This is a genomic window from Alloacidobacterium dinghuense, assembly GCF_014274465.1.
GTDB classification, from domain to species: Bacteria; Acidobacteriota; Terriglobia; order Terriglobales; family Acidobacteriaceae; genus Alloacidobacterium; species Alloacidobacterium dinghuense.
The window spans coordinates 3,457,620-3,572,962 of record NZ_CP060394.1 but is presented as its reverse complement, the minus strand read 5'-3'; the positions used below and the strand labels follow the sequence as shown (position 1 = coordinate 3,572,962).

The following is a 115,343-nucleotide window of genomic DNA, read 5'->3' as shown; positions in this document are numbered from 1 at the left end:
TCGCCTCGCTGATGGGCGTGCCGGGGATTGTGCCACGCACGGTGAAGCTGAGCGATGAAGAGATTGACGGCATTTCTGTTTCAGTCGGTAATCCGCACTTCGTTCTTTTTGCCGAGGATGTAAATTTCAAGGTTCGAGGCCGAAGCTGGCAGGAGGTTGGCCGCGAGATTTGTTTCCATCCAGATTTTCCTGAACAGACAAATGTCGAATTTGTGCGGGTAATCAGCACAGATGAGATTGAGATTCGAATATTTGAGCGAGGTGTTGGGCCGACAACCTCTTCTGGAACGGGAACATGCGCAACGGCTGTTGCAGCGATGGTTCATCGCGGTGGTGCTTCGCGTCTGCAGGTGCGCGCTCCTGGGGGAACCCAGCAGGTTGAATGGCTCGGAGGCGAGAGCGAAATTCTATTGACGGGGCCTGCGGAGATTATTTCCTCGGGTGAGGCTTTCGGATGCTGAAACCGCCTGCGGTTGCGCCGGATGCGCGGGTTGCGGTAATTGCTCCAGCTAGTTCCTCAAAGCCGGAGAGACTTGCTCGTGGCATTGAGGCTTTGCGCGCGCGTGGGTATGACGCAGAGTTTGGTAAGCATGCACAGGGTCGGCAGGCGCCATATTTTTCAGGAACCGCGGAGCAGCGGCTTGCGGATTTGCATGCCGGGTTTGCGGACCCGGAAATGCAGGCGATATTTTGTACCCGTGGTGGTTACGGATCGAATTACTTGCTTGAGGATATCGATCTTAATCTGATTCAGGAGAATCCGAAACCACTTTTCGGATATAGCGATATGACTGCCGTGCAGACCTGGCTGCTGGATGAGATTGGGCTGGTTTCGTTTCACGGGCCGATGGTTGCTGCTGATTTTGCTGTCGATGATGGCGTGCATGATGTGAGCTTCGATGCTGCGCTCGATGGCGATGCTGTTGTAGCTGGCGCTGCGGAGGGGTTGAAGGTTCTGAGGCCGGGGCGCGCGCAGGGAGTGATGTATGGCGGCTGCCTGAGTATTCTGACTGCAACTCTCGGGACGAGGTTTGCACCGCAGACGGAAGGCAAGCTGCTGTTTTTGGAAGATGTGGGTACGAAGCCGTACCAGATCGACAGAATGCTGCGGCAGATGGTGCTGGGCGGGAAATTTGATGGTGTGACTGGATTTGTCTTTGGCGAAATGCTGGAATGCACATCGCCCGGGACGGGTCCAGAATTGTTGGAGCAGGTGATTCTGCGTGTGCTGGACTGGTTTGATGGGCCGATTGCGATCGGGCTGCGGTCAGGGCATGTGTCGCGCAGCAATGTGACGCTGCCGTTTGGGATTGAGGCGGAATTGATTTTGGAAGATGAGCCGGTGTTGCAGTATCTGGAGCCGGCGGTGCAGGTTGATTGAAGGATGCAGAAGAAACATATTCACTTGATTGGGATCTGCGGGACGGCGATGGCGTCTCTGGCTGGATTGTTGCAGTTGAAGGGGCATCGTGTGACGGGCTCGGATCAGGCGGCGTATCCGCCGATGTCCAATCTGTTGCGTGCCTTGAATATTCATGTTGCCGAGCCTTTTTCGGAGGAGAATCTCAAGCCGCATCCCGATCTGGTGATTGTAGGCAATGCCATGTCGCGCGGGAACTTGGAACTCGAATATGTGTTGGATCAGCGCATCCCGTTTACTTCGCTTGCCGAGCTGATTCATTCGGAGTTTCTCGCGGGCCGCGAATCGCTGGTCGTTGCCGGGACGCATGGGAAGACGACCACGACCAGCATGCTGGCGTGGATTTATGAAGTTGCGTCGCGCACGAAGCCAGAACTTGCGCCGTCGTTTCTGATTGGCGGAGTGGCGGAGAATTTTGGGACCAGCTTTCATCTGCGCGAGACGAGGCCATTCATTCTGGAAGGGGATGAGTATGACACGGCCTTCTTTGATAAGGGTCCGAAATTCATGCACTACTTTCCGGACGCGCTCATCCTGACGCATGTGGAGTTCGATCACGCAGATATTTATCGCGATCTCGATCAGGTGAAGACTGCGTTCAAGAGGCTGGTGAATCTGGTTCCGCGGCGTGGGCGTGTGGTTGCTTACGATGGCGCGCCAATTGTTTCTGAATGCGTGAGTAAGGCATTTTGTAACGTTGAGCGTTACGGATTTGGCTCTGACTCCGAGTGGCGCGTTTCTGACCTGCGATTTAGAGATGGACGTAGTTCGTGGAAGGTTTTTCGCGAGGGTTCGATTTGGGCTGAACTGGAACTCCCGATGGCGGGCGAGCACAATGCCTTGAACGCGACGGCAGCGGCGGCGTTGGCGTCCGGACAGGGGATTGAGACGGCGGCGATTCAGGAGGCGCTGGCTTCGTTTGAAAGCGTGAAGCGCAGGCTTGAAGTCAGAGCCGTGGTCGATGGGGTGACCATCATTGACGACTTTGCGCATCACCCCACTGCGATTCGGGAGACCTTGAAGGCATTGCGTGGAGCGTATCCTGAGGCACGTCTGTGGGCGGTATTGGAGCCGCGCTCGAATACGCTGCGCCGGAATGTCTTTGAGCGGGAGTTGATTGAGAGTCTCTCACTTGCGGATCGCGTTGTGCTGGCGGGTGTCTTTAAGCAGGAGAGCATTCCGGAAGGTGAGCGGCTGCACCCGGAGAGCGTTGTAAAGGGCTTGAACTTGCAAGGCAAATCTGCAGCGCTTTTTGCGAATGCAGACGCGATTGTCGCCGCCATTGCGCCGGAACTGCGCGCGGGAGATGTGGTTGCGATTCTTTCCAACGGCGGTTTTGATGATATCTATGAGAAGTTGCCGCAACGGCTGGAGCAGAGGGCGCTGGTGCGCTCGTAAGTCATGCTGTCGACGATTGCGATTGTTTTGTTCTATCTGATTATGGGTTTTCCGGCGGCCGTGATTGGTTTGCCGTGGACGCTGCTGAGCCGCGATATTTCCTTTCTGTATCGCTGGGCTATGTGGATTGCGAATGCGGGTTTGAAGGTCGGCGGGATTCGCATCGACGTCAGCGGGCGTGAAGAGCTTGATTCAGCGCTGAGCTATATTTTCATGTCGAATCACGTTTCGAACCTTGATCCTCCGGTGCTGCTGCCGCTGCTTCCGGGCCGTACGTCTGTTTTTTTGAAGCGGTCGCTGATGAAAATTCCTTTGCTGGGGTATGCGATGCGGCTGGGGGATTTTGTTCCAGTGGACCGCGATGGGCGCGTGGAGAGCGCTAAGCAGAGCGTCGAACGCGCGAGGCAGGTGATGACTTCCGGCCTGCATATCACCTCGTTTGTGGAGGGCACGCGGTCACGCGATGGACGGCTGCTGCCATTCAAGAAAGGCCCGTTTTATCTGGCGATGGAATCGGGTAGCCCGGTGGTGCCCATCTCAATCTGGGGCACGGAAAACATGATGAAGAAGGGCAGCATGCGAATCACGCCCGGGACCGCACATGTTGTTTTTCATACACCGCTGTGGCCTCGCGATTATCCGACGCGTGAAGAACTGCTTGCTGCGGTGCGGCAGTCGATTGCTTCGAGCTTGCCGGAGTGGATGCGCGGGGAAAGCGCTGTTCTAAAGAACTGACCGCAATTCTTAAGGTTTGAGGATGGCGTTGTACCCGTCGGCGAGGAGTTTGGAACGCATCTCCCTGGCCTGGTCGCGGGAGGCGAAGGGACCTACCTGAACATGCAGGAGACTGTCCTGTGATTCATTCCGCACGACTACGTTGTATCCGTGCTGGCGCAAGGCTGAAGCCAATGCATTTGCGTCTTCCGGACGTGTTACCGCCGCAATTTGCACCATTACCGATCCGCCGGTGACCGGCATGGAGACAGGAGTGCTCAACGAGGCTGGCTTGACGGTCGGTGGTGGGGCTGCTGGTCTCGATCCAGCAGCCTGAACCGCAGTCTGCTTTGCCTCGGAAGCAGATGACTGGCTCGGGGTGTTGTCTGGCGTTGAGTCCTCATCGAGGGATTCAGTGATGGCATTGGGATCCTGCGCGCCGCTGTTGCTGTTCGCTGCCTGCAGGCTCTGCATTGCAGATGGCTTGGGCGTGTGCGACGCTGCCGGGGCGGAGTTCTGATCGGGTGCGACTGGCGCTGTCGAGGCTGGAGTCTCGTTGCCGCGACGGCCGGTGGAGTATCCGAAACCAAAGAAGACGCCGCAGATCAGCACCAGGCCGAAAAAGATGCCCAGCAGCGTTGTCGCGCTGAGGGTAATCTCTGAATCGACTTCTTCGTGCTCGCGTTCGATGGGGCGTCTCATCACCGTTCCTCAGGCTTTGGCGCAGACGCTGCGGGGGCTCCGAGCTTCTGCAGGAGAGAAAGTAGTTCCATGGGCAGAGGGAAAATGACGGTCGTGTTCTTCTCTGTGCCGATGTCTGTGAGTGTCTGCAGATATTTTAACTGAAGGGTGATGGGCTGCTGCGCCAGCAGATTGGCGGCATCTACCAGTCGTTGCGCGGCGCTGAATTCGCCTTCGGCATTGATGATTTTCGAGCGCTTTTCGCGTTCAGCCTCGGCCTGTTTGGCCATGGCGCGCAGCATTTGCTCGGGCAGGTCAACCTGCTTTACTTCAACGCTGACAACCTTTACGCCCCAGGGCTCCGTGCGCTGGTCGATGATGGTCTGAATTCGCTGGTTGAGGGCATCGCGGTGTGAGAGCAGGCCGTCGAGTTCGACTTCTCCAAGCACCGAGCGTAGCGTCGTCTGTGCAAATTGCGAGGTCTGGTAGACATAGTTCGCGACTTCGATGACGGCCCTGAGTGGGTCGAGCACGCGAAGTGTGATGACGGCATTGACTTTGATGGTGACGTTGTCGCGGGTGATGACGTCCTGCGGCGGCACTTCGAGGACTTCCTGCCGCAAAGAGATACGAACAATCTGGTCAAGCGGTCTGAAGACCAGGATGATGCCGGGTCCTTTTGGCTTCGGGAGTGCCTTGCCAAGGCGGAAAATCACGCCGCGTTCGTACTCGCGCAGAATTTTAATGGAGTTCAGCAGATAAAGGACAATAACAGCAATTACGACCAGGCCCGGAATTCCCATAAAAAACGCCTCACTGAGGTGCGATTGTACAGCAACGGCATTGGGGAGGGATGCTCAAATCGCCGTCGATTGGCCATTGGGAACACGCTCCACCAATAGCGTCAGATTGCGGACAGCGCGCACGCGGACGTGTTCGCCAGGTGAAACAGGCGCTGGGGATTCGGCGAACCAGAGTTCACCATGCACCATGACCTGTCCACGCGGATCGAGTGGCTGCTGTGCGATGGCAATGGATCCGATGAGGGCTTCCGGGCCGGTAAGGACCTTATTTCGACGCGCACGGATCGCGATGCGAACGAGGAAGGTAGTGATCGCGCCGAAGGCAATGCCGGTTCCGACGGCAGTTGCTATGCTGACGCGCAATTCCGGAATGGGGCCGGCGACCAGCGTGAGGGTTCCAAAGACGAGACAGATGATGCCAGCGACAGCGAGCACGCCATGACTTGCGAATTTCGCTTCGAGGATCATCAGTGCGAAGGCTGCGAGCAGCAGCATGAGCGAAGTGTAGCGGACAGGGAGCAGATTGAGCGCGAAGAGCGCGAGGACAACCAGCAGAGTTCCCAGCGCGCCGGGAATGATGGTGCCGGGAGTATTGAATTCCAGATAGATGAGCAGGCCGCCCACGACAAGGATGAGCACGGCAAGATTCGGGTCCATGAGCTTGTCGAGGATGTTTTCGCGCAGAGTTGTGTCTACAGGAACGATATGCGCGTTGCGCGTATGCAGAGTTGTAGTCGAGCCATCGAAGCGGGTAACGACGCGGCCATCGATGGCATCAAGAAGGGCGGTGTTGCTGGGTGCGATGACGTCGATGAGCTTCAGCTGCTCGGCTTCACGCTCGGTGTAGGACTTTGAATTCAGAACGGCATCCTGCGCGGCGTCAGTATTGCGATTGCGACGCGATACGTAGGAACGGAGAAACGCCGTCGCATCGTTCTCAAGCTTCTGCTTCATCACGGGGTCGACGCTGGTGCCCATTACAACGGGATGGGCTGCGCCGGCATTTGTTCCGGGCGCCATTGCTGCGATGTCCGCCGATTCAAGAATGAAGAAGCCTGCCGAACCGGCGCGGCTGCCCGAAGGCGCGACATAGACGATGACCGGGGATGGCGAAGCGAGAATGTCATGCACGACATTGCGTGTCGAATCGAGCAGACCGCCCGGGGTATCCAACTCGATCAGCACGGCCTCGGCATGGATATCCGCTGCGCGGGCGATGCCGCGGCTGATGTACTGCTCGCTGATGGGCTGGATGGTGTCTTGCACATGCAGCAATACAACCTGCGACTGCTGCGGCACAGCACCTATCGCGCGGCTTGAAAGCAACACTGCGGCACAGACGAGAAGAAATGTCGAACTGTGCCGCAATGCTTTCATCGAACCTGCTGTCCTCTTTGTTCGAGAGCCTGCTTCATGCCGTGTGCATTGGCGTTGGTGGGCTCGATCTGGAGTGCCTGGCTTACTTCGCCAGCCGCCGCGCCGAGCTGGTTTGCCTGCAGATCGATTCGAGCCAGCACCAGATGCGCGGTTACGTTCTGCGTTAATTGCAGAGATTTGAGCGCTTCCTGACGGGCTGCGTCCGGATCGCTGCTACGCTCACGCACCTGCGCGAGTCCTGCATGGGCTGCAGAGGAAGAGGGATCAGCCGCAAGCGCGGCTTGAAACTCGCGCTCGGCTTCTAGAATAAGGCCGCGATTGAAGAACTGGCTGCCTTCCTGCGTGAGTGTTGCGGCTCGTTCAGCAGGAGGAAGCGCGCTTAGCCGCATGGTCTGCACCTGCTCCATTTCAAAAGCTGCCTGGCGGAAGCTGGCTTCGTTGTAGGTGCGCTTGATGCGTTCGAGCGGACCGCTGCCGGAACTGTTCGGGGTGGTCAGGGAGGCATTCACCTTGGTGGCCGCGGTTGGGTCTTGTTGTTCTTTGTGCAGCATTGCGGCAAGACTTGCCGCTTCGCTGTCCTGCGGTCGCAGCTTCACGGCCCGATCAATTTCGCGGACGGCTCCAGCGATATCGCCACGACGGCGCAGCGCTACAGCCAGATTGAAGTGGTAATCGACATCATTGGGGTCGGCTGTGATGGCCTGCACGAAGAGCGGTGCTCCATCTTTGCCTCGACGGGCAGCGGCAACTCCCTGGTTGTTGACAACCTCGGGAAGCGGAAGACGCGTTGTATCGAAGGCGAAGGCGTCTTCGGCCTCCAGATATTTACCGGTATAGAAGAATGACAGACCGCGGTAGAAGTCCGCTTCGAGTGCATTTGGGTCGTCCTTGCTCAAATGACCGAGCGCTGCCGCAGCCTGCTCAAAATTTTGGTTCGCGAAATAGGCCTTGCCCAATGCCAGCCACGCTGGATTGAAGCGCGGACTCAGCCGGACGGCCTCGCGAAGGTGACGGACCCTTTCGTCGATCGAACCCTCGCTCAAGCCGCGCACGTAGTTTTCGAAGGCGTCGAGACGCAGGTCGGAGTCGGCGGCAATGAAGGTCTGTTCGGCGACGGCATATGCGGGGTCAAGTTGCCGGGTGACCTGCCAGGCAAGGCTGTTCAGCGTTTCAAGCAGATGTGTTAAGTCGGCTTGATTGGTCAGCGGAGCGCCGAGTTTGAGGCCAGTGACGTCGAGAACCTGAGCGGTGGGGTTCAGCGTGGTTCCGGTCGTGGTGTAAAAGCCGAAGACAACGTAATCGGCATCAAGGGTTTGCGCCAGCCGGATGGCGCTGGCCCGGGATGGCTGAAAGTGCTGCGGCAGTCCAAGATGATCGAGCGCGTAGAGTCGGTCTGCGCGGCTGATGGGCAGAAATCCAGCTGAGGCGAGCCGCCGGTTGAAGATTTCGGGGAACGCCTGACCAATCCAGTCGAGGCTTGCCTGGCCGGTGTGGTTTTCAAATGGGAGCACCAGGAGTAAGCGTCCATGCGCGAGGGACTGTGTTGACGGTGGCGGTGGCGTCTCGGGCTGGGGACGCGACGCCGTGGTGGCGGGTTGCTGGGCGAATACAAACTGCGAAGCCGCAAGCAGCAGGCTGCAGACGATGGGGCGAAATGGAATCAGGAACCGCACTTCAAGGCTGATTATAGTGAAGCGGAAGGTGGTCGTGCTCTGTTTGCGTGGCCACCTGTGGGCGATCGAAGTGGAGCACCGCAGCCCATTGACCCTGGCGTTCGGCGCGCCAGACGACTTTTCCGCCGAGCAGGCGCGCGATCATTTCGGGTGGAAGATCGCGGTGGAAGTCGAAAAAGCGAGTGTCCAGGGCCTCGTTGCGGCGACCGAGGCTGAAGGGCAGGTTTGGCGGGTCGTATTTGGTTGAGAAGATCAGCCCTACAGTATAGGTTTCGCTCAATTGTGCCGCTCGTTCGATTTGCGGCAGTGAGAAATTGTCGATGGAGGCAGCCTGCATGGGCTCCTCTACATAGCCGAGTTCCGGCTTGTTTAGCTCATCGGTTGCAGGCCACGCGCTCAGCACGGTTGCGGTGGGATAGTGGGCTTCGATCTGCCGGATGGCCGCCTGATGCAGCAGGATCACATCGCGGTAGGCGAGATTATCTTCCGGCGCAAAGCGATAGGGAGGATTGATGAAGAGTCCGACAAGGAAAGCGACGGCGCTGAGGGCCACCAGATAACGCCATTGCTTCTGCCGACGGTAGAAGGTATTGGCACATAGGAGCAGGATCAGTGGGTATAGAGGAAGCAGATAGCGCGTGAGGAGCGCTCCGCCCAGCACTGAGAAAAGAATGAGGTTGGCGAGAATGATGACGTAGAACTGCAACTGATGACTGAATGAGATGCGCGCCCTGCCTTCGACTGGGGGCAACATCATGCAGGCCAACATGGAGAGCACAGGCACGAACAGATTCATGTGCGCGGTGATGTGCAGAACCCGATGGGCGAAGGCCAATAGAATTCGCAGTGGCGTGAGCGTGGCAGTGGCGTTGTAGCGCAGGTATTCGGGGTTACCGAAGACGAATCCTGTTCGATGCCAGTGATAGATGTACCAGCAAGCTAGCGGGATTAAGGGCAAAAGCAGGATGCCGGCTTTTATTGCATCAGAATGCGGTGAGGGTTCATTGCTGGCAGGTCTCGACTTATTTGGTGCAAAACACAACCACATCTGCCAGGCCGCTAGTGCCAGCGGTGTGATGATGGCTGTTTCCTTTGCGAGCGCAGCCAGAGAGAAGCACAGGATTGCGGTCCATAGTCGTTCTTCGAGGAAGAATGCCAGTGCCCACAGCGTCGCCGCTGCGGCGACCATATCCGCGTGCGCGAGCGAACTCTGCGCGAACCACACGGGATAGAGCGCGGTGAGGCCAACCGTTGCAGCGGCCACGTTGGGCTTGTTTGTGGTGATGATCGCCAGCCGATAAACAGCCAGCAGCGCAACTGCGGAAATCGCGCACATGGCAACACGGGTGACCCATGGCGTGAAAGTAAAAACCTTCCACCACAAGGCCAGATACAACGACGGCAGCGGTGGATGTGCGTTTGAGAGCGTGGAGTAGGGGATCAGGGAACCGGTGCGAAAGAAGTCATAAGCGGCAGGGATGTAATATCCTGCCTCATCCCAGTAATACGGCAGACGCAGCAGCAGCAGATGTGCCACGAGAACAGCCGCGAAGATGGCAGGGAAGACGAGCCACAGAGACGGCTGCTTGCCTCCCTGATATTGGCGGCTGCTCGGCAAGCTCTAGTGCACCGGTCCTTGCGGAATCGGCAGTGGGTGATGGGGCTCAAGCGCGATAGCGCCGAACGCCTGCTCATATTGGGAGATGTTCTGTCCGAGAATGTTCCAGAGAGCCTTTGCCTGCTGCGGGCTGAGGTAGATGCCCTGGCTGTTCTCGATGATGACCGACTCTGGCGAGTCCTGATGTACGAGGCCGAAGGCGAGGAAGAAATCCCAGACGCTCACACGTACCTGCACGCTGTTTGAATAATTCTCCCGATAGTCGGAGGACTTTGCGAGAGTGATTTTGGGCTGAGCTTGCTGCGCGGAATTCATGATGTTTTTCAGGGTATCGCTTTTCAAGGAAGGAGGAGGGATGGTGCGAAAGGGGGGACTTGAACCCCCACGGGGATTACCCGCCAGATCCTAAGTCTGGTGCGTCTGCCAATTCCGCCACTTTCGCATTTATAGACAGTAACTTATAACAATCTAGAGATATCGATCTACGACTCTTAGCATCATGTTAATAAGTTAACTCTCCGCGGGCCGTGCAAGGGATTCGATGCGCGTTAACCACACAGCATAAATAGTATACCAACCAAACTGGGCAGATGACTCGAGTGAGCGCCCTCCTGCGAAGCGCGGAGCCGAAGGATCTGCGTTGCTTTTGACACTAAGATAACCCGTGCGTCTGGCTGAGTGGTCCCACATCTGGCCTTCATCCTGGCTAGGCCCTTGGTTTTGGGTAGGAAGGAAGGATCATGAACACCCTTGAGAGACGGCTCCTGGTGATGTCTATCCCGATTGTTCTCCTGGTCTCGTGCGCGATCAATTGTGGCACTGTAGGGCTCGCGGAATCTCCAGATACTGTGATTACGCATGTGGAGGCGGTAATACGCGCGCGATTTGAACACATCGGAAAGTATGTGGTCAGAGAGCACTATGCGGTTTATAGAAATGGCGCGGCCGAAACAGCCGCCGAACAGACGGTCCAGGTCACATATCAAAAGAGCACGGGCATCACCTATACCACCGTCTCAAAGGTTGGTTCATCGATGTGGCTAAGTCGAGCAATTGAACCCGCCCTGGAATCAGAGAGGGAGGTAAATGATGTCACAACGCGCCACCAAGTCATGCTCACTGCAGACAACTATGAGTTCGAAGTCGACCCTGTCAAGGATTCAGTGAACGGTCGGGACTGTTTCGTCCTGGACTTGAAGCCACGAAGAAGGAGCCCCTATCTGCTGAACGGTAAAGCGTGGGTCGATGCAAAGACTTATTTATTGGTCCGCATTCGTGGTACTCAGTCCAGAAGTTCCTCTCTTTTTGCAGGGGTGCCTCTTATTACTCGCGACTTCGCACCCATAAGTGGCTTCGCGATGGTCGCTCACGAGGAAATAGAGGCACACACATTTTTGTTTGGACAGACGGTCATAAAGATTGACTACGATGCCTACGACATTCAGCGCGATGAGAGACCCTGAGTGAAGTGTCACAACCCCGGAGCAGTCATCGGAGTTGGATTCCTTTCGGAATTGTTGACTACCGGGAAGTTCCTGCCCGCAATAGTGGAGGGTGACTGCCATTTCTGGGGCAACCGCCCCTTGACACCTTTAGGTCCTACTATTACCATCGTTTCCCATCGATTCCTTTAGTATTCAATCGTTGTAATAGTCGTCATTTGAAAGGTCGGACCGCCATGGCTCGATTTATCAGACTAGGCTTCCTCTTCGGCGCACTTCTGGGAGCAGCTACCACGTGGGCAGCCATTACCGGCTCGATTTCCGGGGTGGTCACTGATCCAACCGGCGCAGTTATGCCGGGACTCACCATAATCGCCACGCAAGAGTCGACCAATGTCGCCACGACAGCCGTCACCGACTCCAAGGGGTTTTACAGTTTTCCAACCCTCAATGTTGGCGTTTACGACGTCAGCGTTAAGCAGGCCGGATTTCGTGACTATTTGCAGACTGGTGTAAAGATCGATGCGAATTCCGCCCTTCGCATCGACATCCCGATGGAGATCGGAGCAGTGACCAATACTGTAAGCGTCAAGAGTGATGCGTTACAGGTGGAAACACAGAGCACCCAGAATGGCGTAGTCATCGACGGCCAGAAGATTACTTCTGTGCCGTTGAACGGCCGTTCCTACATCGACCTGTTGAAGTTGCAACCAGGCGTGTCGCCTTATTCCCATAGCTCGGACAGCAGCACGTCGGGAGTTGGAGCGACGCAGGTCTCGGGTGACCTGGACAACGGCCAACAATCCGTCAACGGGGGCCGCACCGGGTCCAACGCGTTCATGGTGAATGGGGCAAATGCGGAAGAAGGCGTCCACAACGGCGCCGCCATGATTCCCAATCTCGACTCCATCGCGCAGTTCCGTATCATCACCAACAACTTCGATGCAGAGTATGGAAACTACAGCGGTGGCCAGATCAATGTAGTCACCAAGTCGGGAACCAATCAGTATCACGGCACGGCCTTCGACTTCCTGCGCAACACGGTTCTGGATGCCAGAAACTATTACGCTCCGACGCGCGGCGTGTTCATCCAGAATCAATTCGGCGGAACGGTCGGGGGGCCAATCCGCAAGAACAAGATTTTCTGGTTTGCCGATTACCAGGGTACACGGCAGATTTTGGGGCAGACCCAGAGCTATCCCGTGCCATCAGATGCCGACCGCACGGGTGACCTGACGGACCAGGCGACCGCGCTCACTGGCACAGTCGTAGGCGCCGGCTGGGCTAACACTCTCTCCCAGACATTGGGATATCCCGTAGCGCAGGGTGAAAATTATTACACTCCGGGCTGCGCGGACACCGCAACCTGCGTCTTTCCCAATGCTGTCATTCCCCAGAGCGCATGGTCGCCGGTTGCGGCGAACACGCTGAAGTACCTCCCTACGGCAAATGGAGTTGTCAACAATACCCCTAACTTCTCCACCTCTGCCTACAACGGGACGCTGAGCGACGATAAGGGCAGCGGACGGATCGACATTCCTACACGAATCGGCGCTGTGTTCGGTTATTACTTCTTTGACCGATTCAATACTGTGAATCCGTATACCCAAGGGGTCGGGGTCCCGGGCTTTGCCGCAACCAATCATGGACAAACCCAAATGGTCAATTTGGGTTTGACCACCACGTTTAACTCGTCGACCGTCAACGATGTTCGTCTCGCATATCTGCGCGATGTAAACCTGAACGGCCAACCCACCGCGGGCCAGGGTTTGGGTGTCACCCTTGCCTCGCAGGGTTTTGTTACTCCGTGGAGCCCCGCGGGCGGTATCTCCGCTATCAACCCCGCGTACGAGGGTGTGGCGAATTTCATATTCAATAACTTCACCTTTGGCATCCCGCAGGATGCATTGAGGCAATACAACAACACTTTTCAGATCATCGATAACGTCACCAAAATTCTTGGAACGCACACGCTGCAGTTTGGCACCAACCTCCACTACAACCAGATCAACGAGCGTAACTACGACTGCTACAACGGGTGTTTTGGTTTTAATGGTTCAGAGACGGGCCTGGACTTCGCCGATTTTCTGATCGGGGCGCCAAACAGCTTTGTGCAGGCTAGCCAGCAGCTTCTCGATTCGCGGAGCAAATACTACGGATTTTATGCTCAGGATAGCTGGCGTACTACCCGCAATCTCACCCTCAACTATGGCCTGCGCTGGGAAGCCGCTACTCCCTGGTACGACACCCAGAACAAGTTGGAAACGGTCGTTCCCGGGGAGCAGTCGCTATCATTTCCCGGCGCTCCCCTCGGTTTGGTTGTCCCCTTGGACCCAGGTATTCCTCGCACACTCGGCCCCACTAAGTACACCAACTTTGCTCCTAGAATTGGTTTTGCCTGGGCGCCAGACTTGAGCAACGGTTTTCTTGGCAAGGTATTGGGCGGTCCTGGAAAAATGAGCATACGTGCGGGTTACGGCATTTTCTATAGCTCTATTGAGGACGCCACTGGCTTTGTCGAGGTAGGGGACGCTCCTTACGGCAACTACTACTCTGTGTCATCGACTGAACTGGCCACCCCGTTTGTCGATCGGCCGTCGGGAATTTCGGCGGGACAGAAGTTCCCCTTCGTCTTTCCCCCAACCAATGTATCGCCTAAGAATCCCGACACAACGTTCAACTGGGCATCTGCCACGCCCATCGGGGGATCCGACTATTACTACTATAAAAACAAGGTGCCCTATGTTCAGGAATGGGAACTCTCTCTCCAGCGTCAATTGGGAACCGCAACTGTGCTCAGCGTCAACTATGTCGGCACAGTGGGAAGGCAACTGCTGACGTTTGAGGAATCGAATCCCGGGGACCAGGCGCTCTGCCTCCAATTGAGTAACCCAGCCAATGTAGCGCCCGGTACGACAACTTGCGGCCCATTCGGCGAAGATACGGTTTATACCACGGCGAGCGGTCAGACAGTGGAGGGAACGAGGCCTACCTTCGGGATTAACTTCAACAGCAATCCCTACATGAAGACGGCGGTCAGCTCCAGCTTCCACTCGCTGCAGGTGAGTCTGGAGCACAACGAAAAATACGTGAACTTCCTCATCGGATATACCTTTGAGAAGTCGCTGGATAACGGTTCGGACTCCTTTGATGCGACCAATCCGTTGAATCCGGCTCAAACCCGCGCATTATCGAGCTTTGACGTTCCGCATAACCTGGTCGCCAGCTTCACCGTACAGTTGCCCTTCGATCACTTTATCGGCGGAGGGGATATTGCGAAGCGGTTCACCGCGGGCTGGGAGCTTTCTGGCGTAGCTACGTTTGCCAAGGGAGAGCCGGTCACTCTCAATGAGAATGACGATAATTCACTGCTGGGCGCCTTTAATGCGAACGTAGACGTGCCAAATTACGCGAACAACGGCAGCCCTCTTTATATAAATCGGAACCCGCGAAAGGGGCTGCCATATTTCAACCCGGACCACTTCGTCCCGGAAACAATCGGGCAAGTAGGCAACGCAATGCGGCGATACTTTTCCGGTCCTGGCATCGATAACTATGATTTGGCGCTGCTGAAGAGCACGAACATTACCGAGAACACTAAGCTGCAGTTTCGGGCAGAAGCATTCAATGTCTTCAACCATGCGCAGTTCACGAATCCGAATGGGCTAGTCAACAACACCGGCCAGGGTGGTTTCGGTTATGTAACTGGCGCCAACGATCCCCGTATCATGCAAATTGCATTGAAGTTCCTGTTCTAAGAAAAACTTGTGTTCAGTATCTCCGCCAATTCTCGGTTCTTGGACTGGTATCGATCACGACTCTGCGCGCACAACAACCAGCGGGCCCGAGGGGCAGCTGCAGTAGGAAAGGAACATTATGCTGCCCGAGCGTGAGCTCAAAAATAGCCTGAATGATCGGCGATCTTTCCTTAGATTGCTGGCCGCTGCTCCTCTCTTCGCCACGATTGCCTCGCGAAGTCTTGCGAGCACCGTGGCGGCTACTACAGGAAGATCTTCCTCCGCCGATGTTTATACCCGCCTTGGGGTCCGGCCATTGATCAATGGGCGGGGGACGTGGACTTATCTGAGCGGGTCACTGGAACTACCGGGGGTGCGGGAAGCGGTCGAGGCTGCATCACGGCAATTTGTTGACTTGTTTGAACTGCAGCGCGCAGCAGGCAAAAGGCTTGCGGAGCTTTCCGGCGCCGAATCCGGAATGGTCACGTCTGGCTCGGCTGGCGCGATGGCTCTGGCGACTGCGGGCTGCATCGCCGGGACCGACCCAAAAAATGTGTGGCAACTGCCCGACACTACTGGTTTGAAACATGAAGTCGTGATGCTGGGAGGGCGGAGCGCATTCGACAGTGCGATACGGCTTGCCGGAGGCCAATTGGTGCTTGCTCATGGAGTGGACAATTTGCAATCGGCCATTACTCCGCAAACCGCCATGGTCTATACAACCTGGCGGGACGACCGCTTACCGAATACGCTGAAGATCACACGCGCCGCCGGCGTCCCCCTGCTGCTGGACGATGCGGCAGGCATTCCCCCGTTTGAGAATTTCAGACGCTACGCAAAGATTGGCGTCGACCTTTATTGCTTTAGCGGCGGAAAGGGTCTGGGTGGTCCGCAATGTTCTGGTGTGCTGCTAGGCCGGAAGGATCTGATTGATGCGGCAATGGCAAATAACAATCCATGGGAGGGCGCTGTATGTCGGCCCATGAAGGTCGGCAAAGAGGAGATTATCGGGATTCTTGCAGCAATCGACTATTGGTCCCAGGCTGATCTTGCGGCCCTAACTAAAGAGTGGCAGAGCCGGGTTGAACGCATCGAGAAGTTGGTTCAAACCGTACCAGGAGTCACCACGTCCATCATGACCCCCAAGGAAGAGAACAGCTATCCGACCCTGACTGTAAAGTGGGACGTGCAGAGGTTCGGTTTGACGGTGGAGCAATGCGCTCAACAGCTACGGGACGGCGAACCTCGCATTGAGGTGCTCACGAACAATAATCCAAGTGGAGTACCAGCAGTCCGCGAAGGCGATGATCCCAAGGCCAAAGAGGAGGCGGCTCCGAATGAGTTGCAAATTATCTCGATGACCTTACAACAGGGGGAAGATCTGACGGTCGGGAATCGCCTACGTCAGATTCTTGATAAGGCCCGCAAACAGTCGGGGTAAGTGCTTCTTCAGCCTTTGAATCGCAATCGCAAAACAGTGCTTTACCGGATTCAGGCAGAGTCGAATGCAGTGAACGGATACATAGACACCGAGAGACTTTCTTTAATCGCAATGTGCCACGGGGCAGACAGCCGACGCCATGCCATCAGGCTCGTGGCCCTGCTCATGGGAATTTTCTGCGCACCTCTGCTCCACGCGAACGATCGCAAGATCGATCCCACCTTTCTTTATCGTGATACTTCTGCGGTCGCGGAGAAGAAGTCAGATATTACGACGAAGACGTGCCACTACCGGGCGTTGTTCGGCCAGGGAGACTCGGATACATCTGTAGTCGTCGGAGTAGCGCGTTATGGAGAAGCGGTGATTGATCCGAATGGCGTCTGCGGTTCGGTTCAATATCCAGACGAAGACCAAGTGTACGTGGTGCTCGAAGGCACGGGCTCCGTGAAGTATGGAGATGCAATCGTCTCGCTTAAGAAAGAAGACTACTTATATATTCCATCAACGATTGCGCATGCTCTGAGCAATACGTCTGACATGCCACTCACCGTGATCATTATGGGTTTTCGTACTAAAGGCTTTGAGGAAACTCAACCACCGCCGCAGCCTCTTAAGGCCAACATCGAGGATGTCCCGACAACTATGGTGAGCGGCCACCCTGATTCGACTCGTTACCGTCTGCTGATGGGAGATGTCGACAGTAAGCGCGACCGCATTGCAGCCGGCCGCGTTTTGACCAGCCTATTCCTGATGGAAATCGCACCAGGCGGCACTAACTTTCCTCATCACCACGAGCGCGAAGAAGAGATATACCTGGTTTTGAGCGGCCACGGCGAGATGGTCGCAGGAAGCGGAATGGAAGGAATCGCAGGGCGGCATCCCGCTAAAGCGGGGGATGCCTATTTCTTCCGGCTTAATTGCACTGTCGGATATTACAGTGCCGCCAACGTCAAGTCCCGTATTCTCGCCGTGCGCTCGTGGTATCCGGGTATGGTGCAAATAGGCGCAGAACACTAACGCCCTGGGTGCAAGCCTGGTGCTGGCACAGTGGGTATCGAACGTTGAAAGAGGTCTTTGGCGAATGAGGAGTTGGTGGCACACGATCTCCGTCCAATGTTTGCTGCTTGGATTGGTATCGATCACGAATCTGAGCGCACAACAACCAGCAAGCACTGCCACTCCAGCGGATGTTCAAGGATCGATGCTCTTCGCCTCCAACTGCGGAGGTTGTCACGGGTCCGATGGTCGCGGGGGCGAACACGCGCCGGACATTGCGACTGCTCCAGACGTGCAGCGACTCGCCGATTCAGACCTGATTGCGATCGCGAAAAATGGAGTCTCCGGGACTGGTATGCCTGCATTTGACTGGCTCGGGCAAGAGAAATTGACTGCCATTGTTCAATACTTACGAACTCTGCAAGGGCGGCAAATCGAGATCAAGCTTCCCGGAAGCGCGAAGAGCGGAGAAGCTCTTTTCTTTGGTGGAGCACGATGCTCAGAATGCCACATGGTCAGTGGGAAAGGTGGCTTTATTGGCAGTGATCTTTCGCTTTACGGAGGTGACGAAAGCGCCAGCCAGATCCGAAGCATGATTTTGGATCCTGAAAGGAATTTGCCTCCCCAGAAGAAGGCCACAACCGTCGTGACGCGCACAGGGCAGAAGTTCACTGGAATGCTCAAAGTGGACGATAATTTTTCCGTTTCGATCCAGACAATGGACGGCGACTTTCATTTTTTTCAGAAGTCACAACTCACCCACATAGATCTTGGGTCTCACTCGCTGATGCCGGTCAACTACGGATCGATGTTGAATGACGAACAGATAAATGACCTGGTCAGTTATCTCCTTCATGTGGGAAGTGAAAACTCCAAACGCTCCCCAACACAATCTTCAAAATCTGACGATGATGACGAATAATCACTTATTTTTTCGCGCCAAGGACTCGTGGTTCAACATCGTCACCCTCAAGGTTGCGATAGCCGCTTTGACCTTGTTGCTGTTTGCGGGATCAGCCCACCGCCCAGGTTATGGAGAAGCGAACAAAGCGGCGTTCGAACTTCATGCCCTTACGCCCGAGTTTTGGACTCTCTTTGATCGAAAAGCACAGCTGACCAAGCTGGCTTCGGGCTTCGGTTTTACCGAGGGGCCTGTTTGGGATAGCTCCGGTTATCTCTGGGTAAGCGATGAAACTCTCAACAAGATTTTCAAGGTAAACACTTCCACTGGTCAAAAACAGGAAATCATCTCTCTGGGCGACCCCGATGGCAATACCTATGATCCACAACATCGTCTCTTAGACTGCGCCAGCGTGCTGCGGGCGATCATCCGTCTGTCGCCCGATGGCAAAAGCTACAAAATAGTCGCGGACCACTACCAGGGTAAGCGTTTAAACAGTCCCAACGACGTGGTGCTCGGTCCGGATGGCGCTATTTACTTTACTGATCCAACTTCCGACTTGCCTCGCGGGCAGAAGCAGGAACTTCCCTTTAAAGGCGTCTATCGCATCGCGCTGGACGGTCAAATTCAACTGCTGACAAAGGACGTAGAAGATCCCAATGGGCTCGCGTTTTCTCCAGACGGCACCAAGTTGTATGTTGATGATTCCACCCAGCGAAATATCCACGTATATGACTTCCACGCGGACGGTAGATTGAGCAACGGACGGATCTTCGGGACAGAGCCAGGTGGTCCAAAGGACGGCGTACCGGACGGCATGAAGGTTGATCGAAACGGCAATCTGTATGTGGTAGGTCCAAGGGGTATATGGGTATGGTCTCCGCGTGGCGTTCACTTGGGGACCATCGTAGTTCCCGAGCAGCCGGCAAATCTCGCATGGGGAGACCCTGACTACTCAACCCTGTACATAACAGCAACGACATCCGTGTACAAAATAGGGACCCTAGCACACGGATTCGTCCCCTATCTACAAGCGCACTAGAGCCTGTTAACAGGCCCTCATCTCCGGAGGAGAAATGATCGATCGGTTCAAGCGCAGCCTTCCATTCTTTACCTGCTTTTTTTTCTGCGCGTTCGGGCTCAACCTCGTTGCCCAAGACTCCGGATTCAAAGTCATTCAACCGCAGGACTATGCAGCTGCCGGTTCGTTCTATAGTCCTGGCATTCTGACCGGGGACACGCTCTACATATCCGGTCAAGGAAGCCGTAAGCCCGACGGCACACGTCCAGCGTCGTTCGCCGAACAAGTCGCGCAAGCCCTAAGCAACGTCCAGGCTGTGCTGAAGGGCGCAAGCATGAATTTGGGGAATGTTGTTTGGATGAACATCTATCTCGCGGATGAGCAGGACGTGGCAGGGATGAACGAGGTTTATTGGCAGACAATCGGCCAAAGCCCTCCAGCGCGGACTGTTCTGACGGTTGCCGCTCTTCCGGATGGGGAAAAGGTGGAAATCAACTGCATTGCCGTGGCAGACACGATTCACAGAGAAGCGATTTGGCCAGCAGGTTGGGCGCGAGACCCGCACGTGGACCCGCCTGCAATCCGGGCAGGTGAAATCGTGTATCTGTCGGCGCAGGGAGGTCGGGATCCGCTCACCGGGAAACAGGCGCCTGACTTTTCCGTAGAAGTCAGGCAAGCTCTCGATAATGTAAGTACCGTGCTCAAGGCTGCCCGGCTAAGCATGAAGAATGTTCTATGGGTGAATCCCTACATGAGCGTCGGCGGACAATACGACGTTATGGGCAAGATTTACGCGAGTTATTTTGAATTTGGCAATACACCGGGCCGCGGGACTATCCAAGTCGTCGGTCTGCCTAAAGGGGATCACATCGTATTTAGTTGCATCGCTGGAGCAGACCTCAGCAAACGCAAAGCGATCCGGCCAAGAAATATGCCTCCCAGCCCCACTGCCAGCCCTGGCATTCTCTATGGCGACACGTTGTATCTCTCCGCTAAAGACGGCTTCATTCCGGGTCAAGGCATAGTCACGCCTGACCTTGAACTGCAACTGCGACAGTCCATGCGCAATCTTTTGGATGGATTGGAAGAAGCCGACATGGATTTCTCCGATGTTGTTTTCAGTACAGTCTATTTGCGCCAGATACAGGACGCCGATCGAGTGAACGCGATATACGGTAAGTTTTTTGAGGGCCGTTATCCTGCCAGATCGGTGCTGCAGCAGAACCTCGAAGTGAACGATGAGGCTGCCGAGCAAATTTCCTTCATCGCGGTAAAACACTCACCCACCGGCCATGCGGCCAATTGACCGAGGGCGCACGTAGATGAAATTGACTGCCGTCAGCTGCTACCTTGCCTTTGCTCTCGTGGTTTCCTCGACGAGTGCTCAGCAGTCCGCACCCACTCCATCGTCTTCATGTCAAATTCATGCAGTAGTCTTCGACGGTTGGCAAGCCCAGGAGCTGGCGAACGAATGGGTGAAGTTGACCTTTGTTCCTCAGTTGGGCGGCAGGCTGATGCAGGTCAGTTTTAATGGGCACCCCTATTTATTCGTCAACCAGGTTTATAAAGGTAAGTACATTTCTCCGGCCGAGGCTGCGGGCCGTTGGATTAACTATGGCGGCGACAAGATTTGGCCTTTACCCGAAGGCAATGATGATGAGCAGCACTGGACAGGAGCTTCCACCCCTCTAGACGACGGTGCATATGCCTTCTCGATTTTGTCGCAAAACAATCGCTGCACCGTGCGGTTGGAGGGTCCACCGGACCCGCCTACGGGTCTCCAATACACGCGCGAGATAAGTATCGGCAGCGACTCCCCTGAAATCTTCTTTCATGCGATTACCAGGAACATCACGGGCCACTCGATCGCCTGGTCTGTGCAGTCCGTCTCTCAGTATGACCTGTCCGACGCCAGCAATCCTAACCACTACAATCATGACTTTTGGGCCTATGCGCCGCTCAATCCCCGCTCCTCATATTTGAATGGCTACCATGTCCGCGATGGGCTGGCGAATGATCCCTCTTTTAGCGTAAGGGATGGACTATTTCGACTAAATTGGAGATACCTCGAAAACGAGGTCTGGCTCGACTCAACTGCCGGTTGGATTGCGTTGGTCGATGGCGCAACTCACTATGCGATGGTCGAAAAGACCAGGTATATCGAGGGGGCAGATTATCCCGACAAGGCTTCGGTTATCTTCTACAAGAACGGACCCACTGTGCAACTGAATGCGCAGGGTATGCCCTATCTGACCTCAAAAAATCTTGAAGAGACTCCTTACTATATGGAGGCGGAACTGAACAGCCCTATGGCGGTCTTGGCGCCCGGCGAAACATACGCAATGGATAGCTACTGGTTTCCATCACGTATGAGCCCCGACTTGAAAACTGTTACTGACGCAGGCTTGGTGGGTCGGCCTCTCGCCGCAAAGAACAGTGCCGGGAAGCTCGAGCTTTCGGGCAGTTTTGGCGTCTTCTTCCCCGGCGCGCTGAAGGCATATCTTTATGATGAAGGTGGCGCAGAAACGGGGGAAGTCTCCCTCCAATCGGTTCAACCGCAAGACCCGGTTCAGCTCTCACAAACGATAACCACGACTAAGAGTGTGGCGCGAGTCTCGGTTCACTTGATCGATAGCAGCGGACTCGATCGCGGAGCTCTCGGGGAGGTAGTTGTAACCGGAAGGGATGAAGGGCGCTGACCGCATGAGGCTACACAGGAGATGGCTAATCGCCGTATGTGCGTATATGTTGTCTATTCCATTGAGCGGGCAGGATAGCGATCCATCCCTCGCACATGCTCCAGGCGTACAACCCTCACAACTGCTCTCTCGAACGATTAAAGACGACTGGCCTTCTTACAACGGTGATTACACAGGCAGGCGCTTTAGCAGCCTTACGCAAATCACGCCGCAAAATGTCGGACATCTTCAGGCTCAATGGGTCTTCCACAGCAGAAATGCCGGCATTCTTGAAGTTACCCCCGTGGTTGTCAATGGGATCATGTACGTCACGGCTTCCAATGATGCATATGCCCTCAATGCGCAAACCGGACAGATCCAGTGGCACTATTCTCGGCCCGTTTCCCAGGGCTTGATCGATGACGCCTCCGGGCATATCAACCGCGGTGTTGCTCTCCTGGGGACGCGACTTTACATGGAAACCGACAATGCTCACCTCTTGTGTCTGGATGCACGATCAGGAAACCTGATCTGGGACGTGGCATACGCCAGCTGGAACAAGAACTACGGAGCTACAAGTGCCCCACTGATCGTAAAAGACAAAGTACTGGTAGGAACCTCAGGCGGCGACGATGGAGTTCGCGGCTTTCTTGCGGCCTACGACTCTATTTCCGGCAAGTTGGCATGGCGTCTGTGGACGATTCCCGGCCCGGGAGAATTCGGCTCTTCAAGCTGGCCTGGAGATAGTTATTTGCACGGTGGTGGGACCACCTGGATGCCGGGAACATATGATCCAGAGCTGAATACCCTATACTGGGGCACCAGCAACGCAGCGCCGGATTACGATGGCAGCGTCCGGCCAGGCGATGACCTTTACACCGCGAGTCTACTGGCGATCGATCCGGATACCGGAAAATTGAAATGGTACTTCCAATTCACACCGCATGATCTATATGACTACGATGGTGCGGAGACACCCGTCCTGGTAGACATGCAATATCAGGGAAAACCGAGAAAGCTTCTGATCGAGGCAAACCGAAATGGGTTTATCTATCTCCTTGATCGAACCAATGGAGAATTCCTATCGGCTACACCATTTGCAAAGAAGATCAATTGGGCGACCGGAGTGGACGCCAATGGTCGTCCGATGGTTACGGACTTAAAGCCGACCCCGGATGGAACCCTGATTTGTCCCGGTGTCGTAGGTGCTACCAACTGGTTCTCGCCTTCTTATAGCGAAGCGACACACTTGTTCTACTTTTTGGCTCTTGAGGGTTGCTCGGTGTATTTTGTGAAACCAGCCCCATTTGAAGAGGGCCGAGAGTATTACTCAACAGGAACCAGGCACGATCCAAACGATAAAACGGAACGGATCCTTCTTGCCTTCGATCCCCAAACGAAGTCTTTTGTATGGCGCTACCCGCAAGCAGGGGATTCTCATTCCTGGGGTGGCGTCATGACAACCGCGACCGGTCTTGTCTTTTTTGCCGATGATGCAGATTTTCTTGAAGCGGCGGATGCCAAGACCGGCAAGTCGCTGTGGCACTTTAACACCGGGCAAACTCTTCACGCATCCCCGATGAGTTATGCGGTACGGGGCAAACAGTACGTCGCCATCGCATCAGGCACCGATCTATTCAGTTTCGCGTTGGCGGAGTGAATCGGGAGCGGACTATACATCTCGCCGGGTTCGATGCCAAGCCTGCCGTTCACAGCGACTCTCACACACTGCTTGCATCCAATGTAGCGTTACATAGTACGTGATATCTTGCAGCCAACCGTGATGTTCTGCTCAAAGGCTAGACTAACTACGGGGTAAGCAGATCGAGAGATCACTATGTAGGAGGTTAGGCGTGTGTTTTTCGGCGGCAATGAATTTTGTGGGCAGCGGGATTCTGGGCACATTGGGTGTCGTGACCTTGACCCGGGTGAAGCATCGGCGAGAACTTCTTTTCGCATCGCTCCCAGCTCTCTTTGCCGTTCACCAGTTCATTGAAGGGTTTGTATGGCTCGGACTCGATGGAAACCTGTCACCTAAGGTCACTCACGACATGGGTGCGGCATTCATGCTGTATGCGCAGGGACTCCTTCCATTTCTTCTACCACTCAGCGTGCTGTTGTTTGAACCGGACGCAAAGAGCCGGCAGCGCATGCAACCATTCCTGGTCATTGGAAGCTTAACGACTCTCTTTACATTGTGGGCTCTGATCGCGTATCCAACGCAGATTTTCGTCCAAAGCAACAGCATCGTGTATATCAATCAGGCCACAAACAATACGTTCGTCGCGATCCTCTACGTCATCGCGACATGTGGGTCGCTTTTGTTCTCGAAAGTGAAAGACATGGTGATCTTCGGAATTGCCAATCTGGCGATCCTGCTGGTCGTGATGGCGGTGAAGCGATATGCATTCACTTCGCTGTGGTGCGCCTACGCTGCGGTTGTGAGCGTGATCATTCTCGCCTACTTCTGGAGGAGCAGCGGAATCAGACCGTTTCAATATGCCGGGTCGGTGTGACGGTCTCCGCTCGTGATTGATCAACATCTCGGACACTTGAGAGGCAGCTAGAAATGTTGGAAAGGAAATCTCTGATTAGCTGGTTATACACTCAAGTGGTTCTTGCCAAGAAGGGATGGCGGACTCAAGGAAGCAAGTTACCGAAATCAACACTTTTCATGCACTACGTGAAGAAGTCGATGGGGTCGGCTAAACTTGGTGGATACGCAGCGCGTATGACGACCCTTCTTCAGGCACTGAAGAATACTCTTGCCTGACAATCTGTCAATGGTGATGCTGGTAAACGAGGTGTAGCATTGGCGGAGTCTATCGACTGGCCATATACAAGTCCAAAGCGGAATCGCCGCCGCATCTTTCTTATTGCCGCTCTTATTGCCGGCGTCGTCCTAAGTGCTCGGACGGCTCTGTCGTATTACGTAGACATGCTGTGGTTCCGGTCACTCGGCTACGGAGACGTGTTCTGGAAAACTGTGAGCCTTCAGTGGATTATCTTCACCGTCTTTGGCGTGGCGACGTTTCTCATTCTCTACGGATCGTTTTTAGCTCTTAAGAGAGCCCATCTCCCCGATTTTCCGAGCGGTCACACGATCTTCATCGGCGAACGATCGATGACCCTGCCAGTCGAGCCTGTCCTGCGCCTTGTCGCACTACTCGCATCGCTTGCCATTGCCGCTGCGACCGGCGCATCCATGATGGTGGAATGGCCAACGTTCGCGCTCTTCTGGTACGCGCCGCGTGCTACTACCGGTGCTGTCGATCCGATCTTCGGCAAGTCGCTGAACTTCTTTTTGTTCAGCCTCCCGGCGTGGCAGGTTGTCGTCGGCTGGATGCTTACTCTCGCTGGGATTATCTGCCTACTTTCCGTTTTTTTCATTCTCATTTCAGGCGGAGCTGGCGCACTAGCCAGGGACCGTCGCACCTACTTCCGATTGCCTTGGCGTGGATTCTCCATCACACTCGCCTTCCTGTTGCTGATACTCGCGACACGCGTGTATCTCAATAGGTTCGAGCGATTGTTTGATGCTCACACGGTCTTTGGCGGTGTAACCTACACGGACGCGCACGTCACTCTTACCGGACTGCTCTTCGTCTGCGCGGCGCTTGTTCTCGGCGCGGTGATCGCTGCGGTCAATGCCGTGTCGGCGCAACGCGGCCGCCGGCTTATCGTGGCGATCCTTCCGGCAGCCGCTTGTTTTATCGCCGTTCAGCTAACCGCGTGGTACGTCAGCAGCTTTATCGTCAAACCGAACGAGCTGGTGCGCGAGAAACCCTATATCGCCCACAACATCGAGCTGACGCGGCAAGCCTACGGATTGGACCGTTTCTCTCTGCGCGAGTTTCCAGCGGAGACGACTGTCGATTCGGCAGATCCGGCGAACAATCAACCCACGCTTCAGAATATCCGGCTGTGGGATTGGCATGCACTCCAGGACACGTTGCGTCAGATCCAGGAAATCCGCACCTACTATGACTTTCCCGATATCGACATTGATCGCTATGAAATCGACGGTGCGATGCGCCAGGTGATGCTTGCCGTGCGCGAACTAAACGTCGACAAGCTGCCGGAGAGCAGCCGGAACTGGATCAACGAAAAACTGATCTACACTCATGGCTACGGCATCACGATGAATCCCGTGAATGGGTTCACTCCGGAAGGGCTGCCAACTCTGATACTGAGCAACATGCCGGTCCAGAGCACGGTGCGCGGGCTCACCGTAACGCGACCGGAGATCTATTTTGGCGAGCTTACCGACACCGACGTGTACGTTAAGACGCGGCAGAAGGAATTCAACTACCCGCAAGGCCAGAGCAACAACCTCACCTCGTACGAAGGTAACGGCGGCATTGTCCTCGGCGGATTCCTACGTCGTTGCATCCTCGCATTCGACCGTGGCGATTTGGGAAAGCTACCGTTCAGTGATGATGTGAACGCGGAGAGCCGGCTACTGATGCGGCGCAACGTGCGCGATCGCGTATCGGCTCTTGCGCCGTTCCTCACCTACGATCCCGATCCATATATCGTAGTCGGAGACGATGGCAGGCTGTCCTGGGTCATGGATGCGTTCACAACATCGGATCGCTATCCATACGCCAGCCATTACCGTCTCAACGACACCGTCATTAACTACATGCGGAACAGCGTTAAGGTGGTCATCGACGCCTACGATGGGACGACGACGTTTTACGTGTTTGACACTGAGGATCCGGTCCTCGCAGCTTATCGCCGCATCTTTCCGAGCCTGTTCAAGGACGCTGCCCTGATGCCTCAGGGGCTCCGCAAACACATGCGCTACCCCGAGTTATTACTGAAATTGCAGGCGGAAGTGTACGGCCTTTATCACATGACGGATCCGGAGGTGTTCTACAACCGTGAGGATCTGTGGACAGTCGCTGCCGAGGTCGGCATGGGTGAGGGCGGTGAGCAGACAACACAGCCGATGCAGCCGAATTTTGTGCTGATGAAACTGCCGGACGAAACCGGTGTCGAGTTTGTAGAGATTCTGCCCTTCACGCCAGCCAACCGGAACAATCTGATTGGCTGGATCGCCGGGCGCAGCGATGGTGCACACTACGGCACATCGGTGGTATACAACTTTCCTAAAACGAAATTGGTTGACGGGCCGCTGCAGATCGAGGCGCGAATCGATCAGAACGCGCAACTTTCGGGACAATTGACATTGTGGAATCAGCAAGGCTCGCATGTGCGACGCGGCGCTCTGCTGGTGATTCCGACAGGACGTGCGCTGTTGTATGCAGAGCCGATTTACCTGCAAGCAGAGCGGAGCCCGATGCCGGAGTTGCGTCTCGTCGTGCTCGCGCTGCAAGACCGGCTCGCCTATGGGCCGACCTTCGAGGCCGCGCTCACGGCCATTTTTGGTGGAAACGCATCGTCCCTTGCTTCATCCGAGCCGCTGCGAGCCGCGCCAGCAACCTCCGGCGTGCCCCAGGCCGCAACGGATTTCAATGCACTCATCGGGGAAGCCGCTAAGGACCTTGCCGACTATCAGCGCCTCACGGCGGAAGGCAAGCTGGGTGAGGCTGGACAGAAGCTTGAAGAACTGAAGCACACAATCGATAAGCTGAACACGCGTTAAAAATATTAAGTAAAGTCTGCCGTGATAGGATGCGGAAACGCTGGCCCTCCCAGAGCGGTTTTGAACTCCTGGCACAAAGGACTCGTATGCGCACTGTGTCCGTTTGTTTGTTAATGCTTTCGTCGGTAACAACGCTTTTAGCAGGAGATTCTCCAAGCTCAAGTGAACCTTTCGACATCGTAATTGTGAACGGACACATCATCGATGGCACAGGGTCGCCATGGTATTCCGGAGAAGTGGGAATTCGTGCGGGCCGGATTGCAGCCATCGGCAATCTGGAGGGAGCGCCGCGCAAGCAGACGATTGATGCAAAGGGCAATGTCGTCGCGCCAGGTTTTATCGACATGCTGGGTCAGTCCGAAATGACAATGCTTGTTGATCCCCGGCTTCCTTCGAAGATTTACCAGGGAATTACTACTGAGATAACTGGAGAGGGCGGGTCAGCGGCGCCCCTCAACCCGACGATCATCGCGGCCGATCGCGCTGGGTACGATCACCTGAAGATTCATCCTGATTGGACTACGTTTCGCGAATACTTTGCGCGGCTGGAGCGTCAGGGCATGGGTATTAACCTGGCAAGTTATGTGGGAGCAACCAGCGTGCGACGTATGGTGCTGGGAGATGGCGACGTCCAGCCCACTGCGGCGCAATTGTCCGAGATGCAGTCGTTGGTACGACAGGCTATGCAGGACGGGGCCGTTGGGCTCTCCACTGCACTTCAGTATGCCCCAGCACCCTATGCCAAAACCGACGAGTTGGTTGCACTCGCCAGCGAGGCGGCAAAGTACGGTGGCATTTACGCGACGCACATGCGCAGCGAAGGCGACAGCGTGCTCGATGCAATTGATGAAGCAGCGCGTATTGGGCGCGAGGCACATATTCCGGTTGAAATCTGGCATCTCAAAGCTGCTGGAAAAGCAAACTGGGGCCGCATGCCGCAGCTAGTCGACCACATCAATGCTGCTCGCGCATCCGGCGTAGATATCAGCGCCGACACCTACGCATATACCGCATGGTTTAATACCTTTTCTGCCTTCATTCCTCCATGGGCTCATGACGGCGGCGACGCCAAACTCATCGAACGGTTACAGGACAAGACGGTCCGTGCTCGCATCCGCAAAGAGATGCTTAGCCCGGGCGGAAATTGGGATAACGAATGGCAGGAGATTCCCGGTCCAGAGGCGATACAAATTGCGGTGGTACAGAATCCTGAACTCATTCCGTTGCAGGGCAAGCGCCTGTCGGAGGTCGCGGAAATGTGGAAGGAGGATCCCATCGACGCGCTGTGTGACCTGCTCATCCGCGACAAAGCGTTCACTGAGGTTGCTGTTTTCGGCATGAGCGAGCCGGATGTCACCCTTGCGCTGAAGCAACCGTGGGTCTCAATCGACAACGATTCGCAGGGCACCTCACCTGATGGGCCGCTTGGCAAGGAACATCCGCATCCCCGAGCATACGGGACTTTCCCTCGTATCCTGCGTAAGTACGTGCGCGAAGATCATGTGCTGACCCTCGAAGATGCCATCCGCAAATTCACTGCTCTGCCCGCGCAGCGTATGAGGCTGACTGATCGCGGGGTCCTGAAGCTGGGCATGTGGGCCGACGTGGTTATCTTCGATCCCTCGACCATTGGTGATCTAGCTACGTTTGAGCAGCCCAACCGGCTTTCACAAGGGATGCAATATGTCCTTGTGGACGGAGTGCCTGTGATTGCCCAAGGAAAGATGACTAATGCTCTACCGGGAAAAGTGCTACGCGGCCAAGGCTATGTAGCTCACTAAAAGGCCTAAATGGTATCCCGATAGCCTAAGCAGGCAGATTGATATTTCCACTGCGACACGGACGCGGCGAAAAACAAAGCCTACGCCCGTTTTCGCGTCATAGATCATGTCATCCGCGTCGTCAGAAAGCGGAATGGAGTGATCATCCGTCAGGCGTGCTGCAAAAATCTTCTTCCCATAGCCATTCGAGTGGAGTATTATGCCTTTGCATAGTCATTCGAGTGGAGCCATACGGTTATGAAACGGCCTCCCGAAGCTGGAGATATTCTGCAGGGCACGCTGGACATGCTCATCCTGCGCACGCTGGTGATGGGGCCGGCACACGGCCACACGATTGCAGAAGTCATAGAGCACACGTCCGAAAACGCTCTTGAAGTCGAACAGGGATCGCTCTATCCCGCACTTCATCGTCTGGAAGACCGTGGCATGGTTTCCTCGCAATGGGGTGTGAGCGAGAACAATCGCAGAGCCAAGTTTTACCAACTCACAAGTAAGGGCAAGAGAGAACTCAACGCAGCTACAGGGCGCTGGCGGAGGATGACTCGCGCCATTGGCCTGATTCTGGGTGAATCGCACGAATAAAGCAGGAGGATATGCAGATGAGCTTGCGGCGTTTCACAAACCGCACCAGGAAAGATCGAGACCTCACTGAAGAAATCGATTCTCATCTCGCTCATGCACAGGATGCGAATGCCGCGCGCGGACTTCCCCAGGAAGAAGCACGGCGTCAGGCATATGTGCGTTTCGGAAATCCGCGCTCAACGCGTGAGCGGGTGTGGCGTTATCGGTCTCTTCCGTGGATGGAAGATATATGGCGCGACTTGCGCTTTGCATTGCGCGGACTCAGCAAGACACCGGGATTCACAATCATCGCCATTCTCGTGATTGCTGTCGGCATCGGCGTGAACACCGCGGTCTTTTCAGTCATTAACGCAGTACTGCTCAAGCCGCTTACGTATCCAGATCCGAAGTCATTGGTGGAAATGAGAAACACGGGCCCGCAGGGATCGTTTGCTGGAGCGAATATTCCGAAATTCAATATCTGGCATCAGCAGGCCAGTGTTTTTCAGCGGGTCGCGGCTTACGACTTCGGTGGAGCAGGGCTTAATATCACCGGCGGTGACCACCCCGAACAGGTGCAGGGCATTCACGTTTCTGCTGACTATTTCGCTCTGTTTGGCGCTCCAGTTGTTGCTGGACGCACCTTCACCTCTGCGGAGGACAGCCCGCACGGTGGACATGTCACTGTGCTCAGCTATGGTCTCTGGAAGAGTCGCTACGGAGCTGACCCGCGGGTTGTGGGCACCACAATCCAGCTTGATGGGCAGCCGTATCTAATTGTTGGGGTCATCGGCCGCGGGTTTGTGACCGATACTCCTGCGGATCTCTGGGTGCCTTTTCAGTTCGATATGAACTCGCAGGACATGGCCCACTACTTCACCGTTGCTGCGCGCCTCAAGCTGGGCGTCACGATGGCGCAGGTCAACGCGCAACTGCGGCTCGCTGCGGATGAGTATCGGCGTATCTACGGAAAAGACTCTCTTCCTGCCAATGGCGGATTCGGTGTTGTCTCTCTGCAGGAGGCGACGATCGGAGATACTCGCTTTCCGCTTCTTGTTCTCTTGGGGGCCGTCGGCTTCGTTCTTCTCATCGCCTGTGCCAATGTCGCGAACCTGTTGCTGGCAAGAGCCTCGTCGAGAAAGCGTGAGTTTGCTACGCGTGCCGCTCTTGGCGCTGGGCGTAGTCAGATCATCCGTCAATTGCTGACAGAAAGCCTTGCGCTATCACTCGCTGGCGGAGCGCTTGGTCTCATTCTTGGATTTGCCGGCGTTCGCTTTTTGCTCAGCATTAACCCGGGCAATATTCCTCGCATCGGCGAAGATGGTTCTGCTGTCACCCTCGACATCAACATCCTGCTCTTTACGCTCGGCATTTCTCTTCTCACCGGAATCTTCTTCGGCCTGATCCCAGCCATCAGCGCCTCTCGACCGAATCTAGCAGCTACTCTCAATGAAAACGGCAGCCACTCTGGTATCGGCTTTCGCAGCGGCAAGCTCCGCTCCGCGCTGGTCATTGGAGAAATGGCTCTCACACTTGTGCTGGTCATCGGTGCAGCGCTACTCATCCGCACATTCCTGAAGTTGCAGGCCGTCGATACCGGTTTCGCGACGCACAATGTCATCAGCATGGCCATGTCGATGAGCGGCGATCGCTTCCAGAAAACGGCTCCCGTTGCTCAGATCATTCGCGATGGCACAGATCGCGTGCTCGCGGTCCCCGGAGTTCTCGATGTTGGCGTGTCCAATTGCCTGCCGATGGCGGGTGGCTTCGGGATGATCTTTGATGTCGTAGGCCGCCCCAAGGGGAACTCGCCTTTCACCGGGGGCGCAGGCTTCTATTCCATTTCCTGGCGTTATTTCGATGCACTCACAATTCCGCTCCTGCGCGGTCGCAGTTTTACCGAACAGGACAATGGAGCAGCGCCTGGCGTCATCATTATCAATCAAGCTTTCGCCCGTCAGTACTGGCCCAAAGGCGATCCCCTTAAAGATCGAATTCAGATCGGACCGGGCGCCGGGCCAGCCTTTGCTGAAGGTCCACGTCAGGTCGTCGGCATTGTGGGCGACACGCATGATGGCGGACCGAATCGCGATCCCTTTCCCATGATGTACATTCCGCTTGCGCAGATGCCGGACCTCGAGACTGCGCTTAATTCACGAGTCGCACCGCTCTGGTGGATCATTCGTAGCCAGGTTAACCCGCGCACCCTTGCGGCACCCATCACTGCTGCTCTTCGCGACGCCAGCGGCGGATTGCCCGTTGCGCACATCCGCACGATGGACGAGATCGAAGCGCGCAATACCGCGCGTCAGCGATTCAACATGCTGCTTCTCACCGTTTTCGGATCTGCTGGTTTGCTAATGGCTGCTATCGGCGTGTATGGAGTCATGTCCTACTCCGTGCAACAGCGCACTCAGGAACTCGGTGTTCGCATGGCGCTTGGGGCACAGGCTTCCAATCTTCGCAACATGGTTATCAGGCAGGGAATGATGCTCACGCTGATTGGAGTGGTGATCGGCACAGGCGGGGCATTTTGGCTGACGCGCTTTCTTGCGAGCTTTCTGTTTGGTGTAAAGACTCTGGATCCGATTGCGTTTATCGTCACGCCTCTCTTGCTGTTGGCGGTCGCGCTGCTCTCCATCTGGATCCCTGCGAAAAGGGCTACTCGCGTGGATCCTATGACAGCACTTCGGCTTGAATGAAGAGGACAAGCTGAGTCTCATATTTGCTGAGTCTTTCAGCGGTTATTTAACTTATAGCAAAATCGTCGATTCACTCATTAACCATCGAAGGCAGTTCACTCATCTGTATCTCGAACACCGGGAAGTCAGCGAACAATGTGTCACGCACTTCTCCGGAAAGCCGGGTACACGTACAAGTGGGATCACTTCCGGTTTGCCCGTCACTCGGACGCAATCTCGAGAGGGCCGTCGGAATCTGCGCTTCCGACGGGAAGACTTCCGATGAGGTCTACCAACTCCCTGCTATTTCTAGAACATTTGGGATTCGAAGGCGATGGAATTAGGGACGGAGAGCGCGACTTCTGTTCCGGCATCGGCGCGGCTCCAAAGTCTGAGTCTGGCGCCGATTCTTTCCGCCCGTTCGCGCATACCCGGGAGCCCCAATGTCCCTCGCGTCCCGCACGCAGCACTTGAGGATCGATCCCGCAGCCGTCGTCGCGGACAACCATCCTAAAGCGCCTGGGGGCATAATCAATCTCGACTTCGATGCATCTGGCTCGGGAGTGGCGGAATGCGTTTCGCACTAGTTCCCGGCCGATGTGATAGACCTCGTCGCGAATGAGCGGGTGTAGTTTTCGGGCCGAGCCTAACACAATGACCCGAAAATCAATTGGAGCTTCGATGCCCAAATCTTGCGGGATTCGGGAAAATGCCTGCCCAAGATCGTCGGAGCCTGAATCAGATGAGCGGAGTCCTCGAACCGCGTTGCGGCCGTCTTCCATGGCGTGTCTCATCAATTCGAGAACGCGGCTTAATCGCAGCGTAGCGGGCGAATTCGCGGGTAGCTGGTCCACTGCAACATGTAGCTGCATCGCTGCGCTGACAATGCCTTGTAGCACTGTATCGTGCAGGTCTTGGGCAATTCGCGTACGCTCTGCTACGCGTTCCTCGATGCGGACACGCATCTCCCCGAACGTTGGCCGCAGACGAAAGAGATAGGGGTTTCTATACGCAAGAGGCAATCCATCGAGCCGCATGACATATCCTCCTTTTTGCAAGTGAAGGCAGTCTTACGCTCACCAGCCTGGGACCCGGGGGCAGCATCTAGCGATCAACAGCTCCGTGTTCGAGCTTTGTACTCGTGAGCATGGATAGATACTGTCAGGAACAGGCCACACAGGTCTTGAACGATTTCGCTGCGGTCGGGACGTTTTTGCTCAATTGTGAGGAAAGCGTTTCGCGATGGCCTGGGTCGTGTCTCAGCTTAACGAGCGGGTTCGATGTATCGGTATTCTTTGTTGCGTGTGCAGGTCAAGTCCGGCCTTCTCAGGCACCTCAATCCCGAAGCGGCTGAGAGGAGCCTGTGCTTTTCAATTGCAACGAATGAAACGACTTATCGTTGTTCCCAGCGGACTACGCTTGGGGGCATGCCGGTTATCCGACGAAAGTGTCTGGCTAAGTGACTCTGGTCGGAGAATCCCGCTGACAGTGCGATCTCCGACATCGGAAGATCAGTATTGCGAAGCATTTGCTGGGCGTGTTCGATGCGGCGTTGCAGTACGTAGCCATGCGGGGGTATACCAACTGTTTGCTTGAATGCACGCGCGAAGTGGTGTGTGGACAACCCGGCCATTTCCGCTAGCGCTTCGAGGCTTATGTTCTGATCGAGATTGGAGTTGATGTATTCGCAGATCCGGTGCGTACGCACTGGCGATAGACCGCCCCGATTGGGAGGCTGAGACTCTGCTATGGGCGCATTACGGAGCATGCTAATCCTCGGCCGCGAGTGAATTGCCACGGCCGTCGCAGAACGCCAACCCTTCGAGCCGCACAAAGGAGGAGTAATCAACACATGCCACCCCTCATCCGTACCGACGCGCGTGAAGCGCGCCGCGACATCCTCTTCGCGGTTGCTGCGAAAAATAGACCGATCATGGTCGAAGGCCATTGCTAGCGGCACGCCGCCACTCAGCCTTTCGTCATCTAGAGCAAAAGTCGTGCGCGCGACCCGGTCAGCACCGACGATCCGCAGGTCACCGTCGACAGCCAAGAGCAAAGCTGGACTGCTGTCATCGGATGGCGCCGCCGCAATCGTCCACACATTGCGAAACCACTCGCGAAATAAGCGTTCTTCCACTGCACGCGCGGCAACTTTTGTCGCAGCCAAAGCCAATGTCTGCGACTGGTTCGACGTCATTGACGAAGCGTCCAGCACCAACTCTAGCCTGCCGATGGGGTCGAAGATAGGTGCACCCGCACAGCTTAGCCCGATGTGGCGTGTTCGAAAATGTTGGTCACGATGGACGAGAACCGGCCGTTCTTCAGCAATGCACGTGCCGATCCCATTTGTGCCTTCGACTCTTTCCGACCAAACTCCTCCGACCCAGATGCCCCAGTATTTGAACTGTTCGGCCTGCGCTTCATCACCGCGGTGGTGAATAGCTATTCCATCGGTATTGCACAACAAAACGACATATCTCTCCTGGCGGACGATCGTATAAAGACGATCGACTTCTTCCTGGGCATACACAATTGCTTGGCCGAGCGGTTCGCGAGAAACCCTGAGTTCGCTGTCGGTTACGATATGGGGAGCCGTCTCGCCATCTGGATTGATAAGGAGTTCAGCCGTGCATCTTCGCCAGGAGGCTGACACTTCTTCGAGATCAGATGTCGCACCTCCACCCTGAACAACCGATTCGATTTGGTCGAGATGCCGCGATTCGGTGGTTCTATGGACTATGCGGAGTTTGGCTGCCGTAGCCATGTCGTCTTCTAACCCGTCGTGGAATTCGACCGCTGTGACTTGTACCCGGTCGGTGGCACCGCCCGCCTCGTGGACAACTTAGAGCGTGGGGATGGTTTCACGCTGCGATAGGCCCTTACGTAAGGTAGATTTACGCGGCTCTAAGCGATCCTGTCAAGAATTCCGGTGTTTGATTCGGACGGTGTAGCTACCGCACATCGCCAAGATGTGTAGTGTGGTGGTTCGCGATCGGCAAAGGACGATAACGGTCCGGTCAGGATTCAAGTACTTATATGGGGCGGCAGGCGATGGGATAGAAACAAGATGTTTCTTTAGCGGAATCGACGGATGTAGACGATGAGGTGAAGTGAGCTGGAGCCTTCGAGCGTAATCAGAAATATAATATAATTTTGTAGATATTATAACGTCATAATAACGAAAAGGGTTCCCCGAGTGAGGGGGCGCGATTCCAAAGGGAGAATAAATGTCACCAAAATCCAAGCCGGACGCAGCAAGCCGCACTTTTTCAGCCATGTCGCGTTACGCAGCGATACCGCTACGCGCCATTGCAGGAGGAGGCCTTTTGCAACACGGTTACGCAAAAGTCATCAAAGGGCCTGAAGCATTTGCATCGATCTTGCAGTCACTGCACGTTCCGTTCCCGCATCTGTCGGCGTACCTCACGATCTCAGTGGAGTTGCTGGGTGGGGTGGCGCTGCTGCTCGGGGCGTTCGTTGCATTGGTAAGTATTCCAGCGATCGTGGTCCTGCTGACGGCGATGTTTACAGTGCATTTGCCCTACGGGTTCAGTTCGATCAAGCTACAGGCAGTTGTGGATGGTCGAGCGCAATTCGGACCTCCGGGGTACGAATGCGACCTCCTCTATATTGGATGCATCCTGGCCCTTGTGTTCCTAGGCCCAAGCGAGTGGTCCATTGATCGTTATCGCTTGCGGGAGCGCAATGTCTGACTCCCAGTTGATTTTGCCGTGTGACGGGAAAGTTTCGTGACGAAGCGGACTAGATCGCCCCGATAAGACAATACCTCGTAATCAACGGGTCGATCACCTATGGTCTTCGAAGTTCGTTCGACTTGAAAGATCGGAGAACCGACCCTTACCTGAAGAGCGTCCGCGATAGCCTTTGTCGCGATTACAGCCTCCAATTCATAGTCTGCTTCGACTAGAGGAACGCCGTATTCCTCTTCCAGGAGTGCGAAGATTGGATGGAATCGCAGATCGTTGTGCACGATCTGTTTTCCGAGCGGGAGTGGCAGAAAGGTCTCGTCAAAGGAAATTGGCACCTCATCAGCGAGGCGCACCCGCTCGATCTGCATCACCTTTGTCCCCTTCGTCAGATGAAGGCGTTCTGCAACGCGTGCGGAAGCGCTGACAACACGCTGGCCTACTACCCGGGCGGTAGCCTTCCGCCCAACTGCATTCATATCCTCAACGAATCCGGTTAATTTCGTTAGTTCAGCTTCGATACGAGGCGCCAGAACAAAGGTTCCAAGTCCCCGGCGAATCTCAAGCAAGCGTCGATGAACCAGATTCTGGATCGCACGACGGACGGTGATCCGGCTAACCTGAAATCGCTCAAGCAGTTCGTCTTCCGTAGGCAGTTGATCTCCAGGGCGATACTCACCCCGGGCGATTTCTGTCGCGATCGTTTCCTCAACTTTGGCATAGAGCGTAGATGAAGACATAACGACATCATAATGTTATGGGAAGTTGAATGCTCTCTTTGTTGCGGCTTTCTTCAGATCGGACCGATTGGCAAAAATCAACCCCGGCCTATCGACGGCATATGCAGTGGCTCGCCGGGCATTCGGCAAACCGAATCGAAGAAGTGATGGATCAGCGAGTATCGGGTGCGCGCATCAGGAAGGAAATGTCATCTACTTTGTAGAGGACCTTGCCCGGGGGCTCTGGAATGGGGGAGGCTTTCCCAGCGCGCACCATATCGAACGCTGACACAAGTCGCGGGAGTATGGTGGGTGACGCGACGGGTATATTGTGCGCTCCCAGAACAAGCTTCACTCGTGGTCCAAGAGCCGCAAGTCGTCGAATAGACGAGGCATACGCGTCGAGATCAGTTTCGGGGCGGAAGAGCCAGATGGGGGCGGGATAGTAAGTGTCGCCGGTGAAGAGAAGTCCGTTCGCACGGTCGATCAGAGAAATGGCGTCCGGAGTGTGTCCTGGGGTTGCAATCACTTCTATAGTTCGACCGCCTAGGTCGAAGCGATCGCCGTCATGAGTGTAGGCTGTAATCTTCCACGGCCGCGTGAGGTAGGTTTTCGCGTCGAATCCGTTGGGCAAGGTACCGCAAATCTGATCAGGGGTGATCTCGGCCTGCGCGTCTTGGCGTGAGCCAAGTGCATTCTTCAGGGTGAAAGCTGTATCCATGTTGTAGATTGTGGCGAATTCCCAATTGCCGCCGACGTGGTCGTCATGTGTGTGGGAGTTCAGGACGATGATGGGCAAATTTGTGAGTTCGGCGGTTACTTTTTTGATGTCGCTGATTCCCATACCAGTGTCGAACAGCAGGGCTCGTTTCGTACCGACGATTAAGTAGCTGATGACCTCTTCAGCCTGATGCGGTTCGTAGATGGCGAAGACATTCGACGCCGGTTTATAGACTTCGAACCAGGGATCGCTAGTGGCGACATGATCGAGGGATTTGTATTCAGGGTGAGGGAGTACGCGGCACCAACGTGGAATTGGAGCCTGAGCGAACAACGACGATGTTATCGCCGTCAGGCAGATGGCGAGCCTGGCTATGAGTTGATGCAATGGGCGGCCTCCAATACTTTGAACGGCAATTTGTCTGGCCAGATTACGCTTATTGTCTGGCTTGGCGGACCATCTCGACCAGCACCGTCCTGGTTTCCATCGGGGTAGATACCTCGCGGAGGAAGTTGATACGAACGCCTTTCATTCCCTCATTCGTTTTCAATCGGAGAGTGAAGCCCAGTCGATCGACCGAAGTCATGGTCGCTTCCGTTGCTTCAACTGCGGCATGAGAGCGTGCCAGCAGGATCATTGAATCCATGTGGTCAGCGTTCATGTGGGCTAGGATGCCGGGTGCAGCACTTGCCAGCGGATCTGGGACCGCATCTTCATATTCTCTCGCATCGACCCATCCCATCACGCCAAAGCCGCCCACGTAGTAAAGGTCAATGGGTTGTAGCCTGAAGAAACTGAAGTCGGCGAAGTCGACCCAGTAACGGCTATTCTCGTGACGAGCAAGGTAAGCCTCTCGAACCGAAGGAAGCTCGCTTGTGGGAACAGGTTCGGCAAGGCCGACAAGGGTAGCTCTAGCGGCTCCGAGTGGATCGCCATCCGCATTCGCTTGTCCAATGAAGAGGCTGCATCGCGGCTCCGCCTTCAAATTCTGCGTGTGCATGGCCATGTTGCTGATCAGAAAAAGAGGTAGGCCCGCGGAGTCGAGTGCGAAGGGCATTAGAGATCCAAAGGGAAATCCCGGATACTTGCGGGAAATAGTCGACAGTGTGCCAACCGGGGTTAGCGAAATGAGGGTGCGGATTCGCTCAGCGTGACTTGGTTCCGGTAATTGCGGCGATGCCGGTCCGCTGGATGCGTGCTGGCGGGGCACCGTAGTTTCGTTCGAGGACATCGGCTTCTTCACCTTTCAACCCATGGTATCGAGAGAAGTCAGGCGGTGCATCCATCGATTGGCTTGCAGGAGCTGAGAAATAATAGGGTAAATGCAGAAAAGACAACATCCGATCCCTGCTTTAGGCATTGATTTTGGCACGACCATATAGTTCAGTGGCGCTGGCAACGGGAAATTCGCAGGTACAACTAGCCTCGTTTCCTGTTCGCGGCGCGGAAACTTCGTCATTCCGCTCCGTTCTCTACCTCGAACGGAAAAAGAAAACTGGTGAGCTGCAGCACACGCAGTCGTGGACCGGACCAGCAGTTGTTGAGCACTATCTTGAGGCTGACGACAAGGGCCGACTTATTCAGTCCCTCAAATCCCATCTCTCAAGCAAGACACTCACCGGCACAGAGGTATTCGGTCGGCGCTACTTGAAGAACTGGTCTCCCGGATGCTCTCCGATTGCGCAAACACGCGGAGCAGAAATTCGGGATACCTATTCGTTATGCCATGGTGGGACGGCCGGTGCGCTTCGTCGGTGCAGAGACGGAAGAAGATGATGCCTACGCTGTGACCCGGCTGCGTGAGGCCTTTAAGATTGCCGGCTTCGAGAATGTTGATTTTGAAATGGAGCGGGTCGCCGCACCTTACTCTTACGAATCCACGCTTGATCATGACGAACTGATCCTTATCGGCGACTTTGGCGGGGGTACGAGCGATTTCTCTCTGCTTCAGGTTGGTCCCGGCGTGCGCAGACGTGGACGCACAGCACGAGATCTGCTGGGCAACAGCGGCGTGGGGCTTGCTGGCGACGCCTTCGACGCTCGGATTATTCGCAAGTTGGTCTCGCCCGCTCTTGGGTCGGATTCCCACGCACGCTCGCTGAACAAGATACTTCCTGCCGTCCCAGCCTGGATTTACGCCAATCTCGAACGCTGGCATTACCTCTCGTTTCTACGCACCCGCAACGTAACGGAGATATTGAAGAGCGCACACAGGCGCGCTCTTGAGCCCGAGAAGATTGAAGCTCTCATCATCCTCATCGAGGAAGATCCCGGCTATCAGCTTCACCAGGCAGTTCAGCGGGTGAAGTTCGAACTTTCGCGATCCCACTCTGCGGAGTTTCATTTCCGTGACGGCAGCATGGATCTGCGCATTTCTGTCAGCCGCGATGACTTTGAAAAGTGGATCGAAGAAGAACTGCGGGCAATCGAGCACTGCATTGATTCGCTCTTGAAGGCTTCCGGCATCGGCCCTCGTGAAGTGGACCGCGTTTTTCTCACCGGCGGAAGTTCGTTCGTCCCTATCGTTCGCCAAGTCTTCGCGACGCGGTTCGGGGAGGATCGTATTCGAAGCGGCAATGAGTTTACTTCAGTTGCACGGGGTCTGGCGCTGTGCGCTGAAGAGATATTGAGAGATACTTCCAACTAGAACTTTGCGAAACTGAGCCTCGATTGCTGTGGCCGTGATATTTTGTGGCATCAGCGGCTGGACTCAATTCCCGTTTCAAACCGAGTGAAGACCACTATGCGAAAGTCCTCTCTGCTTCAAATTTGTCTCTTGTTCCTGATCGCGGTCCCCGCCTTTGGCCAGACGGTGAAGACCACTTATGTCAAAGCGGGCAACCTCTTCGAAAGCCAGAGCGGCGCGTATCGCTCAAACACAGTACTGGTGATTGAGGGCGAACGCATCAAGTCGCCCGAGGCTGGAGGATTCGCGATTCAAAGACACTCCGTTCGATTCCGCCATCGCGGGCGTGGTCAACGCGAAGAGGACGCTGGACGCCGGATTTACCTCTGTTCGTGATGTCGGTTCACGGCCATTTCTAGCCGTAGATCTGCGCAACAACGTCAATGCGGGCTTCATCCCGGGGCCGCGCATCGTCGCCTCGGGGCCGGGGATTTCCATCACTGGCGGACATGGAGACCTCAACAACTACTCGCCGCAGACTCGGGTAATGATGTTTCCCGAGCAACGCGACTTCCAGATTGCCGATGGCCCGGAGCAGGTGCGCGAGACCGTCCGCGCTCAGGTGAAGTACGGCGTCGACGTGATCAAAATCCTCGCCTCTGGGGGAGTTCTCAGCAAGGGCGATCAGCCAGGTGGGCCGCAATATACATACGAAGAACTCAAGATGGCCGCGGAAACAGCTCACCAAGTCGGCCGTAAAATTGCCGCCCATGCCCACGGCACGCAGAGCATCAAGTGGGCCATTCAGGCGGGCATTGACTCGATCGAACACGCCTCGCTCGTCGACGACGAGGGTATCCAGATGGCGAAAGCCCACGAAACTTACTTCGTCATGGACATCTACGACGACGACTATATTCTCGGCAAGGCCAAAGACTTTGGTATTCCGCAGGAGTTCGTCGACAAAGAGCGCACCCTCGGAAAGTTGCAACGGGAGAACTTTCAGAAGGCCTTCCAGGCTGGCGTCAAAATGGCCTTTGGTACCGACGCCGGAGTCTATCCGCACGGCGACAACGCGAAGCAGTTTCACTACATGGTGATGTACGGGATGACGCCCGCCCAGGCAATCCAAGCAGCCACATGGAACGCCGCGGACCTCATCAGCCGCTCCAACGACGTCGGCTCCCTAACGCCCGGTCACTACGCGGACCTGATCGCAGTCAGCGATGATCCGCTGCAGCACGTTGAGGTGTTGGAACATGTCCAATTCGTGATGAAGGGTGGCGCAGTGGTGAAGGAGGAGATCACGCGCAGGTAACTGGCCGACTTCTGGTAGTCGGTGGGTCGCTCAGTCCGAGAGCTGTCTGCCACCGGTTCTGGTAAGACGAAGTTACTCAAAAGTGAGATGAGTGGGCACCTCGGAAACGAGAGAGGCTATGCGCATGAAAGGCATCCGCAATACTTCATATTAAAGAGTCCACGCAGGGCTTCCAGGGGCGGGTGAATGCTTCCTTCACCCGATTCAGTCTTCCACGATAGCTATTGCTTGATCACTGTCCCATCCCTCTTCCGGATTTCGCCCCACCCGCCATTCAGATGGTTCGGGCCGTCGACAAATGAATACTTCGCCGCTGCTTTCTCATCGATTTCGATGCCCCATCCCGGCTTCTCATTCACCCAGAAGTAGCCGTCCTTCATCTCGGGGCATCCTTGGAAGATCTCCTGCGTTTCCGGGTTGAAGGGTGTGTACTCCTGGATGCCGAAGTTATAGCTCACGATATCCAGCGTGATATTCGCCATGTGGCCCACCGGCGAAACGTCCCCCGGTCCGTGCCATGCGGTTTTCACGCCATACTGCTCGGCCAGGATCGCAATCTTTCGCGCGGGCGTAAACCCTCCTGCCTGCGACACATGCACCCGGATGTAGTCGATCAGTCTCTGCTCGATCAGCGGCTGCCATTCATGAGGGTTGTTGAAAAGCTCGCCCATTGCAATCGGAGTAGCGCACTGCGAGCGTATTTGGTGGAAGTACTCATTGTCCTCCGGGGAAAGCGGGTCCTCCAGGAAGAACATCCGGAACTTCTCCGCTTCTTTGCAGAACTGCACCGCCTGGTTGGGAGTCAGCCGCTCATGCATATCATGCAGTAGCTCCACCTCCTCTCCCAAATCCGTCCTGCAGACTTCCAGCAGCTTCAGCGCGCGGCGCATCTGATAGGCAGGCTCGAACAAGGGTTTGTTATGGAGCGCCTTCAGCGGCGGAGCACTCCCGTGCGCCGAACCATAGCCTGCCATTCCGGGCAACCCAACCTGTACCCGGACGTTGCGGAAGCCCTGTGCCATGAGTTTCTTGGCTGATTCGACTACATCTGCGAATTCCGGGCCGTCCGCGTGGGCGTAGCAGTCGACAGCCTCGCGACATTTGCCTCCTGCCAGCTGGTACACCGGCATTCCCGCCTGGCGGCCTTTGATGTCCCACAACGCCTGGTCGATCCCGCTCAAAGCATTGTTGAGCACCGGTCCGTTTTTCCAGTACGAGCTGTCATAGCAGCTCTGCCAGATGTCCTCGATCCGGTCCGTTGTCTTGCCCAATAGAAACGGCTTCAGATACCGCTCCACCGCAGGCTTCACCAGTTCGGCCCGTTGCGTAAATGTCGCGCAGCCGTACCCGTACAGGCCATCCTGGTCAGTCGTGATCTTCACCACCGTCAGCCGTACTCCAGCGGGTGCGCACTCGATGACGCTGATGTCTTTGATACGTGGCGAGGGCATGGCTCGTGTAGCCTTTGCCAACTGCTCCTGCGCTCGAACAACAGGCGCTGCCAGGCTGAGCAGACCTGCGCCTCCGATGGACTTCAATAGATCACGGCGATTCATCGACATAGTGTAGAGCATCCCACGCATCTGGACTTTGGAAGCTTGCGAAGAATACCTCAAACGCTGGCTACTTTGATTGCGCTTTACTGCCGCCCGTCGTTAGGCCCAACGTAGGCACCCGAGGTAGGCGTCCAGCTGCTGTCGAAGCTCATTGAATTGCGAATAGAGGCGTCGCAAGAATCTGTTCGCGTACTCGCTTAAGTATTTTCATCAGCTCATGGGCGAGTGGCAGCAGATTGGCAGGTAGAAGGTCATTCGCGTCTGCCGCGCTTGTCAGTGCAGGCGGGAGTGTGGGAATCCGGATACTCAGGAGGGCCGTAACGCCTCCTGTCCTCTCCGCTTCGAGATAGGCGGCCATATCGTTCAGTGTCTGCGAGCACGACTGATCAAAATCTCGTAAGAGCGCTTCAGCCTGCGCCGACAGTCTTTCAGTCGCGCCAAAGACGCGGTATTGCAATAGCGCAAGTTGCAGGACGTACGCGGTGCGCAACTGGGCCTGCCAGAGACGTACTCGATCCCGCGCGGCCATGTGCTTCATACGAAGCGCGCCCAACTCAAAGGGAACAGCGTCTGCTTGAGAGTTGACGGCAGCAAAATTGCTAAAGATTTTGTTGCGCAGCCGACGGACGCCGACAATCGAATCGGCATCGTGCGGACGAAGAGTGTAGACGGCCAATTCAGCTAGCGATCGGAGGTTCCTGGTGAAAATCCTCAACATCTCATCGGTAGCAGTTGTTGGCTGCAGCCGTTCGAAGGCCAGCCACATCATCGCGATACCCAGAAGCACGCCGACGGTGCGGTCGCGGCCAATTGTGAGTGATGTTTGAAAGGTGAAGTCATTCAGGTGGATGAAATAAAAGGAGACCGCAATCTGGAGTCCGCAATAGGAGAGGCGCGAGCTTGCAGTTCCTACCCAGGCGGCGACTGTTGAAACAGCCACGAAGAGCAGGGTGAATGCAGTAATTGAGTCGATATTGGGCAGGATAAAGATCTGGGCGCCGAGACCGAAGATGAATCCGCCGATCACAGTTCCGGCAACGCGCAATACCTGCTTTTGCCGCGAGGCCCCGATGGTTGAAAGCGCCGTGAGTACACAGGTTAGGAGGGATGTAGCCAGCGGTCCTCGCCAAGCGAGCCCGTCACATACGACATAGCATAGAGTTCCCGCGAGGCAGCCGCCGAGCGCAAAGCGAAGATGGTCGGGATTGATGAATGCATCGGGCAGGAGGAACCCGCTCTCGGGCTGTTCCGGTTCGTGTGAGAGAGCCTGGAAAGCTTCCAGAGATGCCGAGCCTTGAATGACGCGCGGCAGGAGGGCGACCATCCCCTCCAGTTCCCGCAGTAAGGAAGCATTTGAGGGCGTCCCTGTCGTCTCGAGCATGGGCGGTTGTTGCCCCGTTTTGAGGAATTGGCGAACTTCCGCGATCTCTTTTGCAAGCTTTGCCGCGAGCTGGCTGTCGGCGGGAGAGACGTATGGTTGTGCTTGAGCCATGGCGGCAGCGAAGTCCTGCGATCGGCCTACCAGCGAAATCACGGCGTCCATCTGTGCGCGATAGAGTTGCGTATAGCGTGAACGAGCGAGAAAACGGCGGATAGTCCCGATGCCGATCGTGGCGAACTGAGTGAGTCTGGCTGCGGTTTCTTTGGGTATTGGCGTGCCTATGGAGTAACAGGTAAGCAGGTCTTCCACCGCCTTGAGACGCGCATCCAAACCGATCGTGATCTGGTCCTGCTTTTGAAATGCGTGGAAGACGGCCTCGACTACAAGCGTCACAGCCGCTCCGATGGCTGGAGACAGAACCTGCCACAACGTTTGCTCGACATTGTACTCGGCAGGTCCGGGCAGATACCAGAGCGCAACAGCCGAAGTGCCAATCACGCCAAGGATGGTTGCCACAGCGAAATTGGCAAGGGACCGCAGGAGAAAGAAAATCAGGAAGATGCTGAAACATTCCCAGAAAAAATGGGTGATAGGCACCGAGGCGAACATTGTGCCTCCGACCGGAACGAAGATGGTCGCCATAAGCACAACGGTTGCGATCGATACCGTGAATTTCGTTGTGGCAGCGAAATTTTCGCGCGAGATGAGAAACGCGATGATGGCACCGAGCGCACCGCCGGGAATGCGGAAGGTCATGGTGAGGATCATGGTGATGGTCGCCGCAAGTACGATGCGGGCGACCATGATGCCCCGGCCTGGATAGGGGGTGAGTTCTCCTTTGAGGAATTCCCAAAACCAGGAAATGAACCCGCCGCGGTTTTCCACGGACGAGATGGTTGCCGCGGTGGCCATACTTATTTCCGCTCGGAATCACCGCGAATCACCACGACGGCTGACTCGCTGAGGCGAAACAGATCGGATGGATGCTCTTCGATACGGACGCGGACAGGGAATCGCGATGCCAAGTGTACCCAGTTAAGGGTGCGCTGCACGTCGGGAAGCCCCTGCGTGAATTTGCCGACAACGTCCGCGTCAGGCGTTACGCCGAAGCCGACGCTATCCACGATGCCATGGAAGCGGATATTCGGACGCGACAAAACATAGACATCGGCTTTCATGCCGGGATGGATATGGCGAAGCTGCGTTTCCCGGAAATTGGCTACTGCCCACCAGACTCGCGAATCGATAAGCGTGAAAATTTCCTGGCCTGTGTGCGCATAGGCCCCTTCGGAAATGGTGAGGTTAGTGACACGGCCATCGAAGGGAGCAATGTACCGGCAGTTGTCGAAGTTGTACTGCGCAAGGTCGATGGAGGCGCTGCGTCCGGAACGCTGTGCGGTTAAAGGTTCGAGCGTTGTGACTGCATGGGTGGCCTGTTGTATCTGCTGGTGGCTTTGTTCGAGTTGCGCCTCAGCCTGCTTGTATTGCGCCTGTGCAGAATCGAGACTCGCCTGAGCAAGAGCGAGTTGAGAGCGCGCCTGTGCTGACGCCTGTTGGCGCGTCGTCTGCAACGTTTGCGCCTGGTCGATCTGATCCACAGTGACGAATTGTTTGGCGAGAAGAGGCTGAATGCGATGCAAGTTGTTGGTGGCATACGCGGTCTCAGCATCCGCGCGATCCACAGCAGCCTTCGCGTTGATCACGTCCGCTTTCGCCTCGTCCACGGCAGCGGCAGCGCGAGCGACGTTTGCGTCCGCGCTTTTGCTGCTCGCCTTTGCCACGTCAACGGCGCTGCCGAGCGAGGCGATGGTGCGGCCTTGATCGACGATCTCGCCTTCGAGCGACGCCCGCTGTGACTTGGCCTGCTCCAGAGCGTATGCGTAAGGGCGCTCATCGATGTCGAAGATAAGGTCACCCTGCTTCACTAACTGGTTGTCAACCACATTCAGCTTCACGATCGGACCGCTGACGATAGGCGCGACTCCGATGAAGTTGGCGAAGACTTCGGCGTCATCTGTGCGCGGGTTTATCGTTGTTGCGTGAATCACGAGCAGGCCGGTAATGGCCGCGCACAGAATGGATCCGATGCTGATGATTCGTCCAAGGCGGCGGCGACTCTCTTCCGATTCAATAGGCGACATAGGTCCTCTATTTAACTGAAAATGACCAGCCAAAGGGTGAAGGCAAAAAATGCAGCCACACAGGGGTACACGAGGATCGCGGGCTGGATATGCTTGTCGATCTCAATGCGCGTGAAGAACCAGTGGGCGCCCCACGCCAGCAGAATGCCCGCAATGATGCAGAAGAGCCACGCCGGAAAAAACGAGCCTAGAATGCTGAATGTGGGCGCGCGCTGGCAGCCGCTGAGTAAAGTCAGCGGAACCAATGCTGAAATCACCGTGATATTTCCCTGAGTCAAAGGCAGAGGGTGGCTTCCTCTCTTCCTCATTTTGTCTTCTCCATCCCAACTCTTTTCATCATGGGCCTGTCTTTGCCGGGGGCGTTGCAAGAAGATCGCCCGTCCGGAATGCGAGATCGGCAACCTGCAAAAGAAGCTGCGTGCGAGCGGTGACATCTTCTGTTCGCGCCTGTGCGAGGGCCTTTTGCGCCGCAACGACATCGAGCAGGTTGCGGACGCCATAACCATACGACTCACGCGCCGAGGTGTACGACTGATCCGAGGCGACGAGTAGCGCAGCGGCGGCTAGCTGCTGACGTTCCGCAGTCTTTACATTGGAATATGCTGTCCAGACTTCATCGGAGATTTGGTCGCGAAGTGAATTGATTTCCGCGAGTGTTGCTGACCTTTCTGCCTTAGCCTGAGCGATCTCGTGCTCACGTCGGCCGCCGTCAAAGAGCGTCCACTGAAGTCCGAGCGAGACGTCCCAAATTTCCGATCTGGCGTACGCCGAAGGTAGTTGACCCTGCTGGCCATACTCGTGGGTGAGGCCGCCGTTCCCATTGAAGAGAAGAGATGGATAATATCTTGATTTGGCCTGCTTGATGGCTGCGTTGGCGGCGCGCAGTTGCGCCAACTGGGCTTTGAGGTCAGGCCGTTGCTCAAAGGCACGATCGATGGCCGTATCGATGGATTCGGCGAGTTCGCTGGGCATTTTGAGCTCGTTGACGTCCTGCACGTGGAAGATGGTCTGCGGTGGTAGACCCATTGCAGTTGCCAGATCGCCATGGGCAATTTCTTGAGCCCCGGTCACGGTCTGCAGATCGTACTCGGCTTGCGCCCTGGAGGCAGTTGCCTCCAGCACGTCGGGCTTGGTAGCTAGCCCGTGATCCAGACGATCCTGGGCGTCCTCCTCGACGGCTTGGGCATTTTTCAGACTGGCCTCAGCCGCGTCCATCTGGCCCATTGCATTCAAGAGTCGATAGTAGGCGGATGTGACCTGGAAGATGATTTTCAAATGCGTATTGTTGAAGGTAAGGTTGGACGCCAGCAGATTCGCCTTTGCCGCGTCGATTGCACCGCTACGGCCACCGAAATCAAAAATTAGATATTCGACATGAAGCTCCGGCTCAAATGCGCCGTAGGTTTGTCGGACGAAAGCTGAATTGAAAAGAATTTGTGTGCGCGTTGTGTTGCCCACGGCTACTGCCGCCAGGGTGGGAAAAAGGGCGCCGCGTGCGATACCGAGCGCCGAAGCCCTCGCCTTCGCCTGCTGCCAGGCCACGCGCGTTTCCGGGTTGTGCTGTTCGGCGAGATCGATCAGCTCGGCCAAAGTGTAGGCTTTGGACGGGTCGAGCGTATATTTCGTGTCGGGGAGCGCCGAGAGCTGTTTGTTCAGGCTTTGCTCGGCGGCTGGATTATTCCATGGTTTATCAGGAGAAGCTGGAGCGCTCTGTGCGTTGACGCATAAGGCGCTCAAAGAAAAAACGCAGGTTGTCGCAATCTCCCGTAAATGTCTATGCATGAGGGTTATGAAAAACGACTGCACTGCCATTTTGCTTTATGGAAGCGTTGTCGACAATGAGTAACTGAAACTACCCGTCTTATCGAGAGCGCTCAGACGCAGGGAACAAGAAGTTCAGCATTGGCCCGACGCGCTGTGCCCAGGACGCTTCATCGTGCGTTCCTCCGGCGACGTGCAGGTATTGCAGGTCGATATCCGGTCGCCAACCGTTTGCTCTTAGACGCCGCTCCAATAGATCGGCGTCTGCCAAGGTGCGCCTGCCTTCTGCAGTACCTACGTCGAGCCAGATACGCGGCAGATGAGCCAGACGAGTCTCATTCACATAGCTGATGATGCTCTTGTGGTTCCACCAAACCGAGGGCGACAGTACGCCAAGCCTGCTAAAGACGTTTGCATATTTCAATCCAAGATAAAGGGTGGCCAGGGCTCCGAGGGATGATCCGCCCATGCCGGTATTCTCGCGGCCTTGCAGGGTGCGGTAGTTGGCGTTGATAAAAGGCATCAGCTCTTCGGTGACGAGCCTTCCATATTTGTCCGCTTCGCCGCCGCCCATCTTCCAGTCGGGCACATAAGTGTATTCCTTCAGCCTGTGATCACCTGTGTTGGCTATGCCGACAATGATGAGAGGGGTTACTTCACCGGCTTCAATGACGGCATCGGCGGTTTCAGCCACACGCCATGTGCGTCCGGGAACAAACGATGTGCTCGGATCGAAAAGATTTTGACCGTCATGCAAGTAGAGCACCGGAAAGCCCCGGTCCGGCTGCTCTTCGTATTGCGGCGGAACGTAGACCGTGATGTCGCGATCATCTCGCAAAAAGTGGCTGTGAAACCGGGGATGAAGGCTGACGCGCGCTGGCAAGGTGGGTGCGCCTGGCACTTGAGCGGCGGCGGAAATATCTGGAATCTCGGTTGCCAACTTACGGGTACTTCCTCTACGTTTTCTCATCAGGTGCTGCGATGTTTCTTTCTGATTCGCGCGGCCCTTGCTGCTACAGTATCAGGAATGTGAACGTGCGATGAACCGTGAATATCACAAATGGTGGTCCTGGCGTCTCGACCGTGACATGGAGTTGCTGGTCTTTGGGCACTCCGGCGTGCCGGCGGTTGTCTTTCCCACGTCGCAGGGTCGTTTTTATGAGTTTGAAGATCGTGGCATGATTCATGCGATCGCTCACAAGATTGAGAACGGCGAGTTGCAGCTTTATTGCGTAGATAGTATGGACGCCGAGAGCTGGTACAACCGCAATGTTCCTCCGCGCTGGCAAATAGCCCGGCACGTCCAATACGAAAACTATGTGCTGGAAGAGGTATTGCCTCTAGTCCGGCTAAAAAATAATGACCGTCATCTCATCAGCGTCGGGTGCAGCTTTGGCGGCTATCATGCGGTCAACATTGCACTTCGCCACCCGGACCAGTTCACCGGCTTCCTCTCGATGAGCGGGGCCTTCGACCAGACAAGATTCCTGCACGGCTATTACGACAACGATGTGTACTTCAACACGCCGCCTCATTACATTCCGAACATGGGAGATCCGTGGTATCTCGATCGCTATCGGCACAATACTTATGTTCTTGCTACCGGATGGGATGACCAGTGCCTGGGAGACAATCAATACATGTCACGACTGTTAGGGGAAAAGGGCGTTCCTCACAATCTCTATATCTGGGACACGTGGAACAGCCATGACTGGCCGACCTGGGCGCGCATGATGAATATTTATCTATAGACGTTTGTATTCGTATCTGAATTTGTTACAAATATCAAAAAATCTTCTGATTTCCACTTGAAATTTCGACGTGACCTATGCCACTATCTTTCAGGCAGAGGAAGCTGTAATGACTACGATCTTCCAATTCGGACCAAATATGCAGCCCAGGCTCGATAGCCTTATCGGCTCGTACCGGATTCTGTCCGCAACCGCCAGATTATAACGGCGTGTTGTTCCTCTGCTAAATCCAGAAAACCGATACAGGCCAAAGCTTACCTGCAATAGTGAGTGGTGTAGCACGCGGATACCTCGTCTTGACACGGCAACTCCGCCATAGCGACCGTTCCCTCGCGTTCCCAAAATGCGAAAAATCGCGCATGTTGGGGACACTGATTGCAGGCATGCGCCAGTGGTGAAGTGTGCGGATACTTCTTGGTCGGAGCCCGAAAGGGTGCGGTTCGAACCCGCAATAGCCGCATACGATGTTTCCCTGGCGTGAACAACTCCGGTGGTGAAGGCGCGGGATACGTCTCTCCACCCGCGTACGGCAGGCGAAAGGGAATCGCCAGTTCGCGCAAGCGAATGCCGCACGTGCTGCTCTTCCCCGGAGACTACTCTACGGCGCCAGGAATGCGTACCTGCATCTCTGGTGTACAACCTGAACCTTCAACCGTGTGCAAGGAGACACGCAATGAGCATCAGCATCACTGTGCGTAACGGCACTGCAATTGGCAAGGAGTCGCTCTGCCGCACCTGCCGTTACGCCAGCATCCAGCTGGGCTACTCCGAGAGTGAGGAGGAAATTCGCTGCGGCTACTTTAGCGAGTTGCCGCGTTTGGTGCCGTTTCCGGTCAGCCGTTGCAGCGACTACCTCAGCAAGCTCGCCCCGACTCTTTACGAGTTGGAAAAGATCGCATTCATCATCGATGTCAAGGATGTGAAGGCAACTTCTCGTGTCGGTTTTGCAGGTGCAGCTGTCACTGCCGGCACTTGTGAGGAGGGCAGTGAGTAGTCATATCGTTTGACTCTGTTCCGGCTTTACCAAGATGCCGGCTGCGAACAGAGCCGCAATGGCGGGCATCTTGAAGGGAGGCGCTCTATGCGCCTGAATATATTGAAACTTAGTCAACCCGTATTCAGCGGAGCGCCCTTGGTGACGCATGAGGGCGCACCCGCTGTTGTCATCAGCGCAGGAGAGCAGTTGAGACGCTCCGTGCTGGCCTGCATGTTGTGGGAGGACCAGTTCTACGAGGATGGTGTAACCATTGCCGAGCGCATCGCCGCGCTCGTTCCGCGGGTTGAAGCAGGGAAGGTGGCTGTGCTCGCTATCGAGGCGCGCGAGAAGATGAAGCTGCGCCATGCGCCGCTATTGCTGGTTCGTGAGATGGCCCGCTATGCCACGCATCGCGGACTGGTAGCTGAGACGCTGGCTCGCGTGATTCAGCGTGCAGACGAACTGTCGGAGTTCCTTGCTATTTATTGGAAGGATGGACGGCAGCCTTTGTCTGCGCAGGTGAAGAAGGGACTGGCCGCGGCCTTTACGAGGTTCGACGCGTATGCACTGGCAAAGTATGACCGTGCAGGCGCGGTCAAATTGCGCGACGTGCTGTTTCTGACGCACGCAAAGCCGTTGACCGCCGACCAGTCATTCACGTGGCGTCAGCTCGTGGAGGGGACACTGCCTTCGCCTGAGACCTGGGAGGTGCGGCTGTCTCGTGGCGAGCAGAAGCGCGAAGTGTGGGAGTCGATGCTGATCGAGAACCGCCTCGGCGCTCTCGCTCTGCTTCGCAACCTGCGCAACATGCAGGCTGCGGGCGTCGATCCGGAGCTGGTGCGCTATGCGCTTGAAGTGATTCGCGTCGAGCGCGTGCTGCCGTTTCGCTTCATCGCTGCGGCGCGTCATGCTCCGCAGTGGGAGCCGTGGATCGAGCAGGCGATGTTCGCGAGCCTGAGCGGCCAGTTGCGTCTGATGGGCAAGACTATTTTGCTTATCGACGTTTCCGGCAGCATGGACGCGAAGCTGTCTGCGCGTTCCGAGATGCCGCGGATGGATGCAGCTGCGAGTCTTGCGGTGCTGTTGCGCGAGATTGCCGAAGAGGTGAGCATCTATACCTTTTCGGATGCTCTTGCCGCAGTCCCGGCACGTCGGGGCTTTGCTCTGCGCGATGCCATTGGGCACAGCCAGCCGCATGGTGGCACGCAGCTGAGCCGTGCATTGAATGAACTGCGTGAGCGCGGTGACCGCCTGATCGTTATCACCGACGAGCAGTCTCACGACCGCGTGCCTGCGCCGAAGTACGGACGCGGATACGTGGTCAACGTAGCCAGCTACGGCAATGGAGTGGGCTACGGCGCGTGGACGCATATCGATGGCTGGAGCGAAGCCGTCATTGAGTACATTCGTTCTGTCGAGACAGCCGCATAAAGGGAAGCGGGCGAACCGTTCGCTTCCCGTCTTTTTCTTTAATCTTTTCTTTGCATGCAGCTGTTGCCTCAGCTAAGGTGACGGTGTGAGAGTTGCATTTCAACTGGGAGGGGAAAGACTGTGAAAAAGATCGGCGTTCTCTTTGGTATGGAAAACACCTTTCCCGGTGCGCTGGTCGAGCGCATCAATTCGATGAATTTAGATGGCATTACGGCTGAGTTCGTGCAGACCGGTGGTGTCTGGCTCGACAAACCACCTGCGTACTCGGTGATTGTCGACCGTATTTCGCATGACATTCCGTTTTATCGCGCCTTCCTGAAGCATGCCGTGCTGAACGGAACGGTGGTGATCAACAATCCCTTCTGGTGGTCGGCAGATGACAAGTTCTTTAACTACTCGTTGGCGGCAAAGCTCGGTGTTGCTGTGCCTCCGACTGTAGTTCTGCCGCACAAACACTATCCCGAGGGAACCACCGAGCGCTCCATGCGAAACCTGGAATATCCGCTGAACTGGGATGGAATTTTCGAGTATGTTGGTTTTCCTTCGTTTCTCAAGCCCGTCGACGGCGGCGGTTGGCGTGACGTGCATCACGTGCACAATCCCGACGAATTCTTTCACGCATACGACCAGAGCCGTGATCTATGCATGACTTTGCAGCGCGCCGTGAAGTTTAACGAGTATTTTCGGTGTTATGTGGTGGGACAGGAGAAGGTCCACATCATGCCCTATGACCCACGCCGTCCGCATCACGAGCGCTACCTGCGCAATCCGCCGGAGTATGACAAGAAATTGTTGAAACGTGTTGAGAAGGACGCCCTGGCGCTGTGTCAGGCCCTAGGCTATGACCTGAATACGGTTGAATTTGCAGTGGAAGATGGCATACCGTATGCGATTGACTTTATGAATCCAGCGCCGGATGCCGATCTGCATTCAGTTGGCCAAGAGAATTTTGACTGGATTGTCGAAAAGGTCGCTGATCTGGCGGTCAAGAAGGCTAAGTCTGCGCCGAAGGTATCAGAATTGCGCTGGAGTGCGTTTCTGAACGATGACGCTAAGCCTGCGAAGGCAACAGCAAAGAAGAAGAGCAAACCCAAGAAGAAGGCTGTCGAAGTTTCCCATGCCTGAAGCTGTTAAAAACTTTTGCGTAAGAAGGGAAGGGCTTCTTGGCAGAAATCGGTCTACACTCTTCTACTAGCTCAGGAAACCAAGCGCGGAGCGCATAGCCTATGATGCCATCATTCACGATCGGTATTGAAGAGGAATACCAGACCGTCGACCCGGTGACGCGCGATCTGCGCTCACACATTGCGACCGAGATGCTGGCGAAGGGTAAACGCCGTCTCGCCGAGCGCGTCAAGGCGGAGATGCACCAGTCGGTGGTGGAAGTGGGCACCACCATCTGCAAGACCATCAAGGAAGCACGCGAGGATCTTTTCGATCTGCGACGGCAGATGATTCATCTTGCGCGGGAGCACAATTTGCTGCTGGTGGCGGGGGCAACGCATCCGTTCGCTGATTGGCGCACGCAGGAAATCTATCCGGATGATCGCTACAAGCGCGTGGTGGAGGACTTGCAACTAGTCGCGCGCGCCAATCTGATCTTTGGCCTTCATGTTCATATTGGTGTGGAAGACCGTGAGGCGGCCATTCGGCTTATGAACTCCATGCGGTATTTTCTGCCGCATATTCTTGCTCTGTCGACCAACTCGCCCTTTTGGCGCGGCATGAAGACAGGACTGAAGAGCTACCGCGCTAAAGTTTTCGACAAATTTCCGCGCACGAATATTCCGGATAGCTTCGCAAGCTATGCGGAGTATGAAGGTTTCGTCAACCTGCTCATCAAGACCAATTGCCTCGATAACGCAAAGAAGATCTGGTGGGATATTCGTCCGCATCCTTTCTTCAATACGGTCGAGGTGCGCGCTTGCGATCTGCCTATGCGCGCCGAAGAGACTCTGGCCATTGCCGCGCTCATTCAGGCCACCGCTGCCAAGCTCTACCTGCTGCATTCGCGCAACCAGGATTACCGGCAGTATTCGCGCGCTCTGGTGATGGAAAATAAATGGCGCGCTGTTCGATACGGCCTTGATGGAAAGCTCATCGATTTCGGTAAAGAGACAGAAGTACCGGAGCGGGAACTTATACTCGAATATCTCGACTTCGTCGCCGAGGTAGTCGATGAGCTGAACAGCCACGAAGAGATTGCTTACATCCGCAAAATTCTTGAGATGGGCACCGGCGCCGACCGCCAGTTGCGTAAGTTTGAAGAGACGGACGATCTTAAAGCGGTCGTCGATTACATGGCGGAGGAAACTCAGGCTGGCCTCTTTGAAGATTAGGCGCTCGGAGACTTCATCGGCTTGTGCCGATTTTCCCTTGTAAGATTGCTGCTCTTCTGCGAGCCTAACGGCCATGCGTACACGCGCCTTCCTTCTGCTACTTTCTGCCCTGTTGGCGTTTCGTGCAGCTGCCTTTGCTGACGATGCTGCTTCGGCCCAACGCTGTGCGGAGCTGAAGCGCCTGGCAATTCCTGAGGCCAACATTGTCTCGGCTGAAATAGTTGCGGCCGGTGTGTTTACGCCTCCTGACCTGAAAACAGGACAAAGGGTGCCGCACGTGTATAAAACGGCTCCAAGCTTCTGCCGCGTGGTCGCGACGCTCAAACCCACAGCTGACTCCGATATCAAGGTAGAAGTGTGGATGCCTGCCAGCGGATGGAATGGGAAATTTCGAGGACAGGGAAACGGCGGATTCGCAGGCTATATCGCCTATGCCGGGCTCGCGGCTTCAGTAAGTCAGGGCTACGCGGCGGCCAGCACCGATACGGGGCATTCCACGCCTGGCGCGGAATGGGCTCTTGGGCACCCAGAGAAGGTTGTCGATTACGGTTATCGTGCTGTGCATGAGATGACGGTCGATGCGAAGGGCATTGTGAAGGCCTTCTACGACGATGATGTGAAACGGTCGTACTTTGCGAGTTGTTCGAATGGCGGACGCCAGGCGTTGATGGAAGCACAACGTTTCCCCGAAGACTATGACGGGATTATTGCCGGAGCGCCTGCAAATGCGTGGGTGCCGATGCTCACCAATGGGCTGAATCTTCTGCAAGCCACCGATCAGGCCGGCTATATCCCGGCTGCCAAAATTCCCGCGATCGGCAAGGCAGTGCTGGCAACATGCGACGCCAAAGATGGGGTGATGGACGGTGTGCTCAACGATCCCAGGGAGTGCCATTTCGATCCGTCAACGCTGCTTTGCAAAGGTGCGAATTCAGACTCATGCCTGACGGCCCCGCAGGTGGACTCGCTGAAAAAGATCTATGTGGGACTGCATGATGCCGCCGGCAAGCAGATATTTCCCGGCGTTCTGCCTGGTGCAGAAGAAGGGCGTGGCGGCTGGGGCACGTGGATAACTGGTTCAGAAGAAGGCAAAAGCGCGGGGGCATTCTATGTCACGGGATACTTCACAAACATGGTGTATGGCAAGTCAGACTGGGATTTCAAAACGGCGAAAATCGACGACTCACTCAAGCTGGCCTATGAGAAGACGGGTGATTCGCTTGATGCCATGAATCCCGATCTGAAGCCATTTCTAGCGCGAGGCAAGTTGATTCTGTATCACGGGTGGAATGATCCCGGAATCTCCCCACTGAACTCCGTCAACTACTACACCAACGTCGTCGGTGCTGTAGGCGCACGGACGGCGGAGCAGTCGATGCGTCTCTACATGGTTCCGGGAATGCAACATTGCGGAGGAGGGCCAGGGGCAACTTCATTTGGACAGGATGAAGCTGCGCCAAGAAGCGATGCCAGTCATGACATCTTCACTGCGCTGGTGCAATGGGTAGAAAACGGCAACGCGCCCTCGCAGATTGTTGCGACGAAATTCAATGAAAGCGACCCGGCGAATGATAGCCCTCGGCAGATCGAGATGACCCGCCCACTGTGTACTTATCCGCAGGTTGCAAAGTACAACGGTAGCGGCGCGAAGAATCTTGCCCAGTCCTTTGTCTGCGTCGCTGATGACCGTTGATTGCTGATCATCTGGTTGTGTGGCGCGTACGAAAGAAGCCATAATCTGGCAACGGAGTCTAACGATTAGAGGGCTCATGTACGCGATCCTGCAGAATTTTCGTCTTGCACTTCGCCAGTTGCGAAAGGGGCCGGGCTTCGCTGTCACCGTTGTCCTCACCCTGGCGCTGGGAATTGGCGCTACGACTGCGATCTTCTCGCTCGTTGAAGGCATTCTGCTCCGTCCGCTGCCGTTCAAAGATGCAGACCAGTTGGTTCTTCTCGGCGATCATCTGGCGACCGGCTACAACACTCCGGGCGTTACTGCTCGCGAAATTGAAACATATGTAGGCGCGACGCACGCTTTTTCGTCAATGGGTGCCTATACGTCGGGGGGTTATGAGGTCTCTGGATCTGCCACTCCCGAGCGAGTTTCTGCGGCCCGGCTGAATGCGAGCGTTTTTTCTACACTTGGTGTTCATCCTGTGCTCGGGCGTGTCTTCACGGGACAGGAAGAAGATGCTCATCAACCGCTTGTTGTTCTGAGCTATGCTCTCTGGCTGAACCGTTATCACCGCGATCGAAATATTCTCGGCGGCTCTATCGTTCTTGATCGCAGGCTCTACACCATCATTGGAGTCATGCCCCGGGGCTTCGAGTTTCCGCTGCAGCCTGGGCATCTGGATCAGGTGCAGCTCTGGGTGCCCCTGAGCCTCACGCCGGATGAACTCGCTGACCAGAGCCTTGGCTTCTGGGGATATCACCTGGTCGGACGCCTCAAGGATGGAGTCACGATTCCCCAGGCTGTGCAGGATACTGATCGTGTTGCGCAGCAGATCATGCGGAATTTTCCGGCAAGCCTGTCTGCGATTCACATAACTGGCGATGTGAAGCTGGTGCGCGAACTTCTTATTGCCGATGTTCGTCCACTGCTGCGTACTTTGTTCCTTGCGGTTGCGGTTGTATTGCTGATCGCCTGTGCAAATGTTGCCGGATTGCTTCTGGTCCGCGCCATCCGCCGCCGTCGCGAATACGCTGTCCGCCTTGCCCTCGGCGCTCGTTCTTCCACAATCCTCGGCGAGTCGGTCTCCGAAGGACTGTTGCTCAGCATCTCTGGTGGACTGTTGGGATTGGTGTTTGCCGCGGGCGTTATCCGCACTGCGCTACATCTTCTACCGGAATCGATGCCGCGCGTTGACTCGGTCACCATTGATGCGGGTGTGATCGTCTTTGCTCTCGTCACCGCGCTGGCAACAGGCGTGCTCTGCAGCCTTGCGCCTGCTTTCGCTGCATTGCAAACCAACCTGACCGAGAGCCTTAAGGAAGGCGTGCGGAGCGGCACCGGAACATCGAGCCATTCGTGGCTGCGCTCTGCATTAGTTGTTTCCGAGATTGCAATCGCGCTGGTTCTGTTGACCGTTGCGGGCGCGTTCCTGCGCAGCTTCCAGAAGATGCGTGCCGTCGATCCCGGCTTTCGTCCCGATCACGTTCTTGTTGGGAGCTTCACTCTCCCTCTCAATCACTACCCTACCGAAGCGTCAGTCGATGTCTTCCGCCATTCCGTCATCGACCAATTCAGTGGCAAGCCTGGAGTCATCGCCGCCGGTATCGCGGATTCTCTTCCCGCATCTGGCGTCTCGCGAGGTTCAGCCTACACAGTTGAAGGTGTGCCGATCAGCCGTTGGAAGCTGCAATTCGCTTCACTGGCAACCGTGTATGGAGACTATTTCCGCACCATGCGTATTCCGCTGCTCGAAGGCCGCTACTTCACCCTCAATGACAACGCCGACGCTCCACCTGTCGTGATCATGAACCAGAGTATGGCCAAGCATTGCTGGCCCGGTCAGGAGGCTATTGGCAAGCGAATCCATGTCGGCAACCCGAAGCGGACCTATCCATGGGCAACTGTGGTTGGCATTGTCGCTGATACCAAGATCGGCTCGCTTGACGAACCCAGCGCTGACCAATGGTATGCGCCGATGCAGCAACCCGCTATTCTCAACGGCCCGGAAGCTACCGGCACTCTCACGGACCCTTCCACCGGATACATCACGCTTCGCTCCGCACTGCCTCCGGAACAGATGCGGCAAACACTGCTCTCGGCTGTTTCTGGAATCGATCCGTTGCTCGCCTTGCAGCAGGTGCAGCCGATGGATGATGTCATTTCGAATGTGGAAGCGCCGCGGCGTTTCAATACGACGCTCATCACTGCTTTTGCCACTGGTGCTTTGTTGCTCTCGATTACCGGTATCTATGCGGTGGTTGCGTTCTCTGTCTCGCTGCGCACGCAGGAGATTGCTATCCGCATGGTGCTGGGCGCTCAGCGCACTCGTATTGCGCGCCTCGTTCTGATTTCAGGCGCAAAGATGGCCCTTATCGGCTGCGGCATTGGTCTGGTCTGTTCCCTTGCGATCTCGCGGATGATCAGCTCATTTCTTTTTGGCGTGAGCGCAACCGACCCTCTCGTCTATTTCGCCGCGGTGGTGATCATGATGCTGATGGCGCTCGTTGCTTCTGCTCTGCCTGCGAAACGCGCCGCCTCCGCTGAACCGATCGATGCGCTGCGGTCGATTTAGCGGTTTGCATTCCCGTGGAAAACAGGGGTATGCCGTTTCTGTGAATTTCCGGTAGGCTAATGGGAGCCCTAAAAGAGGCAGATCGATCCAGAATGATGTATTCCGTAACACCGCAAGCTCAGGCGCTGCTTGACACGCCATATCCAGAAGAATTCGCGCCCGGAGCGCATGCTGCTGTTTTCAACTGCCTTCGCATAGAACCCAGCGAGAGAGTAACGCTGATCACAGATCGGGAGACCACCCCCATCGCTGCGGCTATCGCCGCCGAACTGGCTGCCAATGGTTGCCAGTGGAATGCCTTCGTGCTTGAAGACCTGGCGCCGCGTCCGCTCAAAGACATGCCTGCCGCCGCGCTGGAAGACATGGAAACGTCGGACATCAGCATCTTCGCCGTAAAAGTGCAGCAGAATGAGTTGCGATCGCGCATGCAGATGACGGAAGTCGTCAACCGCCGACGTATGCGGCACGCGCACATGGTGAACATAACACCGCAGATCATGTGCGAAGGCATGCGGGCGGATTTTGCCCTCGTGGACCAGCTAAGCCAAAAAGTGATTGAGAAGGTGCGCTGCTCCAGCTATATTCGCGCGACCACATCTGCGGGAACGGATATCCGCGCCGACTTAAATCCCGGCTACAAGTGGCTTAAGACCTCCGGCATTATTTCCCGCGAAAAATGGGGAAACCTTCCCGGCGGCGAGATCTTCACGACTCCAGGAGAAGTGAACGGGACGTTCGTCGTCGACGGCGTTGTCGGCGACTATCTTTGTTTCCGCTATGGCCTGCTGGAGTCAGCACCGTTGACGATCGAAATCAAGGGCAATCGAATTGTCGACTGCCATTCCGAAAACCAGCAGCTGCGTGATGATTTCTGGGCGTACACGCACACCGATGAGAACTCTGATCGTGTGGGAGAGTTCGCTATCGGGACGAATCTCGGTATCAAGCAGGTGATTGGAAATATCCTGCAGGATGAAAAATTCCCCGGTATTCATATCGCCTTCGGCAATCCATACGGAGAGCATACGGGAGCACCGTGGACATCGACGACGCACATCGATGTCGTCGGCCTTCGTTTCAACATCTGGGTGGAAGAAGAGCAGATTATGCGTGACGGCCGCTTTCTGGTGCAACTTTAAAGCACTGTAAAACGTCACGTGGTTGCAGTTTTTCGAGGGCGGAGCCGGCTTCAATTTGTGAAGCTGGCTTCCCACGAGAAGCATCTTTATTGTGTATGCCTATTCAAGATCTTCCTGGAACAAAATTTGAGACGCGTCAGCTCGGTAACTCTGACATGCAGCTCACGCCCATCGGCTACGGAGCATGGGCCATCGGCGGCGGCAATTGGGAGTTTGCCTGGGGTGCGCAGGACGACAACGAATCTGTCACCACCATTGAGCGCGCTCTCGACAGCGGAATCAACTGGATCGATACTGCCGCAATCTATGGCCTGGGTCACTCGGAAGAGGTTGTCGCCAAGGCGCTTAAGAATTCACCGCACAAGCCTTATGTCTTTACCAAATGCTCTATGCGCTGGTCCCCCGACCGGCAGATTTACCGTAGTTTAAAGGCCGGCTCGCTGCAGGAAGAGATTGAGAACTCGCTGCGCCGCCTGCGCGTGGATACGATCGATCTCTACCAGATCCATTGGCCCAATCCGGAAGACGAAATCGAAGAGGGATGGGAAACGCTGGCGAGATTCCAGGAACAAGGCAAAGTCCGCCACATTGGCGTTTCGAATTTCAATGTCGAACAAATGAAGCGTGCTCAGAAAATTGCGCCCATCACATCGCTACAGCCGCCTTATTCGATTCTGCGGCGAGACATCGAGACTGAGATCCTGCCGTTTTGCCAACAGGACAACATCGGCGTCATCAACTACTCGCCGATGGTTTCCGGTCTGCTTACCGGCAAGATGACCGCCGACCGCATCAAGGACCTGCCCGAGGATGACTGGCGCAAGCGCAGCCCCAACTTCAACGAGCCTAAGCTTTCGAAGAACCTGAAGCTGGTCGAACTGTTGCGGGAAATCGGCAAGCCGCATGGAGTGGATCCCGGAGTCGTGGCGATTGCCTGGACTCTCCGGCATCCGGCCATTACCGCCGCAATTGTCGGAGCGCGCAGACCCGATCAGATCGACGGGGTGCTTCCGGCAGCAAGCTTCCGGCTCAGTGAGCAGGAAATTGCCCAGATCGAAGCGTTCCAGAAGGAAAACGCGTAAGTCTCTTCCAGTCCAAAATTGAAACCCCTTCCTGCGGTGGGCAGGAAGGGGTTCTTGCTACAGGGCTTATCCCTTCTTTGACATGCTGCGAATGTAAATGACCAGATTCCAGACATCGTCAGGCTTGGCGCGGCCTTCTTCGCCCGGCATCTGCCCCTTGCCCTTCACAATGATGTCGAACATCTGGGAATCGGTCATATCTTTGAGCGAGTCTGGTTTGGTGTAATCCCTCAGCGTGAGCTTCATGGAATCGGCCACATCGCCTTTGCCGTCTCCCTTTTCGCCATGGCATAAAGCGCAATCATAGCCCCAAATCTTCTTTGCATGCGCCTGCGATTCAGGCGTGGGCTTTACGGGATTTGCCTGGCCCGCTGGCGGCGGTTCCTGCGCGGTAACCGATAAAAAACAGACCAACAGCAGTGAGGACGAAAGCAGGAAAGTTCGTAGCATAGCCAAGCCTCCAGGCAAGAGAGCAATTCAGCATTGAGGGAGTGTGCGCCAAGCATGCTACTCCGCTCATAGATGAGGTGAAAAGAGATATTTCCGTCAGCCGCATCAAATAGTAACTAGTCGAAATCTCAGCGTTTTCCCGCTTCAGGATTGCGAGCGCGCGGCATTTTCTCAGCGGGCCGGCGCGGACGTTGTTTTGCTGAAACGGACTTGATAATGAGGTGACGGACGCCCTGCGGGTCGAAAGCCTTCACCGCTCTTGCGACCGCCTCGTTCATGAGCGTCTGCACAGAAGGCTCGTCGAGCGTCGAGACCGACGGCAACCGAATATGCCGGGCCACGTTTCCGCTTCCTTGCAACTTGTCGTCAGGATCGGGAAGGCTGGCTCCCTGCAGGAAGAACATGCTCACCCATTTGGGAAACAGGGCAATCGAGAAGATCGCCTCCGAGGCCCGCTCACTCGGTCCAAAGCCGATCGCAAGCGCATTATAGTTGTCATAGACCAGTTCGATCGCTGTGGGGTAGCGCTTCCGCATCTCCACCAGAATCGACTCGGCGAGCGAGGATATTTCGGGCGTGAATTTTGCCAGAAATGATGCCAGCTGCTTTTCCGGAGAGAGTTTTTGATCGGGCATAGCACTCCACAAGCGTTACCGATTAAATATCAGTACTGCTGGTAAGAAAAGTAATTTTGTAGCCGGTGACTCTGAGGTAAACCAATCGTGCCTTGACAGCAAACGGCATGCACGGTCTACTGGTCGCACTGCAAGCTGTTATCGAACTGCTGCCCCTAAATGCATCTGTGATGATCAAAACGCTAGTCGCCACATCTCTGCTTGCAGTCGCAGCCTTCACAGCCAGGGCTCAAAGCACTCCGACAGAATGGCCGGTGTACGGAGGCCAACTCGCGCAGGATCATTACTCGCCTCTCAATCAGATCAACCGGACGAACGTAAAGAATCTGCAAGTCGCGTGGACCTTCGATACGGGAGAAACCGGCGGCTTTCAGTCGAGCCCTATCATCGTCGGCGGCATCCTTTACTCCTACACTCCGTCGCAGAAGGTTATCGCGCTCGATGCAGCCACCGGCAAGCTGCTCTGGAAGTTTGACAGCGGCATCCAGGGCACACAGCCCGCGCGCGGGCTCGCCTATTGGTCAGACGGTACGAATGGCCGCATTCTTGCGGGCGTGATGAACTTCCTCTACGCGCTTGATACAAAGACCGGCAAACCCATCGCCTCGTTTGGAGAGAGCGGACGGATCGATCTGCGGGAAAACCTCGGGCGCGATTCGGCAACGGTTTCCATTGCGCTCACCAGTCCCGGCATCGTCTACAAGGACCTGATCATCGTCGGGGGCCGCGATCCGGAGACACTGCCGTGTCCTCCAGGGGACATCCGTGCCTACGATGTCCGCACCGGCAAGCTGCGCTGGTCGTTTCACACCATCCCGCACCCTGGCGAGTTCGGCTACGATACCTGGCCCGAGGACGCATGGCAGCGCAGCGGGGCGGCGAATAACTGGGCGGGGATGGCCATCGATGCTGAACGTGGCATCGTCTACGCCCCAACTGGGTCCGCGGCGTTCGATTTTTACGGCGGGGATCGGGTTGGTGACGATCTTTTCGCTAACACTCTCCTCGCCCTGAATGCGGAAACCGGCGAGCGTATCTGGCATTTTCAGGCCGTACGGCATGATTTGTGGGACCGCGACTTTCCGTCGCCTCCGGCGCTTGTGAGCGTTATGCACAAGGGCGCCAAGGTTGATGCTGTGGCCCAAACCACCAAGCAGGGCTGGGTTTATCTCTTCGACCGCGAGGATGGCAAGCCGGTCTTTCCCATCGAGTACAAGAAATACCCGGCAAGCGCTGTGCCCGGTGAGTCCTCCGTGCCGATGCAGCCGCTGCCGGTTATTCCTCCTCCCTATGCGCGGCAGGTTCTGACGGAGGACATGCTGACGAACCGTACGCCGGAGGCTCATGCCTGGGCTGTGCGCGAATTTCGCACCTTTCGCAGCGCCGGGCAGTTTGTTCCGATCGGCATCGACAAACTCACGGTTGTCTTCCCCGGTTACGACGGTGGCGCCGAGTGGGGCGGTCCAGCGGTCGATCCGGAAACGGGCATTCTTTATGTCAACGCAAACGAGATGGCCTGGGTCAGCGCCCTGATCGAAAATAAGCCATCGGCTGAGAGTGGAGTTACGCTCTATCAAAACCAGTGCAGTATCTGTCACCGCGATGATCGCAGCGGCTCTCCACCTGCTTTTCCGTCACTGGTCGATATCGGCAAAACGAGAACTGCTGACCAGATCCGCAGCACCATCCTGCATGGCCAGGGCCGCATGCCCAGCTTTCCGGGCTTTACCGACGAACAGCTCGACGCCCTGATTCGCTACCTGCGTACCGGCATTGAGGACAAGACCGAGCTGAAGAGTGAAAACGCATCAGCAGCCCCGATCGAGAAGTACCGCTTCAGCGGCTATCGCAAATTCCTCGATCCAGATGGCTATCCGGCGATTGCGCCGCCGTGGGGAACTCTCAGCGCTATCGACCTCAACACCGGCAAGTATGCGTGGAAGATTCCGCTCGGCGAGTATCCGGAACTTGCAGCCAAAGGCATGAAGAACACCGGCACGGAGAACTATGGTGGTCCCGTTGTGACTGCAGGCGGGCTGCTCTTTATTGCGGCCACCAGCTACGACAAGCAAATGCGCGCCTTCGACAAGACGACCGGCAAGCTTCTCTGGCAGACGACGCTGCCATTCTCGGGCAACGCGACGCCCGCGACTTATGAAGTGGACGGCAAGCAATTTGTCGTGATTGCCGCCGGCGGTGGCAAAGATCCCCGGTCGCCGTCGGGTGGCGTTTATGTTGCGTTTGCCTTGCCCCGGTGAGGTTTACCCCTCCCCCCATATTTTCGTAAATTCTTCCAAATAAAGGTGTTTGGGGGCATCGTGCTTGTGGCCATGCCATCGTTTTACATTCACCGCAGCGGGCTGTGAGGGACTGCTCTCACACGATGCGTTCGACCAGTTCAGGCAGGCTTCGTGCCGAGTTGGGAAGGATTGCTACCCTCCCCCTTATTTTTTGTAAATTATTCCAAAATAAAGGCAGTTGTGCGCATGCAGTCTGATTCAGTTCGAGTAAATAAAAAAGGCCCACTCCATTGGAGCGGGCCTTTTCGCTTCTCTATTTCAAGGATATCAGGTTCAGGGGTAATTGCATGCCAATAGTCGTTGGAACGAGGATTAATTTTCCCTTCTTCCTTCCCGTTTTGGGATTCGTAGTCACGAAGTGAAATATCCTAACGGTGACCCTCTTGCTCGCTCAATTCTTCGGCGCGTCTTCCGATTCTTTTGAGCATTTCTTCCATCTGGCGCTGCTCCTCGGGTGTGACATCCTGAAATGCACGTTTGATGAGAGCGGCATGCTGGCGGAAGATCGGTACGAATACTCGGCGTCCCTTCTCCGTTAGTGAAACAGTGCGAACGCGGCGATCGCTCTCGCTCTCCACGCGACTAACTAACCCCTTCTTGTACAGTCGATCGACTGCTACGCTAACAGATCCGGGGTTGAGGTCCACCTTCGGGCCAAGGGCGTTCACAGGCATCGGCCCTTGGTGCAGGAGAACGTCAAGGACCCGGAAATCCGAGTCCCCCAAGCCCTCCTTGAGAATAGGAGGGAGAGCCAAGTTATGGATCGTCCGTACAGCCTGCAACATACTGTCCCAGGTGTGAATTGCTTCCGGCATTTTTCCGCGTTCCATAAAAAATGAATTCGCCTTCCGTCAAAAATGAATCCGCCCCTAGTATAGTCGGCATCATATATATCGACATCGATAGAAGCGATATCGATGCTAATTCGGATGCGGCAGGTGGCCGCGGAGGAGAAAACAATGAAAGTTCTTGTTACAGGTGCAACGGGCACGGTAGGCGGCGAGGTGGTCAAGGCGCTTCTTCAGCGCGGAGCGGAAGTGCGGGCTTTGACCCGCAAACAGCCCAAACCAGGTACACTTCCTGGCGCGGTAGAGATCGCTCTCGGCGACCTGAGTGATCCGGTTTCAGTAGCGGAAGCGCTCAAGGGTGTCGACAAGTTGTTCCTGCTGATTGGCAATGTCGCCGACGAATTGACGCAGGCTCTTACCGCTTATGGCTTGTCAAAGAAGGCCGGTCTGAAGCATGTGACGTACCTCTCGGTCTTCAAGCCGGATCAGTTTCTCGATGTGCCGCATTTCGCTGCGAAGTATGCCGCCGAGGAAGCGATTCGCGTAGGCGGGATGCCTTTTACGATTCTGCGGCCCGCGTACTTCGTTCAGAATGAGCGCCAGCTCAAGCCTGTGTTAACCGGAGCCGGCGTATATCCGATTCCCGCGGGGAACCAGGGGATCGCAGTGGTGGATGTTCGCGACATTGCGGAGGCGGCCGCGATATCGCTGACAGAAGAAGGCCATGCGGGAAAGATGTACGACCTGGTTTCGTCAGAGCTGTTGACTGGTCCGAATGCGGCAGCCGCATGGTCGAAGCTGCTGGGCAAGGAGATCATCTACACAGGACACGGGGACTTCGATGGCTTTGAAGCGCAACTGCGGGAAGCAGGGCTTCCGAGTTGGCTGGCCCACGATCTTCGGGTCATGTACCAGGGTTACGTCGAGCGTGGATTCAGCAACACGGAGGACCAGACGGCGCGCTTTGCGGCCTTGCTTGGGCACCAGCCGAGAACGTACAGCAGCTTCGCTGAAGAACTGGCAAAGGAGTGGGCTGCAGCGTAAGCCGCAGCTCAGTTGGGTAGGTTCACAAAACGCAATTTCAAACAAGGAGCAGAAAATGTCTACGATATCAAACACGGTAGCGATTCCGGCCGACCTCGAAACGAACAAGGCCATCGCGCTACGATTGATCGAGGTTTTCAACGGCCGCCGACTTGACCTGCTTGAAGATGTGCTTCATCCCGAGTTCCGCGGGCGCGGAATCTCAGCCTTCGCGCCGGACGAACCCGAGGTCGGACCCGGTGCTCGGCGAAAGCTCTACGAGATGTTCCTTCAAGCGATCCCCGATGCGCGAGGCGAGGTGCTCGACATTGTCACGGAAGGCGACAAGGTCGTACTCGTCGATCGCTTCGGTGGTACGCATCGCGGGGAGTTCCTGGGACGTCCCGGCACGGGCGATCACATCGAGTGGATGGCGATCCACATCTACACCATTCGTGACGGAAAAGTCATTGAAGACGCCTACATGAGGGATGAGCTTGCCATTATGCAGCAGCTGGGTCTCGTGCCAAGCGCCTGAATAATCGCAAAAAGCGGCCTTGCTTGGGCACCAGCCGAGAACGTACAGCAGCTTCGCTGAAGAACTAACAAAAGAGTGGGCTGCGGCCCGCTAAGAAATAGGGAGATGTGCTATGTCAGATAAAATTCATGAATTGCTAAACCGCAACCTTCAGGAGGTTTTCGGTGAAGGCGACGCCGCCCGCCGCCGTGCGGCAATCGAAGAACTCTACACCGATGACTGCGTCGTCTATGTGCCTGCCGGCGTTTTGGTCGGGCACGACGCATTGGACAAGTTCGCAGGAGACCTGCGTGCCACTCACCCTCACTTCGTGTACACGCCTCACGGCGAACCGCAGGCGCTCCATAACGCCGGCCGTCTGGCGTGGGGGTCTGGTCCGCGTGGGGAGAAGCCCGATTACACCGGCCTGGACGTGATCATCGTGCGCGACGACAAGATCGCCGCGCTCTATGTGTTCCTCGATTCCATGCCTTCATGACACAGCGGAGTGCTCTCGCCGGGGTCGATCAGGTCGGGCCCCGAGAGCATTCCTCAATTTCAAACAAGGAGCAGAAAATGTCTACGAACTCAAACACGGTAGCGATTCCGGCCGACGACCCACGACGGAATCTGGTGATTGCAAACCCGGATAACAGCGATGCCGAACATCTCGCAGTCGCGGGCGATACGTATACGATCCTGCTGTCCGGAATGGATACTGCAGGTCGATTCACCCTGATCGATATGCACGTTCCTCCCGGAGGCGGCCCTCCCCCACATCGTCATGATTTCGAGGAGACCTTTATTCTTCTCGACGGTGAACTTCAAGCTACTTTCCGAGGGGAGCAGCGTATTGTGCGCGCCGGCGAAACGATCCACGTTCCAGCGAATGCTCCTCACCAATTTCATAACGCCTCGTCGAAGCCGGTGAGGATGCTTTGCATCTGCTCGCCCGCAGGCCAGGAGGAGTTCTTCAAAGAGATAGGAGCACCGGTTGCAACACGCACTACTCCGCCTCCCAAGGTGGATGCCGCGCAGGAAGCAGCGTTCTTCAAGAAAGTAATGGAACTGGCTCCGAGGTACCGAACCGAATTGCTCAAAGAAGCGAAATAGGGGGCGATTCAGGGCGCTCGCCGGCCTGATCGTTGACGGGTGCTCGCCATGTGCGCACGGTGAGCTAATTGTGGCCAGGTGAATCGGCTTGCTCAGAGATTAGTGTTAGTTAACAGACTGATCCGGCGTGGGGGTTGGTGAACGTATCGGCGTTGTCTTCGTCACTGCGGTCGAGACACGCAAAATCCTTTTCAACGATGACCTCGAGTTGACCTGCTTCGCCGATATTGACCGAAGTGTAGATACCGATTTCATCCGGTTTTCCCCAAGCGAGTGACTGGTCCTCGGAAAGAGTGACTATTACGGACTGATGTTCATATCTGACACTGACGGGCGTCGTCTGGCGAGCGGACTCGAGAGCGTACGTGAGTTTTGCGTCATTCTCGGGAGCGAAGTGAATCGTCTCTTCCACTCGCTCTCTGTTCTGGAAGCGGTCCAACTCCGAGCGCGACACTCTCAAGCGTATCGAGTTTCCTTTGATGCGTAGTTTCATTGGTGTTCCTCCCTGCTGGCCGATTCGCAGCCGGTAATGTGCTCAGCACCGTGATAAATGTTGAAATGATCTTCCCTCAAGAACCCGACCAGAGTGATATCGAACTGTCTGGCGACCTGTACGGCAAGGCTCGATGGCGCACCGACGGCTGCAACCATAGACACCCCGCCCATCAATGCTTTCTGAAGCAGCTCGAAGCTGGCCCTTCCAGAAAGCAGCAGCAAGGTATTGCGCAGAGGCACATGGTCGATGAGAAACTCTGAGCCCAGAAGCTTGTCGACGGCATTGTGGCGGCCAACATCCTCATGCATCGACATCAACTCGCCATTGCTGTTGAAGAGACCAACACCGTGAAGTCCACCTGTGTTGTTGAAGATGGTTTGCGCATCGCGGAGTTGTGAAGGGAGCGTATAGAGGAGTTCCGCGCTCATGGAAAAGTCATTGCGAACACGCGGTGGACATACGCTCCGTAAGGCCAGGAGCGAGGCTTTGCCGCAGATTCCACAACTGGACGTTGTGTAGAAATTGCGCTCAATGTGGGCGATCTGCACTTGTACATTCGGAGCCAGATCGACCCTGACGATGTTTCGTCTGGGTTGGTACGGCAGAATTGTTGTTTCACTCTCTTCTTCCGGTGACTCGTCCATTCCCTCGGCGGCATAGCCTAACCGTTCGATATCGGCCGGATCATGGATGACACCCTCGGTCATGAGAAATCCGGCAGCAAGCTCGAAGTCGTATCCGGGAGTGCGCATGGTCACGGAGATGGACTTTACTTTTCTGTCTGCTGGCGGCCCGTAGCCTAGCTGGATCTCGAGGGGTTCCTCGACAGCGAGCGTGTCGGTTGCGGCGTGGCCGGTGAAGCCTTGCACTTTCGCTATCGATGTTTCGAATACCGACCTGCTCATGCGACTCTCCCGGTTTCTCTGGGGCACTGACTACTTTCTGACTATAGCGCTATCCTACTCAACTGACAGTGGCCGGAATGACATGGATTCCAGGATCAGAGTCAATCCATTACAACCTTCCGGCAATACGTCGGGGTGACTCCCGGCCGGTTCAAGCGCTCCCTCTAGCGCCCTTTCATCTCACGATCATTGCTGCTTCTGTCGGTTCCAGAATTCAGCGCGGCGCCGAGGACGTTGAGCACACCGACTGCCGTCGCCATGCCACGGCGGGCATCCTTCGATGTAGCCTGCTTCGCAAGGGAAAGCAGAGAGGGTGATTCCTTTCCCGCACCAGCGACGATGTGATGTAGCTCGTCTGCATCGATTGAGCTTAGAAGATTGCTGAATATCAACACGATGCGGAGAGCAGTCACCATTTCGCGGGAACTCACGACGTTCACAACATGATTGACGACGGTATCGCCGGCGCTCAGCAACCCGTTCAAGAGATCGATGACCCCTTTCTCATGAAGCCGTTCGAGCAGATCATATGCTGCCAGGACTGCCTGGGCATGCTCAATGGGCGCCTGCTCGATTCTTTGAACGAGGTCGTCGCGTGAATTCTGCGGCTTGTATGTGCGGAAATCTACGGCTACTGCCATACTTTTCCCCTTACTTCTGCAGCTGAATCCGTATCAGTTTCGGTGAGCCCGGCATGCGATAGTCAGCGCGTTTCCACTTGCGCTCTACTTCGACGCCATTTTGCGAAGTCGGCTTGCCTGCGTAACGAAAGTTGAGTTGTCTGAGCGGATTGCTTCCCTGCTCCGGAAGTACCTTGATCTTGACTGCCGTCTCTTTGTAAGCAGGGGTGTGCGTTGCATTGTCTGCGTGCGAGCCGGTGAGGACATTGACTGGTCCTTCCTGCGAGAAGAGCGGGATGTATACCTGCTTGCCGTGAACACGGCTGGTGACGAGCACCTTGATAACGAGCGATCCGTGACGGCTGATGACGCGCACCCATCGGCCCGTGGCCATCCCCCGTTCCTCGGCGAGTTCCTGAGAGATTTCGAGATACCGCTCCGGGGTCTCCTCGCGAATGCCGCTGACCCTGTAGGTCATATTGCCTTCGTGAAAATGCTCCAGTTGGCGGCCGTTGTTCAGGAAGAGATCGAAGTCCTCATCAAGCTGTTCCTCCGGCTCGGTGAAGGAAACCGGCCAGAACCTGGCCTTATTGTCCGGGAAAGGAAACCCGTTCAGATACAGAACCGGCTGGTCGGCGCCATCCGAAGCTACCGGCCATTGCAGAGTGTTGTAGCCTTCCAGACGGTCATAGCGGACGCCTGCGTGTATGGGGCTGAGTGACGCCAGTTCATCCATGATCTCCGAAGGGTGACTGTAGCTCCAGTTGGCGCCCATCCGGTTGGCAATCTCCTGCGTGATCTTCCAGTCCGCCATGCTGTCTCCCAATTCCGGAAGCGCGTGGTAGAGCCGCTGGATTCTGCGCTCGGTGTTGGTGAATGTGCCGTCTTTCTCAAGTGCCGGAGAGGCCGGCAGGATGACATCCGCATAGCGGCAGGTTTCTGAAAAGAAGATGTCCTGAACGACAAAGAATTCCAATTTCTCGAAGCCGCCCGCGATCCAATTCGCATTGGAATCGGCAGAGATCATGTCCTCGCCCGACAGATACATCGCGCGGAACCTGCCTTCATACGCGCCCACCATCATCTCGTGGTTGTTCATGCCGACCTCTGGTGATAGTGGCACGCCCCACGTCTTCTCAAACCTCCCGCGGATATCGGGATCATTGACGCTCTGATATCCCGGGTAGTTGTTGGGCGAGGCGCCAATATCGCCGGCTCCCTGAACGTTGTTGTGGCCACGCAGCGGATAGGCTCCGCAACCAGGGCGCATGTAGTTGCCGGTGGTCAGCAGGAGATTCGAGATCGCTGTTGAAGTGTCGGAGGCACGGATATGCTGAGTGACTCCCATCGCCCAGAGGATGCACATTGTATCCGCCGCGACCATCTCCAGCGCGACCGCCTCCAGCGTATCGAGCGGAACCTCGCAAATCTTCGCCGCGTACTCCATCGTGAAGGGCTCAAGACTCTTCCTGAACTCCTCCTCGTTGTTCACCCACTGCTTGATGAAGTCCAACTTCGCGTGGCCGTGGTCGAACATGTAACGGCTCATGGCGCAAAGCCAGACAAGGTCTGTACCGGGGCGCGGCCGGAAGTGAATATTTGCACGGCGCGCCATCTCGTTCTCGCGAGGGTCGGCAACGATGAGCCTCTGGCCAAGCAGCTTGTGAGAACGCTTGATCCTCGTGGCGAGCACGGGATGAGCCTCAGCCGTGTTGGCACCGACAATGACGATCAGCTTCGACTTGCCGATATCCTCGATCGACCCGGCATCCCCGCCATAGCCCACGGTGCGGAAGAGACCGGTGGTAGCGGGAGCCTGGCAGTAGCGCGAGCAATTGTCGATGTTGTTCGTGCCGATGACGGAGCGAGCGAACTTCTGCATCAGGTATCCATCTTCGTTCGTCGTCTTTGACGACACGATGATGCCGATGGAATCGGGACCATGATCCTTCTTGATCTGTCCGAGCTTCTCGCTGACCAGAGCGAGCGCTTCTTCCCAGCTCGCCTCGCGGAAGCCGTTTTCTGTGCGAATCAGGGGCTTCTGAAGGCGTTCTTCGTGGTTGACGAAGTCCCAGCCAAACTTGCCTTTCACACAGGTAGATATCTGGTTGGCGTCGCCATGCTGGGGAACAATCTTGAGGATCTTACGGTCTTTCGTCCACACGTCGTAGCTGCAGCCTACCGCGCAATATGTGCAGACTGTCTTGGTTCTCTTGATGCGCTCTTCGCGCATCTTCGATTCGGTCTGCGAAACCTGCATGATTGCGCCGTAACCCATTTCGGGCTCAATGGCCTTCACCACGTCGATCATTTTGTTGAGAGATTCCTTCGGCATGCCGCTCAGGAAGCCGGCTTCACCGAGCATCGATTTTTCCATGAGCGCGTTGCAGGGACAAACGGTGATGCAATGGCCGCAGGAGACACAGCTCGATCCACCAATTTGCATCCCTCCGTCCCACAAAACGCGCGGATGCTCTAACTCCCAGCCGATTGAGAGTGTTTCATTCACCTGCACATTCTGGCAGGCCTGCACACACTGACCGCAGAGGATGCACTGGCTGGGGTCGTAACGATAGAAGGGATTTGACATATCCACTTCATACGGCTTGGGTTTGAAGGGGTGTTCCTGGTGCTGGACATTCAGTGCGAGCGCGGTGTTATGGACGCGGCAGTTCTCGTTGTTGTTGTCGCAGACGGTGCAATAGAGCATGTGATTGCCGAGGATGACATCGAATGCCTCAGCTCGTGCATCCCTGGCTCGCTGCGATTCCGCAAGAACCTTCAGCCCTGAGGTCACCTTGGTTCCGCAGGCGCGTACAAGCTTCCCATCGACCTCGACCATGCAGGTGTCGCAGGTCTGAATGGGGCCCATGAGAGGTGAGTGATAGCAAATGTGGGGAATCTCTTTGTGCCGGAGTACAGCCTCGACAAGAAGTTCGCCTTCTTTCGCGCGAACTGGGTCACCATCGATCGAAATCTCGACCTCGGCGGCTGTCTGATCCGCTGGAGCTGGCGGTTCAACAAGCTCTAGAGTACCCATATTCACCTCACTCCGTGACTCTGTCGCGGCATCGAAAATGTGGCCGCCGATACTTTAAGTGTCTTTGATTCCGCGTTCGAAGGATTTTTGTTTTCGCCCGGAAATTGTGAAATCTTCCGAAAGGGCAAGCGCTTCACTGTGGCTGGGTGTTTGGGATCCTCATTGCACTCTGTTCGGAACTGGACGGGGGTTTTTCGGAAGCGAACATCGCAGCCTGCTTTGAGAGCTTCGGGGCTTTCACTAACTCAATTGGAATCAGCCGATTTCCGAATCCATATTTTGGCTGGCAGAGTGCGTGGGCTATTGTGGAATTTTTTCTAAGAGGCAGCGATGGAAACCTTTCTACAGGATCTCCGTTACGCATTTCGGCAGCTGCGTCGTTCGCCTGGTTTTGCTCTTACAGCCATTTTGACGCTGACGATGGCGATTGGCGCGAACGTCGTTGTCTTTGGCGTGGTGAATGCGCTGGTGCTGCACCCGTTGCCGGTGCCTGAGGCTAGCCGGGTCTACTCTATCCAGCCGAGGAACGGGATCGCGATTTCATATCCGAACTTCGAAGACATTCGCGATCGCAACACCACGTTTTCCGGCGTTTCCGTAGTCAGGATTGCGCGCATGGGGCTGGACACGAGCGGGAGTGCGCGGCCGGTCTGGGGATATGAGGTTTCCGGGAGTTATTTCGAGATGCTCGGCGTCAAGCCGATGCTGGGGCGCTTCTTTACTCCGGCTGAGGACAAGAAGAGCAACGGCGAGCCCTATACGGTGCTGAGCTACAACTGCTGGAAGACGCAGTTCGGGAGCGATCCGGGAGTAGCGGGTAAGACGGTGCGGATCAACAAGCATGAATTTGTCGTACTGGGCGTCGCGCCAAAGGACTTCAATGGGACCGAGCGGTTTATCTGGCCGGAGGTGTGGGTTCCGATCCATGATGAGCCGGAGGTTGAGGGTTACAACTGGATCGAGAACCGCGGCGATTACAACGCATGGGTGGTGGCGCGGCTGAAGGCCGGCGTAACGCCGCAACAGGCGAATGCGGATCTTGGGAATATCGCGGCGCAGTTGTCACGGCAGTATCCGGATGTGGACAAGGGACTCGAACTGGTTCTCTCGCAGCCCGGTTTCCTGGGCGACATGATGGGCGGCCCGATCCACGGCTTTCTGCTGGGCGTGATGTTGCTGGCTGGTCTCGTACTGCTGGCTGCGTGCGCCAACCTCGGTGGGTTGTTTGCCGCACGCATCTCCGATCGCGCGAAAGAGATTGGCATTCGCATCGCCATCGGATCAAGCCGCAGACGGATTCTGCGGCAGTTGGTGACGGAATCGGCATGCCTGTCGTTGCTGGGAGGCGCGATTTCGGCGTGTCTGGCGGCGGGGCTGTTGCATGCGCTTGCGATGTGGCGTCCGCAGACGGATTTTCCAGTGCAGTTGCTGGTTGAGCCGGATGCCTGGGTCTATCTGTTTGCCGCGCTGCTTTCGCTGGCGACCGGTCTGCTTTTCGGAATCATTCCAGCTCGGCAGGTGTGGAAGACGGATCCGAACCAGGTGCTGAAGGCGTCTGGTGGTACGGCGATCGCGCTGCGCAGGTTCTCGCTTCGCGATGTTCTGCTGGCAGTGCAGATTGCGCTTTGCTGCCTGCTGGTGACGGCCTCGTTTGTGGCCTTGCGTGGGTTGCAGCGTACGTTTGATCTGCCGCTGGGATTTCATCCGGAGGGCGTGACTGTTGCGGCGTTGGACACACACCTTGCGGGGTACGAACATTCGGGTGAGATTCAGAAGCGACTGCTGGAGGCGGTGCGCGCGATTCCGGGGATTACGGGGGCGACGGTTTCGAACTCGATTCCGCTGTCGCTGAATCAGAGTGAGACGAGCGTCTACCCGCCGGGGACGACTACGTTCACGGCGGCGAATCAGGCGTTCTCGACAAATTACTACGAAGTTTCTCCGGGCTATTTCTCTGTTGCGGGAACGCGACTGCTGGCGGGGCGCGACTTTACCGATCACGATGACGACAAGTCGCCAGATGTGGCGATTGTGAATGAGACCTTCGCGAAGCGCCTGTTTGGAACGACGGATGTGGTTGGGAAGACGTATCCGGATGGGCCGGGGCATCGATTCTTGATCGTTGGCGTGGTGGAGGCGGGGAAGTATGTGACTCTGACCGAGGATCCCGCTCGGGTTGTCTATTGGCCGCTGGCGCAGCGAGGCAACAGCGACACGATTTTGCTGGTGCGCTCGCATCGCAGTTCGGCGGAGATGATTCCGGCGATGCGGAAGGCGATTGCGAGCGTCGATCCGGCGCTTCCGGTGTTCAGCCTGACGACCTGGCCGGAGGTGCTGAGTTTGGTCACGTTTCCGGCGCGCGCGGCGACCATTGCGCTGGGCGTGCTGGGGGCGCTGGCGATGATGCTGGCGATTACGGGCATCTTTGGCATGGCGAGCTACTCGGTTTCGAAGCGCATGCGCGAGCTGGGCATACGCGTCGCGTTAGGCGCGCAGAACCGGCACGTGCTGAAGGCGGCGCTGGGACGGGCTGTGCTGCTGCTTGGGATTGGCTCGGCTGCGGGGTTGGTGCTGGGAGTGGCGGCGAGCCGGGTGCTGGCGAGTATTGTGTATCAGGCGACGGCCTCAGACCCGTGGGTGATTGCGGCGGTTGTGCTGACGATGGGCCTGATCGGGCTGATTTCGGCGGCGATTCCGGCGAGTCGAGCGCTGTCGGCTGAGCCGGCTCGGCTGCTGCATGATGAGTAGTGGGCTTGTTTCTCGCGGCGTGTGATTGAGTAAAATTCGGCGCCGTGCCAGAGTCCCCCGGTTTGCGTTACCCTGTTGGGCGGGGTTGATTCTGTGATCGAGGCGTTACGTCGCGACTTTAATGAACGCTATCGCCCGGAAGCATATCGCAAGATGCTGCACAGTCTCGATGCGTGCGTGCGGACCCATGTGGAGTTCCGCGTTGCGGAGACGCCGTGCTTCCTGCCCAAGTCGCTGCTTGATGAAATGGCTGAAGTAGGTGTTAATTTAACGCACCAGCTTGTAGCGAACGAGCCATATTTGAAGGCCTCGCGTGCCATGATTCCGCCGCAGTATTGCGCGGCAGACGAAACGCCTCATCCACATTTCATGACTGCCGATTTCGGGTTGGTGCGTGAGCCGGATGGCAAGTTAGCGCCAAAACTTGTCGAATTGCAGGCGTTTCCGTCGGTCTTTGCATATCAATTTGTGCTGAACGAAGTCTATCGCTCGGCTTTTAATTTGAATGGCGATCTTGGTTATCTGCTTGGCGGCCACACTGAGGCCAGCTTTTGGAAGCTCATGGAGCGCGTGATCCTGCGCGGGCATCATCCTGAAAATGTCGTGCTGACGGAAGTCGAGCCGCGCAAGCAGAAGACGCTGCCGGATTTCCTGGTAACGGCGGAGCGGCTCGGGATTGAGATAGTCGATATTGCCGAACTCGTCGCTGACGTGAGACCGGGAAAGCCGACGAGATTGTGTTATCGCAAGGGAAAGAAGCTGATTCCAATTCGGCGTATCTACAACCGCGCGATTGTGGATGAGTTGATGCGCGAACAGATTGACCTGCCATTTGACTACCGCGAGTCGTTTGACGTGGAGTGGGCCGGCCATCCGAACTGGTATTTTCACATCAGCAAGTTTTCGATTCCGTATCTGGACCACCCCGCAGTTCCGCCCGCTATTTTTCTCCATGACTGGATGGCGGGTAAAGGCCGCGACCGGCTGCCTGAAGATCGGGAGCGGTGGATTCTCAAGCCGTTATTCTCGTTTGCGGGGAAGGGAATTGAGTTTGCTCCATCCGACGAAATGCTGGCTTCGATTCCCAAATCCCAGCGCCATGAGTATCTTTTGCAGCGGCGAGTCAATTTCGAGTCTGTGGTAGACACGCCACACGGCCTGACCCAGCCGGAGATTCGAATCCTATACCTGTGGCCTGATGGAGGCCAACTCGAGCCTGTTCTCTCACTAGTAAGGCTCGGAAGAGGGAAGATGATGGGTGTCGACCACAATCGCGATCGAGAATGGGTGGGCGGTTCAGCGGCCTTTTACCCTGCTCCAAATCGCTGATTTTCTGTGTTTTAAGCCACATAAGTAACGATCCTTATTCCTGAAACCGCAATTCCCCAAAGTAACTAATGACAAACATAGTTGTTCCTTGGTCACATACAGGGTGTAAACTTTGGTAATTCGGAGTAAGGGTTTCGCTCGGGGTAGGTTAATACAAGTACTTCAGGCATCCGATAGGAGTATGGATATGTCACAGTACTCCTCTCATTTTGACATTGATGCTGAAGGTTCGCGATTTTCCGTGCGTTTTCCCCTTCGTTTACCGGTGGTGATTCTGTCGGAGAACCGTGAGTTTACAGGAATGACGGAAAACATTTCAGCGAATGGCGTGCTGTTTCGACTGAAAGAACCTCTTCCAGTAAATGCCTCGGTTGAGTTTCTGCTGGAGATTCCAGCAGGTGAGTTGTGTGGTGACACTGCTGCTGTTCATTGCCTTGGACGAGTAGTTCGCTCTTATCAGGAACACTCGCATTGTTTTGCGGCAGCCGTTATTGACGAATATCGCTTCCAATAGCGACGAAGTAGGTAGAAAACGATGACATCGGAAGCAAAGCAGAGAACGAATGAGAGTGCCGTCCCGGCTACGAATGGCGCGGCTGGGGTTCCTCATACCAAGCCCGTGATCCGTGTGGTCATGGCGGATTCACAGGCAATTTACCGCGTTGGCATGCGCAAAGTCTTTGCGGTGGAAGACGATATCCAGATTGTTTCCCAGGTGGACAGCCTGACAGCACTTTTTGCCGCGTTGCAGCAGCATCCGGCAGACGTGCTGGTACTTGAAGGCAATCTGCTGGCCGGCAAGGGTTCGGGGATCGCCGACATCCTGCACCATGCGGCCAATCTGAAGATCATTGTGCAGGCGACCGCTACAGACGAAAACCATATCGTCGAACTATATCGCCGTGGAGTCCGTGGGGTGATCCCCCGGTCAATTTCGCCCGATTTGCTGGTGAAGTGCGTGCGGAAGATTGCCGCGGGCGAAACCTGGATCGACAATCAGTCTGTGACCTGGGTCATCGAGGCCTATCGCACTCAGGCTTCCGCGCTGGCGAGTCCCAAGAACCAGCCTCGCCTTTCTCCCAAGGAACTGGCAATCATCAACTGCATCACGCAGGGCAAGCGCAATAAGGAGATTGCTTACGAGCTGGGGACCAGCGAGCAGGTGATCAAGAATTATCTGCGCAAAATTTATGACAAGCTGGGCGTCTCAGACAGGCTGGAACTGGCCCTTTATTGCCTGCATCACCACATCCAAAGCAAAGGCGGCGAAGCCGAGGCGCGAGCCAGCATAGAAGCAGCTTTGGGCGAGACAGCCAAGATCTAAGACGACGCTGCGGCCTCAGGCATGAGCGCCTGGCGAACCTCTTCCAGTAGAGAGACGAGCGTCGTCAATTTTTCCCGGTTCATGTGTTTCAGGATCTGTCTCACGCCGTCATTGACGAGCGGATCCGTTTCTTTGAGCAGTCGCAAGCCTTCGGCGGTGATCGTCGCGTAGATGACGCGCTTGTCTTTCGGATTTCGTTTCCGGCGGATGAATTTCTGCTTCTGTAAACGGCCGAGCAGGCGGGTGATGTCGGGATCACTGCTTACGAGGCGTTCCCCAATATCAGAACAGCGAAGGCCCTCATCGCCAGCTCCGCGAAGAATACGAAGCACGTTGTACTGTGTCGGCGTGATGCCATGCGGCTTGAAGAGCTGCTGGGTGTGATGCTGCAGCCGGTCAGAAGTGCGCCGGATGTTGAGCAGTGCTTCCTCTTCAATGTTGACGAAGGGGCGAGTCTGTTTTATTTCTTCCTGCAGCTTGCTTACCATAGGCACCTTTTGCAAAGTAGCAGGTGCGTTCCTATGTGAATGGGAGCGCACCTAAAGTCTGCACGAAACAATTAGTTTCGTATGGACTGTTTTACTGCTTGATCAGTTCGATGTCCAATTCCACTTTAACGTCATCTCCGAGAACAGTGTCTCCCGACTTCAGGTTGCCGTTCCAGGTAAGGCCGTAGTCCTGGCGGTGAATTGTAGTGGTTGCTGAGAAGCCGCGGCGGATTTTGCCGTAGGGGTCAGCCTGTTCCTTGCTGGGGCCGTCAAGAGCGAGCGTGACCGGCTTGGTTACACCGTGGATGGTCAGATCGCCGATGAGCTGCAACTGGCCGTTGTTGTTGGTGAGACCCTTGCTGACGAAGGTCATCTGGGGATACCTGGCTGCGTCAAAAAAGTCAGGGCTCTTCAGGTGCTGGTCGCGCTGCGCTGTGCCGGTATCGACGGTAGCGATATCGACCGTGGCATTGACGTCGGACTTGGTGATGTCCTTCTCGTCGAGGTTGAGCGAGCCGCTGAGGTTGCCGAAGCGGCCGTGGACATTGGAAATGCCCATGTGCCTGATGGTGAAGTCGGCCTCGCTGTGCGCGGGATCAATCTGCCACTTCGATATCTGAGCCGAAGCAACGGCAGCGGAAACCGCCAAGAGTGCTGTGATGATTGCTGAATTACGTAGTGATTGCATTGTCTTTCTCCAAAATCCTCTTTTTCTGCTTCGACGTGGGGTCGGTCAGCAGTCATTTTCTTAGATACGCCAAGAAATTATTCGTTGCAACAAATATTTTGATGATTTAGGCAGATAGATTCGGATGCCGCTCTGGTAAGCTCCAATCTCCGGGTCTGTTGATGCCAACTCGTTTCTTTTCAAACTTCCGATTGCTCACGTCCCAGCAGCGTCATGCGTTTGTCGCCGCATTTCTGGGGTGGTCGCTCGATGCCTTCGACTACTTTCTGCTGGTCTTTTGTGTGTCCGCGATCGCGGCGGATTTTCATGCGCGGACTTCGGCGGTGGCTGAGGCGCTTTTTCTTACGCTTGCCTTTCGACCGATGGGGGCGTTTCTTTTCGGGGCGCTGGCGGACAGGTTCGGGCGGCGTCCAGTGCTGATGCTGAATATTGCCTGCTATTCAATCTTTGAACTGTCGTGCGCTTTTGCTCCGTCGCTGCATGCGTTGCTGATTCTGCGGGCACTGTTCGGAATTGCGATGGGTGGCGAGTGGGGCGTAGGCGCCGCGCTGGCGTTTGAAACGTTGCCGAAAGAAGGCCGCGGATTCTTTTCCGGGCTATTGCAAGAGGGCTATGCGGTCGGCTATCTGGTGGCTGCCGCTGCTTATGCATTGCTATTTAAGCCGTTCACACACTTGGTTTGGTTGGGGCACGTTGTAGGCTGGCGCGGGCTCTTTGTGGTGGGTGCGGCTCCGGCGCTTTTGGTTCTATATATCGGGCTAAAGGTGGAAGAGTCGCCTGTCTGGCGCGCGGGGCATCGGAAAGGTACGAAGCCTGTGTCGGCCTTCAGCGGGATTCGGCAGTACGGTCTGACATTTCTTTTTGTCGTTTTATTGATGGCCGGATTCAATTCGTTCTCGCACGGCACGCAGGATTTGTATCCGACGTTTTTGGAAAAAGACCACGGTTTTTCTGCCGCGCTTACGGGAGGAATCGCGGTCGTTTACAACATCGGGGCCTTGCTTGGCGGTGTTCTCTTTGGCGGCCTTTCGGAACGCTTTGGACGCAAGCGAACGATCATCAGCGCAGCTCTACTGGCGCTGCCGATGATTCCTCTGTTTGCGTTTGGACAAACGATGTACGCGTTAGCTGCGGGGGCTTTCCTGATGCAGTTTATGGTGCAGGGCGCATGGGGCGTTGTGCCTGCTTACTTGACGGAACTGTCGCCGGGGCCGGTGCGCGCGACGTTTCCCGGGCTCGCGTATCAGTTGGGGAATCTTCTTACATCGCGCAACGGGGTGCTACAGGCGAAGGCCGCGGAGCACTATGGCAGCTATGGCGGAGTGCTAGCGGTGACGGTGCTGATCGTGGCTGTGTTTCTTGCCGTCGTCACTCTGTTTGGACGCGAAGCTAAAGGTGTGGAGATGACTGCTGAGTAAGAAATTTTTTTAAGCGTGATGAGTATTTTTCACTGTGCAAAATGCGGTGCAAACTCTGACCCTCTCTGATCGCAGCCAAAATCAAGCATTCTTGCAATCAGAAATCATCTGGTCGAGTGGTACGCAACTTGCATCTAAGAAAGCGTACGAACTGATTGGACTGCGGCTCGCAAGATTGCGATCCGTTAGACAACGAATCATCGCGCTGGCAAACCTGACACAGATGACGCCGACCTTTTCGGCAAATCGCCAATAGCAGTCGAGCTTGCCAGCGTGACGAAGAAGCGGCCCACAACGGGCCGTTTTTTTTTTTGGCCGCAATCGATAGCGGCGGTTCGGGCATGCTTATGAACTCTTCACAACTTCCTTGCGCGATGTTTGCGGGTGGACGGGTTCAATCAAGATGTGAATTCAAATGCAATCGCGCTTTACCTGTTGCTGATTGTGGTGGCTGGCAGTGTCTGCTTTCTTGTGTGGACCTTTTGGCATCTGGCGCAGGACTCGCGGAGGAAGCGGCGGTAGTGGGCTGGAGTGGCGGATTTTGGGATCCGCCACTTCGGTGTTCTTCTGATTACAGATTGCCGCGGGAAGCCTGTTCCCGTTCGATGGCTTCAAAGAGCGCTTTGAAGTTGCCTTTGCCGAAGCTGCGGCTGCCCTTGCGCTGGATGATCTCGTAGAAGAGGGTTGGACGGTCTTCTACCGGACGGGTGAAGATCTGCAGCATGTAGCCTTCGTCGTCGCGATCGACGAGAATGCCGAGTTGCTCAAGTTCGTGAAGAGGCTCGTCGATTTTGCCGACGCGGGATTCGAGTTCCGCGTAGTAAGTATGCGGCACTTTGAGAAACTCGACGCCCTGCTGCTGCAGCTTGCCAACAGTATGAACGATATCATCCGTGGCTAATGCGATGTGCTGTACTCCGGGGCCGTGGTAGAACTCGAGATACTCTTCGATCTGCGATTTTCTGCGGCCTTCTGCCGGTTCGTTGATAGGGAATTTCACACGGCCGTTGCCGTTGGCCATGACTTTCGACATGAGGGCCGAGTATTCGGTTGAGATGTCCTTGTCGTCGAAATGTTGATAGAGCGAGAAGCCCATGATGTCGGCGTAGAAGTCGACCCAGCGATTCATCTCGTTCCAGCCGACATTGCCTACCATGTGATCTATGTGGAGCAGGCCGACGGTTCGGGCGAGGGGATCTTTTTCGACGGCGCGGTAGCCGGGCATGAATGCGCCGTGATAGTCGGCGCGCTCAACGAAGGTATGGATGGTGTCGCCGTAGGTTGCGATGGCGGAGAGCTTGACGGTGCCATGCTCGTCGCGCAGTTCGTATGGTTCATGTACGCTACGCGCTCCGCGCTTGGTAGTTTCTTTCCATGCGAGTTTGGCGTCGTCGACCCAAAGAGCAACGTCGTGCACGCCGTCACCGTGACGGTGGACGTGCTCGGCGATTTCACCGTCGGGACGCAAGGGCGTCGTGAGGACGAAGCGTACTTTGCCTTGCTGGAGCACGTAGGAGGCTTTGTTACGAACTCCGGTCTCGGGGCCGGAGTAGGCGACGAGCGTCATGCCAAATGCCTGACGATAGAAATACGCGGCCTGTCGTGCATTGCCGACGTAAAACTCTACATAGTCTGTTCCGTTGAGGGGGAGGAAATCTTTTTGCGTTTGCACTTCCGGGTGCGCAAGAGTGGACATCGAACAGTACTCCCAAATACTAGGTTAGACGCGCAGACGGGCGATTCAGATGCTACTCGGACCGCACTGCGACCCACTAACATATACCCAGAAGGCAAGAGTTGACCAGAGTACGAAAGCCTGATTGGCTACAAATTGTTTCAGTCCAGGAAGAGAAGAAAATGCCGGTGAAAATTACGGATCGCGACGCGCTGCTGATCATAGATGTGCAGAATGATTTTTGCCCGGGTGGCGCGTTGCCGGTGCCGCATGGCGACGAAGTGGTTCCGGTCATCAATCGGCTATCGCCGCAGTTTCATTGTGTTGTGCTCACACAGGACTGGCATCCGCGAGAGCAGTTGTCGTTCGCTTCAAGGCACGGTAAAGAGCCGTTCAGTACGACGCAGGTGGCGTACGGAGAACAGACGCTATGGCCGGACCACTGCATCGAAGGAACTGAAGGAGCGGCGTTTCACAAGGATCTTGACACGACGCGGGCACGGCTCATTTTGCGCAAGGGATTTCGGCAGGAGATCGACTCGTATTCGGCCTTTCAGGAGAACGACCGCGTGACGAAGACCGGGCTTGCCGGGTATCTGCGCGAATGGGAGATTGAGCGAGTTTTTCTTGCCGGACTGGCTTACGACTACTGTGTGCGGCACTCGGCGGTGGAAGCGCGCGCGGCTGGATTCGAAGCAGTGGTGATTGAGGATGCCTGCCGGGCGATTGGACTGAATGACTCTGTAGAGGTGACGCGGAAGGAGTTTTCGCGTTGCGGTGTTGCGCAGGTGCGAGTGGCCGATATTTTAGTTTGATGGTGCGATAGTCGTATGTTGACACTTCACAATTGGCGGTGAGATGCTCAAATGTTTTGAGCTGAGGGGTAGTTCCGCATGAATCAAGCCGCCACATCGTTGCGTATTGCCGAGCAGTATCTCATCCGGCAGGACTGGAATGCCTACACGCCTGAGCAGCATTCGGTATGGGCAGAGTTGGTGAGGCGGCGGATGCCGCAATTGCAGGAGCATGCTTGCGCGGAGTATCTCGATGGCTTTCATCAGATCGGGTTGCGCGAGGATTCGATTCCGGACTTGGCGGAGGTGAACAAGCGGCTGGGTCCGCGCACGGGTTGGAATGCGACGCCGGTAAGCGGGTTTCTGCCGCCCGACGCTTTTTTTGAAATGCTGGCGGCGCGGCAGTTTCCGACGACGACGTGGCTGCGCAACAGAGAATCGCTCGAATACACGCCGGAGCCGGATATCTTTCACGATGTGTTTGGGCATGTGCCGATGCATGCGCATCCGGTGTTTGCAGATTTTCTGCAGCAGTATGGGCGGGTGTGTCTTGGGCTGATCCACGACAAGGATAAGCTGGAGCGCATGGGACGGTTGTTCTGGTTCACAGTAGAGTTTGGCGTGATCCGGCAGAAGGGGACGATCAAGCTGTACGGGAGCGGGCTGATCTCATCGCATGGGGAATCGACGCATGTGATCAACCGATCCTCCGAGGGGGGCCCGGAGATTCGCGACTTCGATCTGGATGCTGTCCTGAATCAGAAGTTTCTTGTCTCGGAGATGCAGAAGGTTTTATACGCGGTCGAGTCGTTCGATCAGATTTACGAAGCAGCCAAGGCAGCCGAGGAACGGTTGGCATAAAGATATCCAAAACGCTCTCCGGTGAATCTATGCAGTATGGGGAGCGCAGGGAAAAGCCGGTGGCAGATTATTTTGCGGCAGATGACAGGATATGCCTGCCTGATTGCAGGTGTTGTGGGCTGTGTGCTGCCGATTATCCCGGGGATTCCGCTTTTGTTTGTCGGTCTGGGGCTGCTTTCGGTAGATAGCCCATGGGCTGCTCGCTTGCGCGACTGGTTGAAGGACTATATTGCGAAACGACTCTCGCGGCGGCGATCTAAGTCGCTCGGCTCTTCGTACTAACCTGATATGCACGGCGGTAACTTGCTGGGTCGCGCCTCGGTGCAGGTTTTCGCACAATTGTGACATAGCTGTTGCATACTGATTCCTGGAGGAATTCTTGCCGCGCATTCATTTCCAGCAGCAGCTCGCCGAGCTGAAAGAGAAGATCCTGGCGATGGCCGCGCTGTCCCAGCAGGCGCTGGATGCATGTGTCGATGCTTACCTGCAGCGGGATAAGGGCTTGATTGAATTCGTGCGCCAGAACGAAAGGGCGATCAATTCCGCTCAGCGCGAATTAGATGAGATGGCTTATGATCTGCTCGCAAAAGAGCAGCCTATGGCGATCGATCTGCGCTTCATTCTGGCAGTCATAAAGATCAACGGCGACCTGGAGCGGATAGGCGATCAGGCGATGAGCATTGCGGTGCGGACCCAGGATCTGATTGAATGCGAGCCGCTTGATCTGCCCATTGAGATAGATGGAATGCGCACGTGTGCCGCAGGCATGATTCGGACCGCTCTGCAGGCCTTGCTGGATGCCGACGCATACGTTGCCGAATCGGTTCTGGCCATGGACGACGACATCGATCGCATGAACCGGATCGCGCATGAAGAGCTGACCAAGTTTATCCAGAACAACCCGAACTGCAGCCAGCAGGCGCTCCAGGCCATTATCATCTCGCGAAATCTCGAGCGCATTGCGGACCATGCAACCAATATTGCGATGGACGTGATCTTCTGGGTGCGGGGCGCCGATGTCAGGCATCAACTGAGCGCCATCGTCGACTAGCTCGGCCATCGGTCCATCGTTTGCGAGTGAAACGCTACTAGATGCATCCCTTCGCCGGCAAACTGCTCGTCTGCTAACTCTTTCCTTTCTGCAAAGTCATATTTGCATCGATAACAATAACTATCGGCTTCCGGGCTAGTGGACCGTCTTTCCGGCAAAACACGCGGAGCCGAAGAATGTTTGAATTTTGCAGTATTTTAAGAAATGGGTGGGGTTTTGGACACACTTACACGTGCCGCTTATGAAGCGCATGTCAATCCACAGTGGGTTCGGCTGCTGAACCTGCTCGACATGAACGCAGAATACGATGTTTGCCGCGGTGAGAAGCTGCAAACCCGTGATGGCCGCGTCATTCTGGACTTTCTCTCCGGCTATTGCGTCTATAACTCAGGGCACAATCATCCGAGAATCATAGAGGCGCTGCGCAACGAGATGGAGAGCTGCGGGCCATCCATGCTGCAGAGCCATGTGGCGACGAGCGCCGGCGATCTGGCCGCGGTGCTGTGCTCTCGAGCAGGAGGCAGGATCAACAAGGCATATTTCGCGAGTTCCGGCAGCGAGGGCGTGGAGACAGCGATCAAGTTTTCGCGTGCAGCCACTGGGCGCGATGGGCTGCTGGCCGCGAGAAATGCGTTCCATGGTCTGACATGTGGAGCGCTCTCACTTATGGATCACCGCTTCTGGTCAGAGGGATTCGGACCGCCCATGCCAGGAGTGGGGTTTGTTGAATTCGGCGATGGTGATGCCCTTGAACGCGAACTGGCCACGCGGAAGTATGCGGCTCTTGTTCTGGAGCCGATCCAGGGCGAAGGCGGGATTGTTCTGCCCCCGGATGGGTATCTGCAGCGTGCGCAGCATTTGTGCAGGAAGTACGGAACGTTATTTGTACTGGATGAAGTGCAGACTGGCTTATATCGCACGGGCAAGTTTCTGGCGTTGCACCACTATGGCCTGGATCCCGACATGGTGATCCTGGCCAAGGCATTGAGTGGGGGATTGATACCTGTTGGCGCCGTACTGATGTCGGACGAGGTACATCATAGCGTCTACAGCTCCTTGAAGCGGGCCATCGTTCATACCTCCACATATTCAGAAAACTCGCTGGCAATGCGGGCCGGACTCAGCACGATTGAGGTTCTGGAACAGGAGAGGCTGGGGGAGCGGGCCTTGGTTATGGGCGAGGGATTTCGCCAGCGCCTGCGAGAAGCCCTTGCAGGACACGAGATGGTTTCCGAGGTGCGCGGGCTGGGATTTTTCAGTGGGATTGTCTTTGGACATCCCAAATCGCTCACTCTGAGGCTCTCATTTGAGGCTTTTCGCAGAATTCATCCAGCCATGTTCGGGCAGATGATCGTGATGCGGCTGTTCCGGGAACACGGCATTCTAACGCAAATATGTGGAAACAACTTTATGGTGCTGAAGGCGGCCCCGCCGCTGAACAGCGACGAAAGGAGCCTTGACCAATTTGTAACTGCGCTGGGGCAGGTTATGGAGGTGGCGCATTCGTCCAAGCGCTTTTGGCAGGATGCTTTGCAACTGGCGGCACGCACGGCAAAAATTTGAGTGGCTCGTTAATCACTTGCAAGATTCGAAGATCACCTGAAGAATTAGAAGATAAGTACATTTGCGGGAAGATTTTCTTTCTCAGCCTACTTAATGTGAATGTGAGACCGGCCACTCTATGCGAATTCTAAGCACGGCAACGGCATATCCTCCACACTACTTCTCTCAGCAGGAGATAGTTGAGGCTATCAAGGAATATTGGGGTGAAAGTTTTGAAAAATCCAGCCTATTGGAGAGGCTGCACTACCGGACAGGCGTCGATGGGCGTTATTTTTCGCGGGAGCTGGATGAATATCGCGGACTTGACACCTGGGGTAAGGCCAATGATGCGTGGATCGAGGTCTCAGAGGAGTTAGGCGAGCGGGCAATCGATTGCGCCTTGAAGCTTGCCGGTCTCTCTCGTGATCGCATCAATGCGATCTTTTTTGTTTCGGTTACAGGTGTTTGCAGCCCTTCGATTGACGCCCGGCTGGTCAATCGGATGGGGCTTTCGCGAAATATCAAGCGTAATCCGATCTTTGGGCTGGGCTGTGTAGCGGGAGCTGCCGGCCTGGCGCGCGCGGCAGACTATGTGCGGGCGTATCCGGATCAGGTTGCCGCGCTGCTTTCCGTCGAGTTGTGCTCGCTTACATGGCAACGGGAAGACCTTTCTGTCGCGAACCTCATTTCATCGGGGCTGTTTGGCGACGGTGCTGCCGCTGCGCTGATTGGTGGCGAAAAGATCCCTCTGCCGGGGCCGCGAATTGTAGCCAGCCAGCAGGTCTTCTATCCGAATACCCACGATGTAATGGGTTGGAGGATCTCGGAGAAGGGCTTCAACATTGTCCTGTCTCCAGATGTTCCCGCCGTTGTGCGGGAGAATCTCGGCAGAGATGTCGACGGATTCCTGGCACAACACGGATTGACACGAAACGATATCGGTTCCTGGATTATGCACACGGGCGGTCCGAAGGTTCTGGAGGCAACTGCGGAAGCGCTGGGTCTTAAAAATGGCGAACTAAGCGCGTCGTGGGAGGCGCTGCGCCGGGTGGGAAATTTATCCTCGGCTTCAGTTCTAGTGGTGCTTGATGAAGTGATGAAGCATCGACGTCCCGCGCCCGGAACGCGCAGCATTCTGGCTGCGATGGGGCCGGGCTTTTGCGCGGAAATCCTGCTACTGGAGTGGTAGTACCTCTTGAATCAAAATTCGTGTGATGTGCTTATTGTCGGCGGCGGTCCTGCGGGGCTTGCCGCCGCAATTGCTTTACGGATGCGTGGCGCCGTCGTACTGGTTGCCGACTCGCTCCGGCCGCCCATTGACAAAGCCTGTGGCGAAGGCCTGATGCCGGACGCTCTGCGCGATCTTGCATCACTGGGAGTGGATTGCGAGCGTGGTGAGAGTGCGCGTTTTCAGGGTATCCGATTCATAAATTGGACCGACGGTGAACGGGTCTCCGTGTGCGGCGAGTTTGAGCGCGGAGTGGGTCTCGGAATGCGCAGAACCGAGCTGCTCGGCCGATTGATCGAACGAGCCGCCGATATCGGCGTTCGCCTGCGATGGAAGACGCATGTCACCTTCGGGAATCGTGTTTCCCTGGATCGCGAGGCCATCCAATATCGCTATCTGGTGGGCGCGGATGGCCAGTCATCCAAAGTACGCAAGTGGGCTGGTCTTGAGCAGGGCAAGCTGATTTCCAGGCGGTTTGGCTTCCGCAGGCACTATCGAATCCCTGCGGCGAGTAACTATGTGGAAGTGCACTGGGGTGCTCTTGGCCAGGTTTACATCACGCCAACCGCGCAAGGAGAGATCTGCGTCGCTGCGGTGACGAGCCATGGTTCAACTCGTATGCAGCAGGTCGTTGACGCCATTCCATACTTGAAGGAACGGCTTTCTGACAAAGCAGCGTCCTCACGCGAACGCGGCGCCCTGACGACAACGCGACGATTGAAGCATGTGGCCAAAGGCAATGTTGCTTTGATTGGGGATGCTTCCGGGTCCGTCGATGCCGTCACCGGCGAAGGGCTCGCCATTGGCTTTCGCCAGGCAGCTCTACTAGGTCGCTCAATTGAAAAAGACTCGCTTGATCTCTACGCGAAGGAACACGAAACGACCTTAAGCATGCCGAGACGGATGGCGCGTGCGTTGTTGGTCATGGACAGGTATCCGTCGGTGCGGAGGGTTGCCATGCTTGCGCTGGCAGGATTGCCTGACTTGTTTGACGGACTGCTGGGAGTGCATATGGGCGAAGAGAGTCTTCCGCATTTCCTGCTCTCCAGCAGTGTTGCCGCGGTGAAGCGTCTGGCGCAGTCGGGAACTTCTACATCAGACCCAGAGAGAGTTTCCCCGTGAATTTTGTATCTCGCAAGTATTGCATTTGTCTTTCCGCGGTAATCCTGTGTATCGCCCAGATGGCGCGGGCGCAGTCGTCCTCGCCGAAAGTCACCGTTCATCTTGATCCGCAGAAAACTGAGATTCATTGGACACTGCACGACATTTTGCACACGGTTCAGGGCACTTTCCGCCTGAAAGGCGGAGTGATGACGTTCGATCCTGTGACTGGCGCGGCAGAGGGAGAATTTCTTGTTGATGTAACGACCGGGGAGAGCGGGAACAGCACGCGCGATGGAAAGATGCAGAAAGAAGTACTTGAAAGCAGTAAATATCCTCAAGCCTTCTTCCATCCGGTAAAAGTGTCAGGCGATCTGAAGGCAGTCGGAACTCAAAACGTAACTGTTGACGGTACGTTTAATATCCACGGCGCAGATCATCCGCTTAGCTTACAGATTGCGCTTCAGCGGAACGGGACAGATGCGACGGCGACGACACGCTTCTCGATTCCCTATGTAGCCTGGGGAATGAAGGATGAGAGCACATTTCTCCTGAAGGTTGACAAAGAAGTGACAGTAGACGTCGTTGCCCGGGGAACGATGGAGGGGTTTTCCCCAGAAAATAAGTAAGGAGCCGGAGCTTCTGGAAGTAAAGGAGCCGTAGCCCCGGCAGGCGCTCCGGCCGAACGTACGAGCTCCTTACTTGAACTGGCTAATTGCGTCCCAAACGTATATGCCAATAATAGTGGCGGATAGAACACATGTTGCGCCCGTCATGATACGGACGAACGGCTGGATCCGGTTGCACTTTTGGACAATCAGTGCCTGCTCCTGCTGTTGGTGGCCTCCGGCCGGGTCAAGGAAGAGCTGGTCTTCCTCGTAACGGGTCAGAGTGCCACGGTAAGCAAGGAGCGCTAAGAGCAAGGCTGTGACGACGGCCCATACGATCCACAGAACAAGCATGATGCTCATGGAGCACCTCAGGATTCGAGTTTGAGCCGGTCCCAGGTACGGGCGGGTCCGAAGTTAGCGGGCTCGAGGGTATGTGGGGCCGCTTCGATTGAGAATCATAGTCCTTTTTCCGCAGCATTGAACAGGGGCTCTTTCCGGCGGCGAAACTAACTTGGCAACCTCTGGGCCTCGAAAGGATTCCATTCATGTGTCCCAGATGCGGGTGGAGGCGGCGGAATGAGAGTTCAAAAAATCAATGGTCACGATAGCTTTCTTGTTCGTTTTACTGTGGTTATGGGAATGTTTGCTGCGCTTGTGTGGCTCGCGGGCTGTAATACCAGCCAGCAATCCTCTGACGAGCAACTGAAGCAACAAGCGGCGCAAACAACGGCGCAGGCAAAAGCGGGGGCGCAACAGGCTGCTGCGGATGCCAAAGTGGCGGCAGCCAACGCGGAGCGCAAGGTGAACGACATTGCCGCCGGCGTCAAAGAAGGATTGAAAAGCAATGGAAAACCCGGTGCGGGTACGGTCAACATCAACTCGGCGAGTGAGGATCAACTCGTTGATCTGCCGGGGATTACGGGTGCAAGAGCGCAGAGGATCATTCGCGGCAGGCCCTACGGAGATCCGCATGATCTGGTGAGCAAGGGCATACTCACGAGTGAGCAGTATGGCCGGATCTCGGGTCAAGTCGTCGCAAATTAGCGAGAGGGTTAACCTTTTGCTTATCAATGATCAACAGGATGAATCCCTGGCAGGCGATCGTCATCGAATAAAGAAGAGTTGTATCGGCGATTTTTGGGCGTTACACTCTAAGAGACGTTCTTTATTTGAGGGAGAAATACATGGCAACCACTACCGTTATGCCGATTGAAACAACGGAAGTCAGGAAGGCGCCTCTTTCGCTCACGGATACTGCAGTTGGCAAAGTTCGCGAAATCATGGCGACGCAGGACCCGCTTCCTGCGGGTTTGCGCATTGGTGTGGTTGGCGGCGGATGCTCCGGTTTCCAATACTCCATGTCGTTTGAGAATCAATCGGGCATGATGGACAAGGTCTTCAGCTTTGATGGGCTGAAGGTTTTCGTCGACGCGACATCGTTGATGTATCTGAATGGCTGCGTAGTGGACTATGTCGAGACGCTGGAAGCGGCCGGCTTCAAGTTTGAAAATCCGAATACCAAGAGCACTTGCGGTTGCGGATCTTCGTTCAGCGTGTAATCACCGCTGACCTGAATAGAAAAAGCCTCGCTCCATGCGAGGCTTTTTTACTGCTGCGGCTGTTGTGGTGTCGGCGTTGGAGTCGGGGTTGGATTCGTCGGCGGATTTCCGAACGTTCCACCGCCAAAGCCTGTCCCGGATGACGAGCCCGATCCGAATGGGCTCGTGGGGGTTCCGGGGTTGGTCGTCCCGTTTGTTCCAGTGCCATTTGCCCCGTTCAAGTTGGGTGATCCGCCTCCGCCAAGCAGACTTACTGAACTCAGCATATCTTCCACCGGATCGTAGACAAACTCCCACTCGTTGTAGTGCTTCTGCTTTTTGTATTCCTTGATGGAAGCCTTGGTGTTTTTACTGGCGATACCGACCATCGGCGCTCCGCCAAAGGTCTGGCCGCTGTTGCCGAATGCGCTTGTCCCCGAGCTGCTGCCGAACGTGCTACTTCCAGTGCCGGCGCCGCTGCTGAACGGGCTTGAGGAGCCGGGGGCTGTTGTCCCAGTGGCGCCGGAAGTCCCGGATGGGTCCGTGCCAGTATTTGTGCTGGTTGGAGAGGATGAAAAGCCGCTGCCTGTTCCACCGAAAGAGGATGTCGTGCCACCAAAGGCAGACGTGCTTCCAGTTGGGCTCGACGACGATCCGGATGATCCAGTCAGAGAGCTTCCCGGGGTTGTTGCCATACTGCTGCTCTGAAGAGTCTGGCCGAAGAGACCCATCGGTTTAATGTGTGCCTCGCCGAGATGGATGATCTTCCAGTCGTCCTTGCCGGTCATGGGATCTATGTAGCGCTTGCGCAGAAATCGAATGTTGTTGGAGTTCTCAAGCTGGCTGATCGAAGAAGGATAGCCTCCGAATTTCTTGTTATAGAGCTTGATTGCTCGCTTGTACTGTTCGCCACGATGGATCAGCTCAGCTTCGCGGTCGCGCTGAATGTCGGCAGCGATGCGTGGGGCAGCCACGGCCAGGGCGATCAGAATCAGGACCGTCATGAAAATCACGGCAAGCAGAATGTAGCCTGATTCGGATTGGGGGCTGCGATGGCGCATACAGATCAGTTCTGGACCAGAGGTATGGGTTGAGCGTTCTGGTAAGGGAGATCTTCAATCTGCACAGAGAAGGGCGCGATGTTCAGCACCCGATAGCGATGATCTACTACATCTCCGACCGATGCAATGAAGACATCATCGCCATGCAGCAGGAAGGCCCTGCGTGAACCGTCTTTGCGAGCCTCATAGCCGAAGAACTTCAGGTCAATCGGTGGAGGAGGCGGCGGACCTTGCGGAACCTGCGTAGCGGCTGCGCTCTGACGAATGGGAGCCTGCACCTTCTCGATCTCTGGCGGAGCGGAGAATTGCGAGAAGATGTTGCGGCCATGTCCTGAGTATTCGAGCGACTCAGCCTGGGCCATCCATTCCGGATGAAGCGTTGGATCTAGGCTCGCGACAATGCCCGGGATGCGGACAGCAGCGTGATCGCCAGTCGTGGATGGCGCAGCAGGCTGGCTTGGCCGAGTTGCAGCAGTCTGCATCGGCGGAGGTGGCGCTGGAGTGGAACTTCCGCCAAAGATATACATCAGCGTATAAACCAAGGCGCCAATAGCACCAACGCCAAGCACGCCAGCGGCAATGACTTTTTTCTTGTCCTCAGCACCGACTCTCAAGGCCATCACCGGACCTCCTGAGGAGACAGCATTGCTTCGTTGTTGGCACTGCCTTCGTTGGCCGGCGTGGGAGGCAGGTCACCACTTGATTGCAGATATGTGGTCATACGCAGGCGCAAATTCACCAAACCACCCTGCTGTCCGCTGAGCGTAAGTGTTTTGATGGTGAAAAAGACGTGGTCCTTGTCGCGTTCGAGATCGTTGATGAAATGCATCAAGGCGGTGTATTCGCCGCTCAGGCTCGCGTCGATGCGAACTTCGGTTAGCCCGTTGATCGCGGGTGCAGGAGTGTACTGGGCGCGAGTCAGGCGAACATTGTTCTTGCTGACCAACGAGCCGAGCTGTCCTGCCATTGTCGAGTAGTTGGGCGCAATGCGATCTGCGTAGAACTTGTCGGCATCGCTGTGGGCCAGGTTTACTTTTTCCGGCAGCCCCTGCAGGTGTGACATCTGCGCCTGCAACTGCACGTAGGTCATGTGCCCGGCGTTGTAGTCAGCTGACTGGTCGGAACTGGCAGCGTGCCACGCGATGAGGAGTCGCGTTAACAGGAACAGATTTATGCCGAGCAACAGCACTACACCTGCGAGGTGCAGGTTGAGAAGCGTTAAGAGTTTGCGCACGTTCTTCATTGCGCACCTTCCTTTGTCTTCTGCTCTGACTCTTTCTCAGGCTTGTCGGCGTGCTCGCCCTCAAGAGACAGTGGCCGGTAATCAGCGAGGATGTCGAAATTTACATCGCTAGGCCCGTTGACCGGTGTTGCCTGCTGATTTCCGGTGTTGGCGGTGGCCAGCGATTCGTCGGAAAGCCGGGGTGAGGCAAAGTGCTTCGAGCCTTCGAGGTTCTTGACCAGTTCAAGGGCGCGTTCACGCGCGCCGCTGACTCTCATGCGTATCGTCACGTGGCCGTCCGGCAGGACCAGGGGCTCGATGCTCATTACTTGTACGCCTGCGGGCAGGACAGTTTCTAGGTCGCTCATAGTCGCTGTCCACGAAAAGGCTTTGTGGCGGAAGAGATCGTTGAGGAAGTCGGATTGCGTGAGCACGGCGGCGTTCTGCGGCTGCCGCATCAGCGCCTGATAGCTTTGTTGCTGACGCTGCATTTGTTGCACGCTGGCCTGCATACCGCGCACGCGCGCGGTGGCGACATTGGCCTTCTTCTGTTCGACGCGCGCGAGAAACCAGAGGGGAATAGCCAAGATGAGAAGCGCGCCCATCCAGATGCGAAGGCGCTGGTAGACGGGCTTCAGCTCGATAAATGGCCGTGTTGCGAGATTGACGGTAATGCGCATTAGCTTGCGAGCGCTCCTGACACTCCGGCCATCAGGCCCTTGGGTACGGTATTTCCGTTTCCAGCATTTGCTGCGGAAACCAGATCGCGGATACGGAACTGTTCGAGCTCAAGCACGCGCACCAACTCCTGTGAGCCGCCAGGGCCGGCGTAGAAAACAGCATCGGGGACAGATGCGAGCGTGTCTTCAAAATAGGCAATCGACACGGTGACAGCATGACGAATCTCTTCATCCCGCTGAGCCTGCGCGCCGGGCAATTCGATGGTGCGATGCAGCAACAGTTCGTCGCCGCGCGTGATTGCCGTGGTTACCGAATTTCCGTTCTGGTTCACCAGCAATGCAGGTTCGGACTGAACAAGCCCCGCGAGCGATGCCAGCGTGCTGGGCAGAACAACGCCGGGCTCATACCCCGCGAGTCGCACTGCTTCTTCGTATTCTACGAGAACAGCGTGTGGTATCACTGTGACGAGCGCCCGGATTTCCTCAGTCGTCTGCTGCATGATCTGATAGCTGATGGCCGCGTCGTCTACGTCAAAGGGAACCAGCTTGCGCAGACGAAAACGGATGACGGGCAGCGCTTCGGCGAGTTTCGCGGGCAGCGTGTCGAAATCGAGGATCAGCACGCGGGCGGCTGCATCCGGCACAACGATGGTAAGGCGTTTATCGCGTGGTTCCAGGGCATCGAGAGCGCGCTTCAACGCGGCAACGACTGCGGCCTTATCAACGATGTTCGGCGTCTTGAGGCCGGGGATCAGTGCTCCAGAAAAAAGCGGAGCAAATGCCGTGGTCGTCTGTTCCGCGTCTCCGAGTCGCGCCGCCACTACGCCTTCGGGCGTGAGATCACATGCCAAACGCGGACGCTGGACCTTGACCGGAATCAGGAAATTAAATGTCACTAGCGTGTCGCCTCGATGAATGTGACCTTGTTGATTTCTTTCAATGTCGTGAGGCCGCGCCGCACGCGATCCAACGCTGATTCACGAAGGAACTGCATTCCTTCACGCTGCGCGAGCTTGCGCACTTCCGAACTGGGTTTCTTGTCGAGAATCATTTCGCGGATCGGATCGGTCAGGTCGAGCAGTTCGTGGATGGCAGTTCGTCCACGATAGCCGGTGCCGCCGCACTCGATGCAGCCAGCGCCCTCGCGGAAGTCGAAGTTGCGCCACTCTGCCAGATCGAGTCCGCCTGTGACCAGGGTTTCCTCGTCATAGCGAACGGTGTGCCCGCAGTATTCGCAGATGGTACGGACGAGGCGCTGGGCGAGGATGCAATTCAACGCGGAGATGAAGTTGTAGGGCTCGACGCCCATGTTGAGGAAGCGGCCGAGGACATCGAATACGTTGTTGGCGTGGACGGTGGTGAAGACGAGGTGTCCGGTGAGCGCGGAGTTGATGGCGATCTGCGCCGTCTCCTGGTCACGGATTTCGCCGACCAGGATCTTGTCCGGATCGTGGCGCAGGATGGAGCGCAGACCACGGGCAAAGGTAAGTCCTTTTTTCTCGTTGACGGGAATCTGTGTAATGCCGCGAATCTGATACTCGACTGGGTCCTCGATGGTGATGATCTTGTCTTCGTCGCTCTTGATCTCATTCAGCGCAGCATAGAGAGAGGTCGTCTTTCCAGAGCCAGTCGGGCCGGTGACGAGCACCATGCCGTAGGGTTCGCGGATGTAGCGGCGGAAGCGGCGCAGGTCGTCTTCGGCGAATCCGACGACGTCGAGCGTGAGCTTGCGGAACTTTTCGCTCATCGATTCTTTGTCGAGGACACGAAGGACGGCATTTTCGCCGTGAACGGTCGGCATGACGGAGACACGGAAGTCGATCAGGCGCGTCTTGTAGCGGACGCGGAAGCGTCCGTCCTGCGGCACGCGGCGCTCGGCGATATCGAGTTCGCTCATGACCTTGATGCGCGAGAGGATGGTCGAGTGGTGCTCGCGCGCGATAGGGGCCATGGCCTGTTGCAGAACGCCGTCGATGCGGTACTTGACGAGCACTGAGTCGTCGTAGGTCTCGATGTGAATGTCAGAAGCGCGGCGTTCGAGAGCGGTGAAGATGGTGGTGTCGACGAGGCGGATGATCGGGCTGATGTCTTCTTCGGAGGTCAGCTTTTCGATCGAGATATTTTCATCGGAGTTGTCTTCACCGGTAAGAACGTCAAAGGTGAGGCCCTCGGACGCTTCATCGAGGACGCGCTGTGACTGTTCGGTCTTCTTGAGCAGGTCGGTGATCTGCGAGAGCGTTGCGACGCGCGCGGAGATGCGCTGGCCGAGGAGGCTCGAGATCTCATCGAGCACCATGAGGCGGCTCGGGTCGCTGACGGCGATGACGAGGCGGTCTTCCTGCTGCTCGAGCGGCACGAAGTTGTAGCGGAACATCATGTCGACGGGCACGGTGCGGAAGAGATCGTGCTGGATGCGGAAGTTTTTCAGATCGACGAACTCGCAGCGGTAGCGGATGGCGAGCGCCTGTGCGCGGCTTGTCTCGTCCTGCTCGACCGGGATGAATGCTGGTGCTTGTGCCATAAGAATCCTTTACCGCTAACCAGCCTTATCGCTGGAAGGTGCCTGCCTGACTGAGGGAGAAGATGGGGAGATAAAGCGCAATCAGAATGATGACTACGACAACGCCCATTACGATCAGGATCGCAGGTTCGATTAAGGCCAGCGATGCAGTAAGCGCGGTCTGTACGTCTTCCTCGAAGAATTCTGCCACAGAATTCAACATTTGCGGCAGTGCGCCGGTCGATTCGCCGACTTCAATCATTTCGGTTGATAGCTCGGGGAAGACTTTGGTGTTGACGAGGCTCTTCGCCAGACTTTTGCCTTCGCGCACGCTGCCCACTGAAGCGAAGACTGCTTTTGCGATGCGTTTGCTGGCGATGGAGCGGGCTGCGGTTTCGAGGGAGGGTACCAGGGGCAGGCCGCCGGAGAGCAGGGTTGAGAGCGTGCGGGAGAACAGCGCCACCTGGTATTTCAGCCAAATCTTGCCGAAGATGGGCAGCTTGATGCGGATGCCGTCGATGCGGTCGGCTCCGCCGTCGGTCTTGCTCCAGCGGTAGAGCAGGAAGGCGATGATGGCAAGCGCCGGGAGGATATAGAGGATGTAGTGCTGCGCGCCGTTTCCGAGAGCGAGGAGGAAGAGCGTAATCGAGGGCAGTTTGGTGCCGATCTGGTCGTAGAGCAGGGCGAAGCGCGGGACGACGAAGGTAATCAGGAAGATGAAGAGGCCGAAGACCAGCGTTATCAACAGCGCCGGGTAGACGAGCGAGGCTTGCAACTTCTTGCGGAAGGTCAGCGAAACTCTTTGGAATGAGAGATATCGGCCCAGGACTTCTTCGAGGTTGCCGCTTCGTTCGCCGGCGAGCAGCGTGGTGGTGTAGATGAGCGGGAATCCGCCTTGAGCTTCGAAGGCCGAGGAGATAGATTCGCCGGTGCGAACACGCGCGGCTACGTTCTGCAATTGCGCGGAAAATGCCGGGTTTTTCTGGTTTTTTGCGAGCATTTCAAGCGAACTGAGGATCGGGAGTCCGGCTCGAACAAGGGTCAGGAATTGCTGGTTAAATATAAGAAAAGTCTCGAGTTTCGCCTTTTTCTTGCCGCCGGCGAATCCGCGCGGCTTGACCGAATAGACGTAGTAGCCGGCCTGGGAAAAGCGCTGGCGCAACTCCTCGGCGGAGGCGGCGGACTGGATCTGTTCCTGCACGCGCCCGCGCTCATCGGCCAGCTTGATGACGAACTCTGCCATTCTTTTTCACAATACCAGCTTGCGGGCCGGAAAATCCCCTGAAACCCGGCCCGCGCCGTTCTCGCTCTGTTCTCTCGTACTACTGACTCAGACGCAGGGAGGGCGGTTTTCGCTCATCCGTGGTTCGTGGTCTCCCACCCTTTCGCATACTGCGCGAAAGAATGGGGCACCCATCATTTGTGCGGCGGCAGGGCTCCTAGTTTGGCGATGCGGCCCTTGGGGCCGACGATCCAGGGGAGGCTTAGGGCGTTCCAGTTGCCGTTGTCGAGGGGTTGCCAGGATTTGCCGTCATCGTAGCTGATGTCGGAGCCGTTGGTTCCGGCGGCGATCCACGCTCTCACGTCGAGGTCCCAGGCTACGGCGGAGCGATAGCCGTGCGGCGGCTTCTCGGCTGCTGTCCAGTGTTGGCCGCCGTCTGCGGTCCAGGCGGCGGTTCCGGCGGATTCGTTGGGCTTGGTGTAGTCGCCTCCCACGGCCATGCCGTGCTGATCGTCGCGGAAGGACAGGGAGAAGACTCCCGAGGAGGCATCGGTTCCACTGGCCAGCGGGAGGGGGACGTAGCGGCTGAGTTCTGAACCAGGTAGCGGTCCAGACCAGTCGAGCATCATTAGGGGAATCGGCCTAGCGAACTTGCCGATGTATACGTGCGCGCCACTCTTGCCGCCGGTGCCAACCCAGACACGATCCTTGAAAATCGCTACGGATGAATTGCTTGCAGCGAAGGCGCCTGTCCCGTCGGCTACGCGAACGCTGCCTTCTGTCGCTAGATCTCGCATCCAAGTTGTTCCACCATCCAGCGTCTTCATGATTGTCAATGCCAAATCGTTCTTACCGTCCGCACCTCGGATGGCTACCGGATCTCCCAACAATATTCCACGGCCCCGTTCGGTGAACTGAATCGCGTCCCAGAAACCATCCTTGTCCGGGTTGGTGTAGAGCAGGGTCCAGTGGGAGCAGCCGTCCGTTGTCTTGTAGAGGCGGGACTGGTCGCCGGGGCCGCTGGACATGACGATGGCTGTGTTCGCGTCCCAGGCCCAGATGCCGCGGAAGTCGAGTTTTTCTGCGCCGGGCGGCATGGCGCAGCTTTGCCACATGTAGCCGCTGTCCTCGGTGCGCAGGACGGTGCCGTTGGTGCCGCTGGCCCAGGCTACGCCGCCGCCCACGGCGTGGATGCCCCGCAGGCTCGCCGTGGTTCCGCTGGATTGCATCTCCCATGGGCCGGACTTCTCGACCTGAGTGTTTCCGATGACCGGGAGCAGGCAGATGATTGCCAGTGCGAGGGCTTTCATGGTTAGCAGGATACGCGATCTCGTGTGGGAATACGGAGATGCAAGATGGTGGGCTTATAGCTGCGCCTTTTCTGTCTTCTACTCCTCCATTACGGTTCATTCAGGGATAAATTCCGCGCTCTCGGCTCTCCAGTCTATGTTATTGTTATACAGCCAGTTAGCTAGCGATCGGCTCGACAACAAATTGTTGCTTATCTCCTATGGTGTCTTTACCGATTGTGGGTGAAAAGGCGCTTGACTTAGGAGTCGGTTTTAGAGAGCATAAGCATCTTGCATCACCCCCCAAAATAACCCTTCCCCAGGTTTGACCATCCCCCAGAAATTCAAAAAACTATTATGCGCGGACTTAGAAAGTTCCTGTGTTGGTGCTTCGCGGTAGCAGCTTTTGCCTTCATTGTTTTTCCGATGAAGGCACGTCTTGCTCACGGCTACTGGTCGCCGGGCTGGAAGTTTGCCCTCGGCGCAATCGTACCGATGGTGTTGGCTGCAGTCTTTGCGATGGCGTGGTGGACTGCCTTCAGTGAAAAGGATTCGGCGAGGAACTGGGGGATTGTCGCCAGCCTCGTGTATCTGCTGCTGGGGGTTTCTGTGACCGCCTTTTCTCCGGCAGCCAGCAAGGCGCAGCCGAGCTGGCTTTTGTCAGGGATCGGAGTTGCGGGTCTTATCGCGTTCTCGCGCCGTGACATCGCCGCGCCGGAGGGTGAGAAAACCTCTTCGCAGCGGAGCGGTCCTGGCGATGGAACCAACCCGATCCTCGATAAGCTGGTTTGGATCGTGGCTGTGGTGGGGTTCTGGCTGGCATGGAGCTACGGCTGGGAACGCTGGGCTCGCATGGAAGGTCTAAGCCTGCATCCTGGGCTTCAATATTTGGTCGAAGTGCTCATTGCCTCGCTCGCTGTGGTTGCCGTACACGAGTGCGGTCACGCTGTTATAGGCATGGCGCTTGGGATGAAACTGCACGCCTTCTTCGTTGGCCCGTTCCAATGGCGCGTGCGCGAGGGCAGGTGGACGTTTCAGTTCCTTCCGCGGAAGATCTTTGATCTGGGCGGGGCTACGGGCGTGGTTTCGAGGAGCCTGGAGCATTTCCGAGAGTACCGTGTCTGCATGATTGCCGCAGGCCCATTTGCCAGTCTGATCTTTGGCCTGCTCGCCTTCGGTGCGGCAATCACGGCGCCGAACAGCGGATGGGAGTCGGAATTTTCGCTGCTTGCGCAGATGGCGACTCTGTCATTGCTGGCTTTCGTTCTCAACCTGATCCCGATTCGAAGTAAAAACTCCTATTCGGACGGCGCGCAGATCTATCAGATCCTTTCTGATGGTCCATGGGGTGACTATCACCGAGCGATGTCCATTGTCGGGTCGACGCTGGTGACGCCCTTGCGGCCGAAGGATTACGACATAGATGCGATCCAGCGGGCGGCGGCGGGAATTACGCACGGACTTCAGGGGCTGCTGCTGAGGCTCTATGCGTGTTCGTATTATCTCGATTGCGGACGCTTTGCCGAGGCGAGCCAGGCCCTGGCGGAGGCTGAAGCGGTCTATCAGGAATCGGCTTCGGACATTCCTGCTGAATTGCATGCCGCATTTGTTTTCCGTGTTGCGTTCTTGCGACGCGATGCTGCCGGCGCTCGTGTCTGGTGGGAGCGCATGGAGGCGAAGCGACCGACTCGCCTGAATGTGGATTACTGGTTGGCACGCAGTGCGCTTTGCTGGGTGGAGAACCACCTTATTGAAGCGCATGAGGCCTGGGGAAAGTGTTATTCCCTGGCGCGGCTGCTTCCGCATACCGGGGCCTATGAATTCGAGCGGCACTGTATTGAACTGCTGCGCCGGCCTCTGTATGACTCGTCGGCACATCGGGCTCTGGGTGAACTGCGGTCACTTGTGGGCTGATCGGGTGAAGACAGCGTATTGAATTTGATCATCGCCAGCGCTGGATTTTTGGTGATCTAAGCAGAACAGCCGGATCGTTTGATCCGGCTGTTGCGTTCCATGAATGATCTTACCAACCAGCGTTACGCGTGTTCTCTCACCAGCGATAGACGGTCAGGTCGTCGATCAAGACGATAGGTGTTCCGCCGGAGCCAAGTCCGTCCACCTGGAAGTTGGTCAACAGCGTCGGAGCCCATCCGAGCGAGAATGCAGAGTAGGCCGTTGCATTGATGGGCTCCTGCAGGCCATCGAGCCATACTGACTTGTAGTTGACGTTGCCGGAGTTGTCGCGGGAATAGCTGATCTGAACGTGATGCCAGGCGTTCCTGCTCCAGCCACGCGGATTGCAATACGCACCCGAGTGCGCCCACTGGTCTGAAGGATTCCAGGCGCTTCCTCCGTTCACGGTGTAATCCCATGTGCTGGTGTAGCCATCACACTGGAAGCCGAAGATCACGGTCTGGCCGTTGGGCATGACTTGATTCAAGTCCATTTCCAGATTTCCGATGGAGGGGGCAGAATCGTTGAGATACACCCACACGTCATAGAGGAAGTTGGTGGATTCGTTGTCGTCTCCGAAAGTGGTGTGATAGCGAACACCGCCGTAGTTTGAAAACCACGTCGTGAACTGACGCGCATTGCCGCTGCGTGACGGAGTGCCGACCAAATTCATGCTTCCAGTGGAATAGCCACCCGAGGTGCCGACGTCATAGACTGCCTGCCAGTTGCTCAAGGTCTGGATGCTGCTGACGCTGACCGCATTCGAGGGGATGTAGGGAGCGTTCGATGCTGCGGTGACGGTGAGAGCAACATCGGTGACGCATGAGGCGCCATTCTGCCCCCATGCTTTGACGTGCAGAGTGTGCGAGCCGGTTCCGGATGAGACCTGGGTTTGCACGGACGTTCCGTTCAGGATGGTGGTGTCGATGCTGCCATCCAGCGAATAGCCCATTGCGACCACGTTCTGTGAGGAGCAAGAGGAAGCATACGCAGAGAGATTGAACGGCGAACTCACTTGATTGCCATTGCCTGGGCTGCTGATCGTTACGCCGGCGACTGCAGACGTTACGGGGATTACGAGTAGTGAAAAGGTGAGGGAGAAATGCGCGAAAGTTTTCAATTTAACTACCCTTGTGTGTTGCTAGTGGAATTTTTTTCGAGTTGCGGCTTTAAAGTCTGCATCCGATGCAATAACCTCGTCGCGTGCTTGAGGGCTATTCTGGTCGAGCACTTACAAAGACGTTGTCATTGGCCCGGGCCTTAGGCTTGCGGAGGCACCGGGAAGTCTCAATCGCACACATTGTCTTCGGATCATTTTGCAAGGCATAGCCTCAGCAAGATCGAGCCGAAGTCTCGCACACGTTCAGGAGAATGAGGCAGAGAACTACCCAAGCGGTTTCGCCATGACTTGAGTGCGCCGCTTGAGGTTCTTCTATTTCGGTCCCGAAATTCAGAGACCTTGAAGAAGGTTCAGTGGATTGCTAAAAGGCATACTACACACTTGATTTGCAGAAAAAAGCATTTTCTAGAGGGAATTTTAAAAAAATTGAAATTATGAGCATCCTTTTTCCTGCTTGTGCAAATAGTTCACGAAGCGCGGGGAAATAAGTACTAGCGACGGTAACAATTACATCGGAAACGAGGAGTATTTCGCAGGCTTAGCGTCGCAGGGATCCTGAAGAATCAACACAAGGAGTGTCAGCAACCTGAAAGTTTATGTCCTTAAGTCATCCCTGATAATAGCGAGCGTTCTGAGGTGAACAGGCGACGCAGCAGAGGAAAAATCCCATTGCGCCTGCAGGCCGATGTGCTTAGACTTAGTCATCTTTAACACTTTTGCCGTGGCGGTCGAGTACCAACCGTGTCGAAGTGTAGTTCGTCGAGCAAGCGGGCTCAGTTTTTCTATATATCGTTATCCTTCGACGAAGCGTTTTGTAGATTTGGGCTCATCCTCGGCAGCGTCAATTCCTTCTGGCGTTGAACTGGAAAAGGGGAAGGTGGTCATGTCCCAAGCTGCAGAATCGCTGGATGCGAGTCGTGTCCTTACTCTCGAAGAAATCAGTCAATTAATGGAAGAAAGCAGTCAGCCGGCAGACACGCTGATGCGTGTGGTCGTGCTGATTGCGCGCTACTCCAAGACAGATGTCTGCTCGATTTATCTGCTGGAACCGGATCGCGCGAATCTGGTTCTTGCAGCGACTGTCGGGTTGACGCCCATGTGCGTCGGGACCCTCCGCTTAGCGATGCATGAAGGTTTGGCGGGGCTGGTTGCGGAGCAGGTGCGGCCCATCGCAGTAAAACACGCGAAGAGCCACCCACGCTTCAAGTACATCAAAGAAGCGTGCGAAGACGCCTTCCAGTCATTTCTTGGAGTTCCGCTGATTGATCGCGGCGTGCTGCAGGGCGTGCTGGTGGTGCAGACGATTGAGCCACGCGACTTTCACGAAGACGAGATTCGCATATTGGCCGACGCCGCAATGCAGGTGGCGCCGACGGTGAGCGAGGCGCGTACACTGGCGCGATTCATTGCACCGATGCAGGAGCGGCTTTGGAGCCTGGCGCGCAATATCTGGTGGAGCTGGGACCAGGAATCGTGCGATCTGTTTCTTGATCTCGATCCCAGGCGATGGCGCGACCTGAACCACAATCCGGTAGCGCTGCTGAATGAAATGCCGCTGGCAAAGATTGAACAGCGTGCCGCGGAAATGGTTCTGCATAGCCGTATCAACTATGCGTATCGGCGCATGCGGGAATACACGCACGCCGATCGGACATGGGGCGCCATCCACGCGGGGATCTTGCGGCCTCGTCCAGTGGCTTACTTTTCGGCGGAGTTTGGACTGCATGAGTCGCTGCCGATCTATTCGGGTGGGCTGGGCGTGCTCGCCGGGGACCATATTAAGAGCGCGTCCGACCTGGATATTCCGCTGATCGGGATTGGCCTTTTCTACGGGCAGGGATATTTTCGGCAATCGCTGGACCAGAAAGGCTGGCAGCAGGAAGAATATCTCGACACGGACACGAATCAACTGCCGATGGAGCCAGCGATCGGTGTGGACGGCAAGGCGGTAACGATCGAGATTGCAACGCGGAAGAAACCGATCCTCGCCAAAGTATGGCGCGTTAAGGTTGGGCGCTGCAATCTGTTTCTGCTCGATTCAAATATAGAAGGCAATGCGCCGGAGGATCGCGAGCTTACATCGCGTCTCTATGGCGGTGATGGGCGGGTGCGCATCCGGCAGGAACTGTTGCTGGGCGTGGGAGGATTCCGCGCACTGAAGGCTATGGGCATCACGCCGGGCGTGTTGCACCTGAATGAGGGGCACAGCGGCTTCGTCATTCTGGAAGCGATTCGCACACGCATGCGCGAGGAAGGCATGACGTTTGCGGTTGCTGCATCACGGGTGAGCCGCGAGGTTGTTTTCACGACGCACACCCCAGTACCCGCGGGGCATGACCGTTTTGATGCTGCGCTGATTGAGGAACATCTTGGGCCGATGGCCGATGAACTCGGTTTGTCGGCCGAGCAACTGATGGGGATGGGACGCGAGCATCCGAGTGATACAAAAGAAACTTTCTGCATGACAGTGCTTGGGCTAAAGCACGCGCGGCGCGCGAATGCCGTCTCCGCGCTACACGGCGAGGCTTCGCGGCAGATGTGGACGGGGCTGTACCCGGGTAAGGCTGAGGACGATGTTCCGATTGGGCACATCACCAACGGTGTACATGTTCACAGCTGGCTTGCGCCGCAGATGGCGCGTCTCTATGACCGGCATCTCGGTTCGGGATGGCAGGAGCGCAGCGGGCGCGCGCACACGTGGGAGGGCATTGAGGGCGTCGATGACGGCGAGCTTTGGGAGACGCATGTTGGGCTGAAGCTGCGGCTGCTGGAGTTTGTGCGCCAGCGCGCGATGGAGCAGGCGACTCGCCGCGAAGAGCCGAGCGATACGGTGCTGAAGCTGGGCCGGGTGCTGAGTCCGGATGCGCTGACGATTGGGTTTGCGCGCAGGTTTGCTACCTATAAGCGAGCCAATCTGATTCTTGCGGACATTGAGAAGCTGACTGGAATGGTGAACGATCCGAAGCGTCCGGTGCAGTTTGTGTTTGCGGGAAAGGCGCATCCGCATGACGAGCCCGGGAAGCGCGTGCTGCAGCAGATTGCGGATCTGATGTATGACAGCGTCTTCGCGGATCGGTTTGTCTTTGTCGAAGATTACGACATTAATGTGGGACGACATTTTGTTCAGGGCGTGGATGTCTGGCTGAACAATCCGCGGCGGCCGCTGGAGGCTTCAGGAACGAGCGGTCAGAAGGTAGTGCTGAATGGCGGACTTAATCTTTCCATACTGGATGGATGGTGGGCTGAGGCATACGACGGACTGAATGGATTCGCTATCGGCAAGGGCACCACGCATTCGCAGATGGATGTGCACGACAATCGCGACAGCGAGGATCTTTACCGCGTGCTGCGCGAGGAAGTGGTTCCCCTGTACTACCAGCGCGACAGCGATGGTTTGCCGCGTGGCTGGATCAAGCGCATGAAGCGGACGATTCGCACGCTTGGATGGAGATTCAACGCCGACCGCATGGTAATGGACTACACGACGAAGTGCTATGTACCGGCAGCGGGCGGGACTTCGAGCGATATGCGCGGGCGATAGTGGCCGCGCATATCGCCTATTCATGCCTTAACGCGGTCTGCGGCTCGATGGAGGCTGCGCGGCGCGCGGGAATGAAACCAGCGATGCTTGCCGCGAACGCGAGTGTCATAATCGAGGCGGCGAGGACAGTGGTATCGACGCTGGTTATGTCATAGAGCTGAGCCTTCACGAAGCGCACGCAGAGCAGTGCTACGGGAATCCCGATAGCCAGTCCCAGCAAGGTCTGAATCACAGCCCCGCGCATTACCATTCCGATCACGCTGCTGCGCTCCGCGCCCAGCGCCATGCGAATCCCAATCTCGGAAGTCCGCCGGACCACGGTATACGCGGTGACGCCGTACAGCCCGATCGTCGCCAGCAGCAGGGCCAGAGCGCCGAAGAGCATCGTCAACCGAGCCAGCAGACGTTCTTCCGTGAAGCGGTCGGCAATCTGCGCATTGAAGGTCTGAAACTTCTGGGCGGTCAAATTGGGATTGATGGCCGCGAGCGTCTGCCGCGCCAGCGTTTCCATGTTGTTCATCGGGTGGTCGGTCTCGAGGACGATTGCGTTGACATACATGTCCTCGTCCTTTTCGATCGGCTCCTTCGTCCCCAGCGGTCTCTGTCCCAGCGGCACAAAATACATCAGGTGATTCTTCCAGCGGACATTCGTGTACGCCGTATCTTCCACCACACCCACAATCTCCCATTCGCTGGTGGAATCTGAGCCGTCCCCAAAATGCTGCCCGATCGGGTTTTCACCCGGTGCAAACAGCTTCCGGACAAATGTCTGGTTCACTACCGCCACCGGCCGCGTGGCCGAAGTATCCTGCACCCGGATTCCGCGCCCCATCACTACGCGCGTTCCCACCGAATCGAAATACTCCGCATTCGCCTTGATGTGCGAGGCCCACGTCCCATCCACAGGAGGCTTGCCCTCGACCGTCACGTCATCGCCGTTGTTGTTGTCCTCCATCGGCGTATACGAGCTGATGCCCACTTTCTTCACGCCCGGAAGCGCATGGAACCGCTCCTCCATCGTTCTATAGAGCGCCTCCACCTGCGTCTGCGCATAACCCGCCGTTTGCGCATTGAAGTGGACGATATAGCGATTCTTCGCATCCAGCTTCATGTCCATGCTCTGGAGTTTGTTCAGGTTTTGCGAAAACAATCCCGCGCCTACCAGCAGCACCAGCGACAACGCCGCCTGTCCCACCACCAGTGCGCGCTGCAGCAGCGAAGCCCCGGAAGCCGTCGCCCGCGAACTGCTGCGCAACACATCGGCTGGTTCAGCCTGCGCTGAAATCCATGCCGGAGCCACGCCAAACAGCACGCCTGTCGCCAGCGACAACCCAAACGCAAACCCCAGCACCTCCAGCGACGGGCTCGCGTTGATCGGAACATTCTGCTCTCCCGGAAACGCCAGCATCAGCAGCATGCGCGTGCCCGCATAGGCCACAAGCAACCCGGCAAGTCCGCCCAACACTGCCAGCACCAGGCTCTCCGTCAGCAATTGCCGGATAATCCTGCTCCGCGCCGCTCCCAGCGCCGTCCGCAGACACATCTCAGCCTTACGCGCCATACCGCGCACCAGGAGCAGATTGGCAATGTTCGCGCACGCAATCAACAGCACTGCCCCTGAGATCCACATCAGCAGATGCAGATGCGAAGCATACTCGTCCTGCATCCACTGGATCCCTCCACCGCCCGGCGTCAGCACAATATGCGCCTTGGCAATCAGTTCGTCATGGTGTGGACCCGAAAACGTCTCGCTCTTCGCAAAAATCTGCCGCAGCAATCCGCTCAGCTTGGCCTGCAGCGCGCCAAGCTGCACTCCCGGTTTCACCCGGCCGACGATATAGAGCCAGTTCTCGTCCGGATCATGCACATACGCGACATTCGCCAGTACCGGCATCGTCTCAATCGGCAGATAAAAGTCCGGCGGCGTGCTCACCAGCCGGTCGCCAAAGTAGCCTGCAGGCGCAATGCCTACAACCGTCACTGGTTTCGTGTTGATGTAGAACGTGCTGCCAACAACCGCAGGATCGCCCGAATAATCGTTCTTCCATTTCTGGTAGCTCATCACCGCAACCATCGGCGCACCCTGCACACCGTCGGTGTCCGTGAACAGCCTGCCCGCCTGCGGATTCAGCCCAAATGTCCGGAAATAGTTGCCGGAAACGAACTCACCCATCACTGACCGCGCCAGCTCTCCATTTCCATTGCGCCGCGCCGTCACAGGCCGGAAAGTAAAGCCCGCCTGGATCGCCGCCAGCTCTTCAAATTCCGGCGCATTCTTCTTCAATTGCTCATATGTATTGGTCGCGAACAGGGAGTATTCACCATTGTCGCTTGTCCCACCTGCCACGCAGCAATCGTCATGATTGCCCAGACGCACCAGCGTCTTGGGATCAGCCACCGGCAGATTCTTCATCAGGACCGCGTTCACCAGCGTAAAAATCGCGGAATTTGCCCCAATGCCCAGCGCCAGCGTCAGCACCGCGGTAATCGTGAATCCCGGTGTCTTGCGCAGCTGCCGCAGCGCATAGCGCACATCCTGAATCAAATTCGTATTCATCGCGACTCCGTTCCAGTGAGCGATCAGCTGCTTGCTTATCGCGGCTGCATTTCCGTCCGCGGGGGCAGGCACCTTTGCGTGCTGTTAGCAGAAGCAGGTAACCGACCAATTCGCGCATCCACTCAACTCAGTGTTTTCTGAGAGATACGAATTCAGAGTCAATCGTGTTGTGTTCATTCGTTCATTTCAATGTCCGCAAGCGGACATCCTGGAGGCGGTCATTCGGAACTCTGAACGTGGACTACGATTGGATGTGAGGGCCGAGGAATTCGACGTCCCATGCGTCCCCGAAGGCGTTTAGTGTAGGCATGTCCGGCTTGCCTTTTGCGAAGACATCATTGAGGTCGGAGAAGAATTTTTCTGCATTCATGCCGGGGAGCACCACGACCAGCTGGCTCGATGGCTTGTCGGAAATGTTGATGAAGCCGTGCCCGTCGCCACCGGGAATGCTGACTATCTCTTCCGCTTCGGCCTTGAGGCGGTTGCCGTTTACTTCATACAGATATCGCCCTTCGAGGATGCGGAATATCTCTGTTTCGCGATGGCGCTGGAGCGGCGGTTCGAATCCTGGTGCGTTGACGGTTTCGAGAATGGTTAGTGCCTGGCCTGCAGCTTCGGGCGGCAGACGCACGGCAAGCTCGAGGCATAGCTGGAATCTTCAGTGGCGGCTGCTTGTCATCGGCGGAACGGAAGAATTGAAAGGGCATGCAGGGCTCCTGTGATTCCAGCATTCTTCGGCAAAGGTCTTAGCGGTCGGCCTCTTCAAATGCGAATCTTCCGAGATGGAAGGGCGTGAGACCTGCGGTTTGGTGTCCATTTGATTTACCGGATAGGTATCAGGTGTGTTGGTGGGAAAGCCCCAGACCTTTCCATTCCTCATGTCGACGACGACTCTGCCATAGAGCTGCTTGGTGCCGTCGGGCGCGCGCAACATCTGCGTGCCCGGCTCGAAGTAGAACGGGTAGGCAGATGACGATTGCGCGTTGACGGGATGCGGCGCGATGTAAGGCCTGACGGCAATGGCTACGAGCGCGATTGCGATGATCAGCAGCAGGAGATTGGTGCAAGTGTTTCTTCGCATTTGGTTTTGATGCCTCCGGGATTCACAGGGAGATTGTAAATACGCGGTGGCCGCGTGCCCAGACAATCGGTTGACTTCAATGGATCAGCGTGACTGGGAGCAAAAATTACTTAGTAAAACGTTTAAGTTTGACGATCGTTTTCTCGCCATTTTAGTATGGCTTCGCGATCGGAAATCTGAAGGGGAAGCGATGCAGATTTGTGTGTTTCGAAGGTGCCTGCCGCTGGTGGCCGGGCTGATGGGGATTCTGATGGCGGCGGCTCCGGTGTCGGCGCAGCAAGGGGGCGATGGACGGACTGTGAGTGACCGTCCCTGGATGGACAAGAGCCTGTCGCCGGATGAGCGGGCAGACCTGGTGCTGAAGCAGATGACGCTCGATGAGAAGATCAGCCTGCTGCACGGTACCGGAATGGCGCATGCCGAGCAGTGGCAGACGCCGCTTACGTATCTTTCAAATGGCGGCGCAGGGATGACGGTTGGCGTGCCGCGACTTGGGATTCCGAACATTTATATGTCGGACGCTGCGTACGGCGTGCGCAGCAGCGGCGAGAACGGGCGCTACTCGACCGCGCTGCCTTCGAATGTGGGGGCAGCTTCGAGCTGGAATCCTGAAGCCACTTGCGATTATGGCGCGGTGATTGGCAGCGAGCTGCGGGCGCAGGGCTACAATATGACGCTCGGCGGTGGCGTGAACGTGACACGCGAGCCGCGCAATGGGCGGACGTTTGAGTACATGGGCGAAGATCCGCTGCTCGCCGGGACGCTCGTCGGAAATCTGATGAAGTGCGAGCAGGCACAGCATGTGATCGGCGACATCAAGCACTATGCGGTGAACGACCAGGAGACCGGCCGCAATATTGTGAATGCTGTGATCTCGAAGAAAGCGATGCAGGAGACTGATCTGCTCGCATTTCACATCGGGATCAATATCGGCAATCCGGCCGCAGTGATGTGCTCGTATAACCGCATCAATGGCGACTATGCCTGCGAGAACAAATACACGCTGACGGATGTTCTGAAGGGCGAGTGGGGCTTCAAGGGGTTGGTGCTTTCGGACTGGGGTGGTACGCACAGCACAGAGAAGGCTTCGGCGGCAGGGCTGGATAACGAAGAGCCGATGGGCGACTACTTCGGGCCAAAGCTTAAGGAGGCTGTCGATGCCGGCCGTGTGCCGATGTCGCAGATCGATGACCATGCGCATCGCGTATTGCGCTCGATGTTTCTCTCGGGGATTGTGGACTACCCGATCGAGAAGAGCGTGGTGGATGTTGAGCACGGACTTGAGATTGCGCAACACGTTGAAGAGCAAAGCATTGTTCTGCTGAAGAATGACAAGGGGATTCTCCCGCTCAATGCTTCGAAGATGAAGTCAATTGCGATTATCGGCGGGCATGCGGATGTGGGTATGATTTCGGGCGGTGGCTCGGCGCAGGTGGATCCGCCGGGCGGCAATGCAATCATGCCTCCGGGACAGGGCGCGACGCACTGGCAGGATCACATCTGGTTTCCGACGTCGCCGCTGAAAGCACTGACGGCGAGGCTGCCGAGTGTGAAGCTTGAGTTCAATGCCGGCAAGGATCTTTCATCGGCGGCTGCGCTGGCGAAGAGTTCGGATGTGGCGATTGTGTTTGCGTACCAGTGGACATCGGAGGGCATGGATCTTCCCAGCTTGTCACTGCCGGACAATCAGAATGCGCTGATCGATGCGGTAGCGAAAGCGAATTCGCGAACGATTGTGGTGCTGGAGACGGGAACGGCGGTGACGATGCCATGGCTGGGTGACGTCGCGGGTGTGGTCGAGGCGTGGTATGCGGGCAGTCGCGGTCACATTGCGCTGGCGAACGTTCTGACGGGCGAGGTGAATGCTACGGGCAAGCTTGCGATGACCTTCCCGAAGAGCGAGCAGGATCTGCCGCATCCGATGATTCCTCCGTTGACGCCGGAGGATGAGGGGCAGGGAACGGGCGCGGTGAACGGGCAGGATCATGTCGGGTCGAAATACTCGGTGAGCTACGACGAGGGCGTGAAGGTTGGCTACAAGTGGTATGAAGCCGAGCACAAGCAGCCGCTCTTTCCGTTCGGCTTTGGCCTGTCATATACCAGCTATTCTTATTCCGACTTGAAGACTGACAGCGGACAGAAGACGGTGAGCTTTAAGGTGAAGAACAGCGGCAAGCGTGCAGGCACGGAGATTGCCGAGGTTTATGCCGAGCTTCCGGATAAGGCGGACGAACCGTTCAAAAGGTTGGTGGGCTGGCAGCGTGTGGAACTTGGGCCGGCTGAGTCGAAGACGGTTTCGGTGACGATTGATCCGCAGATGCTTTCAATTTTCGACGAGGCGTCGAATGGATGGCAGCTGTTGAAGGGCAAGTATCGGATTACGGCTGGGGCGTCTTCGGAGGATACTCCGCTGAAGGGGACGATTGAGGTGAAGTAAGAATTCTGCCATTAATCTATTGGCCCGTCTGCTTACAGGCGGGCTTTTTTCTTTGCTCCTGATTAGCATGGGAGGGTGAGACATTCTTCATTTCGACGCCACTGGGCTATTCTTTGGCTCCTTCTGACTTCATGTGTGGCGCATGCGGCACAGCCCTTGCTGGCAAACAAGCGTGTGTTGTGGCTGGGCGACAGCATTACGCAGGCGGGCGATTACGTCACATTCGTCGAATACTTCCTCGAGAGACTGTATCCGGCTGACAGGTTTGATGTGATCAGCATCGGATTGGCGAGCGAGACGGCTTCGTGCCTTTCGGAGAAGACGCATCCCTTTCCGCGGCCCTGTGTTCAGGAGCGGTTGCAGCGCGCGCTTGCCCTGGTGAAGCCGCAGATTGTGGTTGCATGCTATGGGATGAACGACGGCATCTATCATCCACAAAGCGCAGAACGCATGCATGCTTTTGAGCAGGGGATTGAGAAGCTGACGTCGGCGGTGCATGCGGCGGGGGCGGAGATGATCCTGCTGACTCCTCCGCCATTTGACGCTTTGCAGGTGAAGGCGAAGGTTGTTCCGCAGAGCGCGCCTGATTTCGGTTTCATGGCGCCGTATGCGGGCTACGATGATGTGCTCGCAGATTACGCGCGCTGGGAGATGCAGTTGCCGAAGAGCGAGGCCACGGTAATCGATTTGCATACGCCGATGGATGCTTATCTGGCAGAGCAGCGTAAGATGGAGCCCGATTTTTCGTTTGCAAAGAAGGATGGGATTCATCCCGACGCGGCCGGACATTTGTTGATGGCGCAGATCGTGTTGCGCGGGTTAGGCATTCCGGCGGCAACGGGAGATTTACAGGCTGAGTTGAAGATTGTGGAGGCTGATCCGCTGTATTTGCTGATCAAAGAACAGCGGGAGGCGCGTTCTGACGGATGGCTGAAGTATGTAGGGTACACACGAGGCAAGACGGTGAAAGCGGACTCGGTGACAGAGGTTGAGGAGAGGAATGCGGCTTTACAGGCGAAGATTGATGCTCTACGCAAGCAGACGAGCAGTAAAGGTTTGCTGGACGCATCGTGCTATCCCACCCTATCGCTGCGCGATAGGATGGGGCACCCAGGTTCGTGCTGAGCGATCGAAAAGGAGATCCTTTGCTGCGCTCAGGATGACAACTCGGTTAGCTTAGACCGGGGGCATGCCTTCGATGATGTGTGTGCCGGCTGGCGCATGGAAGACGAAGTCGGCGTCGGTGGCGGGGGCGTTGGGTTGCTCGTCGCTGAAGGTGAAGAGGTTGATGGCGCCGTCCGTTTCTTCGATGCGCATGGACTGGATGACTCCCGCTGCGGATGCGGTGAGGGTGAACGATGCGATGCGCTGCTCCATGTTTTTCGGGATGCCGGAGAGCGTGAATGCGCCGTTTTCTGCCGGATTGATCTGCAGGTTGGTCAGCTCTTTGGCGAGTTGCGTGTGCCCGAGCAGGAAGCGCAGAGGCGAGCGCAGATCGTCAAGCTTCTTTGCCGTGACGCGAGGGATTTCCATGTCGCCGGGTGAGTAGAAATAGGCGTTGTCGCCGTCGAGAACGAAGAGTTTGCCTGCGGGCTGGTTGTATGTCCAGCGCATCTTGCCCGGTTTCTTCAAGAGCAGCGTGCCGCTTTCCTGGCGGTGCATGCCCATGCCGTCGTATTTTTGCGTGAAGTGGACGGAGAGCGAGTGGAGGGCGTTGTAGTGCCTGTCAATGCGCTCGGCTTGTGACTGGGCTGTGGGCGTTTGTGCGTGGAGCTGTGCGGCTGAGATCGTCAGGATGAGGATCAGGATTGGCTTGATTCTGGCATCGCTGAGATTCTTCACTACGCCTTTGGCTCCGTTCAGAATGGCGGTGTTATTAGGGAGGTTTCGTGCTTTCCCACCCTGTCGCAAATTGCGCGACAGGATGGGTAACCCATTTTCTTGCTGACCGATGCGAGAAGCAGATCCGTCGACTGTGCGCCTTCGGCACTCCGCTCAGGATGACAGAATAAAAATGAGAACATAGTTTGGGGAATGACAATGTTCCTTGCCATCCCCGCTGACTTGCTTGCGAAGCGCTGACCTGTTTATTGCAGGGGTACGGTGCAGTTCGTTCCACCGGCTGGGTCGGCTTTGATTTCGCCGGTCATGTCGATGCAAAAGCCACGGTGGCCGGTCTTACCGACGGCCTGCGGTACGGCTGTTGCTTCATAGCTGGTGTACATGTCCTGATTGTTGACCGTCGTCTTGCTGCAATTGACGATGTTGAAGAGGTAGCCAGCTTTTGAACCCGTAGAGAGGTCATGCTGCAGCAGCTGAGAACTCGTGGGGCTCGGCGGTCCAGAGGCCGAATCGCCGCCGAGTGCCTGCAGCGAGCAGGCGAATCCGTTGGCGGGGTAATTCGTCTGAAATTGGATCTGCGATTGATAAATGGCGCGGAGAGACTGGATGGCAGAGGTTTCATTCGCCTGACTGCGCAGGTTCAACATGTTGGGAATGGCGATGAGCATGAGGATGAGCATGATGGAGATGACGATGAGCAGCTCCATCAGGGTGAATCCAGCTTCGCTCACAGAGTGACTGGCGTGGCGCTTGCGGCGATCAGAATGTACTTGAGTCAGAAAATGAATCATGGGTCTGTGTTTCTCCCCGTGGCTGCGAACATGGCAACCACCGAGAAAAATCCTAAATGAGTAAGACGCAGGACGCCAGCGAAGTGCTCATGAAAGAACAGGAATCAAGCAATAGAGACCTGATTCCATCCTGCGTTCTAAGCCTTTTGTCTTAGCACTCGAGTTGATTGCGCGTGAGCTTGACTCCGTCGAGGCGTCCGAGGAGCGTGACTGCGACCAGCTCCGGGCGGAAGAGATGGTTGGCCATCGCCATTACCTGGTCTTCCGTGATGGCTTCGACCTTGTCGAGGATCTCCTGCATGCCGAAGAAGTAGTTGAAGTGCATCTGCTGGCGC

At 56.2% G+C, this 115,343-nt stretch carries 98 protein-coding genes and 1 tRNA gene (2 of these 99 cut by a window edge); 55 read left to right on the top strand and 44 right to left on the bottom strand.

Annotated elements, in window-relative coordinates:
- The 4 genes in view from dapF to H7849_RS14655 are tightly spaced (at most 3 nt apart) and all read left to right on the top strand, a layout consistent with a single transcriptional unit that may run on beyond the window.
- Nucleotides 1–461: the 3' portion of a diaminopimelate epimerase gene (dapF, locus tag H7849_RS14670; RefSeq protein ID WP_186740282.1), read on the top strand. Its footprint begins 352 nt before the window's first position; the window shows 461 of its 813 coding nt (coding positions 353–813); the start codon falls outside the window, past its left edge; it ends in the stop codon at nucleotides 459–461.
- Nucleotides 455–1,381 (top strand): S66 peptidase family protein, encoded by a 927-nt coding sequence (locus H7849_RS14665; RefSeq protein ID WP_186740281.1) that lies wholly within the window; start codon nucleotides 455–457, stop codon nucleotides 1,379–1,381. Before dapF ends, H7849_RS14665 begins: the two co-directional genes overlap by 7 nt.
- A 3-nt stretch (nucleotides 1,382–1,384) precedes the next feature.
- The gene (mpl, locus tag H7849_RS14660) at nucleotides 1,385–2,818 is read left to right on the top strand and encodes a UDP-N-acetylmuramate:L-alanyl-gamma-D-glutamyl-meso-diaminopimelate ligase (protein ID WP_186740279.1); all 1,434 of its coding nucleotides are present in this window, start codon (nucleotides 1,385–1,387) and stop codon (nucleotides 2,816–2,818) included.
- Nucleotides 2,819–2,821: 3 nt separating this feature from the next.
- Nucleotides 2,822–3,553, top strand: a complete 732-nt coding sequence (locus H7849_RS14655) for a lysophospholipid acyltransferase family protein (protein ID WP_186740277.1) — start codon at nucleotides 2,822–2,824, stop codon at nucleotides 3,551–3,553.
- Nucleotides 3,554–3,562: 9 nt separating this feature from the next.
- Here the strand turns inward: H7849_RS14655 and H7849_RS14650 are convergent, their stop codons facing one another.
- From H7849_RS14650 to H7849_RS14620, 7 genes are all read right to left on the bottom strand, one after another.
- Nucleotides 3,563–4,234 (bottom strand): SPOR domain-containing protein, encoded by a 672-nt coding sequence (locus tag H7849_RS14650; RefSeq protein WP_186740275.1) that lies wholly within the window; start codon nucleotides 4,232–4,234, stop codon nucleotides 3,563–3,565.
- Entirely contained in the window at nucleotides 4,234–5,016 is a 783-nt protein-coding gene (locus H7849_RS14645) for a slipin family protein (protein WP_186740274.1), read from the bottom strand. The genes H7849_RS14650 and H7849_RS14645 overlap by 1 nt, the downstream gene beginning before the upstream one ends.
- Nucleotides 5,017–5,070: 54 nt before the next feature.
- Nucleotides 5,071–6,393: an NfeD family protein gene (locus tag H7849_RS14640; protein ID WP_186740272.1), complete on the bottom strand. Its 1,323-nt coding sequence runs from the start codon at nucleotides 6,391–6,393 to the stop codon at nucleotides 5,071–5,073.
- A complete protein-coding gene (locus H7849_RS14635; protein ID WP_186740271.1) occupies nucleotides 6,390–8,066 on the bottom strand; it encodes a tetratricopeptide repeat protein in 1,677 nt (558 codons plus the stop codon). Before H7849_RS14635 ends, H7849_RS14640 begins: the two co-directional genes overlap by 4 nt.
- 1 nt (nucleotide 8,067) lies before the next feature.
- Complete coding sequence (locus H7849_RS14630; protein ID WP_186740270.1) at nucleotides 8,068–9,684, bottom strand: glycosyltransferase family 39 protein; 1,617 nt, start codon at nucleotides 9,682–9,684, stop codon at nucleotides 8,068–8,070.
- A 3-nt stretch (nucleotides 9,685–9,687) separates the two neighbouring features.
- A complete protein-coding gene (locus tag H7849_RS14625) occupies nucleotides 9,688–9,999 on the bottom strand; it encodes a DUF3467 domain-containing protein (protein WP_186740269.1) in 312 nt (103 codons plus the stop codon).
- 41 nt (nucleotides 10,000–10,040) lie between these two features.
- Nucleotides 10,041–10,126, bottom strand: a tRNA-Leu gene (locus tag H7849_RS14620).
- A 298-nt stretch (nucleotides 10,127–10,424) separates the two neighbouring features.
- Between H7849_RS14620 and H7849_RS14615 the strand changes: the two genes are divergently transcribed.
- The 14 genes from H7849_RS14615 (at nucleotide 10,425) to H7849_RS14550 (ending at nucleotide 32,555) form a co-directional block, all read left to right on the top strand.
- A complete protein-coding gene (locus tag H7849_RS14615) occupies nucleotides 10,425–11,147 on the top strand; it encodes a LolA-like protein (protein WP_186740268.1) in 723 nt (240 codons plus the stop codon).
- Nucleotides 11,148–11,362: 215 nt separating this feature from the next.
- Nucleotides 11,363–14,884 (top strand): outer membrane beta-barrel protein, encoded by a 3,522-nt coding sequence (locus H7849_RS14610; RefSeq protein WP_186740267.1) that lies wholly within the window; start codon nucleotides 11,363–11,365, stop codon nucleotides 14,882–14,884.
- Nucleotides 14,885–15,002: 118 nt separating this feature from the next.
- Complete coding sequence (locus H7849_RS14605; RefSeq protein WP_186740266.1) at nucleotides 15,003–16,304, top strand: aminotransferase class V-fold PLP-dependent enzyme; 1,302 nt, start codon at nucleotides 15,003–15,005, stop codon at nucleotides 16,302–16,304.
- Nucleotides 16,305–17,321, top strand: a complete 1,017-nt coding sequence (locus H7849_RS26865; protein ID WP_251106282.1) for a cupin domain-containing protein — start codon at nucleotides 16,305–16,307, stop codon at nucleotides 17,319–17,321.
- A gap of 64 nt (nucleotides 17,322–17,385) precedes the next feature.
- The gene (locus tag H7849_RS14595) at nucleotides 17,386–18,222 is read left to right on the top strand and encodes a c-type cytochrome (protein WP_186740265.1); all 837 of its coding nucleotides are present in this window, start codon (nucleotides 17,386–17,388) and stop codon (nucleotides 18,220–18,222) included.
- Nucleotides 18,209–19,243 (top strand): SMP-30/gluconolactonase/LRE family protein, encoded by a 1,035-nt coding sequence (locus H7849_RS14590; protein ID WP_251106281.1) that lies wholly within the window; start codon nucleotides 18,209–18,211, stop codon nucleotides 19,241–19,243. Before H7849_RS14595 ends, H7849_RS14590 begins: the two co-directional genes overlap by 14 nt.
- A gap of 34 nt (nucleotides 19,244–19,277) precedes the next feature.
- Complete coding sequence (locus tag H7849_RS14585) at nucleotides 19,278–20,528, top strand: RidA family protein (RefSeq protein WP_186740264.1); 1,251 nt, start codon at nucleotides 19,278–19,280, stop codon at nucleotides 20,526–20,528.
- A gap of 16 nt (nucleotides 20,529–20,544) precedes the next feature.
- On the top strand, nucleotides 20,545–21,921 hold the full coding sequence (locus tag H7849_RS14580; protein ID WP_251106280.1) for a DUF4380 domain-containing protein: 1,377 nt from the start codon (nucleotides 20,545–20,547) through the stop codon (nucleotides 21,919–21,921).
- A 4-nt stretch (nucleotides 21,922–21,925) separates the two neighbouring features.
- On the top strand, nucleotides 21,926–23,560 hold the full coding sequence (locus H7849_RS14575) for a pyrroloquinoline quinone-dependent dehydrogenase (RefSeq protein ID WP_251106279.1): 1,635 nt from the start codon (nucleotides 21,926–21,928) through the stop codon (nucleotides 23,558–23,560).
- A gap of 193 nt (nucleotides 23,561–23,753) precedes the next feature.
- Nucleotides 23,754–24,416 (top strand): DUF6629 family protein, encoded by a 663-nt coding sequence (locus H7849_RS14570; RefSeq protein ID WP_186740263.1) that lies wholly within the window; start codon nucleotides 23,754–23,756, stop codon nucleotides 24,414–24,416.
- 296 nt (nucleotides 24,417–24,712) lie between these two features.
- Nucleotides 24,713–27,511, top strand: coding sequence for a UPF0182 family membrane protein (locus tag H7849_RS14565; RefSeq protein ID WP_186740262.1), 2,799 nt, complete (start codon nucleotides 24,713–24,715; stop codon nucleotides 27,509–27,511).
- Nucleotides 27,512–27,597: 86 nt separating this feature from the next.
- Complete coding sequence (locus tag H7849_RS14560; protein WP_186740261.1) at nucleotides 27,598–29,292, top strand: N-acyl-D-amino-acid deacylase family protein; 1,695 nt, start codon at nucleotides 27,598–27,600, stop codon at nucleotides 29,290–29,292.
- A 237-nt stretch (nucleotides 29,293–29,529) separates the two neighbouring features.
- A complete protein-coding gene (locus H7849_RS14555; protein WP_186740260.1) occupies nucleotides 29,530–29,874 on the top strand; it encodes a PadR family transcriptional regulator in 345 nt (114 codons plus the stop codon).
- Between the two features lie 17 nt (nucleotides 29,875–29,891).
- Entirely contained in the window at nucleotides 29,892–32,555 is a 2,664-nt protein-coding gene (locus H7849_RS14550) for an ABC transporter permease (RefSeq protein WP_186740259.1), read from the top strand.
- A gap of 200 nt (nucleotides 32,556–32,755) precedes the next feature.
- Here H7849_RS14550 and H7849_RS14545 read toward each other — a convergent pair whose 3' ends face one another.
- Entirely contained in the window at nucleotides 32,756–33,571 is an 816-nt protein-coding gene (locus H7849_RS14545) for a sensor histidine kinase (protein ID WP_186740258.1), read from the bottom strand.
- A 356-nt stretch (nucleotides 33,572–33,927) separates the two neighbouring features.
- Nucleotides 33,928–35,298, bottom strand: coding sequence for a helix-turn-helix domain-containing protein (locus H7849_RS14540; protein ID WP_186740257.1), 1,371 nt, complete (start codon nucleotides 35,296–35,298; stop codon nucleotides 33,928–33,930).
- Nucleotides 35,299–35,761: 463 nt separating this feature from the next.
- Between H7849_RS14540 and H7849_RS14535 the strand changes: the two genes are divergently transcribed.
- The gene (locus H7849_RS14535) at nucleotides 35,762–36,247 is read left to right on the top strand and encodes a DoxX family protein (protein WP_186740255.1); all 486 of its coding nucleotides are present in this window, start codon (nucleotides 35,762–35,764) and stop codon (nucleotides 36,245–36,247) included.
- On the opposite strand, the gene H7849_RS14530 is transcribed toward H7849_RS14535, so the two are convergent.
- The 3 genes from H7849_RS14530 to H7849_RS14520 form a co-directional block, all read right to left on the bottom strand.
- Entirely contained in the window at nucleotides 36,220–36,981 is a 762-nt protein-coding gene (locus H7849_RS14530) for a GntR family transcriptional regulator (RefSeq protein WP_186740253.1), read from the bottom strand. The two genes, H7849_RS14535 and H7849_RS14530, sit on opposite strands and share 28 nt — an antisense overlap.
- A gap of 151 nt (nucleotides 36,982–37,132) precedes the next feature.
- The gene (locus tag H7849_RS14525) at nucleotides 37,133–38,068 is read right to left on the bottom strand and encodes an MBL fold metallo-hydrolase (RefSeq protein ID WP_186740251.1); all 936 of its coding nucleotides are present in this window, start codon (nucleotides 38,066–38,068) and stop codon (nucleotides 37,133–37,135) included.
- 49 nt (nucleotides 38,069–38,117) lie between these two features.
- On the bottom strand, nucleotides 38,118–38,912 hold the full coding sequence (locus tag H7849_RS14520) for a HugZ family pyridoxamine 5'-phosphate oxidase (RefSeq protein WP_186740249.1): 795 nt from the start codon (nucleotides 38,910–38,912) through the stop codon (nucleotides 38,118–38,120).
- A gap of 447 nt (nucleotides 38,913–39,359) precedes the next feature.
- On the opposite strand from H7849_RS14520, the gene H7849_RS14515 reads away from it, so the two are divergent.
- The 3 genes from H7849_RS14515 to H7849_RS14510 all read left to right on the top strand — a co-directional run bounded on the left by H7849_RS14515 (nucleotide 39,360) and on the right by H7849_RS14510 (nucleotide 41,625).
- Nucleotides 39,360–40,328, top strand: coding sequence for an Hsp70 family protein (locus H7849_RS14515; protein ID WP_251106278.1), 969 nt, complete (start codon nucleotides 39,360–39,362; stop codon nucleotides 40,326–40,328).
- Between the two features lie 96 nt (nucleotides 40,329–40,424).
- A complete protein-coding gene (locus H7849_RS26860; RefSeq protein ID WP_251106277.1) occupies nucleotides 40,425–40,703 on the top strand; it encodes a hypothetical protein in 279 nt (92 codons plus the stop codon).
- Nucleotides 40,654–41,625, top strand: a complete 972-nt coding sequence (locus H7849_RS14510) for a metal-dependent hydrolase family protein (protein ID WP_251106276.1) — start codon at nucleotides 40,654–40,656, stop codon at nucleotides 41,623–41,625. The genes H7849_RS26860 and H7849_RS14510 overlap by 50 nt, the downstream gene beginning before the upstream one ends.
- Nucleotides 41,626–41,846: 221 nt before the next feature.
- Here H7849_RS14510 and H7849_RS14505 read toward each other — a convergent pair whose 3' ends face one another.
- The 6 genes from H7849_RS14505 to H7849_RS14480 all read right to left on the bottom strand — a co-directional run bounded on the left by H7849_RS14505 (nucleotide 41,847) and on the right by H7849_RS14480 (nucleotide 49,404).
- On the bottom strand, nucleotides 41,847–43,187 hold the full coding sequence (locus tag H7849_RS14505) for an enolase C-terminal domain-like protein (protein WP_186740245.1): 1,341 nt from the start codon (nucleotides 43,185–43,187) through the stop codon (nucleotides 41,847–41,849).
- Nucleotides 43,188–43,329: 142 nt separating this feature from the next.
- The gene (locus H7849_RS14500) at nucleotides 43,330–45,474 is read right to left on the bottom strand and encodes an FUSC family protein (RefSeq protein WP_186740243.1); all 2,145 of its coding nucleotides are present in this window, start codon (nucleotides 45,472–45,474) and stop codon (nucleotides 43,330–43,332) included.
- Nucleotides 45,475–45,476: 2 nt separating this feature from the next.
- Nucleotides 45,477–46,703 carry an efflux RND transporter periplasmic adaptor subunit gene (locus tag H7849_RS14495; protein ID WP_186740241.1) on the bottom strand — a complete coding sequence of 409 codons (1,227 nt, stop codon included), beginning with the start codon at nucleotides 46,701–46,703 and terminating at the stop codon, nucleotides 45,477–45,479.
- An 11-nt stretch (nucleotides 46,704–46,714) separates the two neighbouring features.
- Entirely contained in the window at nucleotides 46,715–47,011 is a 297-nt protein-coding gene (locus tag H7849_RS14490; protein WP_186740239.1) for a YtcA family lipoprotein, read from the bottom strand.
- 28 nt (nucleotides 47,012–47,039) lie between these two features.
- Complete coding sequence (locus tag H7849_RS14485; protein ID WP_186740237.1) at nucleotides 47,040–48,485, bottom strand: TolC family protein; 1,446 nt, start codon at nucleotides 48,483–48,485, stop codon at nucleotides 47,040–47,042.
- A 79-nt stretch (nucleotides 48,486–48,564) separates the two neighbouring features.
- On the bottom strand, nucleotides 48,565–49,404 hold the full coding sequence (locus tag H7849_RS14480) for an alpha/beta hydrolase (RefSeq protein WP_186740235.1): 840 nt from the start codon (nucleotides 49,402–49,404) through the stop codon (nucleotides 48,565–48,567).
- Between the two features lie 100 nt (nucleotides 49,405–49,504).
- Here H7849_RS14480 and H7849_RS14475 point away from each other — a divergent pair, with 100 nt between their 5' ends.
- From H7849_RS14475 to H7849_RS14435, 9 genes are all read left to right on the top strand, one after another.
- Nucleotides 49,505–50,215, top strand: a complete 711-nt coding sequence (locus H7849_RS14475; RefSeq protein ID WP_186740233.1) for an esterase family protein — start codon at nucleotides 49,505–49,507, stop codon at nucleotides 50,213–50,215.
- Nucleotides 50,216–50,888: 673 nt separating this feature from the next.
- The gene (locus H7849_RS14470; RefSeq protein WP_186740231.1) at nucleotides 50,889–51,209 is read left to right on the top strand and encodes a hypothetical protein; all 321 of its coding nucleotides are present in this window, start codon (nucleotides 50,889–50,891) and stop codon (nucleotides 51,207–51,209) included.
- Between the two features lie 87 nt (nucleotides 51,210–51,296).
- Nucleotides 51,297–52,622, top strand: coding sequence for a TROVE domain-containing protein (locus tag H7849_RS14465; protein WP_186740229.1), 1,326 nt, complete (start codon nucleotides 51,297–51,299; stop codon nucleotides 52,620–52,622).
- A 120-nt stretch (nucleotides 52,623–52,742) separates the two neighbouring features.
- Nucleotides 52,743–53,747 (top strand): ATP-grasp domain-containing protein, encoded by a 1,005-nt coding sequence (locus tag H7849_RS14460; RefSeq protein ID WP_186740227.1) that lies wholly within the window; start codon nucleotides 52,743–52,745, stop codon nucleotides 53,745–53,747.
- 101 nt (nucleotides 53,748–53,848) lie between these two features.
- Nucleotides 53,849–54,961 (top strand): carboxylate-amine ligase, encoded by a 1,113-nt coding sequence (locus tag H7849_RS14455; RefSeq protein WP_186740225.1) that lies wholly within the window; start codon nucleotides 53,849–53,851, stop codon nucleotides 54,959–54,961.
- A gap of 73 nt (nucleotides 54,962–55,034) precedes the next feature.
- Nucleotides 55,035–56,654, top strand: a complete 1,620-nt coding sequence (locus H7849_RS14450; RefSeq protein ID WP_186740223.1) for a tannase/feruloyl esterase family alpha/beta hydrolase — start codon at nucleotides 55,035–55,037, stop codon at nucleotides 56,652–56,654.
- Nucleotides 56,655–56,730: 76 nt separating this feature from the next.
- On the top strand, nucleotides 56,731–59,208 hold the full coding sequence (locus tag H7849_RS14445; RefSeq protein ID WP_186740221.1) for an ABC transporter permease: 2,478 nt from the start codon (nucleotides 56,731–56,733) through the stop codon (nucleotides 59,206–59,208).
- Between the two features lie 92 nt (nucleotides 59,209–59,300).
- The gene (locus H7849_RS14440) at nucleotides 59,301–60,347 is read left to right on the top strand and encodes an aminopeptidase (protein WP_251106275.1); all 1,047 of its coding nucleotides are present in this window, start codon (nucleotides 59,301–59,303) and stop codon (nucleotides 60,345–60,347) included.
- 95 nt (nucleotides 60,348–60,442) lie between these two features.
- Nucleotides 60,443–61,429 (top strand): aldo/keto reductase, encoded by a 987-nt coding sequence (locus H7849_RS14435; protein ID WP_186740219.1) that lies wholly within the window; start codon nucleotides 60,443–60,445, stop codon nucleotides 61,427–61,429.
- Nucleotides 61,430–61,495: 66 nt separating this feature from the next.
- Here the strand turns inward: H7849_RS14435 and H7849_RS14430 are convergent, their stop codons facing one another.
- Both H7849_RS14430 and H7849_RS14425 read right to left on the bottom strand, forming a co-directional pair.
- Nucleotides 61,496–61,879, bottom strand: a complete 384-nt coding sequence (locus tag H7849_RS14430; RefSeq protein WP_186740217.1) for a c-type cytochrome — start codon at nucleotides 61,877–61,879, stop codon at nucleotides 61,496–61,498.
- Nucleotides 61,880–62,007: 128 nt separating this feature from the next.
- Entirely contained in the window at nucleotides 62,008–62,514 is a 507-nt protein-coding gene (locus H7849_RS14425; protein WP_186740215.1) for a DUF1801 domain-containing protein, read from the bottom strand.
- Nucleotides 62,515–62,621: 107 nt separating this feature from the next.
- Here H7849_RS14425 and H7849_RS14420 point away from each other — a divergent pair, with 107 nt between their 5' ends.
- On the top strand, nucleotides 62,622–64,772 hold the full coding sequence (locus H7849_RS14420; RefSeq protein WP_222439653.1) for an outer membrane protein assembly factor BamB family protein: 2,151 nt from the start codon (nucleotides 62,622–62,624) through the stop codon (nucleotides 64,770–64,772).
- Between the two features lie 410 nt (nucleotides 64,773–65,182).
- Here the strand turns inward: H7849_RS14420 and H7849_RS14415 are convergent, their stop codons facing one another.
- A complete protein-coding gene (locus H7849_RS14415) occupies nucleotides 65,183–65,644 on the bottom strand; it encodes a MarR family winged helix-turn-helix transcriptional regulator (RefSeq protein ID WP_251106274.1) in 462 nt (153 codons plus the stop codon).
- A 129-nt stretch (nucleotides 65,645–65,773) separates the two neighbouring features.
- Here H7849_RS14415 and H7849_RS14410 point away from each other — a divergent pair, with 129 nt between their 5' ends.
- The 4 genes from H7849_RS14410 (at nucleotide 65,774) to H7849_RS14395 (ending at nucleotide 68,255) form a co-directional block, all read left to right on the top strand.
- Nucleotides 65,774–66,646 (top strand): SDR family oxidoreductase, encoded by an 873-nt coding sequence (locus tag H7849_RS14410; protein WP_186740213.1) that lies wholly within the window; start codon nucleotides 65,774–65,776, stop codon nucleotides 66,644–66,646.
- 55 nt (nucleotides 66,647–66,701) lie between these two features.
- Nucleotides 66,702–67,163 carry an ester cyclase gene (locus H7849_RS14405; protein ID WP_186740211.1) on the top strand — a complete coding sequence of 154 codons (462 nt, stop codon included), beginning with the start codon at nucleotides 66,702–66,704 and terminating at the stop codon, nucleotides 67,161–67,163.
- A 112-nt stretch (nucleotides 67,164–67,275) separates the two neighbouring features.
- Nucleotides 67,276–67,641, top strand: coding sequence for a nuclear transport factor 2 family protein (locus tag H7849_RS14400; RefSeq protein WP_186740209.1), 366 nt, complete (start codon nucleotides 67,276–67,278; stop codon nucleotides 67,639–67,641).
- A gap of 77 nt (nucleotides 67,642–67,718) precedes the next feature.
- Nucleotides 67,719–68,255, top strand: coding sequence for a cupin domain-containing protein (locus H7849_RS14395; RefSeq protein ID WP_186740207.1), 537 nt, complete (start codon nucleotides 67,719–67,721; stop codon nucleotides 68,253–68,255).
- A gap of 109 nt (nucleotides 68,256–68,364) precedes the next feature.
- Here the strand turns inward: H7849_RS14395 and H7849_RS14390 are convergent, their stop codons facing one another.
- The 4 genes from H7849_RS14390 to fdhF form a co-directional block, all read right to left on the bottom strand.
- A complete protein-coding gene (locus H7849_RS14390; RefSeq protein ID WP_186740205.1) occupies nucleotides 68,365–68,748 on the bottom strand; it encodes a DUF7009 family protein in 384 nt (127 codons plus the stop codon).
- The gene (fdhD, locus tag H7849_RS14385) at nucleotides 68,745–69,656 is read right to left on the bottom strand and encodes a formate dehydrogenase accessory sulfurtransferase FdhD (RefSeq protein WP_186740203.1); all 912 of its coding nucleotides are present in this window, start codon (nucleotides 69,654–69,656) and stop codon (nucleotides 68,745–68,747) included. Before fdhD ends, H7849_RS14390 begins: the two co-directional genes overlap by 4 nt.
- A gap of 164 nt (nucleotides 69,657–69,820) precedes the next feature.
- The gene (locus H7849_RS14380; RefSeq protein ID WP_186740201.1) at nucleotides 69,821–70,297 is read right to left on the bottom strand and encodes a hypothetical protein; all 477 of its coding nucleotides are present in this window, start codon (nucleotides 70,295–70,297) and stop codon (nucleotides 69,821–69,823) included.
- Nucleotides 70,298–70,307: 10 nt separating this feature from the next.
- Nucleotides 70,308–73,316, bottom strand: a complete 3,009-nt coding sequence (gene fdhF, locus H7849_RS14375) for a formate dehydrogenase subunit alpha (protein ID WP_186740199.1) — start codon at nucleotides 73,314–73,316, stop codon at nucleotides 70,308–70,310.
- A gap of 330 nt (nucleotides 73,317–73,646) precedes the next feature.
- Between fdhF and H7849_RS14370 the strand changes: the two genes are divergently transcribed.
- From H7849_RS14370 to H7849_RS14355, 4 genes are all read left to right on the top strand, one after another.
- A complete protein-coding gene (locus tag H7849_RS14370; protein ID WP_186740197.1) occupies nucleotides 73,647–76,064 on the top strand; it encodes an ABC transporter permease in 2,418 nt (805 codons plus the stop codon).
- Between the two features lie 93 nt (nucleotides 76,065–76,157).
- On the top strand, nucleotides 76,158–77,393 hold the full coding sequence (locus tag H7849_RS14365; protein WP_186740195.1) for an ATP-grasp domain-containing protein: 1,236 nt from the start codon (nucleotides 76,158–76,160) through the stop codon (nucleotides 77,391–77,393).
- Between the two features lie 187 nt (nucleotides 77,394–77,580).
- Complete coding sequence (locus H7849_RS14360; protein ID WP_186740193.1) at nucleotides 77,581–77,907, top strand: PilZ domain-containing protein; 327 nt, start codon at nucleotides 77,581–77,583, stop codon at nucleotides 77,905–77,907.
- A gap of 21 nt (nucleotides 77,908–77,928) precedes the next feature.
- Nucleotides 77,929–78,717 carry a response regulator transcription factor gene (locus tag H7849_RS14355; RefSeq protein WP_186740191.1) on the top strand — a complete coding sequence of 263 codons (789 nt, stop codon included), beginning with the start codon at nucleotides 77,929–77,931 and terminating at the stop codon, nucleotides 78,715–78,717.
- Here H7849_RS14355 and H7849_RS14350 read toward each other — a convergent pair.
- Nucleotides 78,714–79,205, bottom strand: a complete 492-nt coding sequence (locus tag H7849_RS14350; protein ID WP_186740189.1) for a MarR family winged helix-turn-helix transcriptional regulator — start codon at nucleotides 79,203–79,205, stop codon at nucleotides 78,714–78,716. The two genes, H7849_RS14355 and H7849_RS14350, sit on opposite strands and share 4 nt — an antisense overlap.
- 91 nt (nucleotides 79,206–79,296) lie before the next feature.
- A complete protein-coding gene (locus H7849_RS14345) occupies nucleotides 79,297–79,893 on the bottom strand; it encodes a YceI family protein (RefSeq protein WP_186740187.1) in 597 nt (198 codons plus the stop codon).
- A gap of 161 nt (nucleotides 79,894–80,054) precedes the next feature.
- Between H7849_RS14345 and H7849_RS14340 the strand changes: the two genes are divergently transcribed.
- Nucleotides 80,055–81,311 (top strand): MFS transporter, encoded by a 1,257-nt coding sequence (locus H7849_RS14340; RefSeq protein WP_186740185.1) that lies wholly within the window; start codon nucleotides 80,055–80,057, stop codon nucleotides 81,309–81,311.
- A gap of 571 nt (nucleotides 81,312–81,882) precedes the next feature.
- Here H7849_RS14340 and hppD read toward each other — a convergent pair.
- Complete coding sequence (gene hppD, locus H7849_RS14335; RefSeq protein WP_186740183.1) at nucleotides 81,883–83,007, bottom strand: 4-hydroxyphenylpyruvate dioxygenase; 1,125 nt, start codon at nucleotides 83,005–83,007, stop codon at nucleotides 81,883–81,885.
- 161 nt (nucleotides 83,008–83,168) lie between these two features.
- Between hppD and pncA the strand changes: the two genes are divergently transcribed.
- The 8 genes from pncA to H7849_RS14295 all read left to right on the top strand — a co-directional run bounded on the left by pncA (nucleotide 83,169) and on the right by H7849_RS14295 (nucleotide 90,192).
- Entirely contained in the window at nucleotides 83,169–83,801 is a 633-nt protein-coding gene (gene pncA, locus H7849_RS14330) for a bifunctional nicotinamidase/pyrazinamidase (RefSeq protein WP_251106273.1), read from the top strand.
- A gap of 78 nt (nucleotides 83,802–83,879) precedes the next feature.
- Complete coding sequence (locus H7849_RS14325; RefSeq protein WP_186740181.1) at nucleotides 83,880–84,641, top strand: phenylalanine 4-monooxygenase; 762 nt, start codon at nucleotides 83,880–83,882, stop codon at nucleotides 84,639–84,641.
- Nucleotides 84,642–84,722: 81 nt separating this feature from the next.
- Nucleotides 84,723–84,923, top strand: coding sequence for a PGPGW domain-containing protein (locus H7849_RS14320; RefSeq protein ID WP_251106820.1), 201 nt, complete (start codon nucleotides 84,723–84,725; stop codon nucleotides 84,921–84,923).
- A 97-nt stretch (nucleotides 84,924–85,020) separates the two neighbouring features.
- Entirely contained in the window at nucleotides 85,021–85,692 is a 672-nt protein-coding gene (gene phoU, locus H7849_RS14315; RefSeq protein WP_186740177.1) for a phosphate signaling complex protein PhoU, read from the top strand.
- Nucleotides 85,693–85,908: 216 nt separating this feature from the next.
- Nucleotides 85,909–87,255: an aspartate aminotransferase family protein gene (locus H7849_RS14310; protein ID WP_251106272.1), complete on the top strand. Its 1,347-nt coding sequence runs from the start codon at nucleotides 85,909–85,911 to the stop codon at nucleotides 87,253–87,255.
- A 118-nt stretch (nucleotides 87,256–87,373) separates the two neighbouring features.
- Nucleotides 87,374–88,423: a type III polyketide synthase gene (locus H7849_RS14305; protein ID WP_186740173.1), complete on the top strand. Its 1,050-nt coding sequence runs from the start codon at nucleotides 87,374–87,376 to the stop codon at nucleotides 88,421–88,423.
- A 6-nt stretch (nucleotides 88,424–88,429) separates the two neighbouring features.
- On the top strand, nucleotides 88,430–89,584 hold the full coding sequence (locus H7849_RS14300) for an NAD(P)/FAD-dependent oxidoreductase (protein ID WP_186740171.1): 1,155 nt from the start codon (nucleotides 88,430–88,432) through the stop codon (nucleotides 89,582–89,584).
- Complete coding sequence (locus H7849_RS14295) at nucleotides 89,581–90,192, top strand: YceI family protein (protein WP_186740169.1); 612 nt, start codon at nucleotides 89,581–89,583, stop codon at nucleotides 90,190–90,192. The genes H7849_RS14300 and H7849_RS14295 overlap by 4 nt, the downstream gene beginning before the upstream one ends.
- Nucleotides 90,193–90,261: 69 nt before the next feature.
- On the opposite strand, the gene H7849_RS14290 is transcribed toward H7849_RS14295, so the two are convergent.
- Nucleotides 90,262–90,534, bottom strand: coding sequence for a hypothetical protein (locus H7849_RS14290; RefSeq protein WP_186740167.1), 273 nt, complete (start codon nucleotides 90,532–90,534; stop codon nucleotides 90,262–90,264).
- A 216-nt stretch (nucleotides 90,535–90,750) separates the two neighbouring features.
- On the opposite strand from H7849_RS14290, the gene H7849_RS14285 reads away from it, so the two are divergent.
- On the top strand, nucleotides 90,751–91,218 hold the full coding sequence (locus H7849_RS14285) for a ComEA family DNA-binding protein (RefSeq protein ID WP_186740165.1): 468 nt from the start codon (nucleotides 90,751–90,753) through the stop codon (nucleotides 91,216–91,218).
- Nucleotides 91,219–91,358: 140 nt separating this feature from the next.
- On the top strand, nucleotides 91,359–91,733 hold the full coding sequence (locus tag H7849_RS14280; RefSeq protein ID WP_186740163.1) for a HesB/IscA family protein: 375 nt from the start codon (nucleotides 91,359–91,361) through the stop codon (nucleotides 91,731–91,733).
- A gap of 47 nt (nucleotides 91,734–91,780) precedes the next feature.
- Here H7849_RS14280 and H7849_RS14275 read toward each other — a convergent pair whose 3' ends face one another.
- From H7849_RS14275 to H7849_RS14240, 8 genes are all read right to left on the bottom strand, one after another.
- Complete coding sequence (locus H7849_RS14275; RefSeq protein ID WP_186740161.1) at nucleotides 91,781–92,773, bottom strand: type II secretion system protein; 993 nt, start codon at nucleotides 92,771–92,773, stop codon at nucleotides 91,781–91,783.
- Nucleotides 92,774–92,778: 5 nt separating this feature from the next.
- Nucleotides 92,779–93,393 (bottom strand): P-loop NTPase family protein, encoded by a 615-nt coding sequence (locus H7849_RS14270; protein WP_186740159.1) that lies wholly within the window; start codon nucleotides 93,391–93,393, stop codon nucleotides 92,779–92,781.
- Nucleotides 93,393–94,016 carry a GspMb/PilO family protein gene (locus H7849_RS14265; RefSeq protein ID WP_186740157.1) on the bottom strand — a complete coding sequence of 208 codons (624 nt, stop codon included), beginning with the start codon at nucleotides 94,014–94,016 and terminating at the stop codon, nucleotides 93,393–93,395. The genes H7849_RS14270 and H7849_RS14265 overlap by 1 nt, the downstream gene beginning before the upstream one ends.
- A complete protein-coding gene (locus H7849_RS14260) occupies nucleotides 94,013–94,675 on the bottom strand; it encodes a fimbrial assembly protein (protein ID WP_186740155.1) in 663 nt (220 codons plus the stop codon). Before H7849_RS14260 ends, H7849_RS14265 begins: the two co-directional genes overlap by 4 nt.
- On the bottom strand, nucleotides 94,675–95,571 hold the full coding sequence (locus H7849_RS14255) for a type IV pilus biogenesis protein PilM (protein WP_251106271.1): 897 nt from the start codon (nucleotides 95,569–95,571) through the stop codon (nucleotides 94,675–94,677). Before H7849_RS14255 ends, H7849_RS14260 begins: the two co-directional genes overlap by 1 nt.
- Nucleotides 95,571–97,196: a GspE/PulE family protein gene (locus H7849_RS14250; protein WP_186740153.1), complete on the bottom strand. Its 1,626-nt coding sequence runs from the start codon at nucleotides 97,194–97,196 to the stop codon at nucleotides 95,571–95,573. The genes H7849_RS14255 and H7849_RS14250 overlap by 1 nt, the downstream gene beginning before the upstream one ends.
- A 25-nt stretch (nucleotides 97,197–97,221) precedes the next feature.
- Nucleotides 97,222–98,418: a type II secretion system F family protein gene (locus tag H7849_RS14245; RefSeq protein ID WP_186740151.1), complete on the bottom strand. Its 1,197-nt coding sequence runs from the start codon at nucleotides 98,416–98,418 to the stop codon at nucleotides 97,222–97,224.
- A 173-nt stretch (nucleotides 98,419–98,591) separates the two neighbouring features.
- The gene (locus H7849_RS14240; protein ID WP_186740149.1) at nucleotides 98,592–99,707 is read right to left on the bottom strand and encodes a beta propeller repeat protein; all 1,116 of its coding nucleotides are present in this window, start codon (nucleotides 99,705–99,707) and stop codon (nucleotides 98,592–98,594) included.
- Between the two features lie 336 nt (nucleotides 99,708–100,043).
- On the opposite strand from H7849_RS14240, the gene H7849_RS14235 reads away from it, so the two are divergent.
- On the top strand, nucleotides 100,044–101,600 hold the full coding sequence (locus H7849_RS14235; RefSeq protein WP_186740148.1) for a M50 family metallopeptidase: 1,557 nt from the start codon (nucleotides 100,044–100,046) through the stop codon (nucleotides 101,598–101,600).
- Between the two features lie 136 nt (nucleotides 101,601–101,736).
- Here the strand turns inward: H7849_RS14235 and H7849_RS14230 are convergent, their stop codons facing one another.
- Nucleotides 101,737–102,759 (bottom strand): hypothetical protein, encoded by a 1,023-nt coding sequence (locus H7849_RS14230; protein ID WP_186740146.1) that lies wholly within the window; start codon nucleotides 102,757–102,759, stop codon nucleotides 101,737–101,739.
- 883 nt (nucleotides 102,760–103,642) lie between these two features.
- Here H7849_RS14230 and glgP point away from each other — a divergent pair.
- Nucleotides 103,643–106,300, top strand: a complete 2,658-nt coding sequence (glgP, locus tag H7849_RS14225) for an alpha-glucan family phosphorylase (protein ID WP_186740144.1) — start codon at nucleotides 103,643–103,645, stop codon at nucleotides 106,298–106,300.
- Between the two features lie 16 nt (nucleotides 106,301–106,316).
- On the opposite strand, the gene H7849_RS14220 is transcribed toward glgP, so the two are convergent.
- The 3 genes from H7849_RS14220 to H7849_RS14210 form a co-directional block, all read right to left on the bottom strand.
- Nucleotides 106,317–108,857, bottom strand: a complete 2,541-nt coding sequence (locus H7849_RS14220; protein ID WP_186740142.1) for an ABC transporter permease — start codon at nucleotides 108,855–108,857, stop codon at nucleotides 106,317–106,319.
- Between the two features lie 241 nt (nucleotides 108,858–109,098).
- The gene (locus tag H7849_RS14215; protein WP_222439652.1) at nucleotides 109,099–109,488 is read right to left on the bottom strand and encodes a cupin domain-containing protein; all 390 of its coding nucleotides are present in this window, start codon (nucleotides 109,486–109,488) and stop codon (nucleotides 109,099–109,101) included.
- A 27-nt stretch (nucleotides 109,489–109,515) separates the two neighbouring features.
- Nucleotides 109,516–109,938: a hypothetical protein gene (locus H7849_RS14210; RefSeq protein ID WP_251106270.1), complete on the bottom strand. Its 423-nt coding sequence runs from the start codon at nucleotides 109,936–109,938 to the stop codon at nucleotides 109,516–109,518.
- 202 nt (nucleotides 109,939–110,140) lie between these two features.
- Between H7849_RS14210 and H7849_RS14205 the strand changes: the two genes are divergently transcribed.
- The gene (locus tag H7849_RS14205; protein ID WP_349627427.1) at nucleotides 110,141–112,375 is read left to right on the top strand and encodes a glycoside hydrolase family 3 C-terminal domain-containing protein; all 2,235 of its coding nucleotides are present in this window, start codon (nucleotides 110,141–110,143) and stop codon (nucleotides 112,373–112,375) included.
- A 75-nt stretch (nucleotides 112,376–112,450) separates the two neighbouring features.
- Nucleotides 112,451–113,500: an SGNH/GDSL hydrolase family protein gene (locus H7849_RS14200; RefSeq protein ID WP_222439651.1), complete on the top strand. Its 1,050-nt coding sequence runs from the start codon at nucleotides 112,451–112,453 to the stop codon at nucleotides 113,498–113,500.
- A 51-nt stretch (nucleotides 113,501–113,551) separates the two neighbouring features.
- Here the strand turns inward: H7849_RS14200 and H7849_RS14195 are convergent, their stop codons facing one another.
- From H7849_RS14195 to H7849_RS14185, 3 genes are all read right to left on the bottom strand, one after another.
- The gene (locus H7849_RS14195) at nucleotides 113,552–114,217 is read right to left on the bottom strand and encodes a LolA family protein (protein WP_251106269.1); all 666 of its coding nucleotides are present in this window, start codon (nucleotides 114,215–114,217) and stop codon (nucleotides 113,552–113,554) included.
- A 245-nt stretch (nucleotides 114,218–114,462) separates the two neighbouring features.
- On the bottom strand, nucleotides 114,463–115,008 hold the full coding sequence (locus H7849_RS14190; protein WP_186740138.1) for a type IV pilin protein: 546 nt from the start codon (nucleotides 115,006–115,008) through the stop codon (nucleotides 114,463–114,465).
- 151 nt (nucleotides 115,009–115,159) lie between these two features.
- Nucleotides 115,160–115,343 carry the end of a M16 family metallopeptidase gene (locus H7849_RS14185; protein ID WP_186740136.1) on the bottom strand. Its footprint extends 1,091 nt past the window's final position, so the window shows 184 of its 1,275 coding nt (coding positions 1,092–1,275); its start codon lies off the right edge, out of view — the gene reads right to left on this strand; the stop codon is at nucleotides 115,160–115,162.

Coding starts and splice junctions, on each gene's coding strand:
- H7849_RS14665 (WP_186740281.1), top strand. CDS start 455: ATGCTGAAACCGCCTGCGGTTGCGCCGGATGCGCGGGTTGCGGTAATT.
- mpl (WP_186740279.1), top strand. CDS start 1,385: ATGCAGAAGAAACATATTCACTTGATTGGGATCTGCGGGACGGCGATG.
- H7849_RS14655 (WP_186740277.1), top strand. CDS start 2,822: ATGCTGTCGACGATTGCGATTGTTTTGTTCTATCTGATTATGGGTTTT.
- H7849_RS14650 (WP_186740275.1), bottom strand. CDS start 4,234: ATGAGACGCCCCATCGAACGCGAGCACGAAGAAGTCGATTCAGAGATT.
- H7849_RS14645 (WP_186740274.1), bottom strand. CDS start 5,016: ATGGGAATTCCGGGCCTGGTCGTAATTGCTGTTATTGTCCTTTATCTG.
- H7849_RS14640 (WP_186740272.1), bottom strand. CDS start 6,393: ATGAAAGCATTGCGGCACAGTTCGACATTTCTTCTCGTCTGTGCCGCA.
- H7849_RS14625 (WP_186740269.1), bottom strand. CDS start 9,999: ATGAATTCCGCGCAGCAAGCTCAGCCCAAAATCACTCTCGCAAAGTCC.
- H7849_RS14615 (WP_186740268.1), top strand. CDS start 10,425: ATGAACACCCTTGAGAGACGGCTCCTGGTGATGTCTATCCCGATTGTT.
- H7849_RS14610 (WP_186740267.1), top strand. CDS start 11,363: ATGGCTCGATTTATCAGACTAGGCTTCCTCTTCGGCGCACTTCTGGGA.
- H7849_RS14605 (WP_186740266.1), top strand. CDS start 15,003: ATGCTGCCCGAGCGTGAGCTCAAAAATAGCCTGAATGATCGGCGATCT.
- H7849_RS14595 (WP_186740265.1), top strand. CDS start 17,386: ATGAGGAGTTGGTGGCACACGATCTCCGTCCAATGTTTGCTGCTTGGA.
- H7849_RS14590 (WP_251106281.1), top strand. CDS start 18,209: ATGATGACGAATAATCACTTATTTTTTCGCGCCAAGGACTCGTGGTTC.
- H7849_RS14585 (WP_186740264.1), top strand. CDS start 19,278: ATGATCGATCGGTTCAAGCGCAGCCTTCCATTCTTTACCTGCTTTTTT.
- H7849_RS14580 (WP_251106280.1), top strand. CDS start 20,545: ATGAAATTGACTGCCGTCAGCTGCTACCTTGCCTTTGCTCTCGTGGTT.
- H7849_RS14575 (WP_251106279.1), top strand. CDS start 21,926: ATGAGGCTACACAGGAGATGGCTAATCGCCGTATGTGCGTATATGTTG.
- H7849_RS14560 (WP_186740261.1), top strand. CDS start 27,598: ATGCGCACTGTGTCCGTTTGTTTGTTAATGCTTTCGTCGGTAACAACG.
- H7849_RS14555 (WP_186740260.1), top strand. CDS start 29,530: ATGAAACGGCCTCCCGAAGCTGGAGATATTCTGCAGGGCACGCTGGAC.
- H7849_RS14550 (WP_186740259.1), top strand. CDS start 29,892: ATGAGCTTGCGGCGTTTCACAAACCGCACCAGGAAAGATCGAGACCTC.
- H7849_RS14545 (WP_186740258.1), bottom strand. CDS start 33,571: ATGCGGCTCGATGGATTGCCTCTTGCGTATAGAAACCCCTATCTCTTT.
- H7849_RS14540 (WP_186740257.1), bottom strand. CDS start 35,298: ATGGCTACGGCAGCCAAACTCCGCATAGTCCATAGAACCACCGAATCG.
- H7849_RS14535 (WP_186740255.1), top strand. CDS start 35,762: ATGTCACCAAAATCCAAGCCGGACGCAGCAAGCCGCACTTTTTCAGCC.
- H7849_RS14530 (WP_186740253.1), bottom strand. CDS start 36,981: ATGTCTTCATCTACGCTCTATGCCAAAGTTGAGGAAACGATCGCGACA.
- H7849_RS14520 (WP_186740249.1), bottom strand. CDS start 38,912: ATGTCCTCGAACGAAACTACGGTGCCCCGCCAGCACGCATCCAGCGGA.
- H7849_RS26860 (WP_251106277.1), top strand. CDS start 40,425: ATGCGAAAGTCCTCTCTGCTTCAAATTTGTCTCTTGTTCCTGATCGCG.
- H7849_RS14505 (WP_186740245.1), bottom strand. CDS start 43,187: ATGTCGATGAATCGCCGTGATCTATTGAAGTCCATCGGAGGCGCAGGT.
- H7849_RS14500 (WP_186740243.1), bottom strand. CDS start 45,474: ATGGCCACCGCGGCAACCATCTCGTCCGTGGAAAACCGCGGCGGGTTC.
- H7849_RS14495 (WP_186740241.1), bottom strand. CDS start 46,703: ATGTCGCCTATTGAATCGGAAGAGAGTCGCCGCCGCCTTGGACGAATC.
- H7849_RS14490 (WP_186740239.1), bottom strand. CDS start 47,011: ATGAGGAAGAGAGGAAGCCACCCTCTGCCTTTGACTCAGGGAAATATC.
- H7849_RS14485 (WP_186740237.1), bottom strand. CDS start 48,485: ATGCATAGACATTTACGGGAGATTGCGACAACCTGCGTTTTTTCTTTG.
- H7849_RS14475 (WP_186740233.1), top strand. CDS start 49,505: ATGAACCGTGAATATCACAAATGGTGGTCCTGGCGTCTCGACCGTGAC.
- H7849_RS14470 (WP_186740231.1), top strand. CDS start 50,889: ATGAGCATCAGCATCACTGTGCGTAACGGCACTGCAATTGGCAAGGAG.
- H7849_RS14465 (WP_186740229.1), top strand. CDS start 51,297: ATGCGCCTGAATATATTGAAACTTAGTCAACCCGTATTCAGCGGAGCG.
- H7849_RS14455 (WP_186740225.1), top strand. CDS start 53,849: ATGATGCCATCATTCACGATCGGTATTGAAGAGGAATACCAGACCGTC.
- H7849_RS14450 (WP_186740223.1), top strand. CDS start 55,035: ATGCGTACACGCGCCTTCCTTCTGCTACTTTCTGCCCTGTTGGCGTTT.
- H7849_RS14445 (WP_186740221.1), top strand. CDS start 56,731: ATGTACGCGATCCTGCAGAATTTTCGTCTTGCACTTCGCCAGTTGCGA.
- H7849_RS14440 (WP_251106275.1), top strand. CDS start 59,301: ATGATGTATTCCGTAACACCGCAAGCTCAGGCGCTGCTTGACACGCCA.
- H7849_RS14435 (WP_186740219.1), top strand. CDS start 60,443: ATGCCTATTCAAGATCTTCCTGGAACAAAATTTGAGACGCGTCAGCTC.
- H7849_RS14430 (WP_186740217.1), bottom strand. CDS start 61,879: ATGCTACGAACTTTCCTGCTTTCGTCCTCACTGCTGTTGGTCTGTTTT.
- H7849_RS14425 (WP_186740215.1), bottom strand. CDS start 62,514: ATGCCCGATCAAAAACTCTCTCCGGAAAAGCAGCTGGCATCATTTCTG.
- H7849_RS14420 (WP_222439653.1), top strand. CDS start 62,622: ATGCACGGTCTACTGGTCGCACTGCAAGCTGTTATCGAACTGCTGCCC.
- H7849_RS14415 (WP_251106274.1), bottom strand. CDS start 65,644: ATGGAACGCGGAAAAATGCCGGAAGCAATTCACACCTGGGACAGTATG.
- H7849_RS14410 (WP_186740213.1), top strand. CDS start 65,774: ATGAAAGTTCTTGTTACAGGTGCAACGGGCACGGTAGGCGGCGAGGTG.
- H7849_RS14405 (WP_186740211.1), top strand. CDS start 66,702: ATGTCTACGATATCAAACACGGTAGCGATTCCGGCCGACCTCGAAACG.
- H7849_RS14400 (WP_186740209.1), top strand. CDS start 67,276: ATGTCAGATAAAATTCATGAATTGCTAAACCGCAACCTTCAGGAGGTT.
- H7849_RS14395 (WP_186740207.1), top strand. CDS start 67,719: ATGTCTACGAACTCAAACACGGTAGCGATTCCGGCCGACGACCCACGA.
- H7849_RS14390 (WP_186740205.1), bottom strand. CDS start 68,748: ATGAAACTACGCATCAAAGGAAACTCGATACGCTTGAGAGTGTCGCGC.
- fdhD (WP_186740203.1), bottom strand. CDS start 69,656: ATGAGCAGGTCGGTATTCGAAACATCGATAGCGAAAGTGCAAGGCTTC.
- H7849_RS14380 (WP_186740201.1), bottom strand. CDS start 70,297: ATGGCAGTAGCCGTAGATTTCCGCACATACAAGCCGCAGAATTCACGC.
- fdhF (WP_186740199.1), bottom strand. CDS start 73,316: ATGGGTACTCTAGAGCTTGTTGAACCGCCAGCTCCAGCGGATCAGACA.
- H7849_RS14370 (WP_186740197.1), top strand. CDS start 73,647: ATGGAAACCTTTCTACAGGATCTCCGTTACGCATTTCGGCAGCTGCGT.
- H7849_RS14360 (WP_186740193.1), top strand. CDS start 77,581: ATGTCACAGTACTCCTCTCATTTTGACATTGATGCTGAAGGTTCGCGA.
- H7849_RS14355 (WP_186740191.1), top strand. CDS start 77,929: ATGACATCGGAAGCAAAGCAGAGAACGAATGAGAGTGCCGTCCCGGCT.
- H7849_RS14350 (WP_186740189.1), bottom strand. CDS start 79,205: ATGGTAAGCAAGCTGCAGGAAGAAATAAAACAGACTCGCCCCTTCGTC.
- H7849_RS14345 (WP_186740187.1), bottom strand. CDS start 79,893: ATGCAATCACTACGTAATTCAGCAATCATCACAGCACTCTTGGCGGTT.
- H7849_RS14340 (WP_186740185.1), top strand. CDS start 80,055: ATGCCAACTCGTTTCTTTTCAAACTTCCGATTGCTCACGTCCCAGCAG.
- hppD (WP_186740183.1), bottom strand. CDS start 83,007: ATGTCCACTCTTGCGCACCCGGAAGTGCAAACGCAAAAAGATTTCCTC.
- pncA (WP_251106273.1), top strand. CDS start 83,169: ATGCCGGTGAAAATTACGGATCGCGACGCGCTGCTGATCATAGATGTG.
- H7849_RS14325 (WP_186740181.1), top strand. CDS start 83,880: ATGAATCAAGCCGCCACATCGTTGCGTATTGCCGAGCAGTATCTCATC.
- H7849_RS14320 (WP_251106820.1), top strand. CDS start 84,723: ATGACAGGATATGCCTGCCTGATTGCAGGTGTTGTGGGCTGTGTGCTG.
- H7849_RS14305 (WP_186740173.1), top strand. CDS start 87,374: ATGCGAATTCTAAGCACGGCAACGGCATATCCTCCACACTACTTCTCT.
- H7849_RS14290 (WP_186740167.1), bottom strand. CDS start 90,534: ATGAGCATCATGCTTGTTCTGTGGATCGTATGGGCCGTCGTCACAGCC.
- H7849_RS14285 (WP_186740165.1), top strand. CDS start 90,751: ATGAGAGTTCAAAAAATCAATGGTCACGATAGCTTTCTTGTTCGTTTT.
- H7849_RS14280 (WP_186740163.1), top strand. CDS start 91,359: ATGGCAACCACTACCGTTATGCCGATTGAAACAACGGAAGTCAGGAAG.
- H7849_RS14275 (WP_186740161.1), bottom strand. CDS start 92,773: ATGCGCCATCGCAGCCCCCAATCCGAATCAGGCTACATTCTGCTTGCC.
- H7849_RS14270 (WP_186740159.1), bottom strand. CDS start 93,393: ATGGCCTTGAGAGTCGGTGCTGAGGACAAGAAAAAAGTCATTGCCGCT.
- H7849_RS14265 (WP_186740157.1), bottom strand. CDS start 94,016: ATGAAGAACGTGCGCAAACTCTTAACGCTTCTCAACCTGCACCTCGCA.
- H7849_RS14260 (WP_186740155.1), bottom strand. CDS start 94,675: ATGCGCATTACCGTCAATCTCGCAACACGGCCATTTATCGAGCTGAAG.
- H7849_RS14250 (WP_186740153.1), bottom strand. CDS start 97,196: ATGGCACAAGCACCAGCATTCATCCCGGTCGAGCAGGACGAGACAAGC.
- H7849_RS14245 (WP_186740151.1), bottom strand. CDS start 98,418: ATGGCAGAGTTCGTCATCAAGCTGGCCGATGAGCGCGGGCGCGTGCAG.
- H7849_RS14240 (WP_186740149.1), bottom strand. CDS start 99,707: ATGAAAGCCCTCGCACTGGCAATCATCTGCCTGCTCCCGGTCATCGGA.
- H7849_RS14235 (WP_186740148.1), top strand. CDS start 100,044: ATGCGCGGACTTAGAAAGTTCCTGTGTTGGTGCTTCGCGGTAGCAGCT.
- glgP (WP_186740144.1), top strand. CDS start 103,643: ATGTCCCAAGCTGCAGAATCGCTGGATGCGAGTCGTGTCCTTACTCTC.
- H7849_RS14220 (WP_186740142.1), bottom strand. CDS start 108,857: ATGAATACGAATTTGATTCAGGATGTGCGCTATGCGCTGCGGCAGCTG.
- H7849_RS14210 (WP_251106270.1), bottom strand. CDS start 109,938: ATGCGAAGAAACACTTGCACCAATCTCCTGCTGCTGATCATCGCAATC.
- H7849_RS14190 (WP_186740138.1), bottom strand. CDS start 115,008: ATGATTCATTTTCTGACTCAAGTACATTCTGATCGCCGCAAGCGCCAC.